We start from the raw sequence: 114,653 nt of genomic DNA on the forward strand, positions 1-114,653 counted from the left end.
TTGCCGCGATTCAATCGCCATTCATCGTCGGTCAGGCTCCAACCCAACCGCAAGCGATTAACATTCCGGCAGGAACCGCGATTCCACTTCGGTACGATCGAGCCGACCGAATCCTCCTTGCGAAGAACGAACCGCAACCCACTCCTATCACATTGACGGTTGCTCAAAACATCGTGACTTCTGACGGTACGGTTCTGATTCCTGCTGGCGCTCAAGTTGCCGGTCAGTTGACCGTAGCTCAAGGCGCAGCACAGTTCACCGCTTCTCAGTTGGTCTTGGCAAACGGTCAGCAAGTCGCGATCGCGGCAACTTCTGATCCGATCACGACGACTGAAACCGTTCGTCGCGGTGCGAATACTGGCACGATCCTTAAAGATGCTGCTCTAGGTAGCGCTGCGGCTGCGGGTGTTGCTGCTGTAACGGGCGATCGGAATATCCGAGCAGGTGAAGTTCTGATTGGAACGGGTGTCGGTGCGTTGGCTGGATTGATCTTCGGTGGCGATCGAGTTGATTTAATCTCGATTCGTCCAAATACAGATCTGAATGTCCGCCTCACCAATACGCTGACTTTACCGCGTAATTAGACTTACCCCTCACCCCAGCCTTCTCCCTAGGGAGAAGGGGCTAGGGGATGAGGGCGACAATCTATGCCTTTACCATCAACAATTCCACTAGAAAACTTGTCCCCTGTTTCGGGGGTTGGTCATCTTCAGTGATCCAACCCTCGTTTTTTAATGGGCTAAACACTTGAATCGAGCCGTGCATCTGTTCGATTAACCGACGTGCGATCGCTAACCCCAACCCCGTTCCCGGAATATCCCCTTTCGCCTGCGCTCCTCGATAGTGCCGCTCAAATAATCGCTCTAAATCTTCTGGCGGAATTCCATATCCCGTGTCCGTAATCCAGATACGGACGCGATCGCCGTGTTCTCTCGCTCTGATATGCACTTCTCCGCCTGATGGCGTATATTTGAGCGCGTTATCAATCAAATTACTTAATACTTCTCTCACCGCGCCAGGATTGGCGGAAACAAGCGGAAGAAAATTCGGAATTTCTGTCTTAATTAAAAGCCCTTTTTCTTGAGCGATCGCTTCAGCCGTTTCTATCAGCGGCAGCAAAATTTCACTCACCGAACACGGCATTAATTCTAGATTTGAAGTGGTCAGAACGCCTGCGGGCAAAAGTGGAATCGGACGACCGACTAAAGAAGCGTCTTCCGCTAAAACATCGACGGAATCAAGATCGATCGCTTCGTCAAATTGCTGTAAGAGTTCCTGTAATCGATCGCTTTCCCGCAAAATACTTCCAGCGATTTCTCGATTTGGATCGCCCGCCTGTAATTTTTTAACTAATAATTTTCCAAACGTTCGTAAAGCCGTTAGCGGACTTTTTAACTGATGCAATAAATTATCTAAAACGTCGTGCTGCTGAGATTGTCTCGATCGATGTTGCTGTTGAGATTGATCGAGCCATTGAGCACGTTGATCCATTACACACGCCAGCGACAACGTATCCGCGATTCGTTCGACCTGCGATCGCTCCCAAGTCGTCCAGGGTCGATCGTCGCGCTCAGTCACTAATAGCCCGAACACTAATTCTTCGTGAATCAGCGGCAAAACTAACTGTCTCGGTTGAGTAATCCCCGTTGCTGGGATCGCGTCAATTTCGGGAGAATCGGCGGCAGCGGGAAGGGCGAGACGGCTCGATCGCTCTAATGCCACAGCGTTATCTGGATAAGCCGCGATCGGCATCAAACGGGCTTGAGAACTCTCAACTAATTCTTCCGTTAGATAGATTACGCTGAGTGATGCCCCCATCGCTTGTGTCAATAACGCAATTTGCGATCGACATAACTCAATGAATTCGGAACTTGTAGGCATCAGCATCTGTTTTCTGGCAGATTTTGTGAAAAAAAGAGTTGACGATAAGTAATTTTTCTTATTAATTTAATAGATAGCTCTGATCCCCAACACTTTTACCTCTAGTTTTCTTAATTTCCACGAGTGTCAGTACTCGTACTCTAGGTTACATAGCAAGAATCTAGACAAATAAAATTAAGAAATTGTATAGATGCGTTAAGAGAAGTTGAAGTCTAGGGCTGGAACTGATATATTTTCGACGGGTTTTGTAACGAACATTACAACTTTCGGTAGTTTGGAACCTAAGGAGGTAAAGGGTTTGGCAAGGAGACGTAAGCGGAAAAGTCGGAGACGGCAGGAAGGAAGACGAATCTTAGAGAGCGTCCCTCAGTTTAGCATTGAGTGTGGCGAAGATAAGCCCGTCACTGCCGCACGCAAGTTCATCCACGCTGAGGGCATTGTGCCGCCCGCGCTGTTACTGGTTAAGAGAAACGAGCATACCACGGATCGTTACTTCTGGGCTGAAAAAGGACTGTTTGGCGCTCAATACGTCGAAGAAAACCATTTCTTATTCCCCAGTCTGAGAACCTCTGAAGATGAAGTCGATGTTGCTGTTCCGTCCCGGAGCCGCTAAGCATCGTTTCTAAAACGGCTCACGTTCACCAGTCGCTGGCTCTGGAATGCGAGTGCAACTGTAACCGCCTTGGGTTACGGGTTCAATTGAGTTAGGCGATACATCCCAGCATTCACCTAAGTTAAAAGCTCCCTTCAACGCAACGAAGGGAGCTTTTACGTTTTATTCCGCTTTCAATTCTAACGATCGCTGTAACTCTGCCAGTTCATCCCGATGCGCCTTTACAGTAATCACACTTTGAGACGTATCCGAACCTGGCTCAACCTTCAGCGAAACTTGCTCAACGCGACCTGCGCCTTTCCAGTAAAAGGCTCCCGCCAGTGGAGACAGGAGCAATAATCCAAACCAAAAATTTGATCCATCGGGCAGCACCATCGAGAGAACGAGCACAAGGCACAATACACCGATCGAGGCAAGAAACGACAGAAACACCGCCAGAAACACACTAGGGCGAACTTCGCCTTCAAATGTCACCTGGTTCAACGTGGCATCGATTGCCGCCACTCGATACGATCGCTGCCCGAAATAGGCACGGAGCTGAGTGAGCAAAGAATCTTCGGACTGGTCAGACAGCAAGCGCACCTCCTGAGTTCGATCTTTGATTGAGGCGCGAATGAAGAAAAACAGCCCAATCATTAATAGAACCGTGAGGAGAAGCGTTGAGGCAATTACAGGCTGAATCATGGCGCAACAAAGAAGAATCTCAATTACACCACTTTAAACAACAACGGGATCATTGTTTATTTCTCAGCACCGCTGACCTGGGGAATTCCTGAATTTTCTTTGGCAGTTTCGCGTTTTACGGCGTACTCGTGCCAAAGGCGAGCGAGATCCTGTGCTTGCGGCATGACTTCAGATTTAATCTGATACATCCGGCGAGGGCGACCGCGACCTTCGACTTTTTTCCAGTAGCCTGTCACCATTTCTTCATCTTCAAGAAACTTCAGGGCACTGTAAAGCACAGTATCGGATAGGCGGTAGAGTGGGTATTCTGTTTCAAGTAGCTGAATTAGCTCGGTTCCGTAAGAATCTCCCCGTAAGAGCACGGCGAGAACGTAGCAGACCGCCAATTCCTTATTGAGATAAAAGGGTGGCGGATCTTTGAAAAATTGATAAATGTCCTCAAATTTCATCTGTCTGATTCCAGGCATTATGAGAAATAACTTGCTTGAGAAAGCGATGCAATATCGACAACTCAGCATGTGCTTATTTAGATTAACAATCACGTCTCGGAAGTTGCCGTCCCTCTAAAGGATTAATCCCCCTACGTGAAATATTAAGCTAACTCGAATTGCTCATGCGATTAAACACAAAAGACAACCATTCAGAAAACAATTTTGTTCGATTTGTCTTGGTGGATATCGTTACAGTCCGATCGCACTTGCGAGTGGGAGCAAGTCGCTATCCGAATTAAGCAGTTTCAGAAAATCAGTGTTGAAGAACCAGGGCAATTTCGTAACAATCTGGATGGTCATGCGTAGACAACACCTGCCGTTCAATGCGCTTCTCTTGCAACAGCAATCTCTTTAAGTTGCTTAACTTCCACAAATTGTACTCCTCGATTCTAAACTTGATTTGCTAATTTGTGGGTCTTAAAGTAAATTAGCTGGTCGTACATCGAAGAGATTTCAAGGATTTGGCGCTTTTTGAAGAAATATTTCGATCAAGGCAGATCTTCTAGCAGCGACCAAACTAGATTTGCTGAGTAAATTTACTCTTTGCTTTCGTCGATCGCGGTTCTAGCCAATGCTTTTTCCGCAATCTGAAAACCAAATCGGACGAACGAACAAGAATTTGGCTTTGTCGAATCGGAAAACTTTAAACCGAGGCAAACGCAGCCATTCTCCTCACACAAATCACGCTAAATCTCGCTGATTTCCCATCTAGGTTAGCGTACGAAGCGATCATAAAAAATAATTTTTGTTTCACTATCTGAAATTCTGACGATTGGCGAGATCGCCTGCTGCGTTTTAGGAAAAGTTCCCATTAAGCTGATTAAACCAAGCCGGATCGAAGGGCAACCACAGCAGCTTGAACGCGATCGTCAACCGCCAATTTATTCATGATTCCTCGAACGTGAGTCTTGACGGTGTTTGGACTCAGATACAGCTTGGCGGCAATTTCTGGATTGCTCATCCCTTCCACCATCAGTTTGAGCACTTCGAGTTCGCGTTGGGAAAGTTGCCCGATCGTGTTATCGGTCGTCGGTGGCTTGAGGTGTTCGATCACGCGACGGGCGATCTGAGGATCGAGATAGGTGGCACCCTCGGATGCAGCCGCGATCGCAGCAATCAGTCGAGTGACATCCGCGCCCTTAATACAATACGCATCGGCTCCACTGGATAACGCCGCGATAATCTCAGTCTCAGACGTGTGAGAAGTCAGCATCACAATTCGCACATTTGGAAGCGCCGCTTTAATTTGTTGGGTTGCAGCGATTCCGTCTAGACGGGGCAAACCGATATCCATCACGATGAGATCTGGACGATGTTTAAGTGCGGCTTCAACGCCTAAATAACCGTCACTGGCTTGATCAACGATCGTTAATTCCGGATAGTCTTCTAGCGATTGCTCTAACCCTAATTGCATCATAGGGTCATCCTCAACAATCAGAACCCGCAGCGATGGAAGAGCCATGATAGAGCCTGAAAACAGCTTTCCTCATCATACCGGGCATTCTTTTACCGAGTTAAAACCTCCGACCCAGCAATCGCTGTTTCACTCCTTCCGCGATCTTCTGACCGAGATATTCGGGAATTAAGCTTTCATTCGGTCCAAGTAAGTAAAGAATCAGTCGCGTTCGTCCTCGCCAAACGAGCAGATTGGCATTTACAACTAAAAGATCCTCTTGCCAAATTGCGTACATGACCTTGTAAAAGAGTCCGGGTTGGTTATCCGCCTCGATCAGCAACGCGGGTAAGTGAAAGACTGGATCTACATAAAATTCAGTTTCAACCTGTTCTAAGCCCGCATCAAGGTTAAATTCGACCGCTAGCATTTCCTCGACTTCAAATCGTCCCGCCAGCGCTTCCCGAATCGCTCGACAGACATTCTCAGAGGTTTTGTCAGTCAGCGCTTTTCCGCTCCGGGACACGATCAGCTTGATAAAGACCAGCATCGGGGGGTAAATCTGCCCGTACAAACTCAGGCTGTGAATCGTTAAGCCGTACGCCGCTAACACACCAAAAATATCGCTCAGGAGAAAAGACTGATTTCGGTACGCAAAATGGAGGGCGCTTTTCGTCCCCTCGGTTTTTAGCTCGATGACCGCTTGTTTTGACTTATACAACTGGTAAGCCAATCGCAGATTTTGCAGTTGAATTTCGCTGCTGACAAACTGCTCATAAAACTGGGGAAACGCTCGATTGAAGCGCTTTAACAGTTCTAGCGTGGAGGATTTTAGACCCAGAGCCATTGGTGGAGACTGCCCCTAGACGACACACGAAAAGAAATTCGGAAAGAAGAACGAAATGGCAATTACTGACATTTCCCTAAAATCGGCAGAATGCAACCTAAATCCGAGAGATATACTAACTATTACTGCTTCACTGTAATCACCACGGCATGGGTTTTTGGAAAAGCTTATTCAGTAGTACGGACGCGTCGATCGAGAAACCGAGTTCGACGGAGAGCTATGTTGTCCCTGGAACTGTGGATGGCTCGACGACGGGCGATCGCGCCAACTCGCGGATTTATTTCTCGACGGAGCGAGAGATTGACCTTTATGAGTTAGAGGAACTGTGTGATGCGGTCGGCTGGTCGCGTCGCCCTCTGAGAAAAGTTAAAAAGGCGATTCAGCATAGTTTTCTCGTGGCAACGATGTGGGAACAGCGGGGAGCCACTCGGCGACTCGTCGGGTTTGCGCGGGCAACCTCTGACCATGCGTTTAACGCCACGATTTGGGATGTCGTGGTGCATCCCGACTTCCAGGGCAAGGGGATGGGAAAAGCGCTGATGAAGTTCATGATTAAGAAGCTTCGGAGTGAGGATATCAGTAATATCACTTTGTTCGCTGATCCGCATGTGGTCAATTTCTACCGAAATTTAGGCTTTATGCAAGATCCAGAGGGAATCAAAGGGATGTTTTGGTATCCGGATTAGGTTTGTATCCGGGATTCCACTTTATCAAGAGTGCCCAGACCGCGAAGCAGGGATACGACTGTGAACTGAATTTCTATTAGCGCAGAAGTCGGGCTTGTTGAATCCATAGCCCGATGTAGTCTGTGCTGGGGCAAAGATCCCGACGCTGCATCGTGGAGACGTGAAGCCGGAGGAGTTGACGGTGGAGTTGACCGATCGAGGTTTGCGCGAGTTGTGACGGTGAGGCAATTCCTGCATGAAGCAGTAAGCCTGCGTATTCACATCCGACGCTGGGAATTCGAGCGAGATCTGCGAGAGCGACCCATTTATTTAATGGGCGGATCGGGACTTGAAGTTCGGTGGCGAGTTGATTTCGCTTATCTTGCGTGTTTCCCAGTTTAAGTAAATCTAAAGTGGTGTGGATGTCACGATCGACTAACCGCGCCGCATCGTCATCGGCTAAACCGGGAAGTAGGTCGATCGCCCAACTTGCGGAGGCAATTTTTGGCGGTGAGGATTGAGGCACGATGGCTTTAAAATTCGGATAGTACCTAGACAATTTAGCGTGGATCTCGCGAATTGGATGTGAGGCAATACGATTAAGAAATTGACGATCAAGAATAAATCAATGGCAAAAATTGTCGCCGTTACAGAAGCAATCAAAAGTTTGACGGATGTGGAATCTAGGTTCGGCTTGCAGCGGACTGAGGATGAACAGTTTTTTCCTGAGTGGCAGATTGCACTTCCAGAGCTAACCGAAGCGGAACAAAATGCCTTGAACGTTCTACGGCGCAGATTGCTTTATCATCGAGCCGATGGCGATTTGCTAGAGGGAGCGGTGTCGCTGCTCGTGGCTTCACCTTTACTAGAAATTGCAGGATTTTATGATCCACCGTTCAAGATGAAAGCGGAAGCGGCAGTAGAAATCTCGATCGACGATGGCGAAGAAACACTTAGAGGAAGAATTGACATCCTGATTTTGCAAAACCAACTCTGGGTCATGGTACTAGAGTCGAAGAAAACAACGATTTCAGCCCGATCTGCTTTACCCCAGGCGTTGGCTTACATGATGTCTAGTCCGGCAGTCGAACAACCTCTATTTGGTGTTTTAACGAACGGAGATGATGTTTTATTTGTGAAAGTGAGCGATCGACACTACGACTTGTCGCGATCGTTTTCGATTTATACGATTACGAATGAACTGCGATCAACGATTCAAATCCTCAAGAAACTAGGGCAAATGATTTCTCAACCAATCAACTAAATATTTCGATCGCGGGATAGATTCGCTCAAACGGTGTGATCTAATACGATTCGTCGTGTTGTTCCATCCATAACCGCAATGATCGTTAATGCAACCCAAAACGGTTGGCAAGTGATTTACCACCGTGCTCATGCACTACTTGCGGCTCAAATCGCGGGACAATGGCGCAAAAAAGATGCTCCTCCTCGCCTCTATGAAACCGTCGCCGCAATTTCCCACCATGACGACTTAGAGCGAGAATGGGAAGAAAATAATTTAAACAAAGCAGGCGCACCGAAAGATTTTACGCAGGATACCGATCAGGAAACGGACTATCACAGCCTGAGAAGACATATCGAAGGTTCGCTTTATCGGGGTCGTTGGGTAGCGCTGTTAGTGTCGATTCACCTTTATCGATTGAACTTAGCCAAGAGCGGAACGCCAGAGGCGGATGAATTTTTGGCAGAGCAGTTAGAAAACCAAAAGCGGTGGCGCGAAGATTTAGGCATTTCAGAAGACGAAGCGGCTCAGGCTTATGACTTTTTGCAATGGTGCGATCGCTGTTCTCTGATTCTCTGTCAGCAAGAACTTCCCGCCGATGAACGTCGATTAGAAATCAGTAAAGCCCACGATGGTCAAGACTATGACATCAAACAGCTTGAAAACGGTTTGGTGACGGTCACGCCGTGGTGCTTTCAAGATGACAAATTCACGGTGAATGTAGAGACAACCGTGCTGTCTCAGGTCAAATATGAGAGCAATGATGAACTCACAGAAGCGCTGAAGAATGCTCCTCGTAAGCTTTTAGAATGGACGTTTGTGAAAGATGCCGCCTGAAATTGCTGAATTGCTGAAAACGGATTCGGCTCATGCGCTCCCGGAATTGATGCAGGCGATCGCGCAGTATTTGAAGTGCGATCGCTGTTTCCTTTACCTGCGTGATCCAAACACTAAACTGGGTCGAGTTCCCTTCTGTTGGACTCGATCTTCTGATGTGCCAACGGTTTACGATGACGACTGGAAGCCAGAACCGGAATCTTTACCTGATGAAGATCCGATGTTTGCGGCAGCGTTGGCGACGGAGCCTTCAATTTTCGTTGAAGATGTCAACACTGCGGGTTCTGATGTGTTGAATGCTGAATTTGAAAGCGAGAATTTTGGACATCGCGCACTGATTCACGGGCACTTGTGTCATGAGAATCAGCTTTGGGGCGTATTACAGCCTTGTTTGATGACCGAACCGCGTCATTGGACAGAGGAAGAACGATCGACATTCAGCCGAATTGTTGAGCAGATTACGTCGATCGCTGTTCGATATGTTGAGCAGAATAAGAAAAATCCCCCACAGGAATGAGGTGTCAGGTGACAAAAGTCGTGTTTATTACATTGTGAATACCCTAGCTTCACTTTGCCTATCTGTAGGTGGATTGCATGAACCATTCCCCTTTCACTCGATCCCGCACTGTCGATCGTATTCTTGTGGTCGATGACACTCCCGATAACTGTTTGCTGATTCAAGCAATTTTGCAAGATGAAGGCTATCAGGTTGAACTTGCGGATAGTGGCAAAGAAGCACTCCGACTGATCGAGCAATCACCGCCTGATTTGGTGCTGCTTGATGTGATGATGCCAGGAATGGATGGCTATGAGGTGACACGGCGCATTCGTGCGAATCCTGCATTGCCGTTTATGCCGATTTTGCTCACGACTGCGTATGATCAGCCGAGTGTGGCGCAGGGATTGGATACAGGTGCGGATGATTTTATCCGGAAGCCGGTTCATTTTGATGAGTTGTTGGCGCGGGTTCGGGCATTGTTGCGGTTGAAGCACAGTGTGGATGAACGCGATCAGATTGCGCGTCAGCGAGAAGATTTTGTTTCCCGATTAACGCACGATTTAAGAACGCCGCTGGTGGCTGCCGATCGCATGTTGAATCTGATGGCTCAAGGGGCATTAGGAGATCTTTCGGACGATGTGCAAGATGCGATCGCAACCATGATTCGCAGCAACGCTAATCTTCTAACGATGGTAAATACGCTGCTAGAGGTGTATCGCTATGAAGCAGGACGGAAGACATTAGTGTTTTCTCCGGTGAACTTGGCGGAACTCGCTCAAGAAGTGGTGAAAGAGCTTGGCGGAACTCGCTCAAGAAGTGGTGAAAGAGCTATCGCCATTGTCGATCGATAAAAATCTGAAGCTAAATCTAGAGCTTGACGAATCGCAGAATTACACGGCAAAAGGTGATCGATTGGAACTTTATCGCGTCCTCACAAATTTAGTAGGTAACGCGATTAAATTTACCGATGAAGGGTCGGTGACTCTTCGGTTAATTCGAGTGGATACGGGCTTAGTGCCTGCAATTAAGCTGGAAGTGCAAGATACTGGACCGGGAATTTCAGAAAGCGATCGAGCGACTTTATTTGAGAGCTTTATTCCGGGTAAGCATAAGCGATCGGGTAGCGGTTTAGGCTTGCATCTGACGCGGCGAATTGTGGAGGCTCACAACGGCAGAATTAATGTTGCGACGGAAGTCGGTAAAGGTAGTACGTTTACTGTTTATTTACCGACCCATTAGGGCAATTTCTTTGCCAGAACCCAACCGTCAAATATTTCTTGCAATTCGTATTTGAGGTTGGGAGTTTTGGCAAGATTCGGATCGATCCAAGCGTAATTTGTGTTTGGCAAAATCTTCGGATCTTCGATGTGCTGACCGATTTTTGGTGTGTAGAAATTCAGCAGCAAGTAGCGTTTACGATTGTCGCGACTAATCAAATCTTCATTGACAATAAAACTCACTGGATTCGCCTGCAAAATTGCTTGAACCGTTGAAGTTTGTAGGAATCGTTTAAGCTGCGGATCGTAGTCTCCCCATAATCCTGTAACATGCAATGCTGCGATCACAAACCAAGAGGTCAAGAGCCAAGATGTGATCCAGAATCTAGACGATTGAGCGAGAGAAATTCGATTCCGCAGAACCCAAATCATAGGTAGACTAAGCCAGCCTAATCCAACCGTTAGAATCACAAGCGCGATCGCTAAAACCGTCTCACTCCGCAGCGAATCCGAAACCAGTTCAGCAACTCTCATTCGCTGATTGACGATCGTGAGCAAAATAAGTGCGATCGCGCCCATGAATAGATTTAAACCGATAAAAAATCCGGTGCGCTTGCGATTCTTATAAAGATATTCAAGATGTGAAAGTGCGATCGCGGCTAAAAGTCCCGCAAACGGCATTAGTTGAAGTGAATAATAATGCGTTCGCGTTCCAAAGATTGTTAATTCAATGAATAGAACAACCGGAAATCCGATGAGCAAAAAACGTCTCTCAGTTGTTTTTAGTAATGCTCGAATATCAGGATTGAAAAACGCTAACCACAACCCACCGAATGAAAAGAAAATCCAAGGAAAACCATTTGCCGGAATATTCCAGAAATAATAGAACTGATTCGCACCTTGGTAAGTCTGACCACCTAGATGAAATAGTTTTCCAAACAGTTCTTGAAGTCGATAAATTCCATCTCTTTCAACCGCAGCCCAAAGCCAACCGATCGGTAACATTAATCCAACCGCTAATCCCACATACAACATCGGATCAAGTAAATGTCGATGGCGACGATGTTGGACGATGAGATAGGGGAGTAATGCGATCGCTGCCGGAATCACCATGAATCCTTTGATCATAAACCCCCAACCGAACATCGCACCCGCAACAAATCGCCAAGGACGGATCGAAGATTCTGCCATTAACAACGCCCAGATTGCGACTAATTCCACACAAACCAGCGCCATATCTTGAGTCGCTAATCGCCCATATTGCGCGACCAAAGGAATCACACTAAAAATTACGGCTCCGAGCCAAGCGATTCGAGGAGTCGTCAACCGAACCCCGATCGCATATGTCAGTAAAACGCTGAGAATAAACGCGATCGCGCTAGTTAATCGCGCTGAATCTTCACTAATTCCAAACAGCAAATATGATCCTGCGATTAGCCATTGAATCCCGATCGTGCGATCGAAAACGGCGGTTCCTCCACCCCATTGCGGGGTGATCCAATCTCCAGTGGTGAGAATTGATCGCGCTTGAGTCGCGTAAATGCCTTCATCGTGCGCCATCAAACTTTGCTGAGAACTGCGGATCAATACGATCGGCAACACCCACAACAACAACGTCAAATAAGGGAGGATTCGCTTCGAGTTCACAGCACTCATTCTCAATCAGTGCAAGGATTCTACCCCAGATTTTTTTACAACAGCGGTTCAGATTTCAGACAAGCTTCTAAATCGAGTTGTGCCAGTTTGGAATACGCTTGATCGATCGCGAATTTTCCCCGCAACAATCCCGAACTCGCTCCCGGACAAATGAATTGCAGCGTTTCTGGACTAAACATTTCTAAAAGCTTCCGCACATGACGAATTTGGCGAGTCCAATGAAACGTTTTTGCGGTTCTGAGCGGAACGGGATCGCCTTGAGAATTTGGAATTAAATGCCGCCCGGAAAACAAAATTCCACCGCAAGCAGAATAGTAAACACAGGCTGATCCCGGCGAATGTCCCGAAGTCCAAATCACTCGAAAGTTCGGCGTAATTTCAAGACTGTCCTGAAACCCAGTCACACTCACATTTGGCAACAGATACGCCTCTTGTTCCTGAACAATCACGTCACAGCCAAACGCTTCTTGAATTTCTCGCACCTTTCCCATGCCGCCCCGATGCGTGATCACTAATTTGCTCACACCGCCTTGAGAATCGAGAAACGATCGCGTATTTTCATCCCAAGCGGGAGAATCGATCATCAAATTTCCATCTTTTTCTACAATGAGATAGGATGTACCACCGAGCGTATCCCGATTTGGAGGAAAGGCGAAAACTGGCGCGGCTCCAGGACAAGTCTCCTCCGAGAATACAAGACGTGGCGGTTTTGAAGTGCGGGACTGCGACGGGACGAAAGATTCTGGTGGCACAAGCTTCTCGATCGGTCAAACTAAAGAATAGGGCAATTCTGCCCTCGTTGATTGTGCCAGATCGCGTGATTTCCTTCTATGCCCTCTGCCCCACCCGGTCATGATTTGGCTTTTCCTCCTCGGACTATTCACATACCTCTTCATCACTCAGTGGGTCTCGAATCTCACCCGCACCTCAGTTTGGTTGCTGTGGTCGGTGGCGATGCTACCCGTGTTTGTCATGGTTGTGTGGACGATCGTGTCCCGTGGTCAAACGATGCCCACACAATATTCGCTCGTGCTGTTTGCGGGCTGTTTAGTGCTGTATCTTTACCTAATTCAACGCGGACGGATTGAACGATCGACAATGGACACGGCTCCCCCGGCTCCCCCAGAACCCATTTCTGAAATTCAACCACCGAATCTAGCGAGTTTGCGACCGCTGAATCAAGCAGAAGAATCGAGCTTGCAAACCTGCTTTCCTTGGTCGGTTTTTTATCTGAAGCATTTGGAATATCATCCTCAAGGAGTCGTGTGTCGGGGTCAGTTGCGAACGACTCCAGAGGCGGCATATCGAACGATTCGGGAAAATGTCGAGGCGCAATTTGGTGATCGCTTTCATGTGATTTTTCAGGAGTATTATCCTGGAGAGCCATTTTTTGAACTTGTCGTGAATCCAGCCGCCACGATCGAGGGAAAAAATTCTCCTGTCCTAATTCGTCCTGGATTTGCTGCGGCTCTATTCCTCTTGACGATGTTCACAACGACTTGGGCGGGCTTGCAAGTCGTCGGACGAGTTCCCACGATCGCGGCTCTGCTGGAAAATGGCTTTCCGTATTCGATCCCCGTTTTGCTCTTTTTTGCGGCTCGAAGTTTCGGGCAGTTCATCACTGCAAGAAAATATAAAATTGCGATTACGCTGCCGTATTTTGTGCCGATTATTCCGCTGCCATTTTTTCCGCTGGGCACGATCGGCGCGTTCACTCAGTTGAAGTCTCCGATTCCCGATCGTAAAGCGCTCTTCGATATCGGTTTGGTGGGCGCGTTCATGGGGCTGATTATTAGTATTCCGCTGTTGGCTTGGGGTTTGGTGCAGTCGAGCGTCGTGGCGTTACCGAATCAGGGCGGACTATTCAACTTTCAGGCGCTTGATCCGAGATTTTCGATTCTGTTGGCGATTTTTGGCAAATTAGCGATCGGGCGTGAATTAACTCCAGATGCGGCGATTCGACTGAATCCGATGGCGATCGCGGGTTGGGTTGGTGTGATGTTTACCGCTTTTAATCTGATGCCGATCGGACAGTTAGATGGCGGGCGGATGATTCATGCGGTGTTTGGGCGACGAATGGGAGCGAGAATTGGGAGGATTTCACGGTTTTTGCTGTTGGGATTTGCGATCGTATATCCGCATTTATTACTCTGGGCAGTTTTATTACTGTTGTTGCCTGCGTTGAATGAACCGACGTTAAATGATGTGCTTGAGGTGGATTCATTCCGCGATATTGTGGGATTGCTGGCGTTGGTAATTCTGATGATTCTCGTGTTACCTGCACCGAAGTTTTTAACCACGGCTCTAGGAATGTAGGATGGACGAAAAAGCGCTATATCAAAATTGTTTATCGCTGCTGATTTATCGCGATGTTTTGAGAGATGAGATCGGACAATCGTTTCTCAAAATTCTGCAAAATCTGGATTCTCCTGAAACTGCGATCGCGTTTTACAGCGAATGGTTTTCCGGTTTAGCAAGTCTCCGTCAAGGTTGGCGCGATTATTTATTGACTCGAATTTTGACTTCAGAAAATGCGTTCACTCAGCAAATTTATCAAGCTAATATTCCCGCTCAGTTAACCGAAGCAGTTAAACATGATCTAAAACTATTACAACGAATTTATGAATGTGGAAGCCAACAAATTTATGAATTGTTAAATCAAAATACGATTAGTTGGCACGACTATATTGATGATAAAAATACATCAAGACAAATCGAAATTAAGCAAATAGAGAAACAGCTTGAATCGCTCGAAGATTGGTCGATCGCGCTTCCAGATTTGATCAATTTCTATCGTCGATTTGGAACAGGTATTTTTGCGGAATATGTGGCATTTCGTTGGCAGAATGGGCGATTGAATGCGATCGCAAATCCTGATCCGATTCAAGTCGATTCACTGGTCGGCTACGAAACTCAGCGCGATACCTTGCTACAAAATACTGAATTTCTCTTGGCTGGATTGCCCGCGCTTCATATTTTGCTGTACGGTAGTCGCGGTTCAGGAAAATCATCGCTCGTGAAATCGCTGCTCGGAAAATACGAAAATCTGCGCTTAATCGAAGTTCCCAAATCAGAACTCAATGCGCTTCCAACGATCGTAGAACGCCTGCGCGATTTACCTCAAAAATTCGTGATTTTCGTCGATGACTTGTCGTTTGAAGAAGATGACGATGCCTACAAAGCTCTGAAAGTAGTGCTCGAAGGCAATTTAACCGCAAGACCGCAAAACGTCGTAGTGTACGCCACCTCGAATCGGCGGCATCTAATCCGCGAATTTTTTGACGATCGTCCGCGTCCTCGTGATGCTGATGAAATTCACAACTGGGACACGGTGCAAGAAAAGTTATCGTTTAGCGATCGCTTCGGTCTGACTCTGACGTTTGAACCTGCGGATCAGCCCAGGTATTTGAAAATCGTTCGTCATTTAGCCGAGCAAGCTCAGATTGATCTCGACCCTAAAGACCTAGAATTTCGAGCCTTACAATGGGCAACTCGACACAATGGGCGATCGGGTAGAACTGCCCGTCAATTTATCGACTTTCTTAAAGCTGAACTCCTCTCCTGATGGCATTTACTTATTCTCGATCGATTCACTTCTCCGATACAGATGCGGCAGGAGTCGTTTACTTCGCCAACATCTTCAACTTCTGCCATGAAGCTTACGAAGCGTCCCTAGCTGCAAGTGGAATTGATCTACGATCGTTCTTCTCCGGTCAAGAAATCGCAGTGCCGATCGTTCATGCGGAAGTCGATTTCTTCAAACCGATGTTTTGCGGCGATCAAATCACGATCGCGCTCATGCCGAATCTTCTAAAACCGAGTGAATTCGAGATTTCTTATCACCTGTTTAATCAAGCGCCACATCATCCGATCGCGAAAGCGCTCACCCGTCACGTCTGTATCGATCCGAAAACGCGATCGCGTCAAGAACTTCTCCCGGTTTTACTCCACTGGCTCAATGGTGCAAACGAATAACGATCGTCCTCAATTAGTCTACAATCGGTACGCTCTGGCTCAAGGTCAGACCTCCTCTCGCTAAAATGGTCGATATGGAACAAGAAGTTATTACCCTACTTTCGAGCCGCGAAATCGAAAAAATGCGCCGAGCCGGAAAACTCGCAGCGCAGTTATTAAATCACTTAGAGGCATTCGTTAAACCCGGTGTCAGCACCCTACAACTGAACGACGAAGCCGAACGCTGGACTCAAGCACACGGAGCCAAAAGCGCCCCTCTCGGCTACAACGGCTTTCCTAAATCAATCTGTACCAGCGTCAATGAAGTTGTTTGTCACGGTATCCCCAACGCAAAACAAATTCTCAAAGACGGCGACATTATCAACATTGATGTCACGCTGATCGTCGATGGCTACCACGGCGACACCTCGAAAATGTACTTTGTTGGAGAACCGTCACCCCTGGCAAAACGCTTAGTCGAAGTCACGGATAAATGCCGACAGTTAGGCATGGATGCGGTGAAACCGGGCGCGAGAATTGGCGATATCGGTGCAGCGATTCAAGAATACGCAGAATCTCAAGGGTTCTCAGTCGTTCAAGATTTCGTCGGGCATGGAATCAGCCACATTTTCCATACCGCTCCTCAAATTCCACACTACGGCAAACGAGGAACTGGGAAGAAATTGCGACCCGGAATGGTCTTTACGATCGAACCCATGATCAACGAAGGCACTTGGGAAGTCGAGGTGATGCCCGATAAATGGACAGCGCTGACCAAAGATCGGAAACTCTCGGCTCAATGTGAACATACGATCGCGGTTACACCCACAGGTTACGAAATCCTGACGCAAGCCTAAAACAAAAACCCCGATGTATTTGGCATCGGGGCAAATTGCACACTGTTGAATTTGAAAATTCCTACACTCGACCTCGGAGCATTTGAGCCATTTCGTTCTGCTTCGGTGACATTTCGAGTGCCACTTCTTCGGTGATCTGACCTTGCTCATACAGTTTGTAGAGCGACTGATTCATCGTGCACATTCCATCAAATCCACATCGAGGAATGATCGCCTCGATTTCATCGAGTTCACCTTTGCGGATGTAATCTCGAATCGCATCGGTGTTGATCAAAATGTCGTGGAATGCCGCCCGCTTTCCATCGGTCGTCCGACACAAGCCCTGTGCAATCACGGCAACCAAAGATTCTGCGAGTGCGACCCGCATTGTTGCCTGTTCGCTCGGTTGATACAGGCTAAGAACCCGTTCGATCGTTTTCACCGCACTGTTCGTGTGCAGGGTTCCCATCACTAAGTGACCCGTTTGCGCCGCTTTCAGTGCGGTGTTTACCGTTTCTTTGTCCCGCATTTCACCGACGAGGATGATATCGGGATCTTCCCGGAGAGCAGCTTTAAGAGCATTGTCAAACTTGCGGGTGTGCATTCCCACTTCACGGTGTTTGATTAAGGCTTTGCGGCTTTTGTGAATAAATTCGATCGGGTCTTCGATCGTAATAATATTCTTCGGCATTTCTTTGTTGATGTAATCGATCATCGCCGCCATCGTGGTCGATTTACCTGATCCCGTTGGACCCGTGATCAGAATCAAGCCTTTGTGATAGTGACACACATCTTTGAATACAGTCGGTAAGTTCAACTGCTCCATCGTCAAAATCTTCAGCGGGATCAGACGGAGAACCATTGCAGGTCCATACAGCGAATCAAAGATATTGATCCGAACCCGCGCAAATTCGTACTGAGTTGCACCATCGAAATCAAGCGTTTCTTCAAACTGGCTGATTTCCTCTTCGCTTAGCACCTCCTGCATCCAACTCATGAATGTTGCTCGATCGGTTTCAGACCATTCGGTCGTTTCGATCTCGCCCCGGTTCCGAAAGCGCGGGACTTCTCCCACCCCCAAATGGACATCCGAAAAGCCTTTATCAAATGCAGTGCGAATGATTTGTTCTAGGGTTGGGGCATTACTGGAGCGACGAGCTGCGTTTGGAGTCGTCGGCGGGGTCGTTGGGCGATGTCCGATCGTCGGTGGGGGAGTTGCTCCAGTGGGAGTGCTCGAAGCAGTCGTGGGTGAACTCGTGGGGATTGCAGCAGGAGCGGTGGCGGGACGACTCGCAGCAGGCATCGCGAATGTTTCGGTTGCAGCAGCGCTATTCACTCCTGAAGCGGGTTCTGCGACTTCTGCCATTGTATTTGAGGAAGGCATCGTCCGCATCGCAGGCGGGGGAGCCGGAGGAGTTCTCGGAACTGGAGGCGGCGCGGATTGGGGAGCAGTCGCCTCGGTGAACGGTGAACGCTGTGTTTCTGGTGTCATATCCCTACGTTGATAAAATCCCTGAGAGCGGTGGACGGATTCGGAGGCTGTGGGGCGATTTATTAGGGGAAATTGGAAAATCTTTACGGTTTGAACCTTGGCACAAGGATGCCAGACCCCTAACATGAATTAAGCTTTCCCAGATGTCACTGGTGAGTATCAAGAGGGATGTGGGCGATATGAGTGGGTCTGAGCGTTGGTATGTGGTGAAGCGTCCAAATGCCCAATGTCAAATTCTGACCGAGGATGAGTTAGAGAAAAGTCAAACGACAAATCCCTCTGAGACGGTGGAGCATTGGGGTCCATTCACCTCAGAGGGAGAAGCGATCGCACGTCGCGTCGGGTTGATTCGATCGGGGAAGTGTCAGCCGAGCTAATTCTTGGCGCGGTTGCCTTGCTTGGAGGTAATCACTTGACCTAAAACCTGCATGGCTCTTACGAACTGCGGGTCGGTCTTTGTGCCGATTTGGTCGCGATTTTGCTGGAGGGTTTGACGCTGCTGTTCGGTCAGTTCCACGACGACATCGGGATCAATGCCGTGTTTGTTGATGTCTCGTCCATTCGGGGTGAGATATTTGGCGATCGTGACTGCCATCCCCGATCCGTCTCCGAGACTGCGAACTGATTGCACTAAGCCTTTTCCAAAGGTTTTCGTTCCAATAATCGTGCCGCGTTTGTTGTCTTGAATTGCACCCGAAAGAATTTCACTCGCACTAGCTGATCCGCCATCGACGAGAACCACTAGAGGCTTGTCAGTCAAAGCGCGGTTATTCGCTTCTTCTTTGTCAGAAACGCCTTGACGATCGACGGTCGAAACGATACCGCCTTTAGGAATCCACATCCGAGCGATGTCAACGCTGGCATAGAGCAATCCACCGGGGTTCGATCGCAAATCGAGCACATACCCATTGACGTTTTCTTTCTCCAGCTTTTGGAGCGCTTCTCGCATTTCTGGAGCCGCGTTTGCACTGAACTGAACGAGACGAATGTAGCCAATCTTGCCTTGTGGGGATTGCTGAACGCTGGCACGAACGGGGTGAATCTCGATTTTGGCGCGGGTGAGGTTGAATTCTAACTGCTGAGCACCCCGCTGAACGGTGAGTTTGACCTGTGTGTTGACGGGTCCGCGAATCAGTGTGACCGCTTTATTCACGTCCATCCCTTCGGTGCTTTTACCATCGATTTGCGTGATGATGTCTTTCGCAACGACCCCAGCCGAAGAAGCGGGACTTCCTTCGATCGGTGAAATGACCGTTAATTTCTTCGTTTTCTCGTCTGCTGCTAATTGAATTCCGACACCCGTTAATTCGCCGGATGTATCAATTTGCATATTGCGGAACTCGTCCGGGTCCATGAAGCGCGTGTAGGGATCGCCCAAACGCTTTAGCATTTCCCGAATCGACTTGTAGGCTTCTTGCTTGTCGCGGTAGTTCCGATTGAGGTACTGAGCGCGAATCGATTTCCAATCGACTTGGTTAAAAGTGGCATCGACGTAATTGCGATCGATCACTTGCCACACTTCATCGACTAGCTCTTTGGGACTGTCCCGAAAGAACGCTTGCCCTTTGTTCAGATGAATTCCGGCTCCGGTGATGGTTACTGCGGTCACGGCGGCAGCCGTCGCACCTAAGACAAGCGCTCGTTTTGTCATGGCTATACCTGCTTAAATTCTGGAAAAGTGACAAAAGGTTATGCCCAATTTAACACAGGCATTTAGGGGCAATCCGTAATAATTGTCCAGATTTCTGAATCAAGTTTTGTAGATGCAGCTCGAAAGTGGTAGAAGATTTATTTCTGGATCGGGGGTTAGGCATTGCCTGAGAGGATGATTGAAAAATTGTCGTTCTTTGCAATGTCCCGCCCTGAAATGAAATTTCGGGCTAATCGACGAAAGTCCTTTGTCAAGGACTAAGAACCTGAAACTAGCTCTCAGTCTACTTTAGTAGACTTTCCACCATTAGCCCGAAATTCATTTCAGGGCGAGAGGCAATCGAAGCGAAGAATTTTTATACTTATCTGCCCTGCCCTTACGTTGGCTCAATCCATTTTCCATCCGCTTTGATCAGGTTAATCAGTTCAATCACCCCTTGATCTTCAGGGACTTTCTTGATCTCGTCCCGACCTCGATACAGCGAAATGTATCCCGCTTGTTTGCCCACATAGCCATAATCTGCATCTGCCATTTCACCCGGACCGTTCACAATACAGCCCATGACTGCGATGTTTAATCCGGTTAGATGGTTCGTCGCTGCTCGGACTTTGTGCAGCACTTCTTCGAGATTGAATAAGGTGCGACCACAAGACGGACAAGCCACATATTCAACCATTGTTCGGCGTAGTCCCAAAGCTTGCAGAATGCCGTAGCACACAGGAATTTCTTTCTCTGGTGCTTCGGTGAGAGAAACGCGAATTGTATCGCCAATCCCTTCAGCTAAGAGTGTTCCAATTCCAGCGGTTGATTTAATTCGACCATATTCACCATCGCCTGCTTCAGTCACACCCAAGTGCAACGGATAAGCCATTCCTAGTTCATTCATGCGCTTCACCATCAGGCGATTTGCTGCCAGCATGACTGGAACTTTCGAGGCTTTTAATGAAAGCTCGATGTTGTAAAAATTCAGCGATTCACAGATGCGAATGAATTCGATCGCAGATTCGACCATGCCTTCTGGAGTGTCGCCGTAGGTGAATAGCATTCGTTCTGCCAGCGATCCATGATTCACACCGATTCGCATCGATTTGTTTTGGTCGCGTAGAGAGATCACTAAAGGCTCAAGTGTTTCGCGAATCTTTTCACCGATCGCATCAAATTCAGCTTGGGTATAGTCGGTTGTTTTCGCTTTTTCAAAAACGTATAAGCCTGGATTAATCCGCACATTATCAACGTATTTCGAGACTTCCAGCGCGATCTTCATCCCATTGTGGTGAACATCTGCGACAAGGGGAACGGGTTGGTAAGTCTTGTAGAGTCGATCGCGAATTTCTTCCATTGCTTTCGCGTGCGCCATACTGGGAACCGTGACGCGAACAATTTCGCAGCCAATTTCATGCAGGCGGCGAATTGCAGCAACTGAACCTTCAATATCGAGCGTATCTTCGTTGATCATCGACTGAACGGCGACGGGATGATCACTTCCGATCGAGATGCTACCGACAGGAACGGAGCGAGTTTTGCGACGATGAATGGTGGTGTCAGTCGAGTACTGAACAGCCGGAGTAGCGGGTGCGATCGGGGTGGGCAGAGTTTGCATAACGCGGTGGTAATGGCTCGATAGCAAAAAAGACAGAAATCCACAGTGGAGAGTTTCTGTCTTTCAGATTGCCATATAAACGAACCGTTTGACCGAATTTTCGTGCTGTGTTAGCTCCGACACAATCGAGATTCTTGTTTTACAGAACCCGCCATCGCTGCATATTGCAGAGTCATAAAGGCACGGAGGTCTTCTCGATCGTATTTCGAGGCGAGTAGTAACCGCAGTTGATTTTCCGCTTCGATCGACAAAAGTCCGGTCGTGAGCGCTTGTTGAACCACTTCGCGTATTCTTGCCATAGCAACACCCCAACAACCACAAAGGAACAATTTAATCACCAGTGCAATTTTCAGAAATTGCGTGTTCGAGCGAAGACTTGCAGAGCTAGATGAATCCAATGGATGAAATCTTAGAGGAATTCCTCTAAGAAAAACGGTATCACGCTGAACAAGTTTTAAATTAATGCGATCGCGCTTAACCCAGAGTAGAACTGGATTTGAAGCAAGGTGACGAATTTAAAGGCGAGAAGGTTCCCACGATCGAGAAAGCGAAATTTACTGTGATACTGGTTTCAATTGATCTAAGGTTACTCCGGAAAAATTAACGTTTCTTCAAGGGTTGTGTTTTTGCAAAAGCAAGCAATGTATCGTTATTAACCTTCATCGGGCGGCAATTCTAGCGCGATCGCGCCTAAGTTTCCTTTGCGAAAATCAGTGAGAATTTGACGTGCGGTGCGTTCTACATCCCCTTTGTATTTCAGTTCTGCCAGAGTTTTGAGATAGCTTTCTCCGGTGAGGTCGTCGATCGCTAATCCATATCGCGATTTCAATGCTGTTGAGGACGATCGCAGTAAATCGATTAGCGATGCCGCAACTCGTTGATTGTCGTAAGCGGCTTCCCCGATATCATCACAAATCGCTAATTTGATTGCGGCATCCTGATTCGTGAGCTTGTTCGGCAAAACTCCAGGAGCGTCAAGCAATTCGATTTGATCTGAAATTCTCACCCATCTGAGTTGTCGCGTGACTCCAGCACGGCGGGCACTTTCAACGACGCGCCGCTTCAGTAAGCGATTGATTAACGCAGATTTACCGACGTTAGGAAATCCGATGACGACGGCTCGAACGGGGCGGATGAGCATTCCGCGATCGAGCCTGCGCTGGTTCATTTTCGCGCCTGCAATTTGAGTCGCTTTCGCGATCGCTTCAATGCCTTTTCCATGTTGAGCATCGGTAAAGAGCGGCTCTTCTCCCCGCTCTTGAAACCACTGAATCCACTGATCTTTCGCTTTCTGTGGAATCATATCAACCCGATTCATCACCAAGATTCGCCCCTTTTCCCCGATCCATTGATCCACTTGCGGATGATGAGTAGAGAGTGGAATTCTGGCATCCCGAACTTCTAGCACGACATCGACACGCTTGAGTTGTTCAAGCAGCGCTCTTTCGGCTTTGGCAATGTGACCGGGATACCACTGGATTGGAGGGGAAGACATAAAGATACTAGGACGCAAGAACTACAGTAGCCATCCTGCGCTTCAGTCTGAGTTTAGCAATAACAGGCATAGAATTTCGTGAGATGCAGTGTAGACTCCTACTTATGAAAATTTATCTGGATATGTGTAGTATTCAGCGTCCACTCGATTCAAAAGCGCAAGTCCGAGTTGCCGTTGAAGCAGAAGCAATTCTGAATGTGATTCAGTTATGGGAAGCAGGGCAAATTGAATTGATTTCTTCATTTGCTTTAGTTTTTGAAGCTGAGCAGATTCCTGGTAACGAAAGAAGAACTTATACTTTAGAAGTGTTATCTAGAGCAGATTCGTTTGTCTCGCGTGATGAGCAAATCGATGCACAGGCGCAAGGATTTGTCTCATTCGGAATTAAACCGCTGGACGCGCTGCATCTGGCATCTGCGATCGCGCTTCAAGCTGACTATTTTTGTACGTGTGACGACCGCTTTCTCAGACGAGCGAAACAAATAGATACCGCTCAAACGAAAGTCGTTTCTCCTCTTGAACTCATTGCGGAAATTAGCTAAATGACAAATCAACCGAAACCGCTCAACCAAATTACACAAGAAGCGATCGCAATCCTGTTTAAAGAAATAGGAATCGCGAATACGGTGCGCTTTCTCAACCAGTTCTCGCCTGGGTACGGTAACTACACAGAAGAACGCGAAGAGATTTTTAAGGATTTGAGCTTGGATGAGATTTTGAAGCGAATCAACTAAGTTTTGCTTGAGTCATGGTGCTATGGAACCACAAGAACGGGACAGGGAGAAAGGCTAATTACTCGATTGGTGACGCTATCGGATGCGCCTTCGGTCGTGAGTCCAAGACCCCGACATCCCATGATAATTAAATCGGCTTCCACTTCGTCAGCCACATCGCAGATTGTAAACGCAGGCTTGCCTTCCCGCTCGATCGCATCCGCTTCGATGCCTTGATCCGAAAAGAGCGATCGCGCACTCTCCAACAAATTCGCCACGGTATCCGGAGAAGACATGGCATCGGGTTGCTCGGCAGTCGATTCCACAACCGAGAGCAAAATCAATCGGCTTTGATGGACTTTCACAAGATTTGCAACGGTTTCGACGGCTTGACGAGACTCGCGGCTGGCATCGATCGGAAACAACACAGTTTTAAACATGATTTCAAACATTCCAACTTCTTCTACCAGCATTGCAGAAACTTCGATCGTAGGTGGCACCATTAATGGAAAAATAAGAAATAGGTAGAAAGACTCATTTAGGAGCCAAGATCGTGCCGAAGAAGACTGTCAATGATTTATCGTCCGCTGACTTACAGGGCAAGCGAGTTTTAGTCCGGGCAGATTTTAACGTGCCTGTGGATGAACAAGGCAACATTACCGATGACACGAGGATTCGAGCAGCATTGCCCACGATCGAAGCGCTCACGTCCAAAGGGGCAAAAGTGATTTTGTCGAGTCACTTTGGTCGCCCGAAAAATGGTCCCGAAGATAAGTATCGTTTGACTCCAGTGGGCACACGTCTCTCAGAATTGCTCGGTAAGCCCGTGGTCAAAACCGATGATTGTATCGGTGACGACGTGAAATCAGCGGTTGATGCGTTGCAGCCTGGAGATGTGTTGCTGCTGGAAAACGTTCGATTCTACAAAGAAGAAGAGAAGAATGATCCGGCATTTGCTGAGAAATTAGCATCAGTAGCAGATTTGTACGTGAATGATGCGTTTGGAACGGCTCACCGCGCTCATGCTTCGACCGAAGGTGTAACGAAATTTCTCAAGCCTTCAGTGGCAGGATTGCTGATCGAGAAAGAACTGCAATATTTGCAAAGCGCGATCGAGAATCCGCAACGTCCGTTAGCAGCGATCGTCGGTGGCTCAAAAGTCTCCAGCAAAATTGGTGTGATCGAAACCCTGCTCGATAAAGTAGACAAACTACTGATCGGCGGCGGAATGGTGTTCACTTTCTACAAAGCGCGTGGTTTGGCAGTCGGTAAATCTTTGGTCGAAGAAGACAAGCTAGAACTGGCGAAAACTTTGGAAGCGAAAGCGAAAGAAAAAGGCGTTGAACTGTTGTTGCCGACTGATGTTGTAGTGGCTGACAACTTTGCGCCCGATGCGAATACTCAAACTGTGAGCGTTGAGAACATTCCTGATGGCTGGATGGGATTAGATATTGGTCCTGATTCTATCAAAACCTTCCAAGCGGCTTTGGAACAGTGCAAATCGGTGATTTGGAATGGTCCGATGGGCGTGTTTGAAATGGATAAATTTGCCAAGGGAACCGAAGCGATCGCGCACACTTTAGCAGAATTGACTCCGAAAGGAACCACGACGATCATTGGGGGTGGCGATTCGGTTGCAGCGGTTGAAAAGGTGGGTGTCGCAAGTCAAATGAGCCACATTTCGACGGGTGGCGGTGCAAGTTTGGAATTGCTCGAAGGCAAAGAGCTTCCAGGAATTGCAGCACTTGATGAAGCGTAAGATCGTTTGAAATAGAAATAACCCGCTTTGCAGATTTGATTGCGAAGTGGGTTGTTTTTTTAAGCGTTGATTTGTTGTTGGAGTTGTTGGACTTCTGCGATCGATAAACCGAGAATTCCTGCGTAGTGTCCCTTTGCAAGATGCAATTTACAATCTCATTGTCTAATTTCAACCAAAAGACGATCGCACTTTGTTCATCTCGGTCGGGTGGCGTTAGAACAGTAGACCGAAGAGTGCGATCGTCAAAAAATTTTTCTTATCAATTCAGTCTTAATCGCGGTGTTGAGACTCGCAGCTTTGGATCAGGCAGCGCTCAAGCAGTTCAACGCGATAGTGATACCAATAGCGGCGCGGGTTGAGAATCAGCGGGTAGGCAAGATGAAAAAGTGGCTGATTAAGATATTGCCAGACGGGAAAATGAGGTTTGACTGTAAACATGAGGAGCCATCATTTGAAGTATCAGGTGAGGGCAACACTGAGGAAAATCCTAGTCAATTGCCGATTCTAAGATGGCAAATCCGATCGCTTATCTTCCTGGTAAGGATTGCGGAACCTGTAAGCGCGATCGGGTTCTGAAGTTCGGTGATCTTATTGAGAAGAATTCGATTGCAGTAGGGACTGTAGTGATTTTCCTAAATAGTCATACTGTTGAACGGTGTTGTAAATCTGTGCAGAAATGCGAACTAATCGATTGGGGGCTTGGGGAAAAGGCACGATCGGGACTTCGATATTGAATTTTTCGTACAAAGCATCTTGAAGTTCAACATACGAACCATCGGGTAACGGAATTGTGGCAAGTGACCCGATCATTTCTTCAGGGCAAGGGGGCGCGACATTGAGCAGATGACACAGATGAGTTCGAGCGGCGATCGCTTTCGATCGATTATTTGCCCTCAGTTCTGCCCAACCACCGGGAAGGAGAGAATTCATAAACTCGATCGCGCTTGGTACGGTTAGATAAGCGGTCGGATCATGGGTTCCCATCCAATCGAATTCAAGCTGAAATCTGGAGCGATCGCGTCTCGGAGAATTTGCACCATGACTAATTGTTAAAGGTCGAATCTCGGCTTGCTTCTCTTTTTTCACATATAGAAAAGCGGCTCCTTTCGGCGCACACATCCATTTATGACACGTTGAGGCGTAATAGGTCGCTCCGAGTTGGGAAAGGTTCAGATCGACCATTCCAGGGGCATGAGCGCCATCGATTAGAGCATCGATCCCACGTTCTGATAAAGCTTGGATGACTTGAGCGATCGGAAAAACTATCCCAGTTTGACTGATGACATGATCGATCAAAGCGAGTCTTGTTCGATCGCTGACTTTTGCCAGAATTGCTTCGGTCACTTGATTGGGAGAATCGATCGGAAATGGCACTTCAGCGACGACCACTTTTGCGCCCGATCGTTCTGCGACAAAATCGAGCGCATTCCGACAAGCGTTGTATTCTTGGCTGGTTGTTAGGAGTTCATCAGAAGGAGAAAAGGTGAGCGATCGTAAAACCGCATTGACTCCCGTCGTCGCATTCGGCACAAAGACTAATTCTTCAACGCTTGCGCCGACAAATTCGGCTAATGATTCCCGCGCTTGATCAAGTAGCGGCTCAAATTCTCGTCCTAAAAATCGGAGCGGTTGCCGTTCGAGCCTCGATCGAAATTCTTGCTGAACTTCTAGAACCGGAATCGGACACGCTCCAAATGAGCCATGATTCAGAAAGGTGCAATCCGGATCAAGTGACCAGAATTTTCTCATTTTTTTAAAACTCCCCAGACAGGATTCGAACCTGTGACCAATCGATTAACAGTCGATCGCTCTACCGCTGAGCTACTGAGGATTGCGCTCTTGCGAAACTGATAATAACAACAAAGCACCAAGCTTTGCAAGTTATTTTTCAAAATTCCTCAAATCGCCAATCGGACAGCGGGATGTGGTCAAATGAAAAAACCGCGATCGAGGCAGATCCCATGGTATCAGACCCCCTAATCATTCACCGTTTGCTGAAAATTTCTCGTGCGATCGACCGATTTAATGAAATCATCGGGCGGATTACCCTATGGCTCGTGTTGGTCATGGTGGCGCTCGGAGTCTGGAACGTGGTCGGGCGATATGTCGGAAAAGCGATCGGGCAAAGTCTCACCTCAAATTCTTTGATTGAGGGTCAATGGTATGTGTTCGATCTGGTGTTTTTGCTCGGAGCCGCTTACACGCTGAAACACGATGAACATGTGCGTGTAGATGTGTTCTACAGTCGGTGGAATCGAAAAACAAAAGCACTGGCGGATTTTTTGGGGACGATCTTTTTTCTGATTCCGTTTTGTGTTTTGGTGATTTATTTCTCATGGGGGACGATCGTAGAATCCTGGATCACTCGCGAAGTTTCACCTGATCCGGGTGGATTGGCACGCTATCCGATTAAAACCATGATTATCGTCAGTTTTGCGCTACTGATCGTGCAGGGAATTTCAGAACTGATTAAAAATTGGGCGATTTTTCGCGGACATCTACAGGAGCGCGAATAATGGATTTTTGGAATCAATACGAGATTGTTTTCGATTCAGAGTGGCTCGGTCCGATGATGTTTCTGGGGGCGCTCGTTCTGTTGTCGTTTGGGTATCCGGTCGCGTTTGCATTAGGAGGAGTTGCGATCGTATTTGCCATCATCGGCATCGTCTTAGGCGTATTCGATCCGATATTTCTCACTGCAATGCCGCAACGAATTTTCGGCACGATGTCGAACTATACGCTGTTGGCGATCCCGTATTTCATTTTCATGGGATCGATGTTAGAGCGATCGGGCATTGCAGAAAAATTACTCGAAACTGTAGGGATTCTGCTCGGTAAACTTCGAGGTGGATTAGCGTTAGCGGTTGTATTAGTTGGCGCACTGTTAGCGGCAACTACTGGAGTCGTCGCGGCAACCGTTGTGGCAATGGGATTGATATCGCTGCCGATTATGTTGCGGTATGGATATAACAAAGAATTAGCAACGGGAGTGATCGCAGCATCGGGAACGCTCGGACAAATTATTCCACCGAGTGTTGTTCTAGTGGTCTTGGGCGATCAGTTGGGGGTTTCGGTTGGGGATTTGTTTGTGGGATCGGTGATTCCTGGATTGATGATGGCGGGGGCGTTTGCGCTGCACGTTTTGATTTCGGCTTGGATTCGTCCGGACATTGCGCCTGCACTGCCTGAAACGGTGCGAAAAGAGTTTGGGGGGAAAGGATTTTTTGGGCGCGTGTTTAATGCGATCGTGCCTCCACTCGTTCTCATTCTCCTCGTTCTCGGTAGTATCTTCTTCGGATATGCGACTCCAACCGAAGCGGGCGCGGTTGGGAGTTTGGGCGCGATCGTGCTGGCTGCATTGAATCGTCAGTTAAGTTGGGAATCGATCAAAGGCGTGTGTGATGTGACGCTGCGAAATACAGCGATGGTCGTGTTTATTTTGTTTGGCTCGACGGCGTTTAGTTTGGTGTTTCGGGGACTTGATGGCGATCGCTTTGTATTCGATGTGTTGACGAACTTACCGGGTGAAGAAGTCGGATTTCTGTTCGTCAGTATGTTCGTAGTGTTTTTGCTCGGATTCTTTATCGATTTCTTTGAGATTTGCTTTATCGTCGTTCCGCTGTTTGTTCCTGTGGCGCGTCAGTTAAATCTTGATTTGGTTTGGTATGGGGTCGTATTGGGTGCGAACTTGCAAACCTCATTTCTCACGCCGCCGTTTGGATTTGCGCTGTTTTACCTGCGGAGTGTTGCGCCTGAAGGAGTGACGACTGCGAACATTTACAAAGGGGTGATCCCGTTTATTTTGCTGCAACTATTGGTGTTGATTTTGATCATTGTCTTTCCGGGAATTGTCAGCTTCTTGCCGTCGATCGCGAAAACGTGAGACTGTTAAGTTATGTAGCGTTCGGATCGGCAAATGTATCTCACTTGGCTTGATAGTAATTCCTGGCTGATTGAATTGGCAGACAAGCGAATTTTGCTTGATCCGTGGCTGGTGGGCGAATTGACGTTTGGAAATATCGGATGGTTGTTTAAGGGGAAACGATCGAGCGATCGCCCAATTCCCGAAAACATTGATCTAATCTTGCTGTCTCAAGGCATCGAAGATCACGCGCATCCTGAAACGTTAAAACGGCTCGATCGTTCGATTCCAGTCGTCGCTTCTCCGAGTGCTGCGAAGGTTGCACAGTCGATCGGTTTCTCATCGGTGACAGCCCTGAAGCACGGGGAAAGTTTTACGATCGATCAATTCGTTCAAATCCAAGCGACACCTGGATCACAATTAGGACCTGGTACACAAGAAAACGGCTACTTGCTGACCGAATTACCCACAGGCGTAACCCTCTACTATGAACCACACGGGAATCATCCGTCACCGTTGCCAAATCCGATCGACGTTGTGATCACTCCGCTGATTGATCTGGCATTGCCGTTAGTCGGTTCAATTATCAAAGGAACGGAAAGCGCGTTAGATCTGACGAAACAAGCTCAACCGCAGATCATTCTTCCGACTGCGGCGGGTGGAGAGATTGAATTTGAAGGAATTTTGATTTCGGTACTCAAAGCGATCGGGACAACGGATGATTTCCGATCGAAGCTTGCTCAAGCGAATCTCACCACTCAAGTGATCGAACCGAAACCCGGAGAGCGGTTTGAAATTTCGCTGCAAGCATCCGCGATCGCGAATTCATTGTGATCATTGCTTTCTATTGCCTAACGTTACGATTTCCGATCATCAAATTACAAATTCCTGAGTCCGTTTAGCCCTCTGTTCGTGTGTGTTATGGTTCGTGAAACTGTATCCATTCGGAGGGCAGTCATGAGCTATTTTCAGGAAGCGAAAGCTCACTTTGTTGCGTCACATCAACATCCTATTAATCAAGCACTGCATCATCTAACCAATGCACTCGCGATCGCTGCGGTCATTCTTCTATTTATCGACTGGCGATTCACGCTTGTATGTTTAGTACTGACCCAAGTTTTTGCTTTGGGCGGTCATGCTGTGTTTGAAAAAAACGAGCCTGCGTTTGTTAAATACCCTGGCATTACAATTCTCGCTTCACTGTCCTGGTCATTCGAGCATTGGTTTGGTTTTCGTCGATTTTTTCGACGCTCCAATCCTCAGACATAACATTTACCGGAGATCACAAAAATGTATAACGGCATATTCGTCATTGATGCGGATGCTCATAAACTTGAGAATCCGCTGATTATTCGCGATTATATTGAACCGCAATATCGCGATCGCGTTAGTTTAATCGTTGATAATCTCGGTGATCAACGAATGCGAATCGTCGATTTCAATCCTGCGACTGGAAAAAACGATTTGGTGCGCCTGTTTCCGCAACCTCAAGGATTAGGCAAAGGCGGATTTCGGAATTTGCACCCGGAAACGACACTCGGAGCCGCCTTCAACCGCATTCGCCTCGAACACATGGATCAAGAAGGCATCGATGTGCAGGTGATTTTCGGAACTTGGAATCTGAGTTTTGGCAGTTATCTCGATCGAGATTTAGCTGTCGCACTCTGCAAAGCGTACAACAACTATATTGCCGATGATTGTCGCGGATACAATGGACGGCTTAAAGCGATCGGAGTTCTCCCGATTCAGGATGTCGAAGAATCAGTGAAAGAAATGCGCCGCTGTGTAGAAGAACTTGGCTTGATTGGTGTAGCAGTTCCGCCCAATATTGCGATTCCCCACCCGAAAGCGCCCGAAGCTTTTCCTGAAATTCGCACTTGTAAAACGATTTCTCATCCCGACTTTGATCCCATTATTCGGACAGCGGTTGAGTTAGACATCGCCCTTGGCATTCACGGCGGTCCTGGTTCCTATATGGTCGGTGGCTTGTCCGATCACACCGAGACGTTTGTATTGAGTCACATCTTTGTACAGCGCAATCAGCAACAGTTAGCTCTTGCTCGGATGGTATTTGATGGCGTATTTGAGCGCTATCCAACCTTGCGGGTGGGATTCCTAGAAGGCGGTTGCGGTTGGCTCCCAGATCTGGCGCATTCGTTTCATGAACATTGGGAAAAACGGATTCGTGACTTTGATCCGAAACATCCGTATCGTCCATCCGCGATCGAGTTTACGAAACTGATGATTCAAGAACGCGGCGCACACAATAGTAGTAGCATCGTTACTCAGGCGAAAAACCTCTTCGATTTGCTCTGGACGAAACAGCACGATCCGAGCAAGATCAACGATTCGAGCCTGTACGAACACTTTGAACTGAAGCATCGTGACCCAATGGACTATTTTGAGCGGGGTCAGATTTTCACCTCATTTGAATCGGATGATCCGGCTCCTGCTTACCTTCCTGTCGCGATGGGCGAAATGGGCAAGCGGTTGACCTGCTTCTCTGGCGATTATGGGCATTGGGATGGAGTCTTGCGCGACTGTGTGCGATCGGCGGCGGAAGTCGCGGACTACGATCGCGATCATTTAGAACTGCTCCTGAGTGGGAATGCTTTGGCGCTATATGGCGATCGATTGAAGAACTCACTGCCTCAGTCCTCGAATTTGGTTGGAGCAACGGTTTAAGAGGAGGTTTGAGCAGTCTTCGTCGTTGCCACATCCCGCCCCGAAATTCATTTCAGGGCGATGTGCGATCGCAGCGAAAGGACTCTCTACGCCTCCCAGACATCCTTTGACCCTGGAACTTTTCATCTCGCTGCTGCATCTAAGAAAATGTGGCAGCGATTTTTATGGAAATCACCCTCAAACTTTCCGAAAAGCGCCTTCAAACCCGCGTAGTTATTCTCAGCCTTTGGAGTTAGAAACTTCTCAATCTAATCGTACGGGAAACCGGAATTTCACGCCTAAACACAATCAATTTAGAGGCATTTTCTTCAGATAAACTGCAAAGAATGCCTCTATTTTTTCGTTATTTGAAAGTAGAGAAAAATTGTCACTCCCTAACATGTGACACTTGTAAAACAGACCATCATTCTGGTTAGGTTAAAACCTCACACGATATACCTGTAGATATGAGAAATCAATACCGTTTGTCGCTGATTTCTCAAGACTTCTCCAGAAATAATTCAGCGTTTTTGACTGATCAAACCGAAGCTATTTCTTAAGACATATAACCCTTCAATTGAGTCGAAAAACTTCTGAAATTCTGGGAACAAGTCAAACCATTCTTACGACATTGAAAGTAAGAAAACACCAAGTTCAACCCTTTGCTACTCAAGGACACATTATGAAACTCTCTCTCAAATCGGTTGCAACCCTTTCCGCTGTTTCCGCTCTCGTAGTATCGCCTCTGTTCTTTGCTGGCTCAGCTTCTGCTCAAGCCGTTCGCTTCGATGGAAGCTACGTTGGTGCTGGGGTTGGTGGTAGCGTGACCCAAGGTGGACGCGGCAACGACGAATCGAAATTTGGTGGAAACATTCAAGGTCGTTTTGCAGTTCCGAATGCCCCTGTTTCTGTTCGCGGTTCTGTCTTGTTTGATGGCGATAATAGCGTGGTCATTCCTTCATTAACCTACGACATTCCTGTTGCAAACAAAACGAACGTTTACGTTGGAGCAGGTTACGGTTTCGTGCAAAATGATGGTCGCACTTCTCAATTGGGCAACAAAGATGCTGCTGTGATTTCGGCAGGTGTTGAATCAGAAGTTGCTCGTGGCGTTGTTGTTTATAGCGATGCAAAATATGGCATCAACGCTTATGAAGGTGGTGCAGGTTCGGTCAGTTTAGTCGGTGGTGTTGGTCTGCGATTCTAATTTCTTGAATTCACACTCTAAACCTCGCTTTCTGATCTAACAAATCGGCTCCTGATGTCATGTCAGGAGCTTTTTTATTGACCTTAAGAAAGAGGATGATTCTTTAGGGCTGCGCCAAGCTGAAGAAAGAGATTTGATATGATTTTATTTAGAGGATTCTTATGGCTAATTCTGTCAAGGAAAAGATTTCAACCGACCTCAAACAAGCCAAAGAAGTCGGACAACTGAGAGCCGATCGCATTCGTGACATTATGAGAAACGCGATCGTCCAAATCACGTCAGAACTGAAAGCCGGAACCGGAGATGTGCGATCGCTGGTGAGAGATGCCTTTTCGACTGCCGCCACCAGCCTGCAAGAAGGTGGAACGCATGCGAAAGAAGAACTCACTGCCTCGGTGGAAGGCGTGATCGAGGGAATCAGCCACGCTCGTCAGCAACGAATTGCCGAAACTGAAGCAGAAGTGAAACGACTTCAGGCGCAATTAGCCGAACAAGAAGACGAGCTTGAACAAGAAGTCGAAGCGGGTATGGACGGCTTAAAGGATGCGGCACGAGGGATGTCGGCTGAAGTGCGCGAACAGATTGAACACACGATCGAATCGATTCGCAACAGTGAGGAGGCATCTTTGTTAAAGAAACGGTATGCCCAAGTTCAGGCGCAATTGGCGATTCTGAAGGCGAATCTGGCAGCGCGGAGTGAAGATTATCACGATCGTGCTCAGGCACATTTGAACGAGGCGAAAGAATGGTACGACCAGGCGCGTCCTCAAGCAGAAGCGACGAAAGAGCAAGCCGATCAGAAGATGGCAGAACTTGATCAGAAGATTGGGGAAGCTGGGGTCGCCTTGGCGCAGCGGGAACGGCAAGTTCGACGATTGCTGAAAGATTTGCTGAAGCAGGCGACGGATATGGTGAGAGAAGCAGGAGAAGCGCGATCGTCGAAATCATCGTCGAATGCTGAAAATGCACCGAATTTACCGCCAACCCAAATCGAAATCGAGGATAGCAAGATCCGTTAGATTTTTAGGGTGATGAAATTTAAAGGGTTCCACTCGCTGGAACCCTTTTTTATCATGGATTGCTAAAAAAGTGGTAGAAGATGACTCGATTGTGCTTTCTTCTATCGTGCTTGTTCTTGTCACGCATCTATTACAACGGCGGAAAGTCGAGCAACTAACTAGTCTCTGCCCAACGACTTGGATTAATCGCTCTGCCTGAAATCGTGGTGATGACCGGACCGATTAAACAAGTCACCGCAATATAAGCCACGATCGCATTAAAGATTCCGTCGTTGAGTAAGCCCGCATTCCGTCCGAACAGAGCAATCACTAGCACTAATGCCGATCGCGACATGGTTAATCCAAACATCGTCATGACTTCTGCTTTCGGATAGTGAAACCTTTCTCCTGTAATCCAGGCAGCGAGATATTTTGCTCCGACTGCACCCACAATCACTACGGCTGCAATTCCTAGATTTTCTGGATGTCGAACAAAGATTTTGGGATCAGACAAGACTCCTACTGAAAGCGCAAATGCTGGAATAAACAAACCATTTCCAACAAATTCAAGTCGCTGCATTAATGCTTTGGAAACAGACCGACTCAAGGCAAGACCCGCAAGAAATGCACCCACGATCGCATCAATCCCAATCGTATGCGTCAACGTTGCGGTCAGAAACATGGCTGCTAACACAAAAATAAAAGCTTCGATCGATTGGTCTTCATCCTTGAGAAACTTCCGTCCTAAAGCAGGTAACAGTTTGAAACACCCGAAAACGACGATCGGGAAAACAATCAGCAATTTAATCCCAAGATCGAGTCCGATGCCGCCCGCATGAATTGCTTTCAAGATAGCAAATCCACTGAGCGTCAAAACGGTTGTGACCACTGAGCCACCGACCGCAACCGCGATCGCTTCTTGTTGCACAATACCGAGCGAAACCACGATCGGATACGCCATCAAGGTGTGCGGCGAGTAAAGAATTCCGAGGAGCAGCGATACGATGAGATTGTGAGTCAATAACTGTCCAGTGATGAATCCGATCGTGAACGGAACGCCGAAAGTTAGCAATCCGAATGATAAAACTTTTTTGCTCGATCGCTGAAGCAGATCCAGATTCAGTCCTAATCCAGCAAGTAGCATAATGTAGAGCAATCCGATCCGCTCTAGCAGAATCAGTTGAGCATCACGGGCGATTAGATTTGTTCCATTTGTTCCTGCGATCGCGCCAAATGCAATCAGCAAAACAATCATCGGCAGTCGTAACTGAGACGACAGCTTCATTGCTATCCAAATCAAACCCAGAATCAACGTAAACACGTAAACCGGATCAGTCAGCGGTAAACCAGGAATAGTCAAGATACTGTGCATTTAAAGCCATTTACCTCCACGAAATCGCCACCGAGGAAAGAACACGCGCATCAGACTTTGAGACGCGATAAACACGGTGAGCCAAACGGTACTGTAGTGAAACAAGAACGTTGTAAAGTTGATGGGAAGTGCTTCAATCCCTGGTAGCTCAATTCCAAGCCCGTTCAGCACGAGTAGAATAAAAATCCCTTCCCAAATGCCTGCTAATAGTTGGAACGTTGCGGGCCAATCCCGATCCCAGCGGAATTTCTGTAAGCGATCGTACAACATGTCCCAACCAATGCCAAAAATTGCAATCCACACCAGAATGCCAATATAGTTGCTCGATGGTTCTCCGAGAATCCCGATCGAAAATGGAATCGTGACCAGAAAACCAACCGTGAACAGTAATACAATTCGGGTCTGCCATCGACCTAAAAGCGTTGGAGTCATAAGTCTAGAACAATCATGGGAAAATCGTACCGCCACAAATGAGATTTTCCAGCGGAATAAAGATTTTTCGTAACAAATCACCGATGAATTTTCCTGTAGTATTTATGTATCTCTAGTTGTGTTGTAGATATGCCTGATCCGATTCCACAGTGGCAAATTTATGCTGATTCTGATGTCCCGGAAGCGTTTGTGCAAGCGGTCAAACAACAGGCTCCGGGCACTGAAGGGCGATATTTGCCGCGATTGTTGTGGCAGCGCGGAATTCGCGATGTGGAACAGTTGGCAGGATATCTATTCGCTGCGAACTATCAGCCAACGAGTGCAAGCGAATTTGGTCAGGAGATGCAGTGGGCGGTACAGCGAATCGTGCAAGCGATCGAGCGACAGGAAGCGATCGCAATTTGGGGTGATTTTGATGCGGATGGAGTGACTTCAACGGCTGTTCTGTGGGATGGTTTAGGACAGTTCTTTCCGCAACATGAAAAGCTGTTCTACTACATTCCAAATCGGTTCACTGAATCACACGGACTGTCTAAAACTGGAATTGATCAACTCAAACACGTTCAAGTGATAGTTACTTGTGACACAGGCAGCACAAATTTAGAGGAAATTCAGTATGCTCAGAGTTTAGGAATTGATGTGATTGTGACTGATCATCATACCCTGCCTCAAATGCGTCCGCCTGTCATTGCGATCGTCAATCCCCGAACCCTTGCAAAAGATCATCCTTTCGCTTCACTGTCTGGGGTTGCAGTCGCTTATAAGCTCGTCGAAGCATTGTACGAAGCATTACCGGACATTCCTGAAAAGTCGATCGATAACCTACTCGATTTAGTTGCAATTGGTTTAATTGCTGATTTAGTCGAACTAAAAGGCGATTGTCGCTATCTTGCTCAGAAAGGCATTGAACAATTACAAAAGCAATCCACTAAAGAAGCGACTCGTCCGGGAATCACTAGATTGTTAGAACTGTGTAAGCGATCAGGCGATCGACCGACTGATATTTCTTTCGGTTTGGGTCCTCGAATCAATGCAGTGAGCCGAATTCAAGGAGATGCACATTTCTGTGTAGAACTGCTGACGAGTCTTGATGTAGAACGCTGTCGAGAACTTGCAGAAGAAACCGAACTCGCCAACGCTCGTCGAAAAGCATTGCAGAAAGATGTGTTACAGCAAGCGAAAGCAAAATTAGCTCAGATTGATCTTTCAACAACAGGTGTCATTGTTCTGTGGGATGAGCAATGGAGCGGGGGTGTCTTAGGATTAGTAGCAGGTCAGATTGCTCAGGAATATGGCAAGCCGACCATTCTCCTCACGATCGACGAAGAGTATGCGAAAGGTTCCGCTCGATCGACGAATCAAATCGATCTCTATCAGTTAGTCAAAGATCAGGAACATCTCTTGCATCGATTTGGTGGGCATCCGTTTGCAGCGGGATTGAGTTTAGCGATCGACAATCTTCCACTGTTCGCCCAAGCGATCAATCAACGCCTCTTACAGCAAAGCGATCCACCCACACCGACAATTCAAGCGGATCTCTGTGTCACGGTTAGCGAACTCAATCTTGAACTCTACAAAGAACTACGATTGATTGAACCTTGTGGAATGGGAAACCCGATTCCGAAGTTGTTGATTAAAAATTGCTGGTTTAATGCAGGTCGAAACACTAAGCTTCAAGACTTACGAGGACGCAAAGTAGAATACATTCGCACTCCGTTTATGCTTTGGGATGAAACCGTTGAGAAAGGGTTTCCTGGCGTGTGGTGGGGACACTACGCTTATGAGCTTCCTACTGGGCGCTGTGATGCCATTGTTGAACTGGAAAACAATACCTATCACAAACGGTACGAAGTTCGATTAGTAGGGGTTCGGGCTTGCGATGATGTGAATGTGACGGCGAGTACCCAATGGTTACTTGATTGGAGAAGCCATCGAACTGAAGAAAGCGCAATCGAACTTAAAACAGCTCCCGCAAGCTGGATCGAGTTTCAAACCTGGTTTAGAAGAGCAATCAGCCAGCAATTACCTTTAGCGATCGCTTATCCGCCCCCAACGATCATGCCACCCGTTGAAATCTGGCAAACTCTGGTCGGAATTGCGAAATATCTCAGCCGTACTAGAAAAACTGCGACGCGGCAGCAATTATACGATCGCTTACAAATCGGCGATGTTGCGCTCAAAGCCGGAATTCAAGCTCTGGAGCAATTTGGATTTCATGTAAGTTATGAGAATCATTGCTTTAGTGTTTCTATAAGTCATGGCAATCCAGAACAATCCAATCGAGCAATTGAGCAATTTTTGACAGCGGTGCGAGAGGAACAGTTTTATCGTCAGTATTTTGCTCAAGTTCCGTTTGGGACAATGCGATCAATCGTTTCTCAGTGGAATTGATTTGGTATTAGAGGTGTTTGAAAAGTTGTCGTTCCTTGCAACGTCCCGCCCTGAAATGAATTTCGGGCTAATCGGCGCAAGTCCATTAGAAATGGACTAAGAACTTGAAAATCACTCTGAGTCTACTTCAGTAGACTTTCCACGATTAGCCCGAAATTCATTTCAGGGCGGGAGTCAAACGAGAGCGAAGAGACTCTTTATACTTGCCAAATACCCTCTTAACCCCAAATTTCATGCCGGGGCGAACTGCCAACAAAGCGCGAAAAATCACCAAACACACATCAAAGCATATCAGGTCTATGATGCTTAACACGTTCAGAAGGCTTGAAAATTGCCAATTTCCAGTTTTCAGGCTTCTCTAGCTGGCTCAATTGTCCTCTAGTCAACAACCAGAGTGCCGTACGAGTTCTGAACCAGCCAAAGACCCGTTGATCGATCGTCATTCCCGATGGTGAGTGTGGCATCACGATCCCACAGTAAGAATGCGATCCTTGAACGGTGACAACCACCACTTCACTCGCTTCATATCCTTCTGGCACTTTGAAGGTCGCAAAAACGTTATGTCTTCCCTGCCACGGTTCAACCACGATCTTCTCTGGATGAATCACGTTGGCGGGATTTGCAGTCTGAGTGAATGCCCACTCTGGACAGCCTGAAACCACACCAGGAGTACGAGCCTGAAGCTTTTTAGCCGCGATTAAGCCCAGAGGCAAACACACCAAAACCGCTAAAAGTAGACTTATCTGCTTACTCACAATCTGACCTTAGCCCTGTCTCGAATAACACATTTCCATCTAAATTAGCATCCGAATTTCTGCGGTCAGTGGTTTGACGTTAAGATTTACAAAAGCTTTATCGAGCTTGTGAAAACCACTCCGTGACACCATCGGCAAGCGCGATCGCAAGTTTTTTCTGCTCCTGCGGGTTCGTAATCCACTCGAATTCAGTCGGGTTGATCATAAAGCCCAACTCTAACAACACGGATGGAGTCGTCGTTGGACGAGTCATCGCTAGATTATTCCAGTACACGCCATAGGAAGGTCGATCGAGTTTCTTCACTAAGTAGTTATGCAAAAATAGCGCGAGATCATGCGCCTGAGTTTGATACCAAAATGTGGCAATGCCTTTTGTATTCATCGCGTCGCCATCATCTGGAAGGGCATTGTAGTGAACAGAAAGCGCGATCGCAGGTTCCGTTTCATTGATCTGCTTCACTCGCGCTGCTAAATCTAAATCGATATCCGCTTCACGAGTCATCACGACCGTTGCGCCCCGTTTCACCAATTCATCGCGCAGATTTTTACTGGTAATCAGCGCTACTTCTTTTTCTGGATATCCGGTTCCACCTCTTGATCCTAGATCTTCAGGTCCACCATGTCCCGGATCAATCAGAATTTTGATTCCTGACAATGATTTTGATTTTACTTGCGGTGGATGTTTTAGTGATAGAACAAGTGTTGTGCCTTCGTATCTCAGTTTGTATCCCCACTGTTGATTCGATTTTAGATTAAAGCGATATTCGAGCTTTCCAGGTTCGACTTGCTCCCAATCTAATCTAGAAATTACCGGATCATCGCTTAATCGAATCGTATCAGTTTGTGCAGTTGTATTGTAGAGCGTGAGAATAAACTGATTTTGATCCTGTTGCACTGTGGTTGGCACTGGCGTTTGGAGCGGGAATAACACTTCTGTCCAATCTTCTGATCGACGTGAGGTAATGCCGCGAATAATTGATTGAACTGGAGTGGCTCCGGGAACGATTTTGACTTCGCTTGATCGAATCCATCCACCATAATCCAGCCCTACCCAATCGCCTTCTCGTGCAGTAATTGTTGCTCTGGTTCCTTTCGGTAGCGGAGTCAGGCGCGAGAAATTCGTACTCGCTCCCGTTCTAGCGGTTCCTGGGTCTGCGGTGACTTCTGCCACTTCTAATCGTGCGGGATCAAGAATCACAAGCTTTCCTGGAGCCTCCTGACTGGTACTGCCTAAAAGATAAGTGACCTTGCCCAACTCCCCGATCGATTGCGGTTTAATGCACGTCGCATATTGAGTCGATCGCGGTTCCGTCGGCTCAACGAGTCCGGTTAGCACACCAGAATTCGCGGGCAAATTCGCGATCGGAGTTTGCGGCATTAGCGGTAAAACTTGTCCGGCGATTCGGACATTCACCATACTGTTCGGAGGCGCGATCGCGCTTAAACAAATCGGCTCTCCTGGTAATTGAGCTAAATCAGTTGTGGGTGTGAGCGAATCTTTGCCAAAATTCATTCCGACCGGATCAGGTAGCTCAGCAGAATTCCGAGTGACTTTAATTTTAAGTTCTTGCTCCTGATAGCGAATTGAAAAGACATTCTCGCCCAACTGAAGCGGGAAACTGGGAGCAAAATGACCGCCCGGACTTCGTTGAATCGGCTTACCATTGACCGTCACTTCACCTGTGGGAGGAGCCGAACCGATAAAGAAGATTTGTTTTGCGATCGTCTCATGTTCAGCAGGCGGATAAACCACACCCAAAGACGGTTTCGACCAGGCTGTCGTCACAATCAATCCAGTCGTCAACACCGCCAAAATTAATGCACTCAGGAATCGCTTCATCGCCGCAATCGAAATAAGGGATACGGTATCACATACCGCCTTCGTTGACGCGCAAAATCTGCCAACAGTTGCGATCGATTCCTTGAGAAACTCCGAATATTCCACCCTTACTCTTGCTCAACTGTGGCAGAATAGACCGGATAAAGTTTTGGCAGAGGTCGGCACGGGGGATATGACTAAATTTGTGTTCGTTACGGGTGGCGTTGTTTCTAGCATTGGGAAAGGGATTGTAGCCGCGAGTCTCGGACGATTGCTCAAGTCACGAGATTACTCAGTGTCGATTCTCAAGCTTGATCCCTACATTAATGTTGATCCGGGTACGATGAGTCCGTTCCAACATGGCGAAGTGTTCGTCACCGAAGATGGAGCAGAAACGGATCTCGATTTAGGTCACTATGAGCGGTTCACGGATACCTCGATGTCACGATTAAACAGTGTGACAACGGGGTCGATTTATCAAGCCGTGATTAATAAAGAGCGGCGCGGAGATTACAACGGTGGAACAGTTCAGGTAATTCCGCATATTACGAATGAAATCAAAGAACGGATTCTACGAGTTGCTCAGAATACCAATCCTGATGTTGTTATTACTGAAATTGGTGGAACAGTCGGGGATATTGAATCTCTGCCATTTCTCGAAGCGATTCGCCAGTTTCGTAAAGAAGTTGGACGGCAAAACGTTCTCTACATGCACGTGACGCTGATCCCTTGGATTCCGGCAGCAGGCGAAATGAAGACAAAGCCCACGCAACATTCGGTGAAAGAACTCCGATCGATTGGGATTCAACCCGATATTCTCGTCTGTCGCTCCGATCGTCCTTTGCCTCCGGGCATGAAAGAGAAAATGTCCGAATTCTGCGATGTTGCGGCGGAATGTGTGATTACGTGCCAAGATGCCGGAAGTATCTATGAAGTGCCGCTCCGACTGGAAAAAGAAGGACTAGCCACTCAAGCGATCGAACTTCTGCAACTCGATCAACGCGAACCGAATCTGTCTCAGTGGCAAACTTTAGTCGATCGCCTCTATCAACCGTCTCAAGAGCTTGAAATCGCGATCGTTGGAAAATACGTGCGTCTTTCTGATGCGTATCTATCCGTTGTGGAGGCGCTGAAACATGCTGCGATCGCGACTGGAAGTGCGTTGAATTTGCGCTGGATTAACTCCGAGGAAATCGAAGAGAAAGGAGCCGAACACTATCTAGCGAATGTGGATGGAATCGTCGTTCCGGGCGGATTTGGAATTCGGGGGGTCGATGGGAAGATTAATGCGATCGAATATGCCAGAACTCACAAGATTCCATTTTTGGGACTATGTTTAGGAATGCAATGCTCAGTGATTGAATGGGCGCGAAATGTGGCTCATCTTGACGGTGCTCATAGTGCGGAGTTTGTTCCTGATGCGAAGAACGCGGTGATCAATCTGCTGCCCGAACAGCATGATGTCGTGGATTTGGGGGGCACAATGCGGCTCGGTTTGTATCCTTGCCGATTGACTCCGAACACGCTGACGTTATCACTATACGGTGAGGAAGTGATCTACGAACGTCATCGCCATCGGTATGAATTTAACAATGCTTACCGCAATCTATTTTTAGAGTCTGGATATGTGGTGAGTGGAACTTCTCCAGATGGTCGGTTGGTTGAGATTATTGAGCTTCCAGGGCATCCGTTCTTTATTGCGACCCAGTTTCACCCAGAGTTTCAGTCTCGTCCGAGCAGTCCGCATCCGTTGTTCAGAGGGTTTGTGCAGGCGGCTCTGAATCGAGAAACGGGAGTGTCAGGGAGTAAAGTTCCGGTTGAGGTGTAAGAGCCTGTCGAAGAGTGTGAAAAGTCTCTTCGCTTCGATGCTGTCTCGCCCCGGAATAGAATTCGGGGCTAATCGTGCGAAGCCCACTAAAGGGGGCTAAAGACCTGTAAAATCGAGGTTTTCAGTAGACCTGCTTTGAAAATAGATTTTCATCCGTGGGTGTGAACGCGATCGCGATCATGTTGTCTCCTGCATGAATGCCCGCCGAATGGAATTCGGGGCTATACAAACAAAGTCCGCGAAGGCGGACTGACCTCAAAAATGGCTTTTAGTGTGCGAAGGCACACTTTGTCTGTATAGCTGCGAATTCCATTCGCTAAGGCACAATCATTCGTGCAGGAAGTCTAGTCCTAAAGGGACTTCGCACTGTTAGCCCCGAATTCCATTCCGGGGCGAGTCAACAACGAAGCAAAGAGACTTACCAAATGCCCTTTGAACTGTTTCACAGAACACCCAACTACAACAAAAGATTAGAAATGTGCCCGACGATGTTTCTCCCAGCCCGCCAATCACTGGTTGTTTTTGCAAAAGCGACCATGTAGCGATTATCCTTCTGAAAAATAAGTTTGTAGTGATTATTTTCAGAAACGATTTCAAACCCCATTCGCTCTAATGCTTTCCGTGTACTACGGCTCATATCTCGATAATCTCGAAATAGCTCCTGAAGCTCTGCTTTAATCTTTTCCCGCTTCGACTCAAACGAGTTATTAGAAACAATGTCAGCAATAATATGCTGCCTTCGACTATTTTCACGGACGTTTCTCAGCGAATCTTTCAGCACATCAAGCAAAATTTCGCTGCGTTCGTTCGGATAAAAATCGCGCTCGGATGCTCTTAAAATAATCAATCCATCCTGTTCTGGAATTGATTTAGTTTCTACAGGTTTAACAATCTTTAATTCCTGATTTTCCTGACTTAACTGGTAATTTAATTCTTCTAGCTGTCGAATGCGTTCTTTTAGTTCTTTTGTTTCTTGCTCAATTTCTTTTTCGATATCCTTGTATAGTTTTTCAGACTGCTGTTTTAGAAGCTCTCTATCTTGGTTCAGCCGATAATTTTCTTGCTCTAATTGTTGAATCATCGTTTCAGATGCTTGTTCGGCATCTCTCGATTCTTTGAGCCGCTGTTGAACAATGACGTGCTGGGATTGCTCTTGTCGAAACTGCTTCACCACGAACACAAGAGCCGTCATCAGTCCGATCGATGCAAATAAGAGTAAATCTGTCATAAGCGCAAGTTAAAGCGGACAGTTTCATCTATCATACGCTTCTAAAGACAAAAAACGGGAAACTTCAGCATCTCTTCAATCAGAAGAAGCTTCCCGTCTAAGCCTTACAAGGTTTTTAGAAACAGAGTAATTTCTCAACTCGATCGCATTATGGCTGCAAAGTTTTCACCGTCAAAACCTGCGGCGGTGTCGCATCAGGCGGATAGAGAAAATCGAACTGAACGAAGCGCCGTTCTTGAGGCTTCATCTGCAACGTGATCAGCGGATCGCCTTGTTGTCCACGTCGCTGAACGAGATGGAAATAGCTCGTCTGCGGTAAACCTCGATCGTCGTTATACCGCAGGCGAATCGTTCCTCTAAAGTTCATTTGCGGTCCCGGCGGCTGTAAAAAGCGCAATCCTTGTTCTGTGTCTTCTCGTTTCAGCGGTGTTTCAACGGTGACCACAACCGTTCGAGGCTGATCGCTCGTATTTTCTAGCGGCATCGTTAAACTGTACTGAATCGCATAGTTTCCGTGTGCTTGATAAGCCGTGTCTGGATAACGTCGAATCAACTTCGCGCTTTGGTTTTGATTCGTGCCTAATGTGCCGCGATGCAAAGTTGCTAAACCGTAAGAGAAGCCTTTTCCAGGGTCAGGAACTGAGAGAAAATCGCGACCTTGCTCCACGATTCTGCCGTTCCACTGAGAGCCAACCGCTACACCTGCAACCCGACTGTAGATCAGCGTTCCCTGAGTTTGCTCGATCGGGGTTGGTGTTTTGTCTCGCGGTCCTGAAACATCTGCTGTGTTCAATAACGTTTCCCATTCTTGCAAATTGGGTTCGCGCTCTTGTCCATCTGGATTTTGCTTCGCGAACATTCCCAAACTGGCGAGATAAACTGCTCCTGTGCTCCGAAGTCTCATCAACGTCGATCGACCATTTAAGGGCGGCGTGAGTGTCTTCACCGGAATCGGCAAATTGAGCAACATCCGGCTTTCTCCAGGCGGGATCACGATCTGAGCCGGAAAGATATCTTGCCGCAATCCCCGCAGCACGTCGCCTACTGCCCGACTTCCAGGACCTGAGAAATTTTTCCCATCATCGTTTCCGATCGACGACGGCAACGGAATAAACGGGGCATCGGGTTGGCTAAGATAGCTTGCCGCTTGCAGAATGTCGATCGTGATCGGTTCTTTGCCAGGATTGTTTGCAATCACTCCGAGATACAGCGTTCTCAAATCAGTCGGGGTCAGTGCTTTGGCGATATGGTGCGCGAAAATGTCAAAGCGTCCTGAAAAAACTTGATTGAGATGAGCTGAAGGAACTTGCTTTCCAGCGGGGGAAAAGGTTGAGAGCAAAATGCCTTCTTTTTGTACGACTTCGGGGCTATTGCTGTTAAAGACGAGGACAGAATCGAGTTCACCGGGGAGCGATCGCATTTCTTGGGATTCGACGATCGTTTGGGGTTGGGGAGTGGGAGTAGCTTGTGACAAAATCAAACTGGAAAGAAGCGACAACATAAAGAAAAGCAAGATCAGGAGCGGTCAAGATCATACCGGATCTCGGATCAGACCCTGCAAAAAACAACACGTTTCCAATAATCCTCTAAGGTTCTCGATCGTGAATCCATCGCAACCATTGATCAAACGATCGCATTCCATTCAACGATTGCACCCCAGACACATTTGCGGATAGAAGGTCATCCACCGCAGCGATCGCGGCATACTGAAGCCCTAAAAAACTATCAACTGCCGCATACGGACCGCCCAATGTCATTGCTCCCGCTGCGTACATTCGACCCGTTCCATTTCTCATTCCATTCATTTCAAAGCCATTGCTCACCGATAGTCTTTGTGTTGGATTGAGATCGAGCTTGTAGCGCAGCACTAAATCTTTGAGCAGCGGGCTGAACTGAATTTCATTCGTCAGTCCAGTTGCATCAATCAAAAAGTCTACTTTGATCATTTGCTCATTGCTCATGCGCCCTTCGGATTTCTCTATAATGTCAATCCGCAAGCGTTCCCCTTCTCGCTGTAGGTCTTTGATTTCACCAAATAGAATGCGGTACCAACCCGATCGAATCCCTTGATCGATAATTTCTTGCCAATCTCGTCGATCGGCGGTCGTTGTTCCACCCCAATCACTTAACAATCGCTTGCGTTCTTCCGGTGTTGCATTTTCTAGCTTTTCTCTTAGCTCTCCACCCCAGCAAGCTTTGGGCCAATTAAACGGTTGAAGCTCCTGATGATTTTTTACCACTCGCTGAGAAGTTTCGTAGCGATGACCTTGCGGAACGGGCGATCGCAGCATGTGAACAATCTGAATTTTGCAACCTTGTTGTCGCATTTCATAGATGCGCTGAATGATCCGAGAAGCAACAATTCCGCGACCTTGTAGGATGACAACGCCGCCGCCTCGGTGTTTAAGCTGTTCATAAATGTGTTGGTGATCTTCGTAGGCATTCACGACTAAGCGATCGTGAAATGATTCTTTCGTTTTCTCCCGATACGCCGTGACTAAGGGCAAATAGCGCAACGCTGGATAACCGATCGCAATCTGAACATGCCGAGCGACTAGATAGCGATAGTCTGACCCTCTTGCACTACTGCGAGAATAAGCAATCACATAGCGATCGTCATTCGTTTTCCGAATTGCCCGCACATCTCCGTAGCGAAACATCTGATGCCATCCGATGCGGCGAATTTCTCGATCGATGGAATCGAAGACTCTGCCCGATCGCGGTGTGTAGGTTTCGATTCCAGTCGGCTCTGAGAACACTTGCCACATCAATTTGAGTGCATGACCGATATCACCTTTTCCAAAGTCTGTCCAAGCTTCTCGCAGGGCATAGCTCGGAAATCCCCAGATATTGTCAGGGCAAGAATCAGAGTTCGATCGGAGTCTTTCATGGGGAGGAATCTGAGAAAATTCGCACAGTTGCTTATAGTTCCAGTACGGTTTTTGATCGGCATCGGGACGAATGTTACCAGATTGATCAAACTGCACTTTTCCAAGCACTCGAATTCGATCGGCACGAATTCCAGAAAGTCGCAGTAAGTCAGCCCAGATATAGCTTCCTAATCCACCCCCGATCGCAGCAAAATCCAGCTGTTCGACTTCTTTGCGTACAGCTCTGCTGAGCGAAGCACCGTGAGCTAAATCTGCCATTGAAATCTGCTCGGCATCCGTAAACCAGGCAGGAGGAAAGCTCGATCGTGATGGAATGCTAGGCGGACGGGAAACAGTTGTAACTCGTGATGGAAACTGAGTCCGCAGTACTGAAATCTGAAACGGTCCCACTTGCAAAACATCGCCATCGACCAGCGTCGAACTTTGGCAAGGTCTACCATTGACTAAAATTCCGTTACTGCTGCTCTGATCGCTGACAATTAATTCACGATCTTTCCATTCAATCAGGGCATGAAAGCGCGACACTTGTAAGCTATTGAGAATGACGTGCTGACGGTCTGGAATGCCTTGAGCATTGATTGCATCTGGACTGCGACCCATCGCGATCGGAGTAATCGCCACGATTTCTTGTTCGGCTTCTGTAACCGGGTCACTCCAAAACAGCGTAACAGTAACTGGCATAGCTAACGATTGTGGGGAATATAGACAGAAGCTCCGTGTAAAAAGAATCCATCTTTAGGACAGCGACCGTTTAACTGTGCGGATTCTTCATAGGTGTATCCTGTTGCACAGTGCGGACACATGAGCGGCTTGACGGAATCGGGCTTCGACGATTCAGCCGGATTCGTGGGTGGAACGGTAACGACTTTCGGAACGACGATCGCGATCGCAATCTCACATTTTCCTAGCTGTAATACACCGTTTTTATCCATCACAACAGGTGCATCATATACTTTCTGACCATACAGCTTTGGAGGATTGCTTGCACCTTTGAGATTATGCAAATAAAACTGATCCGAATCAAAAGAAATTTCAACGTGAAGCTTAGAAACAGTTAAATTTGCTTGAGTGACAGAAGGTAAAACGAGATCACAAGTGAGCGGATCGCGACCGATGCGGAAGCGATTTGAGAGAATTCCAGGCTGATTCGATCGAATGACGCGGGATTGAGAACCGCCATTCCAAGTAAGCACCAACTCTTTCATTGTGATCGATCGTAATAATTTCTAAATCTAATCGTGCGAGTGAATTCCAAATTTAAATTGCAGATTCCGGACAAGATGCGTTTCTCTTTGTTCGTTATTCTATCGGTGAGCTTGTAGAGCGCGATCGACTGAATCACATTATTTAATTAAATGGGGTTTGCATCTTGAATTGACAAATGCAGAAAACTTAACATTAGATGATTTTTAATTCAGAAGATTCCATGGATTAGCTGGTAAAGTTTGAATATTGCCTGGTCTAACTCTCTTCTGTGCGCTCTACCGCCCGAATTCAGTCCTGTACCTGAGCGTTGTATCTACGATTCAGCGCTGTTGTTGTTTGCACTGACATCTCATGTTGAATTCCCAAAGTCAGCGTATGAAGAGTCTTAACTATTTCGCTCGGAGCGAAACGAATCAGCGAGAGAACAATGAAGACTGTCATAACAGCTTCTTGCTCGAAGATCAGGGCGTTCAGATCCCAGTTTTTGTCATTGCTGATGGAATGGGCGGACACGAACATGGCGAAGATGTCAGTCGTCAAGCAGTTCTGAAAGTAGAAGATTTTCTAAAGAAAACAGTTGATCAAGTTGCTGCACAAGCTGACTCGATCGATTATTTAAAACAAGTGCTACTCGATGCGATCGAGAGTGCAAACGAGCTAGTTCAACGCATGGTCAGCGTTAACGGTTGGGATCGGGCTGGATCAACGATCGTGATTGCGCTGATCTGGAACAACAAAGCGATCGCCGCAAATTTAGGAGATAGTCCTTTATTTCACTGGAGCCAAAAGACCGGGGAGCTAGTTCGCGTCACACAGGATCATTCGGTTCCCGGTATCTTAGCTCAAGCAAATTTAATCTCCGAAGAAATGGCACGCTACCACGAACGACGCGGACAGCTAGAGTTTTTTCTGGGGTGCAAAACCTTACCGCAACCTGATCCTGTTTACGAGAGAACTTTAGAACCCGGTGATTTATTGCTACTCTGCTCAGATGGAATCAGCGGCTCACTCAGTCGAGAGCAATTGAAAACAATCTTAAGTAAACCGATCGACTTACCCGAACAAGCGGAACAGTTAATCCAAGCGGCGAGAAATGAAGGAGAAACAGACAATCAAACTGTGATTTTATGGCGCTACAAAGTGCCCTCTCAAGCGACTTCTATCCGAAAACTTCCTGCTGCAACTTCAGTACGATCGCAGCCAACTCTCATTCAATCTTCGCTGACCACTCAAGTTCAATCACCGCCTCGCAATCGGCGGAAACGAACCCTCTCACGGCGCGGACTTTTCTTAATCACCGCTGTTTGTCTTGCAGGCGCGATCGCAGCGATTTTCATCGGCTTCCAACTCCTGACCTGGATTCAAGCTCAGAGCGATCCGCTCCTGACTCAACCCACTGTTAAGCAAGTGACTCCACAGCAACCCGCTCAAACCCCAATTCCGCGATCGCCGTTTCACGAGTTTGAATCGCTTTCCGCAGATGGTTCGACCTTGACCACAAAAGATCCCGACACCCAGCAATTTGTTCAGTGGCACGCTCCGAAGCTCAAAGCTTTCGACAAAAATTGTCGATCGAACACACCAGAACCCGACGACCCACAAGCAATTTTGCAACAATCGCCCGAACAGATCATCACAAAGAGCAAAACTTTAGGGTGCATTCGGTTGTGGAAGCTCAAATCGCCTCAAGGCAATTCTCCCCTGCGTCAGGTCGAAAAACCTGCGATCGATGTCATTGTCTCGATTCAAGGTGAACATTCATGAGATGCCTCAATTGCGGTTTTGATAAATTACCGCTCAATTCAGTTCACTGCACCAATTGTGGTGTTCATCTTCCTTCCCTGCTGCGCGACTGTCTAGAAGCAGGCACAATGCTGCATCACGATACCTATCGCATCGATTATCCGCTCGGTCGGGGTGGATTTGGCATCACTTACAGAGCCTTTGATATCGGACTCGAACGATCGGTCGCGATCAAAGAGTTTTACCCACAGGAACACGCTTTCCGAGAAGGACTAACCGGGCGCTTAGTGATTCCTCACACGAAGCATGATGTTTATCACCGAGGATTGCAGCGATTTTTGCGCGAAGGAACCTTGTTGGCAAAATTAAAGCATTCGGGTGTTGTGGATGTCTACAATGCGTTTCAGGAGCGGGATACAGCTTATCTCGTGATGGAATTAATCAAAGGACGGACGCTGAGAGATGAACTCGAAGAACAACCTGAGCGGCGATTAAATGTCGATCGTATTCGCGAAATCATGTCTCAGTTAGTGAGTGCATTAACGGTCGTCCATCAGCGGGGAGTCTATCACCTCGATATTGCACCGGATAACGCGATTATGTCCTCGGAAGGGCGCGTTGTTTTAATCGATTTTGGAGCTTCTCGACAAGGCTTAGGAGGCGGAACCACGCAAGCGTTTAAAGAAGCATATGCCCCTCCAGAAGTCATCGATGGCAAGCATACCGATGCGAGAAGTGACTTGTTTGAACTGGGCATGATGCTGCACGAGCTTTTAACTGGGACATTACCGCCTTCGTCGATTTCTCGACTGCTGAGCTATGCCCATCATGGTGCTGAGCTTTGGGACTCGATGCAGGTGGCAGAACCTTGGCGAGGATTGATTAGCAGTGCGATTCGGCTCAATCCCGATGAGCGTCCGAAAGATGTTCAGGCTTGGTGGGATGCTCATCAATTTGCCAATCAAGAAACAGTCCTTTCGCCTCAGAGAACTCCCACACCGCAACGCATTCCCACACCCCCGCCGAGAATTCCGACACCCTCCCCGATTCCGCCCACGATCGTCATTCCGAAACCTGCTTCTACACCAACGCCCATTCCCGCCCCGATTCCTGTCCCCGCCCGCGATTTCATCGCAACTCCGATCGCATCTCCAACCGCGCCCAAATATGCCGGATTCTGGTTGCGATTGGTCGCGGATCTAATCGATCGAACATTGCTCGTTCTCGCAAGCGCGATCGTGCTGGCAGCGAATCGCTATCAACCGGATAACGCCGATAACTATTTCAATGCAATTTTTTATACTTATATTCCGCTGGGGTTGCTCTACACGACTGTGCTAGAAAGTTCCAGAATGCAGGCAACTTTCGGCAAACAATTGATGGGAATTCAGGTTACAGATAGAAATTGGAAGCGATTGACGTTACAGCGTGCCTTTGTGCGCGACCTGTGCAAAATCTTTTCCTATGTCACCTTGGGGCTTGGATTTTTGATGGCAAGCTTTACGGAAACTCGTCAGGCATTACACGATCGCATCACCAACTGTTTCGTGATAAGGAAATCTTGAGATGATTAGTCAACTTCAATATGTTGGGATTCCAAAGCGATTTCTAGCACTGTTTATTGATGGATTGATTCAAACTTTTGTCGGATTTGTCATTTTCTTCGGTGTTTCTCAAGCAGAACTCGCAGTAAAGTTTCTCTCTTATGCCGCGCTGTACACGGTGATTCAGTGGGGCTATTACAGCCTCATGGAAAGCTCTAGAGCACGAGGAACCTTTGGCAAAATGGCGCTAGGAATTAGTGTCTGTAATGCTTCAGGGGGGCAAGTCTCACTCCAGCAAGCGACGCTCAGATTTTTAGGAAAAGCGCTCTGGATTGTTATATTTTATGCTGCGATCGTCATTGCGCTATTTGCAAGATATTCAGGCAATCCAGATTCCCCTTACTTCGTGCTGGCGGGTATTTTGGTGATTGTTTCTCTGCTGCTTGGAGCGGTGGGCTATCTGATGGCGGCTTTTATGCCAGAGCGACAAGCGTTGCACGATCGGATTGCTCATACCTTTGTGATTGAAGATGATGATCCGGAGCGCTTTGTGCCGCAGAAAATCATTCTGCAACTGATCGCGATCGCGGTTGTTGCTCGATTGTTATTTCATGTGATTCCGGGTGTGCCGCTAACGAGTGGAAGTACTCAAACGAATCAACAGCAAGCCAATCAGAAAACTTCAGTGCAAAGTCAACGCGAATCGAATCCGCCAAATCAAAATTCTGGCAATACACCCAATCAGAATTCTGGCAACACAAATCAAAACTCCAACAGCAATGCAAATCAAGACTCCAGTACGATTATGCGTTGTGGAGTCACCGAGCAACTCTTACCGCCCAGCCCGAATTCTTACATTGATGGTGATTGGAAGGTAAATTTTGCAGTCGGCATTGAATCACATCAATCTGTGCTGCGAATGAAAGGAGCAACCGGAGTGATGCGAACCGAATTCTTTGATAAGCAAGCAAACAAACCTAGAGTGGTTTTGCAAGCGATGAAGCTCAAAGTTTCTCCGAATGGAATTTGGTTGCTCGGATCAAATCCGATCGACGAAGAAACAAAGCAAGCAACTTCCACTTACAGCCCGGATAACATCTTCGTACAACGCGCTCCGTCTGGGGAATTTACCGCTGTCAACTGCGACAACAACAATAACCTTTCTCGTGTGTCGATCGTTCCTGTTAACAACTAAGCTTATGCACGATCGTGTTTTACAAAACTATCGAGGCGGCATTATTCCGATTCAGATCCCAGGTGTAGCTGACGTTGAATTGCTGGATTTGCTTGGGGTCGGTGGCTTTGGTACGGTTTGGAAAGTGCGCGATCCAGCGACCGGGAAACTGTATGTGCTGAAAATCATTCAGGCGATCAAACCGAATACGGTGCTGGTCGAACGAGTGCGATTAGAAGCAGAAGTTTCGATTCCTTCAAAACATATTGTTCCGGTGATTGGACTTCGGGAATGGGATTCGAGCACTTTTTTGATTTTGTTTGAACTGTTTGAAGCGCGATCGCTCGATAAAGTTCTGGCTGAAGACACGCTAAAACCTGAACAGAAACGCCGCATTTTTGATCAAATCTTGATCGGAGTTGCTGATGCTCATCGTAGTAACATCATTCACCGCGATCTCAAGCCGGAAAACATTCTGGTCGGCAAAGATCATTATGTGAAGCTGATCGATTTTGGACTCTCGAAGTTCAAAGGCAAAGGATTAACAATGACGGGTGAAGTAATGGGGACACCACCCTATATGTCTCCAGAGCTTTTAATCTATGGCTCTAAGATTGCAGATGCGCGAGTGGACATTTACGCGCTCGGACACATTTTGTACGAGTTAGCAATGGGCTACACCTTTTGGGCGAAGCAAGGATGGGTTGCTAATCGATTCGAGAATTTCGTCAAATTCCTGGGGCAATTTCCACAACCCGTGGAGTGCATCGAGTTGAGTGATTTTCACTGCGACTTTTACCACAATGCCGCCGCTGTTCTCGCTCGAATGGTGAAGACAAACGCCGACGATCGATTCGCATCAGTGGAAGACGTGATTCGAGTCCTAGCAGCAGAACCGAGTCGAAAAACTGTGCCGCCGATTCCGGAAGTGAAAGAAACGGGCGGTATCTCCTTTAACTATCCCCTGTTAACGGTGGAATCCGGAACGAATCGAAATGCTCGAACTTTAGTCACACTAGAACCGGGTGAATCGATCGTTCTAGGTCGCGCCGACATTGCAGGTAACGATCTCAGTATCAGCAGTAAACATCTCATCTTTACTCGGCAGCATGGGCGCTACTTTGTCAATGATTTTCAGAGCAAAAACGGGACACTGCTTCGCGGAATGCTGCTCAATCCCAATGCTCCACCGCTGGAAGTGCAAAATGACGATCGTATTAAAGTTGGAGAAATTTTTCTTCGCTTCAATTCACCCGCTTAACTGTTCAACTTCGGAAGAAATGTCATGAAAACGTGTATTCATTGCGGTGCGACCAATCCAGATGCAGCTAATTTCTGTCTTGACTGTGGTAAGGCTCTCCACTCGAATCCGGTGCAGCAAAGCCCAATTCCACAAACGGTGATGCCACAATCGCGAATGGTGCAATCTCAGCAAGAAGAATCGAATTCAACGATTATTGATGTACCGCCATCACAGCAAGAGCCGCGATCGAATTCAACGATCATTGATGTGCCAAATCAAGTTGCTAAAGCGGCTCCCGCTCCAACGATTATTCCACAGTCGCGAATGCCGAAACCCCAAGTGCCGGATGCGGTTTCAGCTTCTCCCAATGCTACGATTCCAAACGGACAAACTCCGAACTATGTTGATCCAGCACAGTTCCAAGCGCTCTATCAAAAAGTCCTTCAGAACCAGCGCAAAGCAGACATTCTGTTCGTACTCGATTGTACGGGAAGTATGCAGGGTGAAATTGATGCGGTGCGGGATGCGATTACTTCGTTTGCCGATACGATTCAATCGCAATCAGTTCGCGCTAGAGTCGGATTGATTGAATTTCGCGATCGCTTAATCCACGAAGAACAGCGCGTGTTACTCTTCGACGGCGAACCCTTTACCAGCGATCCAGCTCTATTCCGTGAGCAAGTTGCCCATCTCAAAGCTAAAGGTGGCGGTGATGAGCCAGAAAGTAGCTTAGATGCCGTTTTCCTTGCATTAGATCAACCCTTTGATCCAAGTGCCAATAAAGTGATTGTTTTGGTCACCGATGCACCCCCTCACATTCCAGATGTGACCGTTCAGAACATTGATCAAGTGGTGCAGAAAATGCGGGATGTCGCTGTTGATCAGTTCTATGTTGTAATGAAAACGCAAGATTCGCGCAGTCAAGTCTATCTTCGACTGTTAGAAGGCAGACGCGGATTAGCCTTTGAAATTGGTAAAGGCGATGATTTTCGGACTCGTGCCGAAGACTTCAAGCGTACCCTGATGGCACTAGGTAAAACGATTTCTACAGCAACTCGGTAATTGTTCATGAGTTTCCTCACCCTTACTTGGCAAGAAGCAGGCTTTTCTCGATCGATGTCATTCGATCTGACCGAGCCAGATTTTTACAAAGCTCCTTATGCACTTCGACTCGGACGCGATGCAGAACAATGCGATATCGTGTTCGATGATCCGGGTGTGTCTAGGCTTCACGCCGAGATTCGGTGGCATCCCACAACTCAACAATTCACGATCGAGAACCTGCGCGATATTAACCCGATCGCGATCGATGGTCGTCTCTTAAGTCAAGGGACAGAATTCATTCGATCGGGCACGATGCTCGTCCTTGGAGATACGACGATTCAAGTATTTCAAGTTCAGGCAGTTCCGCCAACTCTTGAGACCTCGACTCCCGTTGAAGCTCCTCCTAAAGTTGAACCGATTCGAGCACCCGCAAGTTCAATTACTTTTAGTCATTATCTTCCGCTTGCCGGAACCGGACGAGAACTAAGACAACAAGGCTATCTTTTACCCGGAGTAATCACGGTTCTCTGGGTGGTTTTAATGTTCTCTAGTCTGGGTCGTCCTGGGTGGTTTAACTTACTCTTGGCGGGCTATTTGGGGATTGCTGGCTTTTATTTAATCTATAAGCTTTGTGGCAAGCGGAAACCGTGGTGGGTACTGCTCATTCCGATTATTGCAACGCCGATATTGTTACTGACTCCGGTGTGGGGCGCGATCGCATTTGTGTTTCGTTTTATCTTACCGGGTCGAATTCCTCAACAGATTGATGATGTTGGGTTTATTCCGCTGTTTATTTCGTTCTTTTTCGGAGCGGGTCTTGCAGAAGAACTTTTAAAGGCGATTCCAATTTTTGTTTTAACCTGGTACGGTCGCACGGTTGCACCTGAATTTCGGCAGCGAATCGGCGTAACAGAACCGCTAGATGGAATCATTCTGGGAGCGGCTTCGGGACTAGGATTTACACTCATTGAGACATTAGGACAGTACATTCCTGATTTGGTGACTTCGATTTCGATGCAAACTGCCGATCGAGGTTCTGCTGAACTGATTGGATTGCAGCTTCTAATTCCGAGAATTGTTGGCTCTGTGTTTGGTCACATGGCTTATAGCGGTTATTTTGGCTATTACATCGGATTAAGCGAACTCAAACCACGGGGTCGATGGAAGTTTTTGATCACCGGCTATCTCATTGCAGCGGGTGTTCATGCCTTTTGGAATTCCAGTTCAGCCTTGGGAACTTGGGCATTGGGACTTGCAGGAATTATTGCTTATTGTTTGCTGATTGGTGCAATTCTGAAGGCGCGGCAACTGTCGCCGAATGTGCGATCGATCGTTAATTGACCTTAGTTCGATGAGTTCTTCACTTCGATTCAGTCCCGCCCCGGGATGGAATTCGGGGCTAATCGTGCGAAGCCCACTAAAGGGGGCTAAAGACGCATAAGTCGAGGATTGCAGTCCTGAAGGGACTTCGCACCGCTCTTCCCCGAATTCCATTCCGGAGCGAGTAAACAACGGAGCGAAAGAATTCTTCGATTTGCCTATCTTTCATGCTTATGCTCGAACTCCCCCTATAGACAGATGATTTTCATACAAAATTTTCCCGAAACCTGGTATGCTGTCCTGAAATATTGAGGGGAAAAAAATACTGTGCAGACTTCTCAAGCGATCGTGATCAATCTAGAAATGTCCGATATCGAGTACTTGGAATTACTAGCGCAAGGACGAAACCCGATTCAGGAACAATCCTACAGGCAGCAATTGATCGGTTTTGGATTCGATTTGACCGAAGCCAAAGATCTTGCACCGTTGTTTGATCAAAAAGAAGCTTCGATCGCTGAAAAAATTGCCGTAAATCGTGCCCTCAAACAAGTGTGGAACCGTCTGATTAAAATGGCGTAGAACCCGCACCTAAAGGAGGATTCAGCCTTCTCAATCGTTGTCATAATAGAAGAGTAAGACAAGGATTGAGACTCATGGTAGTGACTGCTCCAGTTCGTGAAGTCCGAGCCTCTAAGTTGTGGATGCCCGATCGCGTTTTGTTTACGCCCGCTGCATTGGACGAGCCGTGGGGACAGCAGATTCGTGAGCGCGTTGAGGGATTGAATTTACCGATCGAAGAGTTGCCGCGCAATCGACTCACCGGACTACGGGGTGAAGATGAGCGTGAGACGTATAGTATTTCTAAGCGCACATTAGCGGTTGTGACCGCTCCGCAGGGTCAGTTTAAGCTCAGTCCGATTCCGCCTTCTGCCGATTGGCAGTTTCACATTGCTGAGGGCTGTCCGGGACATTGCCAGTATTGTTATCTCGCGGGTAGTTTGTCGGGTCCGCCTGTGATTCGGGTGTATGCCAATCTGCCGCAGATTTTGGATAATCTAGGGCGATACGAGCGTCCGGGTAGTGAGACGAGCTATGAGGTGAGTTGCTACACTGACCCGCTCGGCATTGAGCATCTGACGGGTAGCTTGGCGGAGTGTATTCGCTACTTTGGGACCCGCGAGGATGGGTATCTGCGCTGGGTGTCGAAGTTTAGCAATGTCGAAGGGTTGCTCGATTTGCCGCACAATGGACATACTCGCTGTCGCGTCAGTGTGAATGCGGCTCCGGTGAGTCAGCGATTAGAGGGGGGTACTTCCTCGGTCGAGGAGCGGCTTCAGGCATTGCGACGACTCGGTTTAGAGGGTGGCTATCCGTTGGGCATTGTGATTGCACCGATTATGCCGATCGAGAATTGGCAAGAGCATTACACTCAGTTGCTCGATCGCATGTCTGAGCTGATTGATTTTGATTGCGATTTGACGTTTGAGCTGATTTCGCACCGCTTCACACCCGGATCGAAGGAAGTCTTGAAGGGCTGGTATCCGAATACGAAGTTGGATATGGATGAGGCTTCGCGGGTGGTCAAGCGCAATAAGTTTGGCGGCATGAAGTATGTCTACGATGCGAAGACGATGCGCGAGTTGCGACAGTTCTTTGAGCGTGAGTTAGCGCAGCGATTTCCGCAGGGTAAGGTTCTGTACTGGACTTAAGCGCATTTGAGGGAATCGTGCAGGTTTCTATCTATTTCAGATGGAGACCTGTTATTTTTTTGGAGCTTGGCGGTTTGCATCACTCGTTTAAGGGATTTATTTTACGATCGACCCCCAAAAATTTACAAACCTTCCCGTAACTGGCAAAATTACTGAGTTAACAAACGAACTTTAACCGGATTCGATCGCGATCGCGGCGAAGATTAGACTGAATTTCAACCCGATCGATAAACCCTCGTAAATAAAAACTATTTCTGTCAATAATAGAGGCTGAATCCGTTTAAACTTCACCAAAGCTTTACCAAACCTAGTCGCGATTACTGATGACCCCGACGACCTCTAACCCTGCATTCCGCTATCCCCAAAAAACACTCGATCGAGCCTCCCGCGCTGTTCGTTGTGCCCCATTCCGGCTGAAATTCTACGTAATTATGCTCGATCACAGTGTTTCATTAAGTGCTGTGGCTGGAATTGCTGGGATTCGGAATCAATACAGTAAACGCAACCTCTCAGAACTCGTAGCAGATGGCGACCTGCTGTGGCTGATTCAAGTCGGACTTCTGCGGCGTGAAGTCGATGGGCAAGGATTAACTGATAGTTTTCGGCTGACTCCGCTCGGTCGGCAACTCGTTGGGCAATGGCAATCGGTCGGAGGATTTGGCAAGGCGAATTTAGGCGATCGACTCCTCAATGCGATGAATCGCTGGCTCCGACTCCCGTTCTAAATCAATCTCATACTATCCGGAGGTGAATGAATGAAAGCTGTCATGGTCGTGGGTACGACTTCTCACGCAGGCAAATCAATGGTGGCGACTGCGCTCTGTCGGATTCTGGCGCGTCGAGGATTCCGCGTTTCGCCGTTTAAGGGGCAAAACATGGCGCTCAATTCTTATGTCACCGCAAACGGAGGCGAGATTGGGTATGCTCAGGCGGTTCAGGCTTGGGCGGCGGGAGTCCAGCCTTGGGTTGAGATGAATCCAATTTTGCTTAAGCCTCAAGGCGATATGACTTCTCAGGTGATCGTCAAAGGGCGCGTGGTCGGGCGAACGAATGCGGTGGATTATTATGAGAATTTCTTTGAGCCAGGATGGGCAGCGATCGAGGATTCCCTCAAGCGCATCAGCGAAGAATTCGATCTAGTCGTCTGCGAAGGGGCAGGCAGTCCCGCTGAGATTAACTTAAAGCACCGCGACTTAACCAATATGCGGGTCGCGAAGTATTTGAATGCACCCACGATTTTGGTGGTAGATATCGATCGAGGTGGCGCATTCGCTCACGTCGTCGGAACTTTAGAACTGCTTGACCCGGATGAACGGGCATTAATCAAAGGCGTTGTGATTAATAAGTTTCGGGGACAACGATCGCTCTTAGATTCGGGGATTGAATGGCTGGAGAAGAAAACAGGAATTCCAGTCATCGGCGTGATTCCGTGGCTTGATCAAGTTTTTCCAGCGGAAGATTCGTTGTCGCTATTCGATCGCGTTCCCTCGAATACCAAGGGCGATTTGACGATCGGTGTCGTTCGTCTGCCGCGCATTTCCAATTTCACCGATTTCGATCCGCTAGAAGCTGAACCTTCGGTGAATGTGAGATATCTCCATCCAAAACAGCCATTGGGACATCCGGACGCGGTGATTATTCCAGGATCGAAAACGACGATCGCAGATCTGATCGCTCTACACAAATCCGGTATGGCAGAAGAAATTCAAAACTACCTAGCGGCGGGTGGAACCGTTCTCGGTATTTGTGGCGGCTTCCAGATGCTAGGTAAAATTCTCGCTGACCCAGAAGGCATTGAAGGGCAAGAAGGACGGTATCGCGGTTTAGGACTTTTGCCGCTGAAAACGGTGATTGCAGGTCAAAAAATTGCCCGTCAGCGCAATGTGACTTCTAATTTCCCTCAAGAAGGTTTACCCGTCTCTGGTTACGAAATTCACCAAGGTAGAACTCGCTTACTCGAGGAATCCGAAGGCACAAAAGCGTTATTCGATGATGCAAATCTCGGTGTTGTAGACGAATCCCAATCGGTTTGGGGCACTTATCTACATGGAATCTTCGATAATGGTCCTTGGAGACGTGCTTGGTTGAATCGATTGCGCCAACAGCGGGGATTACGATCGCTGCCTACCGGAGTCGCCAACTACCGCGAACAGCGCGAACTCATGCTGGATCAATTGGCAGATTCGATTGAACCCCATTTAGATCTCAAGCCAATCCTGCCGTAGTGCATGAATTAAATACTGCAGGGTAGGTGTCCTCACCTGCCCAGACTGGCAAGATGCCAGTTCCACAAGAATTGCAGTTTATTTCACTCTCATTTCAAAAAAACAAGCGCATCAGATAATCTGAATGCGCTTTTATCCCTAACCCTTTCGGTGCAACGTACCCGTTTGTCCTTGATTCATACACTAAAGGCAAAATTCCCGAAAGCCTGAAGCGTTTAGATATTCTTTAGAATCCAAGCTATGAGTGTTCGCATTCGATTTTTACCCGATGATGTCACGATCGATGCCGAAGTCGGCGAAGCGCTCTTAGCAGTCGCCGATCGAGCCGGGGTTTCCATTCCCACAGGTTGCCTGATGGGGTCGTGTCACGCTTGCGAAGTCGAGCTAGACGACGGAGAAACCGTGAGAAGCTGCATCGCCTCTGTGCCGCCTGGACGCGAAACCGTAACGATTAATCTCTTTTACGATCCGACCTGGTAATTCGCCCCAAGCCCTGATAGAATTCGTAAGCTTCAATCAGCGATTCGGTGTGTCCCTTTTATTTTTTGCCCGAACTCTTCTCGATCGACATTGCAAACCGCTATCAGTCAGGGTCGCATAGCCCGGAAAAACTGAATAGAGATGCGATCGCACAGTTCCAAACTCATTCGGTGGAAAACAGCAACGTTTTCCTCAACTTTGGCGTGAGTTTTCCACAGGCTCACGCCAGTTATCCACAGGAAAAAAGTCGTCCCTGTGGATAAACCGTAGAAGCACTGAAAAACCGATTAGAATAAGTGTCCGTTGCGCCCGTAGGCTTCAGAATTTAGAAAGTGAAATCGCCTAAAGCCCCATTCCACCGTTGTATCAGGCGCAAACTGATACGCTACGATACATTTTCTGGCATTGACAGAAATTGACTCTTTCAAGCACAATAAGACCGTTCGATCAGCCGCGCCAAAAATGGCTGAAACCAGTACAAATGCTACGTTCTAGCCGCTCTAAGGTGCGAGTTTGCACCCAAAGCGACAGAAGAGACTTTTTCCTGTGAAAGTTGACGTTTTCCACAGCCTGTTGAAAAACGAGGCTCGATTTTGCTCATCCTCAAAATCTGTTTAAGACATTAAGTTATGTACCCGATCGTAAGCATCTTGACCGACCTGCCCGAAGCCCTGCACACCTCACTAACACAGTATTTGGAAACCCATCCGGATTGGGATCAAGATCAAGTCCTCACTGCTGCATTGAGCCTCTTTTTATTGCAGAATGGAGAATGCGATCGATCAACCACTGCGGTTTATCTCGATACGCTTTTCAAACACTCTGCATAACGATTTTTATGGCATATCAGTGGTTTAAAGCTTTTCACATTGTGGGAATTGTCTGCTGGTTTGCGGGCTTGTTTTACCTGCCGCGCTTGTTTGTTTACCACGCGGAAGCGAACGAACAAGCAGAACCCGCTCGCAGCATTCTCCGAAATCAGTATCAAATCATGGAGAAGCGACTTTATCGCATTATCATGACTCCGGCATTGCTATTGACGATCGCGATGGCGAGCGGGCTAGTTTACACGGAACCGGATGTCCTTAAACAACCCTGGCTACATATCAAACTGGCTTGCGTCGCGCTGCTGATCGTTTACGATCACGCCTGCTTGAGAATCATAAAAAGCCTCGCCGCTGATACTTGCAAGCTGACCGGGCAGCAATTCCGCTGGTTCAATGAATTTCCAACCGTTTTGTTTGTGATCGTGGTGATGTTGGCGGTGTTCAAGAACGATATTCCGACTAGTGCCACGGCTTGGGGAATTTTTGGAATGATCGTCGCAATGGCAGCGTTTATTCAGCTTTATGCAAAGAAACGTCGTCTTGCGAAAGAGCAGTTAGCGGCAGCTTCAACGACCGAAGCGAGTGCGTAATTTGCTCGTTCAAATTTCTGGGAAAGGCGTTCTGCGGAGCGTCTTTTTTGTTTTTGTTGATCGTTCACCACCCTTTACTCGAATAAAAGAAAACTTAAATTTACTCAATGCTTTACTTCAGAACGATATTGTACGAAATAGGTGCCGCTGGGGAGTGCTTGCCGGAATGTGTCGAGTTCGGCAAGTATCGATAGTTATCGATCAGGGAGAAAACCATATGAACATCAAACTGCTTTTTGGCGCGATCGCATCTTTCGGAATGATCACACTTAGCAGCTTACCCGCGTTCGCTCGTGACGCGGTCTTATCCACGAGATTTGCTGATTCTACGGTTAATTTACGCTCAACCCCTAGCGCGACCGCCTTAGTGCGGGGCTTTGGAGTGAGGGGCGATCGGGTTCGACTTTTAGATCAAAGAGTGGGAACCAATCGAAATCGTTGGTACTACGTCCAAACTTATCGATCGGGGATTGAAGGTTGGGTAGATGGAACATACATTCAACCCATTAACGGCGCTGGAATGGGCGGACCGAGAGAACCCGTTACTGTCAATGCTAGCGATCGCCGTTTTCTAGTCAACGATTATGAAGTCAGAATCTACACGAGAAACGGAGAAACCCGCCTAAATGCGTTTAACCGCAGAACGAATCGGACGGAACTAAGGGGAGAGCCTGTAAGTGTGAGACGAAGCTCAGATGGAGTAACCTATACCGGGCGAAATGCGGTGTTTTTTCTCAACAACAACGGCGAGAGAACACTAAGCATTTACTAGCTTGAAAGCGCGATCATGAGCGATCGCGCTTTATTTACCCAACAGTTTCACAATTCCAATTCCACCAAAATAAAGCCCTAACACGGCTCCCCCTAATAAACTTTGCGTGAGCGGATCAGTCGAGGGTGTGATCACGGCTCCAAGAATTGCAGCACCGAGTAGAACGTATTTCCAGCCCGCCAGCATCGTTTTCGATGAAACAATTCCCAAAAATCCAAGCAATGCTTGAACCACTGGAATCTGGAACGCTAACCCGGTGCTAAACATCAACAGTAGAACAAACTCGAAATAGCGATCGATTGACCAAGCCTGCTCAACAACTTCTGCGCCGTAGGAAATGAAGAAGTTCAACGCTGCCGGAATCAATAACGCATACGCGAACGCCAATCCTCCCAGAAATAGAACGCTTGATCCCAAAACAACAGGCGCGAGAAATCTCTTTTCCCGCCGCGTCAATCCTGGTAGCACAAACGCTACGACCTCGTACAGAATGATCGGTGCGGCTAAAATCAATCCGCTGTAGCCTGCAACTTTCATCGAAACAAAGAAATATTCTCCGGGTGCAAGCTGAAGAAATTTCACACCTGCCGCTGGCACTTCGAGAAATTGAACGAGCGGTTTGACATAGACAAAACACCCGATGATACAAGCCACGATCGCAATCAGCGACACGAAAATCCGCTGCCGCAATTCTTCTAAATGATCGAACAGCGACATCTCCACATCATCGAGAACATCGCCGTCATCAAGGGTGGCGGGTTCGGCGGGGGCTAATTCGCTGGGGGAATTTTCCGCGATCGTGGAGTTGGAAGAGGTTTCGAGTTCCGAAGGAGCAGTCATGGAGTCTCGCTCTGATATCCGATGGGTTGTAACCATTGTATCGAGGACGGGCGACCAGACAAGTTTCGGATCGAAAGTCTATCTGGAGATTTTTGGGAGATCCGTATTGTGGCTGACGAGGTAACATATACGGCGGTTTATGCTTTGGATATTATTCATCCAATCAGTTAATAAAAGCCATGTTAAATCTCATTGCTGCTGTCAGCTATTTTGTGGTTTTGGCGGTTTCGATTTGGGCGGCTTCGGAGTATGAATCCCAATTAGCCAGAGTCCGTAAAACTTGGAAATTGTCCTAACGAATACTTTGTTCGAGCGTGTTGGTGAAGTCAGGATAAGAAATGGCAGCCGCTTCTGCACGATGAATGGTCGTGATTCCAGAGGCGTTGAGTGCTGCAATCGCTAAACTCATCGCGATCCGATGATCGGTAAAGCTATCGACCTCAGTTCCTCGAAGTGCAGTGCCTCCAGTGATTTCCATGCCGTCGGGAAGTTCTTTGATCGATGCGCCCATTTGATTGAGTTGGGTTGCCATGACGGTAATACGATCGCTTTCTTTCACGCGCAGTTCTTCGGCATCTTTCACGATCGTGGTTCCTTCCGCGAACACCGCTGCCACTGCCAGAATCGGAATTTCATCGATCAATCTCGGAATCACATCACCAGAGATTTCACACGCTTTTAATCTACTGTGACGGACTCGTAAATCAGCGACGGGTTCGCCTGCGACTTCCCGCGAATTCTCGATCGTGATATCTGCTCCCATTCGTTCGAGGATTGCCAGAACTCCGGTGCGGGTTGGATTGATGCCGACATTCTCGATCGTCAAATCTGATCCGGGTACGATCGCACCTGCGACTAACCAAAAGGCAGCGGAACTAATATCACCCGGAACAATTACCATCTGTCCGGTTAAGGTTGCTTGTCCGGTTATGGTCACACTGTTCGTTTCAGGATCGACTGTTAAATCTGCTCCAAATGCCCGTAACATTCGTTCACTGTGATCACGAGATAGAGCAGGTTCAGTCACCGTTGTTTGTCCCTCGGTCATTAATCCGGCTAGAAGAATGCAGGATTTTACTTGAGCGGACGCGATCGGAGATTGATAATGAATCGGCTTTAAGGCTTGTCCTTGAATCGCTAACGGTGCAAGTGAATTCTGTTTGCGTCCCCAAATCTGGGCACCCATTTGCTGTAGTGGCTTGACCACACGGGACATCGGACGCGATCGCAGTGATCCATCTCCGGTCACGGTAAAAAAGCGATCGGGATGCGAAGCTAAAATTCCCAGCATCAGTCGCAAAGTCGTTCCAGAATTACCCGCATCGAGAACGGTCACAGGCTCATTTAAATTCCCCAGTCCAATGCCTCTGACGCGAACTTCTTCGGTGTTCAATTCCGAGATTTCCGCTCCCATTGCCCGAAAACAACTGGCAGTACTGCGCGGATCTTCGCCTAACAATAACCCTTGAACGATCGTTTCGCCCTGTGCCAACGCGCCTAGCATCAATGCTCGATGTGAAATCGATTTGTCTCCAGGAATGCGAATGCGACCTTGCAGCGATATACCGCCCGCAGGAGGCTGAATCACTAAATCATGGTGAGTATCGACCACACGAAGCGCAACGGCAGAAGACATATCAATGGCATAAATCGACCTCGTTATCCTACCATTGCACGAGTCGATATCAATCTAGGGTCAACTGTCCTAAATGCTCTAAAACTCTCAGAACTTCAGATAAATTGTTGCGATATTGCGATCGTGTTGCAAATAAATCTGAGATTCCGTACTGTTGGTCTTGAACTTTCACAAACAGATAACTGATGCCGTTCATCACCATTCCATAAAGTGGTTTTTCTCGAACCGGAGCGCCTGCCATATAAGCCAGCGTTTGAGGTAGCACCAATTCCAAATCAAATGTTGTCTTTTTCGATTCAATTAAAACCACCCACAATCTGTTTTGTAAAACTAAAGCATCAATCCGTCCGGTTAGAATTTCATCATTGTCTCCGAGCGCTTCAATCCGAACAGAAACTTCTGCTCTAAATTTGTAGGGAGCTTGATAGAATCCAGCAAGTTCTAATAAAGGCGAGAGCACAACCATTTTGATTGTTTCTTCTAACAAAATCCCGTCTGATATTTGATACAAATAGTTCTGCCGAATTTGCTCTAATCTTGTCTGAACTGCCTCGCTCAATGGCGGCAAATCGTTGAGCCATTCTGTGAAAAATGCTGGATTTGCGCTCAAGGTCAGTCCCAATTTCTCTTCAACTTGGCGGAACGTAGTAATGCTTTCCGAAATTGCTAGAACGTTGACCATTGTGTGCTTTGAATGAATTACTTTAGTATACGATCGCTAAAAGAAATCAGGCATCCAGGGATTAGAACTGGCAAAGATTCGCGCCGCTGTTTGAATCGCTTCGGGTGTTCCTGTGAGGAGTGATATTTGTGCTAATTGTTCGACGGTGAAAAGACCTGTGTAGAGTGGAGACAGCGATCGGATTTCAAGCTGTAGTTCTCCGCGTCCGCCTGATGTCACGATGCCGCGCCCGTTTTCGACCGTCAGAATGAACTTGCCTTGATTGTTTGGCAGGATTGAATCTTGAATGTCTAAGTGAAGTTCAGCATTGATATTTGGATAGTTTCGATGTTGGAGTGCGTGTTGCAGGTGAACAATTCGCAGTAACCAGCATCGAAGCCATTTCAGTTTTGCGGTTTGATCCGGTAAACATAAGCTCAGTGCATCAACGGGTGAGCTTTTCCATTCGATGCGCTCGACTTGCGATCGATGATTTGCCAAGAATGTCCAGAACTGTCTCACCGCTGCCGCAGTTTGTAACACCCAGTCTCTGACAATAATGCTGTCTTGCTCCTGATGAAAAATGATGTAGCCTTCATCGCCGAACTGATACGCATAAGTTCGTGGATTTGATTGTTTGATCGCTTCCCAGATGGCTGAATTGCGATCGAGAAATCCATGATTATTCGGCGCTTGCTGCTTGTATAGTTGCTCAAATAGATCTGAATCTAAATCTAGCGATCGCACTTCTAATGTGTGTTTCTGACTTTGAATGGTATCAGTTGAAACTTCCCAACTACAGAGCGCTCCAGCTTGCTCGTAGCCTGCTTTTCGGTACAATGGCTGAGCCGCAGAAAATAGAACAGAAATCGGTACTTCTTGGGTGTAGAGTTCTTCGAGAACGGATTTCATTAGTGCGATCGCGCTCCCTTTCCCCCGATATTCCGGTGCAATTCCAACACCCGCGATACCGACCATCGGAATGTTAACGCCGTTGTACCATTGCCCCAACGACAACAATCCTAATCCGCCCGCGACTTGACCTTCGCTTTTCAAAATCCGAGTGTTTTCAATGCCAATACGATTAAGAAATACAGGTTCACCCGGAGCATTAAAACATTGAACAAGAATGTTTCCGAGTTGTTTTAGCTCTTCTGGATGCTGAGGTTTGTGGTAAGTAAACATTATTGAATTGTGACGAGGAGTTGCTGAGCCGTTTTGATTTGTTCGGGGCTAAACGCTGCTTTAGAAAGATAGTTTAATGAAGCGCGATCGCCATATCTCGGATCAACATTGATCGCTTGCTGAAAAATTTGTTTTGCAGAAACTCGATCGCCTTGTCCCTGATACGCGATCGCGAGTGCAATCCAAGGATGCGGATTGTTCGGCTCTAGTTCTGCTGCCCGTTTCCCAGATTCAACCGCCCAGTCATACATGGCTAATCGTTCATACGCCAAGCTCAAGTTGAAGAACGGAATTTCATTGTTTCGATCGAGCATCGTTGACCAAGTATGTGCCGCAACCGCATTGATCAAATCTCCATTGACTAAGTAAGCGATTCCCAGTGCATTAAAGGTTTCAATGTTGAACGGATTGTAGGGAATCGTGCCTTGCAGAACACCGATCGCTTCTTGGCGACGGTTTGCTAAGTGCAAAGTCCAACCGAGTCCAAGGCGACCGGAAAGGTTTTTTTCATCGAGCTTGACGGCTTTTTGAAACGCACCGATCGCTTGCGGAAATTGATCTTGAGCACGATACTGAATTCCCTGCTGGCGATAGTCTGCGGCAGATTGAGCGAGTGTAGATTTCGCTGTACTAACGATCAATGCAAGCGCGAATAGAACATTAAAAAGACGCATAGAGATTAAAGGGCATTGATTTGAGCCGCGATCGCGTCGGGCGTGTTGGCTGATTCTACAACGATTAGATATCCGGTCGGTTTCGCTCCGAGCCGACTTAATAAATCGGGCATCTGCGCGAATTGGACTCGTCCGGTGCTGTCATAGAGTTCGAGCGCAGAAAGACAGCCGATCGCAGGATTCCACCCTTCACTCTGGGGATAGCGTTGATTGTTGGTGAAGAACTTCGGATCTTCTCCGCTGCCATGAATTCTAAATTCACTCCGCCCAAACAATCCTGCCCAATAGCTCGCCTGAATCGGGAAATATTCCCGCCAACTTGGAGGTAGTAATGTTTTATAACCATCGAGCTTTCCGGTCAGTGTTCCTCTGCGTCCGGGGATGAATTCTTTTACTCCAGGTTCTAGCGGTGCAAAGAGTTGTACTAAGGAATAAAATCCATAAGCTCGAAAGTAGTCTGTGTCTGGTTGGGGAATGGTTCCCTCGATGCGATAAATTCCTTGAGGCGTGTAGCCGCGTGAGAAATTCCAAGAGAGATTATGCAGCGATCGCGTTAATAATGGCATCGACCAGGGTTGCCCATTATTTTTTACAAATCGCCCGGTACGATCGCGCAGAAAAGCGGTGCAGAGTTCAGAACGATCGCGCTGACAAAAGACGTAAAGCTGTTGTTGATTCGGTACGATCGTCCAGGTTAATAAGTCTCTAATCGGTGGCGTTTGCGCTGCTGTTGTGAGTTCTTTAATCGTGGTGTAGAGACTGACATTCTCAGACCATTTCGGAAAGCGTTGTGCAATTTGGTCGATCCACTGTTGCTGTTGAATCACAGTTGCGCCACCTTTTGATAGAGCAGACAGCGACATCGCGACCCAGCGAGAATTTGAACTTTGAGCGATCGTTTGAATGAATGGCTGCTGCAAATCTGGTGTCGGATTGCTCAGATAGAGTTGTGTCGCGATTTGGAGTGCCATCTCCACGGTGCGAGATTGAGCGGGCGTGAGTTTTTGTGGAGTGAGCGTGAGAATTTGAGCGATCGCGGTTCGCACGTAGGCATCTTGGGGTTCGATGACAGCGGTTGCCCATAAAAGTTGTCGCCAGTGGCGTTCGTTCTGATCCGCGATCGGGTATCGAGTGAGATCGTAAGCAGCGGGAGAAATCAGACGAAGTTGATCTTGGCGTTGACGAATTCGCGCTTCGGCAGTTGCTAAAGGAATCGGACTACTCGCAGCAGAAGTGCCAAGAAGACCACTGAGAAGCAGAGAGAAGCTTGCGATGAGAAGATGCTTACGGTTCATATGAGTCTTGAGAGATTTCACACTGCTAATTCTTCACAAATACGATCGAACGCCGCTACCGGATCATCCGCCGCCGTAATCGGTCGCCCAATCACCAGATACGATGCGCCCGCCCCAATTGCCTGTTTCGGGGTCATAATCCGCTGTTGATCTCCCGCCGCCGCCCAACTCGGACGCACACCCGGACACACCAAAACGAATTCATCGCCGCAAACTTCACGCAATTGGGCGACTTCATGCGGCGAACAAACTGCACCCGATAACCCGCTTTCTTTTGCCAATAACGCCATTTCCAGCGCATATTCCGGCAGTTCTAACGGAATCTTCAACTCAAACGCCAGCGATCGAGCAGACAAACTCGTCAACACCGTAATCGCGATCAATCGAGACGGCGTAGCTCCTTCAGGCGTATTAGATACGATGGCGTTCTGCGCTTGTTCTAATGCCGTTTTACCCGCAGTCGCATGAATTGTGATCAAATCGACTCCAAATCGCGCCGCTGCTCCACAAGCTCCCGCAACCGTATTGGGAATATCGTGAAATTTCAAATCGAGAAAAATCCGCTTCTGCCGCTCTTTTAGAACTTTCAGAATGTTTGATCCGCTGCTGACGAAAAGTTCTAAACCGACTTTCCAGAAGGTGACTTGAGGAAGTCGATCGATAAGCGCGATCGCAGCTTCTTCCGACGACACATCTAGAGGGACAATAATGCGATCGTTCATGGCACAAACCGGACAAATTTACTTTTCCCAAGCTGAAGAACTTTTCCAGTCAACGTTTCCGGCGATTCAAAGAGTAAATCCATGTTGCTCATTTTTTCGCCCTCTAGTTTGACCGCTCCCCCTTGAATCTGTCGCCGCGCTTCAGAACTCGATTTACACAATCCTGCCGCCGCTACAAGATAGAACAATTTCGCTGGAAACTGCACCCCGGACAGCGAAAATTCTGGAACCGAATCGCTCTGAGATCCCGCCCCTTGAACGAGACTAAGAGCGGCATTCTGAGCTTCAAGAGCGCGTTCCTTGCCGTGATATTGAGAGACGACATCGATCGCGAGAAGTTTTTGGCGATCGCGGGGACTGTCCGGCAACTGATCGAGTGGAAGATCGGTTAAAAGCTCAAAATATTGTGCGATCGTGCTATCCGGCACTTTCTCTAATTTCGAGTACATACTCAGCGGATCTTCAGACAATCCGACATAGTTACCGAGCGATTTCGACATTTTCTGCACACCGTCTAATCCCGGCAAAATCGGCATCAATAACCCAAATTGCGGAGTCTGTCCAAAATGCCGCTGTAAATCGCGTCCAACCGCCAAATTGAACTTCTGATCCGTTCCACCCAATTCGACATCGGCTTCAAGCGCCACCGAATCGTACCCCTGCATCAACGGGTACAAAAATTCGTGTAGATAAATCGGATTTTCCTTCTTATACCGCTCCGCAAATCCTTCTTTTGCCAGCATTTGTCCCACGGTCATCGTCGCCAACAATTCTAAAATCTTGGGCAAATCCAGCTTCGAGAGCCATTCCGAGTTGTAGCGCACTTCCAACCGTCCAGGAGTCTCAAAATCCAAAATCGGACGCAACTGTCTTAAGTACGTTGCCGCATTCGCCTTGACTTCCTCTTCGGTCAACTGCTTACGGACTTCTGATTTTCCAGTCGGATCGCCAATTCTCGCGGTAAAATCACCAATCAAAAGCACTGCTGTATGTCCAGCATCCTGAAACTGTCGCAACTTCCGGTAGATCGTACTATGACCCAGATGAATATCCGTTCCCGTTGGATCAATGCCAAATTTAATTCGCAGCGGCTTGTCGCTCTGTTCCAAGCGAACCCGTAAATTTTCCGTCGGTTGGTCTGAATCCGGTTGGTCTGGGAAAATCTCCGTCGTGCCCCGAAACAACCAGTCAAGAGAGTGAGACATACTTTATACTTTTGAGAAAAATCAATGGTCTAAATGATGGGCGGCTTGTACTAACCGGATCTTAGCCACATTACTATAAACGTTGACTGTCTGAGCTTCATCGAAACTTTGCTCCATTTTTCCAAGTCTCAATTATCCTACTAGAGTTGCTTCACCTGATCCCGGAAATGCCCCACTGATTCAAGTTTTTGCGGAACGGTTCCCCAAATTTTTGAATCTAGTTGTTTAAACGCCCTACGTTCTTAGCTAAAAGAGAGTTTGCCGTGTCGTCGAATACCCTTAGACAAAAGCAGCAGAGACAACCCGAAACCACTCTGGAGTTTATCCAGTCCGTGGGCAAAGTCACAGGTGGAACGCTCCTTGCGATTACAATGCTGTCGAGTTCCGTGGTCGCAGGTGGTTTGGTGGGTCTTGCCATTAGTTTTCGGAATTTGCCCGATGTGCGATCGCTTCGAGGCTACAAACCGAGCGAAACCACGCACATCTACGACATGAAAGGCAAAAAGCTCGCCAGTATTCACGGTGAAGCCAATCGCGAAGTCGTCCCGCTCAATAATATTTCTCCTCATCTCAAACGGGCGGTAATTGCGATCGAGGATAGCTATTTTTATTCACACCAGGGCGTGAATGGAGGCGCGATCGCACGGGCAACCGTTGCCAACTTTACGACCGGACGAACCGTGGAAGGGGGTTCGACGCTGACGATGCAGTTGGTGAAAAACCTCTTCTTGTCGCCGGAACGCGCCATCAGTCGAAAAATTGCCGAAGCCGTTCTCTCGTTGCGCGTCGAGCAAATTTTCAAGAAAGACGAAATCTTGGAAATGTACCTCAACCAGATTTACTGGGGACACAACAACTACGGTGCACAAACCGCAGCACGAAGCTATTTCAACAAAGATGCAGCAAATTTGAGTTTGGCTGAATCTGCGATGATGGCAGGCTTGATTCAATCTCCAGAAGTGCTCAGTCCGTTTGTCGATATGAAGGCAGCAAGAGCACGTCAAGCTGATGTCCTAAACCGGATGCGTGAACTAGGATGGATTACCGCTCAAGAAGAAGCGGCAGCGCGGAAACAACCGATCAAACTTGGAAAAATCACCTCATTCCAAACTAGTCAAATGCCGTATGTCAGTGATGCGGTGGTGAAAGAACTGACGCAAAAATTCGGTCGCGATGCAGTGCTTAAAGGCGGAATGCGGATTCAAACCACGATCGATTCAAAAATGCAGCGGATCGCTGAAGATACCGCTCGTCGCTGGCTTGGGACGCTGAATGCTCAAGGAGTTTATGCGGATCAAATGTCGATCGTGTCCGTCGATCCTCGTACCCAATTTGTCAAAGCAATGGTTGGCGGTGTGGACGCGAAAAAGAGCCAGTTTAACCGAGCGACACAAGCCATGAGACAGCCCGGATCAGCCTTCAAGCCGTTTGTGTACTATGCGGCGTTTGCGTCTGGTCGATATGCACCCGATTCGACGATTCTTGATGCTCCGGTCGGCTACCCCGATGGCTATGACATGTATTACCCGCAGAACTACGATCGATCTTTTGGCGGGGCGATGACACTCAGACGCGCATTAGAGCAATCGCGCAACATTCCAGCGATCAAACTCGGACAAGAAATCGGCTTAAATAAAGTCGTAGAAATCTGTCGTAGTATTGGGATCAAAAGCCCGATCGATCCGGTGATTTCGCTGCCGCTCGGTTCGGTTGACCTGACTCCGTTGGAAATGGCATCCGCGTACGCTGCCTTTGCAAATAATGGCTGGTATTCGGATACGACTTTGATCGCTCAAGTCACCGATAGTAGCGGCAATGTCATTTTAGACAACACGCCGAAACCGAGATTAGTGCTCGATTCTTGGGCATCTGCGGCACTCAACGATACATTACAAGGGGTAATCACTCGCGGAACGGCAACAGCGGCTCAGATTGGTCGCCCCGCAGCCGGAAAAACGGGAACCACGTCTTCAGAGCGCGATATTTGGTTTGTGGGCTATGTGCCTCAACTTTCGACAGCGGTTTGGGTTGGAAACGATGACTATACACCGCTGGGACATGGCGCAACGGGTGGAACATTTGTGGCTCCGATTTGGCGCGATTATATGTCACAAGTAGTGCAGGATATGCCAGTCGAGCGCTTCCGTCCGCCTTCGGATTTCGATCGACCTTAGAGGATGTTTTAGAGCGACTCGCTTCGGTTCAGCCTCGCCCCGGAATGAAATTCGGGGCTAACAGTGCGAAGTCCGTTGAAACGGACTGAAGAGTCTTCGCTTAGTTTTTAGGCGATCGACTTTCACGACAGCAGTTTGTATAGTAGTTGAAGCAGACTGAAGACACTCCAGTTGTCTTCTAGTCCCCTTCAGCGGACTTCGCACCATTAGCCCCGAATTCTATTCCGGGGCGGGTAAACAACGCAGTGAGAAGGCTTTGAAACACGTCCTAATCAGCAAGAAACTCCGGGTTCAGAGACTCGGAGTTTTGCTTTATCAATCATTTTCAACCGCTTATTTATCAATCTGTGATTTCATTCGCGCCAGCGTTTGAGTCATTTGATCGAACATCTGTTGAGGAGTCATTCCCGCCTGTCCCAACTGAGTTTTAAGCTGCTCGACCATCATCTGAGCCGAAAAATCCTCAGAAAGCTCAAACCGCTTCATAAACACCTTATAGCGATCCATGATGGCTTCCATCTGTTCGATGTACATGAGCTTGCCTTCACGATCGAACTTTCCATAACTGCTGCCCAACTGAATCAGCGATTGATAATCCTGAAACAGTTTTTTCGCTTCTTCTTGAACAATCTCTGAGTCAAAAAATCCCATTGGTCTGAGCAAGGATGTGAACAATGACTTATCCTGAATTCATCATATTCCACGGCTTTCCCGTCGGTAAGTAGTGTTTCCACTACCTGTTTAGAAGCCGTACAGAACTCGTAGCGACCATTCAACGATCGTCGGACTTGCCCGATTATTCGGATTCGTCACGATCGTCACTGAAGGACTGACATTTAAGCGATCGTTGAGCAACAATCCAAAAAATGCTTCAAAATTCGTCTGTGTTTCACTACCCAATCGTCTTGTGATAAACGGTTGCCCAACAGCGACTCCTGCCCTTGATCCAGGAATGAGAAAATTCTGAAATGTCACTCCTAACGCCCAAGTTTTCGGATTCAGATCAAGGTCTTGCTGCAAGAGGGTATTAAATCCCTGATAGTTGCCGATTCCCAAGCGTCCAAATATTCCGAATACGCCAAATCGTCGTTGAATTGCCCATTCTGCACTAACTCCTGCTGCATTAATCTGAGTGCCATTAATTTCAGCATTCGTATATTGCACTTGGACTTTAATCGGCATATCTGGAACATCATACTCAGCTTCCACACTGGCTTGATAGCGATCGCGAAACAGTCCCACATTGGAAGCATCCGCCGCCGCATACAAAGCTCTCAAGGTCAGATTACGATCGAGTGACCAAGCGATCGCGGCTCCGGCTCCTCCGAATCGATCAATCTCGTTTTGGACGATCAGCGGATTGTTTGCGAAAAAGCTAGAGCCGAAATTATCTCCAGACTGATTGGCGAACGAATTACGATCGATAAAATCACTCGGTGGTAAATTCGATCCGACTGCAATTTCTAAATTCTCAGCCGGACGAAACGCATAATAGAGCTTGCGAATGTTCAAATCGCGAGTTGCCCCCACTGGATCAAGTCCGCCCCCGTCCGCTAGAATTCCGGTCGTTCCGAGTAAATTTTGACGATCGTTGTGAGCATTCGCGATCGCGTCCGCGCCATTATTTCCCGCTTCAATTTGCGTGACTAAACGATCCTCTCCTTGAAAGCTTGTTAGCAGATTTAGCCGAACCCGCGAAATCACGGTAGAGTCTGCATTTGTGCCATTCGTGACAACGTAATAAACCTGACCGTTGAGCTTTGTCGTGGTTGAGAACTGCTGGCTTTCCTGAGTAGCAATGCGGTTTCCAATGTTATCGACTCGCGATCGCAGTTGTGATAATGCTCCACCGTACGCATTGATCAACCGTCGAATCGTTTGCACATCTTCAGCGATCGGTGTGCTTGTATTACCTGCGAGTAATTGCTCTTCGATTCTGCCGATCACAGTTGCGATCGTGGCTGCAAATTCGTTTCGCGTTAAAGGACGATTCCCGCGAAAGGTGCGGTCTGGATAGCCTGTTAGAACTCCGTAGCGTTCGACGAGCGACTGTACCGCTTGAAATGCCCAATCGCTTGGACGCACATCAGAGAGTTCTGACACCGAAGTCACTTGATTCATCGGTTCGACTTCTTGTGACCAGACCGGAGTGGCTGCGATTGCGATCGCACTCAAACCGATAAAGAATCCTTTGATCTGTCTCACACGTCACTCCTCGCGGGCTGCCAAACTCAATCAGTTATAACAGCCTGCGAGGAGTTGTCTCAAATCAAGCGTTTGCGGTCGCGGCTTTTTTCTCAGATTCAGAGCCTTGTGTACCGAGTTGAATCAGTTCTACTTTGTAACCATTCGGATCTTCGACAAATGCGATCACGGTCGAGCCATGTTTCATCGGTCCCGGTTGGCGGGTGACTTTTCCGCCGCGTTGTGCGATCGCGTCACAAGTCGCGTAAATGTCATCAACTCCGATCGCAATATGTCCGTAAGCATCCCCTAAATCGTATTTCTCTTGACCCCAGTTGTAAGTCAATTCAAGCACTGCTGTATCAGATTCGGCTCCATAGCCCACAAATGCTAGAGTAAATTCTCCGCCGGGATAGTCTTTTTTGCGTAACAGCTTCATGCCTAACGTGTCGCAGTAGAATTTCAGCGACTCATCTAGATTTCCGACTCGAAGCATCGTGTGTAATAACCGCATTTAATTCTCCTAATAAGCAGCGATCGACGAAATTTCCAAACGAAATGATCCCGGACTAAACCTCGGATTCAATCCGCCATCATATTCAAATTTACTCAGCATCAGTTGAAACGATCGAATGCGCTCTGGAGAGAGTTTCGCGTTCGATACGGTTTTCGCTCGAAACACTGGAATCAGTTGAGCAAATGGAACTTGTACGGTGATCCATTCATTTGCAACGGTATCAAACGAATGAGAATAGCCCACACTATCCCAACCATCGCCATCCCGAATTAAAAACTTATAGCGATTACCATCTCCTTTTAGTCGAAGTTCAACGCCTGTAAAAGTCGAGAGATTCAGTGCAGGTTCAAAATTACGAGTCCGAATCGAGGCGAATCCGCCAGAATTTGCAGTCGAGACATTTCCCGAAAAGACTGCGGCTCCATTTTCTAATCGAACGCTGCTATCACTCACGCCGCCCATTACGACATCATCCAGTGCACCCCAAGTGTTTTGGATATCAATTTGTGGATTGCTGAAATCGAAAAGAACTCGATCGTGATAAAACGGTTGCGGATTGGGGCGAGGTTGGAACATGTTTTGCAGCCAACTAACGATAGGAATCGCTTCAAAGTACTCTAATGTTTGCACGAATCGACCCAAATCCCACTGCGATCGTTGTTCACTCATAGCGTTCTCCAAGTTAGGGGACTGTCTTCATTCTAGAAACTACGATCGCAGACCTGCAAAAACGATATCATTAGGCGATATCACATCGGAGATAGAATGAAGCTGAATCGAAAACAAGCGAGGACTTTACAAGCAGTTTTCGAGACACCGACTCGTGCTGACATTCTCTGGAGTGATATCGTGAGCTTGTTCAAGGCGCTTGGTGCAGATGTAACTCAAGGACGAGGTTCACGGGTTCGAGTTCATCTAAATGGTGAAAAAGCAGTGTTTCATGAGCCGCACCCTGAAAAAGAAACTGACAAAGGGGCGGTTAAGTCCGTTCGAGAGTTTCTTGAAAATGCTGGAATCATCGAAGGAGAAGATAATGCTGACCTATAAAGGCTACAGAGGACAAATTGAAGTTGATACTGATGCTGAGATTCTCTTCGGTCACGTTCTGGATATTCGGGATGTGATTACTTTTAAGGGCAAGACTGTAGAAGAAGCGGTACAAGCTTTCCAGGATTCGATCAATGATTATTTAGAATTTTGCCAAGAGCGGGGAGAAGAACCCAATAAGCCCTTTTCTGGAAAGCTGCCATTCAGAACAACACCGGAGCGGCATCGACAGGTTTATATTGCGGCACAAAAATCAGGCAAAAGCATTAATGCGTGGATGGATGAGGTGTTGGGTCGTGCCGCAGAAGAGATATTGCGTGAAGGCTCTACCAAAAGTTAATTCTTCTGTTTCGATGGAATTTGCTGTAATGAAAGGGACGATTTTGGCGATCGCACATTATGCTCAGATTTCATCCCCCAGGTTTCGGGCAAAAATTCACGCAAACCAGCTTAGGCACGATCGCGTATTACACTCAGACCCAAACGACCGACGAAACACCGATCGTGTTCCTTCACAGTTTTGGCGGTGGATCTTCAGCCTATGAATGGTCGAAAGTCTATCCGGTGTTTGATCCGATCGTCGCAGCAGATCTAATCGGTTGGGGAGATTCGAGTCATCCTGCCCGCGATTACAAACCTGATGATTATGTGATGTCGATCGCTGAATTTCTCAAAAAGATCTCTGATCAGCCCGTGACTTTAGTTGCCGCATCGTTGACTGGAGCGTTTGCGATTCGATTGGCGGTGCAGCATCCTGAATTAGTCCGATCGCTGTTTCTGATTTGTCCTTCTGGCTTTGATGATTTTGGACAAAATGCAGGACGACGAATTCCGCTCGACATTATCAATACGCCAATTTTGGATCGAATTATTTATACGATCGGGGCAACAAATGATTTGGCGGTACGGAATTTTTTGGAAAATTTTCTGTTTGCAAATCGCGATCGTGTTACTCCCGAAATGATCAATGCTTATCTTGAATCGGCTCGAAAACCGAATGCAGATTATGCAGCGCTGTCATTTTTGCGCGGTGATTTGTACTTTGATTTAGCCCCATATTTGCCGCAGTTGAAGACACCGACTTCGATCGTCTGGGGCGCTCAAGCACAATTTACTGATGTGCAACTCGGACGGGAAATCGCAGCAACTAATCCAGATGCGATTCGAGAGTTTCATATTGTGCCGGAATCGGGCGTTTTAGTGCATTTAGAACAGCCTGCGATCGTCGCTCGATTGCTGCTTCAATGGCTAAGAAATTGAAATGGCGATCGATCATGATTTGATCGATCGCGCTCTATTTAGCGATTGGTCGGTTGATCTGCCGTCCGAGGATAAGCAACATCGACAAAGCCCATCTCGAGTAATTGTTGATACGCTTGCTTGCCTAAATCGCGGGTCGGTTGTTGGCTTCGGATGATTTGCACCAATAGCGGCACTGCTAACTCCGATTGATTCATCGCCCGATGAACGAGTGCCAAACGGTAGGTGGCTTGATCTCGGAGTTGTGCAGTTTCCAGCGCTTTTTGTCGCTGACTATCTGCCACACGGGTATCCACTCCAGAGAAACTTGCCGCTAGCTCTTGATAGAAATTCGATAGCTGATTGTAGACCTGACGGGCTTCTTGAAGCTTTTTCATCGCCAGCGGTAGATTCTGTGCTTTGACGGCTTGATCGGCTTCGTTCATCAGCCGTTGCCCACCCTGCAAACTTAATAAACCGCCACCCTGAGCTGGTGTTGGACGCACTACATTTGGATCATCGGGGCTAATCGGACGCGCTTGACCACTGCCAGAACCGGGCGTTTGTGCCTGAACGGACGGGGTCTTGAGCATCACACCTGCAAGCATTGAGAGCGAAAGAATGCCAGCGATGGAAAGGGGTTGAATCGTTCTCAGATGAGCCATGAATTTTGCAGAATGCTAGTAGGACTACTTGGAACTTTTGGATCTTATCATTGTGAGATCCATTTTCTGGTGAAGTCAGGTGATTCCTTTTTGTTCCCTAGCATTTAATTGGAAATCCCGATCGGACACCAGTAGGAATCATCATCGGTGATTTTGCCTTCAGAAACTCGCAGCCCAATTCCACTTGGAGCGAATCGAGTTCCACCATTGAATAACCAAGTACTCCACAGTGCAGTCATCGATCGATGTTCAATTTCAACCGTTGGAAATTCCAGCAATTCTTGATAAACATAATCCTGCTCGGTATACCAAGGGTCTTGATTCGCACTTTGAACCCCAATTTCACCGTTGACCATCGAGAAGCAGCCTTCTCCCTGTCGCCCTAAAACAGGTTTTGCAAAATAAGTATCGCCCAGTTCATCGGAAGTCTGAGCCGTTTTCGGAAAGAATTCGTAAACGGTTTCAGCCAGATCAGGTGGGAAGAAATCTAAACCTAAATCGCTAATTAATGCAAAAATACTTTTGGGTTGAAGAGAGAAAGCAGAGGCGAAATTGACGATCGCAATTCTTCGTTTCAAGATCAATTCTTCTAACGCATCCCAAAGTTTGACCCCGTTAGAATCTCGATCGTGAATTGCCCATTCCACCGGATACCACATGAAGAGAATGTCGATCGGGGTGTCTTGATGAAATAGAAATTGATGATCTTTGATGCGGAGTTCTTCAATTCCGAACGCGCACCGCTCTTGACTGACGAATTGATTGAGCCAGCGCATCGTTCCCAAATCTTCGGTATTATTCAGTGTGGTTAATCTGATGTTGCATTGCTCGATCGGTTTTCTAATCCAATCGGCTGCCCGTTGGAGTTGTTGCGACATCGATAAACTAAGCATCGATTTCAGCCCCACTTGAGGCGGCTTCATTCCAAAATGTTCTGCAACTTTGGCATTTCCTTCAATACATTCAAACCAAAAACTCGGTGTCTGAACATTCGCTTCGATGACTTTATGGACACCTGTTTTTTCGTTCCAGCACCAATCTAATCGCATCCCAAACGGTGCTAATCCATCGAATTTCACCACTCGAATCGTTTCTTCTGGAAAGCCATATTCGAGCAACGTTTCTGCGTCAAAGTTGCGAATGACTGACCAAAGATATAACAGCACTGCGCCGACTCGTTCCGCCGATCGCTCCATTTCTAAAATTTGCTGTTCCGTCACGGGATGACAATGATAAAGCGCATAAGGACTTGGTACAGGTGAAACCGCATTCACCAGCGCCAGATTGTACCAAGGCAGTTGGATTTGACGGAAAAAGCGATCGCGCTCTGCACTTTCAAATACCTTGCTCATCCTCCCGCACGTCCTCCCCCAAAGCTACCAAAACCACTGCGACCTGACGATCGATTCGTAACGCCAGTACGGTTTGAACTTCCAGAGGAGCCGCCCGATCGATAGTACGACCCCCCAGAACTTCCGCCTGATGAGCAATTCTGAGGAACGCGCCCTTGAGCATCTGGAGGGCATTCCGTCGAAGAAGACGTACACCCTGAGAGCGGCAAGAGTATCATGGTGGACACTGCCAGGGTAAAGAGTACTTGTAAGCGATTCGATTTCATAATTTCCGTCCATTTCTGACGGGCACACATGTAAAGAGATACAACGCGATCTCAAGGTTCCCGCACATTGGATGTAAACAACGATGAAGCACAATCCGAAACTGGGCAGATTCTGATTGATATCGAGTGAAGACACGGTTGGAGCGACTACCATGATGAACCCCGCAGAACCAGGAAATGCCAGTATTCCCGATGAGAATCGCGGTCGAATTCTCCAGCGCGGCGGCGAAGAATTGATCGTGGAAAAATTAGACGATCGCTTCGCCGTGAACGCAGTTTCTAAACAAGATGCGTGGGATATCGTCAACAAAGCCCCGGTACAAATTAATCCCGGTGCGGCTCCTCCTCAACTGACAGAATTCATTGTTGATCCGAATCAAAAAGATCAAGTTTTGAATCAAGTCCGAGCCGATGACACGGTGAACTATGCGAGTCACGTTTATCAGATCAAAGATAATCCTGCCTCAAAACTTTATGTTACAAATCAAATCACGATTCAGTTCGATCCAAATGTGAAGCCAGACGTGATCGGTGCGATCGCTCAAGAATTCGCCCTCGAACAAGTCAAACAAATCCCCGAAATTCCCAATACATTCGTCTTTCAACTCACCGCCAATTCAACCGAAAATCCGCTGAAGATCACGAATCGATTGATTACGCGATCGGAGATTCTCACCGCTGAACCCAATATCATTGTTCGCCAAGAAGGATACTATCGCCCGAAAGACCCGATTTATCCGAAACAATGGCATCTCAATCACACAGGCGGACAGGATTTAGTGTCTGGCTCTCATGTGTTTGCTGAACAAGCTTGGGACATTACCAGAGGAAATCGATCGATCGTGGTTGCGGTCATGGATGATGCCGTTGATCTGAATCATCCCGACTTTCAAGGAATGGGCAAAATCGTTGCACCCAGAGATTTCAAAGGCAGAGATTTCGATCCTGATCCGGACAATGCAGGTGAAGATCATGGAACTTCCTGTGCGGGTGTTGCGGTGGCGGAAGAAAACGGATTTGGTGTGGTGGGAGTTGCACCAGGCTGTGCATTGATGCCGATTCGGACAACGGGATTTTTGGATGATCAAACGATCGAAGATTTGTTTGGCTGGGCAGTCGATCGAGGTGCCGCTGTGATTTCTTGCAGTTGGGGTCCGAGTGCCGTCTATTACCCGCTTTCATTACGTCAACGTGCCGCGATTACTCGCGCTGCGACTCAAGGACGAGACGGAAAAGGCTGTGTAATTTTATTTGCAGCAGGGAACGCGAACCGTCCAACGAATGGAACCATCAACGAATCGGGCTGGAGAAATAATGCAATCAGCGGAAATACCAACTGGCTCGGCGGTTTCACGGTTCATCCAGACGTGATCACCGTTTCAGCTTCTACCAGTTTGAACAAGAAAGCCGCTTACAGTAATTGGGGTGGGGAAGTTTCAGTCTGTGCACCAAGTAACAATGCACCTCCAGGAATGGGATTACCTGGAATTGGATATGTCGCGACTCCGCCAGAAGTGCGATCGCCGATCAGAGGATTAGGAATTGTGACAGCCGATCGACGTGGCAACGAGGGCTATGAGTCGGGTGATTTTACCTACGGATTTGGTGGCACCTCAAGCGCTTGCCCTTTAGCAGCGGGCGTTGCTGCCTTAATTCTTTCTGCGAATCCCGATTTAACTGCTCAAGAAGTTCGGCAAATCTTACAGCAAACCGCAGATAAAATCATTGATTCCGATCCCGATCCACAGTTCGGACTTCGCAAGGGAACGTATGATGCGAATGGTCGATCGGATTGGTTTGGATATGGGAAAGTGAACGCTGCAAAAGCAACTCAAGCGGCAAGTTCTCGAAGAGTTCCGCTAACAGTTGCGCGATCGATTTCCAATGAAAACAACAATATGCTGATGATTCCTGATGGCAATTCATCCGGCATTGTCAGCGATATTCAAATCAACGATTTTGGAACCGTTAAAGATATTCAAGTCTCTGTGAATATCACTCACAATTTTCTCGGTGATATTGAAGTGAGCTTAATCTCACCTTCGGGACGAGTGACTTTACTGCAAGGTCGGATATTAGGACGGCAAACCGTTTTGAATCGATCGTATTCTTTACAGACGACACCGACCTTAAGCAGAATGCTGGGACAATCGACACAAGGGCGCTGGCAGTTGAGAGTTGTAGACGCGATCGCGAATGATACGGGGATTATTAACGGCTGGAAATTAGCGATCGGGATCTAAACTACTTCAGGATTCACTTCAAGCGCTGGAACTTCTTCGATTTCAGGGAGTTTTTCCAGTGTTAATTTTGTTTGATTCGAGCCACCCAGAACCTTTAAGAGCTTCGGTTTTGGATCATGTAGTAAGTAGATTAATCGATCGCCTACTTCCCAGTTCAAATCCGCTGGACAAACTTGCAAATTTTGATCGCGTTCTAACAACAGAGGAAGCAGCGTTTCAGATTCGATCATCGTTCTCAATCGGGCTTGCTGCGCCTCGAAATTTTCCGCTTGAAATTCAGTTTCACCGAGCTTAACGGCGTTATCTGCTAAGAATTGATTCCACGTTTTGAGATTAAATTGCGGTGTGAATGCAGGCTGAATCTTGATTGAAGCGGCAGAATCTGAAGGGAAAACAGAAAGAACACGGGGCGGGGAAAATTCCTCGATCGCTCTTTGCGCCAAAACTAAATTCACGTCTCCATTGTTCGTCATCGCGAGAAATGTCCCGACCGATGCCAGTCCCGCTTCTTCTAAAACTTCTGTGTCTAATGCGCTACTGATAAAGACTCGGAGATTTTCATCAGTTGGATAAGAATCAGGCTCAGTGTCGATTAGCGCAACAGATTCTCCGCGATCGCGAAACAGTCGAGCAATGACCAAACTCAACGGACTACAGCCCACAATCACGGCTCCGGTTGTATCTTCTGCGGTGATTTTTAATAAATTTGCGATTCCTTGTGCGCTGACTGATTGCAATACAACCGTCAATATAATCGTCAAAAATACGAGTGCCTTAATCGAATCACCGCCGTTAATTCCTCGTTGCGTTAACAGAATCGCAAAAATGGATGCTACTGAAGCCGCAATAATTCCACGTGGCGCAACCCAACTGAGAAAGATTTTTTGCCGCCAATTGAGATCACTTTTCCAAGTACAGAGAAACACATTAATCGGACGCACAACTAACATCAATGCGAATACTGTAAACAATCCACCCCAACCCAGCGCAAACAATCCAGGAATTGATAGATCTGCTGATAGTAAGATAAACAGTACCGAAACCGCTAACGTGGTTAATTGTCCTTTGAAGCGCTTTAACAATCGTTCTTCCGGTAGCGCGAAAGCTCTTAACACAATGCCCGCCACCACTGTCGCCATCAATCCCGCTTCACTGCGAATCGTCTGCGCTAACCCAAACAATCCCCACAACCCAGCCAATACCACCAGCGTTTTGAGATCATCTGATAAGAATGCAGATCGTCTCAACAACGCTCCCATCAATCCCGCCCCGATCGCCCCAATTCCCGCCCCAATTCCTAATCGAAAAATTAGATCGATCGCAATCTCCAATGGATTCGATTGCCCATTCAAAACCACATTCAGCACGACCACCGCGAGAATTGCCCCGATCGGATCAATCAGCACTCCTTCACCTTCGAGTAATGTTGCTACCTGTCGATCGACTTTCACATGGCGCAATAGTGAATTAATCACCACCGGACCCGTCACCACCACCAACGACGCATACAGAAACGCGATCGACCAAGGAAACTCACTCAATTGATGCGCCGCAATTCCGCCCCCCACGATCGTAATCAACACCCCGATCGTCACCAAATTCCGCAAACTGCCCGAAACGCGACCCAATTCCCGCAGTTGAAGATTAAACCCACCCTCAAACAAAATCACAGCAACTAGCAGCCCGATCAACACTTCCAATCCTGTACCCAACTGATCGGGATGCAGCCAATTCAATCCGCTCGCTCCCAGCATCACCCCGAACAGCAACAGAAAGACGATCGCGGGAATCTTTAACCATTCCGCAACCACTTGTGCACTGATGCCCGCCAACACGGTCACGACAATCTGCAACGTCAATTCAAGCGTGGCATCCATAAGGGCGGAAAAGGGGGCAAGCGAAGTATAGAAGAATTCTTGATCTCATTGTGCGATTAAACGGGATCGCGATCGAAAGATTGGATTGCGAAATTTAAACGAACATCGGTCATAGCGCTCAATATTTTGTAACGGCACATGGCGAATTGTGCGATCGCGGTTATGGGAACATGAAGGCAGTCAACGATTCACGAAGATTTAAGAAAATGACCCAAGATCAAAAACCTACCGTCGTGATTACGGGTGCGTCCTCTGGAGTCGGCTTGTACGCTGCGAAAGCGCTCTCTAGTCGAGGATGGCACGTGGTGATGGCTTGTCGGAATTTAGAAAAAGCAGAGCAAGCTGCTCGATCGCTTTCGATGTCACCGGACAGCTACACGGTGATGCACATCGATTTAGGTTCACTCGATAGCGTTCGCAACTTTGTGACCCAGTTTCGAGAAAGCGGAAAATCTCTCGATGCGTTGGTGTGTAATGCCGCTGTTTATTTGCCGCTCCTCAAAGAGCCAGAGCGCAGTCCAGAAGGGTATGAAATCAGTGTTGCTACGAATCACTTGGGACATTTTCTGCTGTGCAATCTGATGCTAGAAGACCTGAAACATTCCGCACACGCTGCTCCCCGCTTGATCATTCTTGGAACTGTAACGGCGAACTCGAAAGAATTAGGCGGTAAGATTCCGATTCCAGCTCCAGCGGATTTGGGTAACTTAGAAGGACTTGAGGCGGGATTTAAAGCGCCGATCGCGATGATCGATGGCAAACCCTTCAAAGCTGGAAAAGCCTACAAAGACAGCAAACTGTGCAACATGATCACGGTGCGAGAATTACATCGTCGCTACCACGAATCGACTGGAATTGTCTTTAACTCGCTGTATCCCGGTTGTGTTGCAGATACGCCTTTATTCCGCAACAGTCCACCTCTGTTTCAGAAAGTCTTTCCTTGGTTTCAGAAGAACATCACAGGGGGTTACGTCTCTCAAGAACTCTCAGGAGAGCGGGTTGCTCAAGTCGTGGCTGATCCGCAATTCAAACAATCCGGTGTGCATTGGAGCTGGGGAAACCGTCAGAAAGAAGGACGCGAATCTTTTGTGCAGGAGCTTTCAGAAAAGGGAAGCGATGATGCAAAAGGCAAACGGATGTGGGAATTGAGCGAAAAACTGGTCGGATTGGCTTAGGGGTGAAGCGATCGCTGAAATGATGCGATCGCTCTTCAATAAACCTCATCGTGAGAACCAACCGTTAACAGCAAGATTTCCTCTTCTACGGTTTCGGAATTTTCAACAAATTGAAAAACAATGCGATCGCTGTAGTTGACGGAGCAAGACCAACAATTTGCTAGATCTCCCTTCAACTTATGAGTTTTCAGACTGGGATCAAATGGGTCGAGTGCAAGCTGCTCTAAGGTCTGCTCGATTTGCGAGTTCATTTGTGGATTTTGTCGCAGTAATCGCTTTAACTCTCGACTGAAACCGCTACTCCAGACAAGCTGCATCAGTCTTCTAACTCCGCTATCAAATCCGCTACAGAGCCGCGTTGAACTCGCCCTTCTGCGTAGTCTTGTTGTGCTTCGCGAACTTCTTGAACAAGTTTTGCCCGTTTTTTCTGACTGATTCGTTTCTCAATAATGTCGATCAGAATTTCTTGTTCCTCAAGTGGTAACGCCTCAACCGTCTCAAGCACCTTTTGAAATTCGGAAGTTTTCATTGTTTCTGATTGAGAAGAAATTGTCATAAGCCAGGGATACGATCAAACATTTCTATATGGTAGCGGGGGCTTGCAAAGCGATCACAGAAGTTTTTTTTGCGATCGTTGCCAATCTTATCCATTCGTAAATCGTAATAAATAAACAAAACTTACGAAATGCGAACTATAAATTACGAATGACCTTCATACTGAGGATCGTTCGATGGAAGAGTCTTGTGTAATTCCTGTGATCAAATCCCCGACGGAGTATCAGGCTTACCGCATCAGTCCACAGGATACGAATCGACTCGCGATCGTGTTTGATCCGACGATCGCAAATTTTTCGCTGACATTGTGTGTTGAAATCTTCGATGTCGGAGGAAAAACACCACCGAATCGACATCAGTTAGCCGTTGAAATGTTCTTTGTCCTAAAGGGCGAAGGAATCGCGATTTGTGATGGTAAAGAAGTCGCGATTCAATCAGGCGATAGTTTACTCGTGCCACCAACTGGAATTCATCAAGTTCGCAATACGGGATCGGAGCGGTTGTATGCGTTGTGCATTATGATTCCAAATGAAGATTTTGCTGAACTGATTCGCAGTGGAACCCCGGTTGAATTAGATCAGGAAGACTTAGCTGTTTTGAGACGTTCACCAGTGCCGCAATTGTCCTACTGATGAAGGTTTTACCACAACAAACGGTTTCGATGTATACCCGCGATAGCTCCGCTGCACAAAGTGTTCGCATTCGCTTAGATGCGGATGTGTACTATCCCGATGCAGCGGGATCGTTTCCGGTGTTGTTGATGCGGCAGCCGTATGGACGCTCGATCGCATCAACTGTCGTCTACGCTCATCCCATCTGGTACGCGGCTCAAGGCTACATTGTCGTGATTCAGGATGTTCGAGGACGTGGCACTTCAGAAGGCGAATTTAAGCTATTTGAACACGAAATCGAAGATGGATTCGAGACGGTGAATTGGGCGGCGAATCTGCCTCGTAGTAATGGCAAGGTTGGGATGTATGGCTTTTCGTATCAGGGAATGACTCAACTGTATGCAGCAGTGAAGCGTCCGGAACCCTTAAAAGCAATTTGCCCCGCCATGTTAGCGCCTGATTTGTATCAAGATTGGGCTTATGAAAATGGTGCGTTTTGTTTGTTTGCGAATCTGGGATGGGCGATTCAACTTGCGGCAGAAACAGCGAGATTAAAGGGCGATGAGACTGCATTTTTGGAACTGTCCAGGGCGGCGAAGAATATGCCACTGAGCGATCGCATTCCCGCTCGTCCAGAGATCATGCAAAAGTATGCTCACTATGATGCGTACTATCAAACTTGGCTCGATTGCTCTGAGGATTACTGGCGGAAGCTTTTTGTTGATGTGAGTACGATCGAGATTCCTATGCTCTACATCGGGGGCTGGTTTGATACGTATATGCGGGGAACGTTGCGATCGTATTTCTCCTCAAAGCAAGCTCATTTGATTGTTGGCGTTTGGGCGCATTTACCTTGGGGTCGAAAAGTTGGAGCCGTGGATTATGGAGCCGATGCGGTGAGTTTTTGCGATCGCGCTCAAATTCGCTGGTTTGATCATTGGCTCAAAGATCAACCGCTCTCTGATGCGCCTGTGCAATTGTTTGAAATGGGAAGCAATCAATGGCGATCGTATGCTGAGTTTCCTAAAGCTGAACAATCAATCTTCTATCTGAATAGTTCTGGATTGGCATCAATGGACGATCGAGAAGGTCAGCTAAATTCTGAACTATCCGAAGACGCGATCGATGTGATTGTTCATGATCCTTGGCGACCTGTTCCCGCATTGGGTGGGCACGTTGCTTATCCTTGTGGATCATTCGATCGATCAAATATTGATGCTCGTAGTGATGTTTTGACCTACACGACTGCGCCTTTAGAAGCTGATTTACATTTAGTGGGTGAAATGGTTGCTGAGATTTATGCAAGTTCAGATTCACCCAGCTTTGATCTGTGTGCATTGCTATCTGAAGTAAAGCCGAATGGAAGTGTGATGAACTTTACGCAAGGCTATTTGAGGAGCGATCGTTCTGAACTTTCTGCTTATCAAATTCCACTACAACCTGTTTCGATTTGCATTCCAAAAGGCAGTGCGATTCGATTAAGTGTAAGTGGGGCTTGTTTTCCGGCTTATCCAGTAAATGCGGGAACTGGAGAAAAACCGGGAGCAGCAAGAGCGATCGACTTTCAAATCATTACGATTAGCGTTCACAGTGGAGAGAGCTATCCTTCTAAGCTGCTTCTTAACTCGATGTGAATTCGATGATTTTTTGCGCTCCGTTGTTCACTCGCCCCGAATTCCATTCCGGGGCGGGTCAGAATCGGAGCGAGAAGATTCGTCAACCAACGCTAACCCAGTAAACACGCCGCCGGAAAAATAAGATATTCCAAGAAAAACAGCTTCCAAATGAACTGATAAAAGCGTGTCACTTCTGACTTGTCTTGTAAATCGATCTTGTAGCTCCGAAGCCACATCGAACTGAGCGCCATTAAGTGACTCAGGATCAAAAAAGGCGCATTCACGTTCGGCAGAAAAAACGCGATCGCAACAATCGACAAATAACATACCGTCAAAACCGCCCGCGCCAAATTGAATACCGGACGTTGCCCTAATTTCAGCGTCAATGTCCGAATGTTGTATTGTCGATCGCCTTCTGTATCCGGCATATCTTTGAAGATCGCGATCGCAAACGTAAACACCAAAATAAAGATCGTCAACGCCCACACATTCGCGGGAATCGGGAACCCCTGATTAAAGTGCAGGAACAATCCCAGATTCACGATCGCGCCTCTGACCGTAAAGATACAGAACGATGCCCAAAACGGAAATCGCTTCAATCGAACGGGAGGTAGGGAATAAAGTGTGCCAAGGATTAGACTCAATCCCACCATTCCAGCAAGATAAACGCCTTGAGAAATGGCAACCGCGATCGCGATCATTCCACTCAGAAATACGATCGCCCGACCTTGCCAAATCGAAAATTCTCCAGAGGCAAGCGGTAAATGCGGCTTATTGATTTTGTCGATCGCAATATCTTCAAGCTGGTTCAAACCCACGATGTAAATATTGCCGCAAATGCAGGCGATCCAAGGCGCAATTAATGCGGTTGGCGGCAGGGCGAGTTGTCGATCGCTCCCCAACACAATCAGATACAACCCTAAAACACTCAGCGATGTGCCAATAATCGTGTGAGGACGGGAGAATTTCCAGAAAGCATAGAGGTAACGTTGAATAGGGTTAGAGGACGAAATTCGATTCATAAGCTTTCTGAATATCCTGACTTTCCCACCCTACCTTGGTTCTAGGCTTTCTTACCGCAGAGTAAGCCAAATTTAATCAATCCGCGCTTGTAGCCTTGTTGCATTGTGCCGAGAGATAGCGCCGCTTGGATCGTTGTCCAGCCCGACGTGAGTAAACCAAAAATTGCGCTCGGTGTAAAGGCAGAATCGATCACAACATCCCAAAATGGTGCAACGGCTCTCGACCAATCCGCAGTTCGGATCTCTTGCAGTCCCAGATTTTGCGCGATCGCTTCATATTCCGGCAACGAAATCACATAGGGCAAATAGTAGACTCGATAAATTTCTGCAAGCCGTTTGCGATCGTCTACCGTCAACGGCACTTTATCGATCGAACGATGACACCAAGTTGCCATGACGAAAGTTCCACCCGGTTTGAGAACGCGCACACATTCCTGTAGGAATTTCGCCTTGTCGGGCATGTGTTCACCGCTTTCGAGCGACCAAACGAAATCAAAAGAATTGTCGGGAAAAGGAATATTTAGGGCATCAGCAACTTGAAATCGGGCGTTAATGTTGCTCGATCTCGCTCGTTCTGTCGCTCGATTTGCTTGCACTGGACTGAGCGTGATCCCCGTTGCAGTCGCGCCGAATTTTTCGGCTAGATAAAGGGAACTGCCACCGATCCCACAGCCGACATCGAGAATTTGCTCGGCTTCTGTGATGTTCGCCCAGTTGAGCAATTCTTCGATCAAATCGATCTGCGCCTGTCTGCGTTCCTTTTTAATGTTGCCGTCTGCACCGTAATAGCCGTGGTGCATGTGTTCGCCCCAGACTTGTTCCCACAGTCCAGAAGACGCATCGTAAAAGTTGCGAATTTGATCCGATAGCGATGAAGTCATAGATAAGTTTAAGTTCAAATTGTATTCAATTTATCAAATCATTCTGCAAGAAGTAGATTAAGAAACGCTTTTGATAACCACAGATTAACTAGGTAATAACAACTACCGTTCCATGAAATTGTTACGAGGATTTATCTTATATGTCTAGAGGTCAATATCTGCGGACGTAGGTTCATCGAATGGTAAAGAAATATTTACCCTGTAGGGTGCTGTGCGCTGAATCTGGGGATCAATTTAATGGAGATAACTCTGAGAAAAGGCAGAAAAAATTGATTTTTAATTTCTGCATAGCTTGAAGAGTTCGGACGTAGATATGGGTATGTTGAGCCATAAATCTAGGTCGTCAACTCACCCAAATTGTTTCACTCAATCTTTACCAAGGCTCGGTTAACCTCACTTCTAAAATTCACGGAAACTCAAATTTCATTGTGTATCTTGTAGTGAGAAAAGCAACAATTCCTCAGCTTTGAAACCGAGCAAAACTCTCTCTTATCTCTTTTGGGAAGGTCATCATGTCTGAGTCACAAATTACCTTTGATTTTCCACTTTCATCTGGTCAAACCCGCAACAAATTTGACCTACTAAAACCGATTCGCAACTGGTTTGATTCGATCGAAGTTACCGATCGTAAGTCCGCTCATCTCATCTGTAAACTGATCCCGGCACAATGTCCGTTCGAGCGCGAGATTAAAATGTTCGGACGCACGATCGTTCACATTCCCCCGATGTGCAAGCTGAATCCGCTGTACGACCAATTCGTCGGTCTACGGTTCCGCGCACTGTGCTATCTAGTCGATGAATGCGGCGAAATGGTAGTTTAAGCGAGTTGTGCTGCTAACCGGGCTGTGTCCAAATCTTTGCCGATAAAGACCAATCGAGTTTGCCGCAGTTCATCGGATCGCCAAGGTCGATCGTAGAAATGCTCAAACCGTGAGCCGACTCCTTGAACGACAAGCCGCATCGGTTTATCAGGAACCGCGACAAATCCCTTCACGCGGTAGATTTCCTGCTCTTGCACCAGTTTTTCTAATCGCGATCGCAGTTGATTCGGATCAAACGATTTATCTAAGATCAAATGCGTCGATTGAATTTCATCATCGTGCTCGTGCTCTTCTTCGGTGTCGTGATGGCTTGGACGTGTGGCTAAGTTCTCTTCAACTGCCGCATTAAAACCAAGTAACAGATTGGGATCAATTTCTCGATCGTTCCGCCCGTTTTCAACAATTTTCACGGATCTGGGAAGTTCTTGTTCGACTATCGATCGAACGTGTTCTTGAGCTTCCAAATCAACCAAATCTGTCTTATTCAAAATCACGAGATCCGCACAAGCAAGCTGATCTTCAAAAAGTTCCTGTAACGGAGTTTCGTGATCAAGATTGGGATCAGCCTGTCTTTGAGCTTCAACAGCTTGAAGATCTGCGGCTAAAGTTCCAGTCGAAACCGCTTCGCAATCGACCACGGTAATCACACCGTCAACGGTGGCTGCATTTCTAATCTCATGCCAACGGAACGCTTTAATTAAAGGTTTTGGTAGTGCTAGACCAGATGTTTCCACCAAGATGCAATCCAAACTATCTCGACGCTTGAGCAGTTCCAGCATCGTGGGGAGAAATTCTTCCTGAACGGTGCAGCAGAGGCAACCATTAGTGAGTTCAACGATATTACTGGTTTCGTCTTCGGGGCAGACTTGGCACGATCGAAGTAATTCCCCATCGATCCCCAGTTCCCCAAATTCGTTAACAAGTACCGCAATCCGCCGACCCTGACTATTCTGCAACAGGTGACGAATGAGGGTGGTTTTTCCGCTTCCTAAAAAGCCAGTAATGACAGTAACCGGAATCTTTGCAGCCATAACTCTTTGATTAATTAACCGCGCTGATCATACCAATTCCATACAGCGAATCCTGGAAACCCGATGATTTTCTTCACCTAGGCTCCCAGGATTCAAAGCTTGAGAAATTCAGTCTATTCTGCCGTTGCCAATTCGGTGCTACCCCGACCGCGTTTGCGGGTCAGTGCGTTAAACAAGGCAAGCCCGATCGCTTTAATCAAGTTCCCTTCGAGTTCCTTGAACATTTTCATGTTCATGCCAAACGCATCGTTCGCTTCTTCGACAATGCGATCGGTGGCGGCATCATCGAGAGGCAGCGCATCCAAGCGAGCGCGATACTCTTTCTTAAATGCCCGCTCATCGGAAATATGCTTGAACTCGTAGAAGCTTGTACCTTCTCCCTCGGTCAAGTTCATGCCGTTTTGAGCAATCTTTTTGAGGATTTGACCGCCGGACAAGTCGCCGATGTAGCGCGTGTACGAGTGAGCGATCAACAATTCGGGGCTGATGTTGCCGATTTGGTGAATTCGCGCCACGTATGACTGGGTTGCAGACGAAGGAGCGACTTGATCCCGCCAGTTTTTGCCAAAGTAGTAAGCTAGATCTTGTTCTAGCGTTTCCTTGCGTTCGAGTTCTGGGAAGTACACCTGCGACAAGATCGGATGATCTTTGTGGCGGCGCATTTCCTCTTCCATTGCCGAATAGACAAAGTAAAAGTTTGCAACGAGCTTCCGGTACGATTCTTTCTCAACCGTTCCTTTTAGAAAACACGCGATGAAGCCTGTGTTCTCCGCCATCGTGTGAGCTTTTTTGGTTCCTTCGCGAAGTTTTGTTGCTAAATTGCTGCTCATTCTAAACTTCCCAACACTGTAAATTAAGTAGTTCGCTGGCGTGTATTGTTCCGCTGGCGATCCCAAATTCTAGTTTAAATCCCTGAATCCGTTGCATTGTAAGGCTTTGAATCCAGAATCGTACCCTAAACGTCAGAATCACCTTGTTTCGCTATTTATTAAGGTATTCCGATTTGATGAGCCTTTTTATTACAAATTCTTACATGGGGCGGATGGCAGCCTAGATTTTAGGTGATTTCTTTTTCTTTTCGTCAAACTTTCCGAATTCGTTCAGATTGACTGAGTTTTGTTAAGCTGAGAGCGCGTCACAGCGGAACGATATGCAGCCTTTATTCACTCAATCGGTCAAAGTCGAAACTCTGGAAATCACGATCGACAATCTCCCTCCTCACCTCAATGGCACCAAACTGGTTCAGCTTTCTGATTTGCACTTCGACGGAAAACGGTTGTCGGATCAAGTATTGCAAGACGCGATCGAGGCGACCAACCAAGCCGAACCTGATTTCGTCGTGATCACAGGCGATTTTGTCACCGATGATCCCAAGCCAATTTATGAGTTAGCAAAACGATTAAAACAGATCGATTGCCGTTCAGGAATCTATGCGATTTTGGGTAATCACGATTTACATCGGCGTGACAGTAAGGAAACGATCGTAAAAGCACTCTCGCAAGTCGATATCAAAATCTTGTGGAATGAGATTGCTTATCCGGTTGGGGAAGGGCTTGCACTCGTAGGTTTAGCTGATTTGTGGTCAACGGCTTACAAGCGATCGAGCGAAGTCATGGCGCAACTCCCCGCAGATTTGCCGCGAATTGTTCTCGCTCACAATCCTGACTGTGCTGAATCCCTGCAACAGTACCGCGTAGATTTACAGCTATCCGGGCATAGTCATGGCGGGCAGATTATCATTCCCGGAATCTTGAATGCCTCTGTGACTTGTGCTTACCTGTATCGAACCTTGCCGAGAAATTTGAAGCATCGAATTTCAGCGTTAAAAGCTTGTTACCGCGTGATGAAGCACTGGGAATGGGTCAAAGGATTTCATCAGGTCGGCAATAACCGACTGTATGTGAATCGAGGGTTAGGAACTTATTTTCCGGGGCGATTGTTCTGTCCGCCTGAAGTGACAGTCATTACGCTGAGGAGCAAGAGCAAATTAAGCGAGAACGTTACACTGAAAAGAACAACTGAGGCAATTTAATGATGAGTCGTGAAGAACAACTTTTAGAATATTGGCGCAAGCTTTCTTCTGATGCTCAAGCTCAAGTTTTAGAATTTACCAGAGCGCTTCAAGCTGACAAAAATTCGACTGACCCAGGTGCACCTCAGCATCTCACGATCGAATCTCGTGAACAACTCGATCGACTTCTTCAAGCCGGACTCGACAGCGGAGAGCCGATTGAGGTAACAGACGACTGGTGGGAACAAAAACGCGATCGTCTGTTGAATAATTCCTCTCAAATCTTGTGAGTCGCGGGATTTCCATTCGTCCAGCCGCCAGCAACGATATTGATCAGCATGTTAGCTATCTGGCTGAGAATGATCCGTCAGCAGCGATGCGCTTCTTTGATGCAGCCCGTCAAACTTTTGCAAATCTTGCCCGTACGCCTGGAATCGGAAAGATTTATCGTGCTGGAGAAGACGAAACCCAAAATATCCGCAGATGGGCAGTCAAAGGTTTCAAAAGTCATCTCATCTTTTATCGATTCGATCATGAGGTGGTAGAAATCATTCGCGTTCTGCATGGAGCACAAGATATTGAGCGCATCCTGGAAGATTCCGACTAACTTTTCAGCTTCCGAATTTGTCGGGTTTCTTCTAGAATGCCCTCGACATCCTCTTGGCTCAATCGCCGCACATAGTTGACCTTGACTTCTTCGAGTAAGTCGATCGCTAAACTTTGAATTTCTTGAAGCGATCGTTGTTGCTGCAATTCCGTCACGAGATTTTGACCAAAATTTTTCACGAGCTTACTGATTAATTCGGCTCCCACTTTATCGTTTAGCGCCAGCACGATCGCGTCATACATTCCACTCGTGACCTCTGCGACTAATCGTTCATTAATCTGTCGCGGCAAATCTCCCACAAGCGGCATCGCTTTCAATCCTTGATAAGCAGGCGATTGACTCAAAACGGTATCTACGCTGTGTCTTAGTAATGCTTCTAGATCCGGCTTCACTTTCGGTAGCACACTGAAGACGGTTGTTTTAACTAAATGGGTCGTCAATTCTTGAATCTCGTCGCGCTGATTGAGGTCAATGTAGGGACGATTTGCAGATTGCAGAATCCAGCGGGACAATTCCCCCCGCTCGATCGAGGATTGCAATCGATCGATGACTTGAATCACGACGACTTCAGCCACATCTTCGGAAATGTTCGCCACAAAGCCTTGACTCGCTTGCTGACGAACGCGACTAAGATTGATCATTCTGGCTTGATCGAGCCGAACCATCACCGGAATCACTCGCAACCAGCGGAAAAACGGCAGCAGCAAAAATAGGTCATACCAACGCCAAAGAATCGCATCGATCCAACTTAGACTCTTATATCGACGACTCAGGTAAAACGTTCGGGCAATGAACTCCAGCGCAAAAATCGCCACAAACGGAGCATCAATCAGCCAGAACCAATCGACAAATTCACCATTTTCGCCAATCGATCGATAATAGTTCGAGGCAACCAACGGGCGAATTTCACGATTAAAAAATTGCAGTTCGCTATCGGCTCCTCGCTGGGTGAGATGGTCTGCACTCCAAAAGGTTGTAAAGGCTTGCTTCGCTGATTCACGTCTACGCTCTTGGAAAATATGCTCTCGCATTCGGTTCTTGATTTTCTCTAGCGTTCCGCTTTTATTTGCCACAGCAAACGGATTTACATCAACAATTTCTGCACTGCGATCGCGCAATTCTTGTAGTCTCGCTTGCACTTGCGTGCTCTGTAGTCCAGTTTGCTGAAGTTCTTGCTGTAAGAGATCTACTGTGTCTAAATAAGCTTCTGTATCGCGATGCGGTTCGATGCCTTTGACGCGATCGTAAGTCTGGGTCAGTCCTGGAAAGTTGCGGAACCAGAAATCGCGCCACGGCACATATGCACTATCGAACGCTACCAGTCCCAAATTTGCCAGTGCCAATAATGCCATCGCTCTCTCGAACAAGAGATTTCGACGCAGGGGAGAACGAGACGGAGACGATCGCATAACTTGAAACCAGCATTGACTTTTCTGAATTCTAGTCTCGATCGCGATTCAATGACTTCATACAGATGACGGGAATAGCGTCTCCGTGAAAATACTCCTGTTATTCGGTGGAATCGCTGAATATGAGATTCAATGCCCTGAAAGAAGTTCGCACCTTGAACCCCTTGAAAATGCTGAATAAAGGTAGAGCAACCTGATTAAACGGCTCTGAGTAGAGATAATCTGTTTCGGTTTCTGTCCATAGATTACGGCATCCCCAAACAGAAAGCCAGTGTTATTACGGATAATTTATCTCTCCTTCACAAAAGAATTGTGAAAACACGGAATTCTCACGGCGTTATTTACAGCGATCGAGATATCGGCTGCAATCAATTCTGCTAGTCATTACGCTCAAATTCTCTACTAGCTGCTCTTCTGCCTAGAACTATTGGTCATTTGAAAGCGTCAATTTACGGATGCTCGTGTTTTCACGGATGCTTCTCTAGCAATTGTAAAGAAACGGTAAACTTCTTCATAATTCGCGGATGGTTCGCTTTAGTCCCGAAAATAAAAAGCCGATTCTCTTCGGTCTGTGACTTTCACCGGAACCGTTTATCCTGGATAAGGACTCGATCGCAATACTGACCATGACTGACTTTTCTCCGATTCATGTCATTGGTGGCGGACTCGCCGGAACAGAAGCCGCTTGGCAAATCGCTCAAGCGGGTATTCCGGTGATTCTTCACGAAATGCGCCCCGTTCGACAAAGTCCCGCTCATCACTCCGAGCATTTGGCGGAACTCGTTTGCAGTAATTCATTCGGAGCGCAAGCGACCGATCGCGCTTCGGGACTGTTGCACGAAGAACTGCGGCGATTGGGATCGATCGTGATTCAAACGGCAGATAAGCATCAGGTTCCAGCCGGGGGAGCGTTGGCAGTCGATCGAGGTGTTTTCAGTCAAGATTTAACCGAAACGCTGTCGAGCCATCCGCTGATCGAATTGCGGCGTGGGGAAATGACGGAAATTCCGAGAGATGGCATTGTCGTGCTGACGACGGGACCGCTGACCAGTGAAGCACTCGCGGAGGATTTACGTGAATTCACGGGAATGGCTTATATGAGCTTTTTCGATGCGGCAAGTCCGATCGTCGTGGGCGAATCGATCGACTTTGAGACGGCATTTTTAGCATCGCGCTACGATCGAGGAGAAGCCGCCTATCTCAACTGCCCCATGAATAAGGAGCAATATCTCCATTTCTGGCAAGAATTGTGCAAGGCGCAACAGGCAGAATTGAAAGATTTTGAGCGGGAAACGGCGAAGTTTTTTGAAGCGTGTTTACCGATCGAAGAAATGGCAAGACGCGGCGAAGATACGATGCGTTATGGTCCGCTTAAACCTGTGGGCTTGTTCGATGCTCGAAAAGGTGATTTCCGCGAAAACAAAGAGCATCGCCCTTATGCAGTCGTTCAACTGCGTCAAGAAGACAAATCCGGGCAACTCTGGAACATGGTCGGCTTTCAGACGAATTTGAAATGGGGTGAACAAAAGCGCGTCTTTCAACTCATTCCAGGTTTAGAAAATGCCGAATTTGTTCGCATGGGTGTAATGCACCGGAATACCTTTATTAACTCGCCTGAATTGCTCTTGCCGACTTTGCAATTTAAATCGCGATCGACGTTGCTTGCCGCCGGACAATTGAGCGGAACCGAAGGTTACACTGCCGCTTGTGCGGGTGGATGGCTTGCGGGAACGAATGCCGCGAGAATTGCTCTTGGATTACAGACAGTCACTTTACCTGTCACTTCCATGATGGGCGCATTGTTTGACTTTATTAGTTCTGCGTCTCCCAAGCATTTCCAACCGATGCCGCCGAACTTCGGAATTTTACCCGAACTGCCGAAGAAGATTCGCAACAAACAAGAGCGGTATGGACAATATCGCGATCGCGCTCTTTCAGATCTCGACCAATTCCGCCTTTCTCTTCCTAAATCCTATGCGCTTGCTTTGTCTTAGTAACGGTCACGGTGAAGATACGATCGCAATTCGCATTCTTCAAGCGTTGCAGCAAAAATCAGATTGTTCGATCGAGGCTTTACCGATCGTTGGGGAAGGTCGCGTTTACAGAAAGGCAAATATTCCCGTGATTGGCTCGGTGAAGGTGATGCCATCAGGCGGATTCATTTATATGGATAACAAGCAATTGGTGAGAGACATACAGGGAGGATTAGTAAAACTAACGCTAGAACAAATCAAAACGATCAAACATTGGGCAAAGGAAGATGGTTTAATTCTGGCAGTGGGCGATATTGTTCCGATGTTATTCGCTTGGATGAGTAGCGCACCGTTTGCCTTTGTTGCGACTGCGAAATCAGAGTATTACATTCGCGATGAGAAAGGTGAATTGCCAAGAAAATCTTGGTGGGACGATCGCTTAGAACGATCGACCGGATGTATTTTCCAACCTTGGGATCGTTGGCTGATGAAACGATCGCAATGTAAAGCTGTTTTTCCCCGCGATCGCTTAACCGCTCAAGTGCTCAAACGCTTCAATGTTCCTGCTTTTGATCTCGGTAATCCGATGATGGATGGCTTGGAATGGTCAGGCTCAGAATCATTTGATGGATTCACGATCGCGCTGGTTCCCGGTTCTCGTCCGCCCGAATGTTTTGCAAATTGGGAATTGATTTTACAAGCGATCGACAATTTAAGCGATCTGAAACGTCCAATGCAATTTTTGAGCGCGATCGCACCCGGAATCGATCTTGATCAATTACATCATTTATTAGTGAGTTATCGCTGGCGTTCTACAGAACCGAATACTTATGTGAATGGATATGGCGATAATTTACCTGCATTAAAACTAATGCCGGGACGATTCGCTGAGTGTATTCAAAGAAGTGAGATCGCGATCGCAATGGCAGGAACCGCCACCGAACAATTTATCGGACTCGGAAAACCTGCGTTAATCATGCCGGGAGCCGGACCGCAATTTACACCTGCATTTGCGGAAGCTCAGACTCGATTATTAGGTGCATCGGTCACACTCGTTTCACATCCATCTCAGATGAGTTCTGCGATCCGATCTCTGCTCGAAAATCCCGATCGCATTCAAGTCATCGCAGATAATGGACGGCGACGCATGGGAGAACCGGGAGCCGCTGACCGAATTAGCGATCGACTCCTCCAAATTATGCAAAGTCTTTAAGCCTCAAGTGAGAGGTATGCTCGATTCATTCTTTCCAAAATAGTGACAAATTTATAGTTAGGAGTCACTACGATGAAATCGAATGAAAACAGCGAAAGATCTTCTGCAACTCTTTTAATTGGTACAGTGGTGGGCATATTGTCGATCGTGCTTTTAGCGATGTTCTACTACTTCTCGACCAACACGCACTTGACTTAATGATTGTCCTTGCGGTGTGGAACTAATTTAAGAAGATGTTTGAAAAGTTATCGCTCGGCGCAATGTCCCGCCCTGAAATGAATCTCGGGCTAATCGGCGCAAGTTCATTGAAATGGACTAAGAACTTCAAACTGTCTCCCAGTCTACTTCAGTAGACTTTCCACGGTTAGCCCGAAATTCATTTCAGGGTGGGAGTCAATCGAAGCGAAGAGACTTTTTATGCTTCTCAAGCATCCTCTAAATCCCACCGCAAACCACTTTATTCAAAGTAAACGCACAGACTTTTGGTGCGGATTGGGCTATCTTGCGAACAGACCCCCTTATCGAAATCACGATGAAAATAGGTGTTATTGGAGCGGGCGGCATCGGTGGAACGATCGGGACGCTCTGGGCAAAAGCAGGTCACGAAATCTTCTTTAGTTCTCGCAATCCCGAAAAACTCTCTGAGTTAATCACAAGCGAGAACACGCATGCAGGAACGGTTGCAGACGCGGCAAAGTTCGCAGATGTGATTCTATTCGCGTGTTACTACTGGACGATCGATGAAGCTCTTTCCGCTGCTGGCTCACTCGATGGCAAAATCTTAATCGATGCGACGAATCCTTATATGCGCGAAGATGGCAAAATTCATCGCGTCCCTGATGCAAGTTCCGGTTTAGAACTCACTGCAAAACTCCCAAATACAAAAGTCGTGAAAGCTTACAACACGCTACCGACAGCGACCTTTGCAAATGAGGCACATCAATCGGAACCGTATGCGGTGTTTTACTGCGGCGATGATTCGGAAGCGAAGGCGATCGTCGCTCAACTCATCGCTGATAGTGGCTTTGCTGGAGTCGATATCGGTGATATGACTCAAGTAACGCATCAAGAACCGGGCGGCGTATTGTACAACCACCCGATGTCGATCGAACAAGCGCAGAAATTAACTCGCTCACTGATCTGAACCTATTTCGGCTTGACGACTAAAACCGAGCAAGGAGCATCTTCCACGATTTGACTACTGACAGAGCCGAGGAGAATTCGCTTCATTCCGGTTAATCCTCGGCTCCCCAACACAATCAAATCTGCCTGGTGAATTTTGGCGAGTCGCACGATTTCTTCAGCGGGATCACCCGTCACAATCTCAACTTGGCTATTGCACTCTAAGCGCTGTTGATAGCTGTGAAGTTGTTCTTCGATCTGCGTGTAGGGGAAATGTTCAGAATCGGTGAGGGGTCGATCGACAACGACTTCCACTTCTGACTGATTCGCAGGCACGACGTGAGAGAGAACAACCTTCGATCGCGCTTCAAGATGTAATTCTTCCAACGTTTGCAGGACTTGATCAGACAGTCTTGATTTCGACGTGTTTGCCGTCATATCTAGCGCAACAAGAACTGTATTCAGCATTGAATTTCCCCCTGAAAGCGCATTGCGAATACTTTGACTTTACCGCAGTCTTTCGGAGGTTTCAGCACCCTTAAGCTTCTTTCCGCCTTTCGATTGCCGCAGTTCGTCCCAATTCCTTTTAGAATTTATGAACTGAATCATTTTTGCCGACGATCCATGCCGAACGACGAACAAATCAGCCTATTTGATGTGCCTTCTACGGAAGCCTCGACTCCGAGCGGTTTCGATCCGGAGTTGATTCCGACGAGCGCAAAGATTCCCATTCCAGTCGGAACCTATCAAACGATGGAGCAGATGGGCGAACACTGTAATCGCTGTCATCGCTGCGATTTGGGCGCGTCTCGGACTCATGCGGTGATCGGACGCGGTAATTTGAATGCGCCGATTATGATTGTTGGGGAAGGTCCGGGACAGACAGAGGATGAAACCGGAATGCCGTTTGTGGGACGATCGGGGCAATTGCTCGATCGTATTCTCGAAGCCGTTCATCTTACGACCGAAGAACACGTTTTCATCTGTAACGTGGTCAAGTGCCGCCCTCCAGAAAATCGGACTCCCACCACCGATGAGGCGGAAGCGTGTAAGGGCTATTTAGCCGAACAAATCCGCATGGTCGATCCGAAGATTATTCTATTGACCGGAGCCACGGCGATGAAAGCTCTGGTGGGAATTAAGCAAGGGATTACGAAAGTTCGGGGACAGTGGATCGAGAAAGACGATCGTTTCTATATGCCAATTTTTCATCCTGCTTATCTGTTGAGAAATCCATCGAAAGAAAAAGGCAGTCCGAAATGGCTGATGTGGCAGGATATCCAAGCGGTTCGCACCAAGTTAGACGAAATTCAGGGTAGCTAAAGCCAACGCTGGATTTTCTTGAATTAGAAATAAAGTTAACCCATGATAGTCGATGCTGCTCCGAATCATTTCTCGATTAAAGTCGTAAATTTCGATCGCGATTTTCAAGATATTGTTGCGATTCGGATGAGTGTTTTTCAAGACGAACAAGGAGTCGAACCCGAATTAGAATTCGATGGATTAGATGAAGCCGCAACGCATTTTTTGGCGTATGACCGAGACAGCGCGGTTGGGACAGCGCGGGTTCGATTTTTGGATGCCCATACTGCAAAATTAGAACGAGTTGCGGTATTGCTCGATCGAAGAAAGTATGGAATTGGTAGAAAAATTGTGGAAACTGTTCTAGAATTTTTAGCTAACAAAAATATTTCTGATTTACGGATTCATGCTCAGATATCTGTAGTAGCGTTTTATCAAAAATTGGGGTTTGTTACGGAGGGCGAACCGTTTGATGAAGCCGGGATTCCCCATATCAAAATGAACTACAAGTTTCCGCAATCTTAGTGAATTGGGATTAGTGTGAGTGATTGCAAAGCAGCAAGAACGAAGAGGAGTGAAAAAACTCGCGATCGTGGCAGGAATTTGGGCGATCGGCATGATCATCGATCGAATTTGGTTTGCCGTGGATCAATCGGTTCCTGCCTGGGATCAAGCGGAGTATTTAACTGGCGCAATGAATTTCTGGCGGGCGTTTCAAACACCAGACTGGTTTTCTCAAGACTGGTGGACAAGCGTTTGGATGCTATCTTCTAAAATGCCACCGCTGGTTTATTTAACGACTGCACCGTTTATTCATTTGTTTGGAGCAGGAGAAGATCGATCGACATTAGTTAATCTACTGTATAGCGCGATACTACTAGGATCAGTTTATGGATTAGCGATTCGATTATTCAACCTGCAAGTTGCAGTTTGGTCACTCGTGTTGTGCTTACTGCTACCTGGTTTATATGTGATTCGATTAGATTACCTAATCGATTTTCCATTAGTTGCGATCGTAACGCTGACTTTTTTCTGCTTGACGCTTTGGGCAACGGAAACGAATACACCGCTGACAAATGAACAATCCGAAACGGTAGAACAGCCTAGAACGACATCAATCACCCAATCATTAGCAATTGTACAAACGTTCTCATTCCCAAACATTCGGGTTTATCGATCGTGGTTTTACGTTGCAGCATTTGGAATTTCATTAGGTCTGTCATTTCTCTGCAAACAACCCGCCTTATTTTTTCTCCTTACTCCGATCGTTTGGCTTGGCGTTGTGGCAATTAGAAAAAAAGCATGGCGACGATTGATTCAATTACTTATTGGGATTGCGATCGCAGGTTCAATCTGTTTACCGTGGTATCGAACAAATTGGCTAATCATTCTCACGGCAGGAAGACGAGCGACGATCGATAGCGCGATCGCGGAAGGTGATCCGCCTCTCACAAGCCTGTACGCCTGGACATATTACTTCAAAGCGTTGCCCGCTCTCGTGTCTGTTCCATTATTTGTCGTGGGATTAGTGGGATTGCTGCTGTATTGGAAGCGATCGGTGATCCAAGAAGAATGGGAATGGATCGACGGACGCTGGATCAAAACGGCGGATTATGGCGGTTTAGGGCGAAGAGGCTACCGACGCGAAATCTACGATCACTGGTCGCAATCGGTTCGTTGGTTATTGATTTTCCTTGTTGGTGCTTATATTCTTTGTTCTGCAAATGTGAACAAAGACGATCGCTATATCACACCATTGCTTCCAGTATTAGCGATTCTGTTAGCGCAAGGATTATTACTGTTTCCTGACCGATTGCGAATTTTTCGCTGGGGTGCGATCGTACTTTCAACCCTGCTAATGGTTGCAAATCTATTGCCCGTTGAATTCAGTCCGAGATTTTTACAAACGGCTCATGCTCGCCACGCTGTACTTTCTGGCAACTGGCATCAAACTGATGTTGTTAATGAAATCATCAGTGCAGAACCGTATTTGCAAAGTACGATCGGGGTTCTACCTTCGCTGCCAGAATTCAATCAACACAATCTCAATTACGCTGGCACTTTGAGAAATTTCCAGGTTTACGGGCGACAAGTCGGAGCCGATAAAAAGCAGATTGAACCCGATAGTCGATCGCTATCCTGGTACGTGACTAAAACCGGAAATGGGGGCGCAATTCGCCGCCCAGAAGCTTACAACGCTGTCAATCAAACCATCACGAACAGTCCAGATTTTCAGCTTCAGCAATCTTGGAAATTGCCGGACAAGACCGAATTGAATCTCTATCGACGCTCGATCTCACCCATCCAAGTTGCACCCAATCCCAAACCTGCCGCCCAAGTCCGACTCGAACAAATCCGCATTCCGAATCAAGCCGCTCCTGGAAAACCGTTACCGATTACTTACCGTTGGTCAGGTTCTTGGGAGCAACTAAACTCTGGATTGCTGCTGCTCACTTGGACACGAGTTGCAGACGATACAACTCCGAAAGATGCGGCTTCAAGATGGTTTCACGATCATGCGATCGCGCTTGGCACTCTGCACTCTCCCGCAAATCCTGATAACGCTTCCTTCCAAGTCACAGAACGCCTCGCCGCTCTTCCGCCCGCGAATGCTCAAGGCACTTACACGCTAACGACTGCTTACCTCAATCGAGAAACCGGAGCAACTTACGCGATCGATAGTCCCGATGTTCGATTAACGATTACCTCCACTGCCGAAGTAGAAGCGCCAGAACTCGATGCCTTGACACAACTTCGCACACTAGCGGCGACAATGCCCCAGGGAATCAAAGCACTCGATCGTATTTTCGCCAAAGTCGGACAACTCAATCAATACGATCCGAATCAAGATTACATCACGCAAACGAGGCAAATTTTAGAATACCGATCGCAACAAGAGCCGAATAATCTCGAATTTGCTTACGGAGTCGCTTTATCGAATGTGTTAAAACGGCGAGTTCAACCTGCGATCGACGCTCTAGAACGAGTCACCCAACTCGACGCGAAAAATCCCGCCGCTCATGCTTATCTTGCATTCGTGAATCTGTATGATTTTCGACCCGGAGCCGCACAGAAAGCTTTAAATACTGCGATCGCGCTTGATCCGAACCAGAAAGAACTCCGAACTTTGAATGCGGTTGCCGGATTGATGCGAGGAAATTTAGTACAGGCATGGACAGAATATCGGCGATCGCAATCATGAAAAAAATTCGAGGCGTTGGCGACCACCTTTAACAGAGAAGACCAGAATTGTATTGAGAATTATTTTTAATATGCTTGCTCTGGACTGTAAAGTCATCGATAATCAGGATCGGCTTTCTACCATCCTTGAAATTGCATAATGGCAACCCCTAATCATCTCAAAACGCTAAGCCGTCGGCAATTAATCCAATTAGGTCTAATCTCTGGAACAGGCGTAGCTGGATCAGTTTTGGGACTGAATTTGATCGCTCAAAATCGCAAAAACGCTAAAGTCATCATTCCCCCACTTGACATTCCCCAGACCAAAGATGCCGCCAATCCCCTCGCAGTCTTACGCGAGTTCGACTATGGAACAGTCAGCCAGGAAAACGGTCGAACCGTGCGAGAATTCCGCGTCGAGGCACGTACTTCCCCGTTAAAGCTAAATGGTTCCACTTCATTTGTCACTTGGAATCTCAATGGTAGAGTTCCGGGTCCAACCTTTCGAGCAACCCAAGGCGATCGCATTCGTGTCATTTTCTACAACAAGGCGGGACACTCACACTCACTGCACTTTCACGGAATGCACCCCGCAGAGATGGACGGCGTAAAACCCGTTAAACACAACACGGTAGAGATCTACGAATTCGATGCAGAACCGTACGGGGTACATCTCTATCACTGTCATATCGAGCCAATCACGCGCCATGTGGGAAAAGGCTTGTATGGCATGTTCATCATTGATCCACCGACACCGCGATCGCCTGCCGATGAAATGGTGTTAATCATGGCGGGATACGACGTGAATGACGATCGTAAAAATGAACTCTACGCATTCAACGGCTTGCCCGACTATTACATGCGAAATCCGATTCCCATTCAACAAGATCAGTTAGTGCGCCTGTACGTCCTGAACATGATTGAATTTGATCCGGTTGTCACCTTTCATCTTCATGCAAACATGTTCAAGGTCTATCGCACCGGGAGAACTCTAGAACCGACCGAAGAAACCGATGTGATCACAATGGGAACGGCTGAGCGTCACATCTTAGAGTTCAGTTTTCATCACACGGGCGAATTTATGTTTCATCCACACCAAGATTACGTAGCCGAAGCAGGCTGTATGGGCGCGTTCAAGGTCATCCCCAATGCTTAGCTGAACTTAACAAACCACTTATTGACAAAAACTCTGATTAAGCTTCACAATGAGCGAAGTCAATCCTTAAGTAGAAAGATTTTCAATAACAGAAGTTTCTCTACACACTTTTCTGGAATCTCGAATCATGTCTATCAAGTTTAAATTCTTAGCTTGTTTTCTTTGTGCGTTGGGCTTGAGCGTCTTGATTTCGTGCAGTTCTCAAACCCCAAGCACGACCAGTTCTGCTCCTGCTGCAACTGATACTGCTACAACCCATTCAGCGCACGGTGGCAGAAAAATCAACATTAACAGTGCAATTCTGTCTGAACTCGACAAGCTAGAAGCAAAGCTTGGTGTACCAGCACTTTCTAATAAGATTCAGGGAAGTCGTCCCTACGGTAAGACTGAAGAACTAGTCGCTAAGAACGTGATCAATCAGCAACAGTTTGATCAAATCAAAGATATGGTGACGATCGAAGATATCAAGCTCGAAGGTGAAGCAAAAGATGTCGATTACATGACAAAACTCGGCTTGATGAAAGGGCATCTCTATGTTGCAAAAGAACTTCTAGATTTGCAGAAACCAGAACAAGCAGAACCCCACATCGGACATCCTGTAGAAGAAATTTATGCAGATGTAGAAGAGCAGCTCACAGAACGCAAAGTTCCAGCCTTCAAAGATCCTTTGATTGCACTACAAGATGAAGTCAAGGCGGGAGCTAAAAACGCTGAAAAAGTGAACACCGGCTACAAGACTTCGATGCAATCGGTAGAAACTGCGATCGCTGTTTTACCTGCTGCTCAACGTCAATCTCCGAACTTTGTTCTGCAAGTAATGAATGGTTTATTAGACACGGCGAATTCAGAATATGGAGCCGCGATCGCAGATAACAAAATCGCTCAAGTGATTGAGTACCAAGATTCACGCGGATTCGTTGTCTATGCAAATGAACTCTACAAAGGCATTTCGGCAGCAATGGCAAAATCTCAACCGGATGCCCATCGAACAATTGAAACCAAGCTAGCTGAACTATCAAAAACTTGGGCGGCAGTGACTCCTCCTGCAACGCCTGTTAGCACCAGCGATCAAGTTTCAGCTTTGATCAAAGACATCGAGAGCAGCACTCAAAAAGTTGCCAAAGCCTCGTAAGATCAGTCCATGATTATATTCGGCAGATCAAGCTTGGTCTGCCTTTTTGAATGTTTCGTTTATCTTGTGTTGGAGTCCATCATGGATTTGAGTTCTGCTATTCCGACTTTTGTGATCACCCTACGCGAAGGGGTCGAAGCTGCCTTAGTGATTGGGATCGTGTTGGCGTACCTCAACAAAGCCAATCGACGCAATCTAAGAGGATGGGTCTGGGGTGGAGTCGGAGTGGGACTTGCAGCTAGTGGAATGATCGGAGTTTTGTTTGGTTGGATTGTGCAGCAAGCTGGAGCAGCAGGCAGTTCAGTCGAACAATTTCTAGAAGCCTCGTTTAGTGTGTTAGCGATCGCTTGTCTAAGTTGGATGCTGATTTGGATGACGCGCAATGCTCGATCGCTCAAGCAAGATGTTGAAGGTGCGATCGGTTCTGCACTCAAACAAGATGCTCAAGCAGGTTGGGGAATCTTTGGTTTAGTCTTTTTTGCAGTGGTTCGAGAAGGATTTGAAACCGTTCTATTCATTGCTGGAAAGTTTCAGCAGGGAATTGTTCCAACACTCGGCGCACTCGGCGGAATTGGGATCGCCGCAGCGATTGGAGCCTTGTTGTTCCGTTGGGGGATTCGCCTGAACATTCGGAAGTTCTTCATGGTCATGGGCGTTTTACTGCTCTTGATTGTTTCCGGCTTAGTCGTGACTGCACTGGGACATTTTGATGCGGGTATGTCTGCGTTGTCACAGGTCGATCGCAAATCTGCTTCTCTGTGTTTCTTCTATGAGCGATTTGCTAAACCCCAAGATCGCGACTGTGTACTTGGGGGTATGGTGTGGAACTTTAGCAAAGTTTTACCTGCTGAGAAGTTTCCGGGTTCGATCTTAAGTGCGCTGTTCGGATACACCGATCGCTTATATCTTGTGCAAGCGATCGCTTATTTAGGGTTTCTTTTCACCGTGGGTAGTTTGTATTTTCAGTCCTTGTTTGGTCGATCAATATTTTCTCTACGCCGTAAGCAAGAATTGCACTAAAAGCAATCGCTGTAAAATAGACAAGATGTGTCAGCCGTGACGCTATTTTGCGCTGGTGTCACTTTAGCTGCGTAGACAGGAGAATAGCTAAAAGCGAGACTCAGAGGAACGTCAGTTCGATGAATTCCTTCGCTCCGTTGTTCACTCGCCCCGGAATAGAATTCGGGGCTGACGATGCGAAGTCCCTTCAGGACTGCAAGCCTTCAATTCATGCGCCTTTAGCCCCCTTGAGTGGGCTTCGCACGATTAGCCCCGAATTTCATTCCGGGGCGAGGTCGAATCGAAGCGGAAAGACTGATCGAACTCACGTTCGGTTAAGTTTGAGAGATGATCTGTGGTGGCTCAGTTTCACCTCTCGCTGCGTGAGTCTGCATGACTGTGTTGAACTTGAAACTGCATGATGAACTATCTGACATTAGCAAGATATTGATGCACAAACTGCACACAGATTGACCCTTCACCCACACCAGAAGCGACTCGTTTGACCGAACCATGCCGCACATCGCCGACCGCAAACACACCTGGCACATTCGTTTCCAGCAAGTAGGGATCGCGATCGAGCGTCCAGCCTTTCGGATGGTGACTCAAGCCTGCTTCTCCAGTGCGCCTTAAGTCAGATCCAGTCAAAATAAAGCCGCGATCGTCCCGTTCGACCACACCATCGAGCCATTCTGTTCTTGGCACGGCTCCAATAAAGATAAACAGCGAGGTAGCAGGAACCGTTTCCACGGCTCCGGTCTGCACGTTTTCCAGGACGATCGCTTCGAGGCTCGTTTCTCCTTTTGCTTCAATCACACTCGAATCAGGTTGGACTGTAATGTTCGGTGTTTCTTCAATCTGCTCGATCAAATACTGCGACATACTTTTAGTCAATGATTCACCGCGTACTAGCATCGTGACGTGACGGGCATATTTCGAGAAGTACATTGCTGCTTGTCCCGCAGAATTCGCACCGCCCACAATAAATACATCTTCGTCTTGACACGTCATTGCTTCAGTTTGCGCCGCACCATAGTACACACCTGCTCCGGTTAAGCGATCGAGTCCCGGTACCTCTAATCGTCGCCAAGACACACCTAATCCGAGAATCAACGCATGACAGCTAATTTCACTGCCATTCGACAAGGTGATATAGCGATACGGGTCTTGTACACGCATTCCCGTCACTTCTTGGGGACTAAGAATTTCCACACCGAACCGCCGTGCTTGTGCTACCGCTCGCCGCGCCAAATCACCGCCGCTCAATCCAACCGGAAATCCCAAATAGTTTTCAATCCGCGAACTCGTTCCTGCTTGTCCGCCGGGGGCTTCACGTTCGAGCATGACTGTACGTAACCCCTCTGAGGCACCATAGACTGCGGCTGCAAGTCCCGCAGGTCCACCGCCTACAATGATCAAGTCATAGAACGGCTTTTCGGCTTGGGTACGCAGTCCAATTTTTTCCGCCACTTCGGGAATGGAGGGCTGGAGCAAACTGCTGCCATCACTAAACAGAACTAGCGGTAAAGAAAGACGATCGCACTGAGCAAAGTCCGCTAACTTCTGTGCTTCTTCGGACAGTTCAATATCGAGCCATTGATAAGGAATCTGATTTCGTGCCAGAAAGTCCTTCATGTCGTGCGACTGTGGCGACCAACGATTCCCAATCACCCGAATGCCTTCAAAGGGTGGACGATAAGCAGCAAGCCAATCATCGAGTAAGTCATCGAGAACGGGGTAGAGACGCTCCTCTGGAGGGTCCCACGGCTTTAGCAAGTAGTAATCAATCTGCGTGCTGTTAATCGCTCGAATCGCGGCATCTGTGTCCGCGTAAGCAGTCAGTAAAGCACGTTTCGCTTGAGGAAAAATTTGGAGTGCTTGTTCTAAAAACTCAACCCCACTCATCTGCGGCATTCGCTGATCGACGAGGAACAGCGCGACAACTTCATTTCTTAATTTGAGTTGCTGTACTGTGTCGATCGCGCTTTGTCCCGAATCTGCCCGCACAATCCGAAAGCGTGCGCCATAGTGCGATCGCAAATCTCGCGAAATCGCCTGCAAGACTTCTGGATCGTCGTCCACGGTCAAAATGACAGGTTTAGCCATAGGAAAGAGGATAAAAGATTTCTGTCTATCGTTACAGATTCGGGCGCGAGTGACACTCTACCCAAAGGCTACATCTCAAGGGGGAGTTCCTGTAACTGTGGTTCTGCTACTGAGCAATTTTCAGGCGTATAACTATCGGAAGATTGTCACAATCGCAGCTTTGCCCCTAAGCTAATGGGCATCTTTGTCTTTCAGCGTCAAACTCGTTGCTGCTTGCCTTTTGAGGAAGACTCATTGTGCTGTGTATTCAAGATCTGTTGGCATTGGAACTGTTTCAGAAATTGCCGCAATCGCGCTTGGAATGGGTTTGCGATCGCGCCCAAGAGCTTCACTTGAGCGCAGGAGACATCCTCGTAAGTGAAGGCGAAGCTGGCAAAGGATTCTTCATTTTGTCGTGTGGAAGCATCGGGGTAACCCGCCTTAGCGATGGGATTGCGGTTCCAGTCGGACAGCATGATGCCCCTGCGTTCTTTGGCGAAGTCCAAGTGCTCACCGATGATTTGGTTCCAGTCACCCTGCGGGCAATGCAGGACTGTCGGCTCCACCTGCTTACGAACCCCGATTTTCTCGAATTGGTGCATGAGTGTCGCGAATTTGAACGGCTGATCTTTCAAACCGTCCAGCGGCGGCTAGAAGGACTCACTTCATTTATGCGTCAACGGGAAAAGATGGCGGCGCTGGGTACTTTAGCCGCAGGACTTGCCCATGAACTCAACAACCCAGCGGCAGCAGTCGTGCGTGCTCTGCAAGATGTCGTGCCTGCTTTGATTGAACTCCAGCGGATGAACTTGATTGCTGGACAACGACAGCTTGATCCTGACCACACTCAAGCATGGCTGCAAGCTCGTGACGCGGGCTACGACACGATTCTAAACCATCCGATCGACACTATGACTTTGAACGATCGCGAAGACCAAATCTTACAGTGGCTCGAAGATTATGGGGTTGAAGAGGCTTGGAAACTTGCAGAACCGTTAGCAACCGGCGGGATTGCGATCGAAACCTTAGAACATCTGATGCAGCCTTGGCAGAATGACCAGAGTGAAATGCACGATATGGGACTGCGCTGGTTGGCGTTGTCGTTTGATGTGTTGACGATGATTACTTCTGGATTGCATGGAGCTAAACGTATGTCAGAACTGGTGCAATCGATGAAATCCTATTCGCATCTGGATCAAGGGATACAGCAGTTAATCGATGTGCATGATGGGATCGAAGACACGCTGCGATTGTTTGCTTACAAGCTGAAGCATGGAGTAGAAATTCAGCGGAAGTACGATCGCACCATTCCGCGATTTCTTGCCTACGGTAGCGAACTGAATCAGGTCTGGACAAACTTGATTGATAATGCGATCGATGCCATGTCAGACCAAGGCGTGTTGGAGATCGAAACCGAGTGGCATCGGGATCATCTGCAAGTTCACATCACGGATTCGGGATCGGGAATTTCGGAGGAAGTACGATCGCGGATGTTTGAGCCATTCTTTACAACGAAGCCTGTCGGTAAAGGATCGGGCTTAGGCTTAGAAATGGTGCGGCGAATTGTGGAGAATCGACATCGCGGTTCGTTGACTTTAGAATCACGTCCAGGTCGAACTCGCTTTACCGTTTGCTTACCGCTCAACCCTGAAACCACTTAAACGGGAACTGTGAATCCAAAAGGGCGATTTGCTAACAGACGTGAACAAGACGTTCAAGCTTTTATCAATGCTTGTGCTCAGAAGCAGGGTCGAATTGGCATTGCATTTAACGATGCTGGAATCGTGACTCCTAAAATTGCAAGATTGCATGACCAACCAACAGAAGATTTCATGGATAGTATTAATCAGTAACCAATCGGAGACTCAATAATGCGGTACAAACTTTTAGGCAAAAGTGGACTTCGAGTATCAGAGCTATGTCTAGGCACGATGACATTTGGAGAGGACTGGGGCTGGGGCGCTTCTAAAGATGAAAGTCGCCAAATCTTCGATGCGTTTGTGAATGCTGGCGGTAACTTTCTCGATACTGCGAATGGCTATACCGATGGCACTAGTGAAAAGATTGTGGGTGAATTCATTGCAAATGAGCGAGAACGCTTCGTAGTTGCGACAAAGTATTCGTTTCCACTTCAGATGAATAATCACGGTGGCAATCCCAACGGTTCGGGCAATCATCGCAAGAACATGGTGCAATCGATCGAGGGCAGCTTGAAACGACTGAACACCGATTACATTGATTTGTTCTGGTTACACGCTTGGGATTTTACAACGCCTGTGGAAGAAGTGATGCGATCGCTCGACGATCTTGTGCGCCAAGGTAAAGTTCTCTATGTCGGCATTTCCGATACTCCAGCTTGGATCGTAGCAGAAGCGAACACTTTAGCGCGATGCTACGGTTGGACTCCTTTTGTGGCACTGCAAGTGGAATACAGCTTGATCCAACGTACGCCGGAGCGCGATCTTCTGCCCATGGCAAAAGCGTTTGGGATGTCGGTTACGCCTTGGTCGCCGTTGGGCGGTGGCGTGCTAACTGGAAAATACAATCAATCCTCAAATGGAGACAGCAATCGCTTAGGGGATCAAGTTCCACCACATCAGCTTGAGATTGCGGATGCAGTGGTGCAAGTTGCGAAAGAGGTAGGCTGTAGTCCGTCTCAGCTTGCACTCGCTTGGCTCAGAGCACAATCTGACAGCATCATTCCGATTATTGGTGCGAGAAAGCTGTCTCAGTTCCAGGACAATCTCGATTGCCTCAAGATTGAGATTTCGCCAGAACAGTTACAGCGGTTGGATGAGATCAGCAAAATTGAGTCAGGGTTCCCGCATGACTTTTTGGCAAGTGATATGATTCGCGATCGCTTATTCGGAGGAACTTACTCACAGCTCGAATTCACTCATTCATAAGCGCCATCAGTAGAAAAGCTTCAGATCAAATAACACTTGCCAAGTCGATGCACGTCCCACGGACGGCATTTCTGCTGACCCTGGCGCTTTGGCGTACACGGTTTGATAGTCGCCGAGTGTCCAGGGGGCAGCAACATACTCATAGCAAATCAGTTCACTAGGAGAAAACAATGGAAAACGGTAAGTTAAACGGCAAAGTGGCGATCGTCACCGGATCATCTCGTGGAATTGGTCGAGCGATCGCGGAACGATTAGGACAAGATGGCGCAAAGGTTGTTGTCACCTATGTTGGCAATCAAGACAAAGCTGAGGAAGTAGTTTCAGCGATCAAAGCAAATGGCTCAGATGCGGTTGCGATTAAAGTTGATATGCGACAGGTTGCAGATGTTCGCAATCTGTTTCAAAAGACGATCGCTCAGTTTGGTCAAATCGATATTCTGGTAAACAATGCAGCCGGGAAAAATATCTTTCAACCAACGGCAGAACTGAGCGAAGAAGAATACAACAGTATGTTCGATATCACCAGAGGCGTTTACTTCTCCCTGCAAGAAGCTTCTCATCACATGGCGAACGGCGGCAGGATTGTCAATATGTCCTCTAGTGCAACTGCAATGGCATACCCTACGGGCGGAGCTTATGCAGGGTGTAAAGCAGCGATCGAACAATTCAGTGTTTGTTTAGCCAAAGAGCTAGGTGTAAAAGGAATCGTGGTTAACATGGTCTCACCCGGTTTAACTGCCACTGATGGGTTGGTACTGGAGCAACAAGAGGTAGAACAAATGGTGGCTCAGACTCCATTGGGGCGATTGCGACAACCCGACGATATTGCTAGTGCAGTGGCGATGCTAGTTTCTGATGATGCTCATTGGGTAACTGGACAGAACTTAAGGGCGACAGGCGGCATGGTGTAAGGGCTTTGCTTTGTATTCATGTTACTCCTAATTTACTTTGATTCTCATCTATTCATGAAACAATCCTCAACCTCACGATCGGTTCAACTCATCTTGCTGCTAGTTAGTACGCTAACTGCAATGTCGAATGCCACGATTTCGCCGTCGCTTCCGGTGATGCGAGAGCATTTTAGTAATGTTGAGAATGTAGATTATCTGGTTCGATTAGCCTTAACTATCCCCTCGTTGTTTGTGGCGATCGCGGCTCCCTTCGCAGGTCTACTGATTGACCAACTCGGACGCAAACCCTTACTCGCAACAGGA

General features: G+C 47.5%; 117 protein-coding genes and 1 tRNA gene (2 of these 118 cut by a window edge). 67 read left to right on the forward strand and 51 right to left on the reverse strand.

Annotated elements, in window-relative coordinates:
* On the forward strand, nt 1–584 hold the 3' portion of the coding sequence (locus NIES2104_RS02225; RefSeq protein WP_058995338.1) for an S-layer homology domain-containing protein. 655 nt of this gene lie to the left of the window's left edge; the window shows 584 of its 1,239 coding nt (coding positions 656–1,239); its start codon lies off the left edge, out of view; it ends in the stop codon at nt 582–584.
* A 61-nt stretch (nt 585–645) separates the two neighbouring features.
* On the opposite strand, the gene NIES2104_RS02230 is transcribed toward NIES2104_RS02225, so the two are convergent.
* Entirely contained in the window at nt 646–1,881 is a 1,236-nt protein-coding gene (locus NIES2104_RS02230; protein ID WP_156426848.1) for a GAF domain-containing sensor histidine kinase, read from the reverse strand.
* A gap of 298 nt (nt 1,882–2,179) precedes the next feature.
* On the opposite strand from NIES2104_RS02230, the gene NIES2104_RS02235 reads away from it, so the two are divergent.
* The gene (locus NIES2104_RS02235; protein ID WP_059001521.1) at nt 2,180–2,494 is read left to right on the forward strand and encodes a DUF3155 domain-containing protein; all 315 of its coding nucleotides are present in this window, start codon (nt 2,180–2,182) and stop codon (nt 2,492–2,494) included.
* A 162-nt stretch (nt 2,495–2,656) separates the two neighbouring features.
* Here NIES2104_RS02235 and NIES2104_RS02240 read toward each other — a convergent pair whose 3' ends face one another.
* The 4 genes from NIES2104_RS02240 to NIES2104_RS02255 form a co-directional block, all read right to left on the reverse strand.
* Nucleotides 2,657–3,178 carry a cofactor assembly of complex C subunit B gene (locus NIES2104_RS02240; protein WP_058995342.1) on the reverse strand — a complete coding sequence of 174 codons (522 nt, stop codon included), beginning with the start codon at nt 3,176–3,178 and terminating at the stop codon, nt 2,657–2,659.
* Between the two features lie 56 nt (nt 3,179–3,234).
* On the reverse strand, nt 3,235–3,627 hold the full coding sequence (locus tag NIES2104_RS02245) for a PadR family transcriptional regulator (protein ID WP_058995344.1): 393 nt from the start codon (nt 3,625–3,627) through the stop codon (nt 3,235–3,237).
* An 862-nt stretch (nt 3,628–4,489) separates the two neighbouring features.
* The gene (locus NIES2104_RS02250) at nt 4,490–5,131 is read right to left on the reverse strand and encodes a response regulator transcription factor (protein WP_192843547.1); all 642 of its coding nucleotides are present in this window, start codon (nt 5,129–5,131) and stop codon (nt 4,490–4,492) included.
* 52 nt (nt 5,132–5,183) lie between these two features.
* Nucleotides 5,184–5,909, reverse strand: a complete 726-nt coding sequence (locus NIES2104_RS02255; RefSeq protein ID WP_058995347.1) for a hypothetical protein — start codon at nt 5,907–5,909, stop codon at nt 5,184–5,186.
* Between the two features lie 149 nt (nt 5,910–6,058).
* On the opposite strand from NIES2104_RS02255, the gene NIES2104_RS02260 reads away from it, so the two are divergent.
* On the forward strand, nt 6,059–6,595 hold the full coding sequence (locus tag NIES2104_RS02260; protein WP_058995348.1) for a GNAT family N-acetyltransferase: 537 nt from the start codon (nt 6,059–6,061) through the stop codon (nt 6,593–6,595).
* Between the two features lie 76 nt (nt 6,596–6,671).
* Here NIES2104_RS02260 and NIES2104_RS02265 read toward each other — a convergent pair whose 3' ends face one another.
* Nucleotides 6,672–7,100, reverse strand: a complete 429-nt coding sequence (locus NIES2104_RS02265; RefSeq protein WP_225895196.1) for a DUF4332 domain-containing protein — start codon at nt 7,098–7,100, stop codon at nt 6,672–6,674.
* Between the two features lie 102 nt (nt 7,101–7,202).
* On the opposite strand from NIES2104_RS02265, the gene NIES2104_RS02270 reads away from it, so the two are divergent.
* The 5 genes from NIES2104_RS02270 (at nt 7,203) to NIES2104_RS33255 (ending at nt 10,392) form a co-directional block, all read left to right on the forward strand.
* Entirely contained in the window at nt 7,203–7,838 is a 636-nt protein-coding gene (locus tag NIES2104_RS02270) for a type I restriction enzyme HsdR N-terminal domain-containing protein (protein ID WP_058995350.1), read from the forward strand.
* A gap of 78 nt (nt 7,839–7,916) precedes the next feature.
* On the forward strand, nt 7,917–8,654 hold the full coding sequence (locus NIES2104_RS02275) for a DUF3891 family protein (protein WP_058995352.1): 738 nt from the start codon (nt 7,917–7,919) through the stop codon (nt 8,652–8,654).
* Nucleotides 8,644–9,171 carry a GAF domain-containing protein gene (locus NIES2104_RS02280; RefSeq protein WP_058995354.1) on the forward strand — a complete coding sequence of 176 codons (528 nt, stop codon included), beginning with the start codon at nt 8,644–8,646 and terminating at the stop codon, nt 9,169–9,171. Before NIES2104_RS02275 ends, NIES2104_RS02280 begins: the two co-directional genes overlap by 11 nt.
* 77 nt (nt 9,172–9,248) lie before the next feature.
* Nucleotides 9,249–10,004 (forward strand): response regulator, encoded by a 756-nt coding sequence (locus tag NIES2104_RS02285; RefSeq protein WP_263970886.1) that lies wholly within the window; start codon nt 9,249–9,251, stop codon nt 10,002–10,004.
* Complete coding sequence (locus NIES2104_RS33255) at nt 9,949–10,392, forward strand: HAMP domain-containing sensor histidine kinase (RefSeq protein WP_263970887.1); 444 nt, start codon at nt 9,949–9,951, stop codon at nt 10,390–10,392. The genes NIES2104_RS02285 and NIES2104_RS33255 overlap by 56 nt, the downstream gene beginning before the upstream one ends.
* On the opposite strand, the gene NIES2104_RS02290 is transcribed toward NIES2104_RS33255, so the two are convergent.
* Together NIES2104_RS02290 and NIES2104_RS02295 are read right to left on the reverse strand one after the other, a co-directional pair.
* On the reverse strand, nt 10,389–12,026 hold the full coding sequence (locus NIES2104_RS02290; RefSeq protein WP_058995357.1) for a glycosyltransferase family 39 protein: 1,638 nt from the start codon (nt 12,024–12,026) through the stop codon (nt 10,389–10,391). The genes NIES2104_RS33255 and NIES2104_RS02290 overlap by 4 nt on opposite strands.
* A gap of 35 nt (nt 12,027–12,061) precedes the next feature.
* Complete coding sequence (locus NIES2104_RS02295) at nt 12,062–12,778, reverse strand: MBL fold metallo-hydrolase (RefSeq protein ID WP_058995359.1); 717 nt, start codon at nt 12,776–12,778, stop codon at nt 12,062–12,064.
* Nucleotides 12,779–12,878: 100 nt separating this feature from the next.
* Between NIES2104_RS02295 and NIES2104_RS02300 the strand changes: the two genes are divergently transcribed.
* From NIES2104_RS02300 to map, 4 genes are all read left to right on the forward strand, one after another.
* On the forward strand, nt 12,879–14,342 hold the full coding sequence (locus NIES2104_RS02300) for a site-2 protease family protein (RefSeq protein ID WP_058995361.1): 1,464 nt from the start codon (nt 12,879–12,881) through the stop codon (nt 14,340–14,342).
* A gap of 1 nt (nt 14,343) precedes the next feature.
* Entirely contained in the window at nt 14,344–15,591 is a 1,248-nt protein-coding gene (locus NIES2104_RS02305) for an ATP-binding protein (RefSeq protein ID WP_058995362.1), read from the forward strand.
* Complete coding sequence (locus tag NIES2104_RS02310; protein ID WP_058995364.1) at nt 15,591–16,001, forward strand: thioesterase family protein; 411 nt, start codon at nt 15,591–15,593, stop codon at nt 15,999–16,001. Before NIES2104_RS02305 ends, NIES2104_RS02310 begins: the two co-directional genes overlap by 1 nt.
* A 74-nt stretch (nt 16,002–16,075) precedes the next feature.
* On the forward strand, nt 16,076–16,837 hold the full coding sequence (gene map / locus NIES2104_RS02315; protein WP_058995366.1) for a type I methionyl aminopeptidase: 762 nt from the start codon (nt 16,076–16,078) through the stop codon (nt 16,835–16,837).
* 61 nt (nt 16,838–16,898) lie between these two features.
* Here map and NIES2104_RS02320 read toward each other — a convergent pair whose 3' ends face one another.
* Entirely contained in the window at nt 16,899–18,308 is a 1,410-nt protein-coding gene (locus NIES2104_RS02320) for a type IV pilus twitching motility protein PilT (RefSeq protein ID WP_058995367.1), read from the reverse strand.
* 179 nt (nt 18,309–18,487) lie between these two features.
* Between NIES2104_RS02320 and NIES2104_RS02325 the strand changes: the two genes are divergently transcribed.
* Nucleotides 18,488–18,685, forward strand: a complete 198-nt coding sequence (locus NIES2104_RS02325) for a hypothetical protein (RefSeq protein ID WP_058995369.1) — start codon at nt 18,488–18,490, stop codon at nt 18,683–18,685.
* On the opposite strand, the gene ctpC is transcribed toward NIES2104_RS02325, so the two are convergent.
* From ctpC to ylqF, 4 genes are all read right to left on the reverse strand, one after another.
* Nucleotides 18,682–19,959: a carboxyl-terminal processing protease CtpC gene (ctpC, locus tag NIES2104_RS02330; RefSeq protein ID WP_082689913.1), complete on the reverse strand. Its 1,278-nt coding sequence runs from the start codon at nt 19,957–19,959 to the stop codon at nt 18,682–18,684. The genes NIES2104_RS02325 and ctpC overlap by 4 nt on opposite strands.
* A gap of 376 nt (nt 19,960–20,335) precedes the next feature.
* A complete protein-coding gene (ispG, locus tag NIES2104_RS02335) occupies nt 20,336–21,559 on the reverse strand; it encodes a (E)-4-hydroxy-3-methylbut-2-enyl-diphosphate synthase (protein ID WP_058995374.1) in 1,224 nt (407 codons plus the stop codon).
* Between the two features lie 110 nt (nt 21,560–21,669).
* On the reverse strand, nt 21,670–21,858 hold the full coding sequence (locus NIES2104_RS02340) for a hypothetical protein (protein WP_059001524.1): 189 nt from the start codon (nt 21,856–21,858) through the stop codon (nt 21,670–21,672).
* Nucleotides 21,859–22,211: 353 nt separating this feature from the next.
* Nucleotides 22,212–23,054, reverse strand: coding sequence for a ribosome biogenesis GTPase YlqF (ylqF, locus tag NIES2104_RS02345; RefSeq protein WP_058995375.1), 843 nt, complete (start codon nt 23,052–23,054; stop codon nt 22,212–22,214).
* Between the two features lie 104 nt (nt 23,055–23,158).
* Between ylqF and NIES2104_RS02350 the strand changes: the two genes are divergently transcribed.
* Together NIES2104_RS02350 and NIES2104_RS02355 are read left to right on the forward strand one after the other, a co-directional pair.
* The gene (locus NIES2104_RS02350; protein WP_202815024.1) at nt 23,159–23,596 is read left to right on the forward strand and encodes a PIN domain-containing protein; all 438 of its coding nucleotides are present in this window, start codon (nt 23,159–23,161) and stop codon (nt 23,594–23,596) included.
* The gene (locus NIES2104_RS02355) at nt 23,597–23,788 is read left to right on the forward strand and encodes a hypothetical protein (protein ID WP_058995377.1); all 192 of its coding nucleotides are present in this window, start codon (nt 23,597–23,599) and stop codon (nt 23,786–23,788) included.
* Between the two features lie 20 nt (nt 23,789–23,808).
* Here NIES2104_RS02355 and NIES2104_RS02360 read toward each other — a convergent pair whose 3' ends face one another.
* On the reverse strand, nt 23,809–24,240 hold the full coding sequence (locus NIES2104_RS02360; protein WP_370561168.1) for a universal stress protein: 432 nt from the start codon (nt 24,238–24,240) through the stop codon (nt 23,809–23,811).
* An 80-nt stretch (nt 24,241–24,320) separates the two neighbouring features.
* Between NIES2104_RS02360 and pgk the strand changes: the two genes are divergently transcribed.
* A complete protein-coding gene (gene pgk / locus NIES2104_RS02365) occupies nt 24,321–25,526 on the forward strand; it encodes a phosphoglycerate kinase (RefSeq protein ID WP_058995379.1) in 1,206 nt (401 codons plus the stop codon).
* A 270-nt stretch (nt 25,527–25,796) separates the two neighbouring features.
* Here pgk and NIES2104_RS32170 read toward each other — a convergent pair whose 3' ends face one another.
* The 3 genes from NIES2104_RS32170 to NIES2104_RS02380 all read right to left on the reverse strand — a co-directional run bounded on the left by NIES2104_RS32170 (nt 25,797) and on the right by NIES2104_RS02380 (nt 27,357).
* Nucleotides 25,797–25,964, reverse strand: a complete 168-nt coding sequence (locus NIES2104_RS32170) for a hypothetical protein (RefSeq protein ID WP_192843548.1) — start codon at nt 25,962–25,964, stop codon at nt 25,797–25,799.
* A gap of 150 nt (nt 25,965–26,114) precedes the next feature.
* Nucleotides 26,115–27,275, reverse strand: a complete 1,161-nt coding sequence (locus NIES2104_RS02375) for an aminotransferase class V-fold PLP-dependent enzyme (protein ID WP_058995385.1) — start codon at nt 27,273–27,275, stop codon at nt 26,115–26,117.
* Nucleotides 27,276–27,285: 10 nt separating this feature from the next.
* Nucleotides 27,286–27,357, reverse strand: a tRNA-Asn gene (locus NIES2104_RS02380).
* Nucleotides 27,358–27,487: 130 nt separating this feature from the next.
* Between NIES2104_RS02380 and NIES2104_RS02385 the strand changes: the two genes are divergently transcribed.
* From NIES2104_RS02385 to NIES2104_RS02415, 7 genes are all read left to right on the forward strand, one after another.
* Nucleotides 27,488–28,042, forward strand: coding sequence for a TRAP transporter small permease subunit (locus NIES2104_RS02385; protein WP_263970888.1), 555 nt, complete (start codon nt 27,488–27,490; stop codon nt 28,040–28,042).
* On the forward strand, nt 28,042–29,409 hold the full coding sequence (locus tag NIES2104_RS02390) for a TRAP transporter large permease subunit (protein WP_058995386.1): 1,368 nt from the start codon (nt 28,042–28,044) through the stop codon (nt 29,407–29,409). Before NIES2104_RS02385 ends, NIES2104_RS02390 begins: the two co-directional genes overlap by 1 nt.
* Nucleotides 29,410–29,442: 33 nt before the next feature.
* A complete protein-coding gene (locus NIES2104_RS02395) occupies nt 29,443–30,222 on the forward strand; it encodes an MBL fold metallo-hydrolase (RefSeq protein WP_058995388.1) in 780 nt (259 codons plus the stop codon).
* A 123-nt stretch (nt 30,223–30,345) separates the two neighbouring features.
* On the forward strand, nt 30,346–30,657 hold the full coding sequence (locus NIES2104_RS02400; protein ID WP_058995390.1) for an Mpo1-like protein: 312 nt from the start codon (nt 30,346–30,348) through the stop codon (nt 30,655–30,657).
* A 21-nt stretch (nt 30,658–30,678) separates the two neighbouring features.
* Nucleotides 30,679–32,073, forward strand: coding sequence for an amidohydrolase family protein (locus NIES2104_RS02405; protein ID WP_058995392.1), 1,395 nt, complete (start codon nt 30,679–30,681; stop codon nt 32,071–32,073).
* Nucleotides 32,074–32,734: 661 nt separating this feature from the next.
* Nucleotides 32,735–33,259 carry an outer membrane beta-barrel protein gene (locus NIES2104_RS02410; RefSeq protein ID WP_059001528.1) on the forward strand — a complete coding sequence of 175 codons (525 nt, stop codon included), beginning with the start codon at nt 32,735–32,737 and terminating at the stop codon, nt 33,257–33,259.
* A 161-nt stretch (nt 33,260–33,420) separates the two neighbouring features.
* Nucleotides 33,421–34,278, forward strand: coding sequence for a hypothetical protein (locus NIES2104_RS02415; RefSeq protein WP_058995395.1), 858 nt, complete (start codon nt 33,421–33,423; stop codon nt 34,276–34,278).
* 154 nt (nt 34,279–34,432) lie between these two features.
* Here NIES2104_RS02415 and NIES2104_RS02420 read toward each other — a convergent pair whose 3' ends face one another.
* Together NIES2104_RS02420 and NIES2104_RS02425 are read right to left on the reverse strand one after the other, a co-directional pair.
* Nucleotides 34,433–35,629, reverse strand: a complete 1,197-nt coding sequence (locus NIES2104_RS02420; RefSeq protein ID WP_058995397.1) for a cation:proton antiporter — start codon at nt 35,627–35,629, stop codon at nt 34,433–34,435.
* Nucleotides 35,630–36,061: a hypothetical protein gene (locus NIES2104_RS02425; protein WP_058995399.1), complete on the reverse strand. Its 432-nt coding sequence runs from the start codon at nt 36,059–36,061 to the stop codon at nt 35,630–35,632.
* A gap of 129 nt (nt 36,062–36,190) precedes the next feature.
* Here NIES2104_RS02425 and recJ point away from each other — a divergent pair, with 129 nt between their 5' ends.
* Entirely contained in the window at nt 36,191–38,452 is a 2,262-nt protein-coding gene (gene recJ / locus NIES2104_RS02430) for a single-stranded-DNA-specific exonuclease RecJ (RefSeq protein WP_058995401.1), read from the forward strand.
* Nucleotides 38,453–38,733: 281 nt separating this feature from the next.
* Here recJ and NIES2104_RS02435 read toward each other — a convergent pair whose 3' ends face one another.
* Nucleotides 38,734–39,207 (reverse strand): hypothetical protein, encoded by a 474-nt coding sequence (locus NIES2104_RS02435; RefSeq protein WP_156426849.1) that lies wholly within the window; start codon nt 39,205–39,207, stop codon nt 38,734–38,736.
* Between the two features lie 97 nt (nt 39,208–39,304).
* Nucleotides 39,305–41,047 carry an N-acetylmuramoyl-L-alanine amidase gene (locus NIES2104_RS02440; RefSeq protein ID WP_059001529.1) on the reverse strand — a complete coding sequence of 581 codons (1,743 nt, stop codon included), beginning with the start codon at nt 41,045–41,047 and terminating at the stop codon, nt 39,305–39,307.
* Nucleotides 41,048–41,219: 172 nt separating this feature from the next.
* On the opposite strand from NIES2104_RS02440, the gene NIES2104_RS02445 reads away from it, so the two are divergent.
* Nucleotides 41,220–42,854, forward strand: a complete 1,635-nt coding sequence (locus NIES2104_RS02445) for a CTP synthase (RefSeq protein WP_058995405.1) — start codon at nt 41,220–41,222, stop codon at nt 42,852–42,854.
* A 457-nt stretch (nt 42,855–43,311) separates the two neighbouring features.
* Here the strand turns inward: NIES2104_RS02445 and NIES2104_RS02450 are convergent, their stop codons facing one another.
* The 4 genes from NIES2104_RS02450 to NIES2104_RS02465 all read right to left on the reverse strand — a co-directional run bounded on the left by NIES2104_RS02450 (nt 43,312) and on the right by NIES2104_RS02465 (nt 48,178).
* Nucleotides 43,312–44,082 carry a hypothetical protein gene (locus NIES2104_RS02450; RefSeq protein WP_058995408.1) on the reverse strand — a complete coding sequence of 257 codons (771 nt, stop codon included), beginning with the start codon at nt 44,080–44,082 and terminating at the stop codon, nt 43,312–43,314.
* Between the two features lie 148 nt (nt 44,083–44,230).
* Nucleotides 44,231–45,583, reverse strand: a complete 1,353-nt coding sequence (locus NIES2104_RS02455; protein ID WP_058995410.1) for a DUF3370 domain-containing protein — start codon at nt 45,581–45,583, stop codon at nt 44,231–44,233.
* Between the two features lie 85 nt (nt 45,584–45,668).
* Complete coding sequence (locus tag NIES2104_RS02460) at nt 45,669–47,654, reverse strand: FHA domain-containing protein (protein ID WP_058995412.1); 1,986 nt, start codon at nt 47,652–47,654, stop codon at nt 45,669–45,671.
* A 2-nt stretch (nt 47,655–47,656) separates the two neighbouring features.
* A complete protein-coding gene (locus NIES2104_RS02465; RefSeq protein ID WP_058995413.1) occupies nt 47,657–48,178 on the reverse strand; it encodes an FHA domain-containing protein in 522 nt (173 codons plus the stop codon).
* 376 nt (nt 48,179–48,554) lie between these two features.
* Between NIES2104_RS02465 and NIES2104_RS02470 the strand changes: the two genes are divergently transcribed.
* From NIES2104_RS02470 to NIES2104_RS02540, 15 genes are all read left to right on the forward strand, one after another.
* A complete protein-coding gene (locus NIES2104_RS02470) occupies nt 48,555–49,943 on the forward strand; it encodes a PP2C family serine/threonine-protein phosphatase (protein WP_202815025.1) in 1,389 nt (462 codons plus the stop codon).
* Complete coding sequence (locus NIES2104_RS02475) at nt 49,940–51,487, forward strand: RDD family protein (RefSeq protein ID WP_058995417.1); 1,548 nt, start codon at nt 49,940–49,942, stop codon at nt 51,485–51,487. Before NIES2104_RS02470 ends, NIES2104_RS02475 begins: the two co-directional genes overlap by 4 nt.
* A gap of 1 nt (nt 51,488) precedes the next feature.
* On the forward strand, nt 51,489–52,661 hold the full coding sequence (locus tag NIES2104_RS02480; RefSeq protein WP_058995420.1) for an RDD family protein: 1,173 nt from the start codon (nt 51,489–51,491) through the stop codon (nt 52,659–52,661).
* Nucleotides 52,662–52,665: 4 nt separating this feature from the next.
* Nucleotides 52,666–53,901 (forward strand): FHA domain-containing serine/threonine-protein kinase, encoded by a 1,236-nt coding sequence (locus NIES2104_RS02485; RefSeq protein ID WP_058995422.1) that lies wholly within the window; start codon nt 52,666–52,668, stop codon nt 53,899–53,901.
* Nucleotides 53,902–53,925: 24 nt separating this feature from the next.
* Entirely contained in the window at nt 53,926–54,945 is a 1,020-nt protein-coding gene (locus NIES2104_RS02490) for a VWA domain-containing protein (RefSeq protein ID WP_202815026.1), read from the forward strand.
* A gap of 6 nt (nt 54,946–54,951) precedes the next feature.
* Nucleotides 54,952–56,268, forward strand: a complete 1,317-nt coding sequence (locus NIES2104_RS02495; RefSeq protein ID WP_058995424.1) for a PrsW family glutamic-type intramembrane protease — start codon at nt 54,952–54,954, stop codon at nt 56,266–56,268.
* Nucleotides 56,269–56,574: 306 nt separating this feature from the next.
* Complete coding sequence (locus NIES2104_RS02500) at nt 56,575–56,826, forward strand: hypothetical protein (RefSeq protein ID WP_058995426.1); 252 nt, start codon at nt 56,575–56,577, stop codon at nt 56,824–56,826.
* A gap of 74 nt (nt 56,827–56,900) precedes the next feature.
* The gene (locus NIES2104_RS02505) at nt 56,901–57,956 is read left to right on the forward strand and encodes a spore photoproduct lyase family protein (protein ID WP_058995428.1); all 1,056 of its coding nucleotides are present in this window, start codon (nt 56,901–56,903) and stop codon (nt 57,954–57,956) included.
* A 323-nt stretch (nt 57,957–58,279) separates the two neighbouring features.
* On the forward strand, nt 58,280–58,681 hold the full coding sequence (locus NIES2104_RS02510; RefSeq protein WP_058995430.1) for an Npun_F0494 family protein: 402 nt from the start codon (nt 58,280–58,282) through the stop codon (nt 58,679–58,681).
* 30 nt (nt 58,682–58,711) lie between these two features.
* Complete coding sequence (gene cobQ / locus NIES2104_RS02515) at nt 58,712–60,181, forward strand: cobyric acid synthase CobQ (RefSeq protein WP_058995432.1); 1,470 nt, start codon at nt 58,712–58,714, stop codon at nt 60,179–60,181.
* A 240-nt stretch (nt 60,182–60,421) separates the two neighbouring features.
* Nucleotides 60,422–60,661, forward strand: a complete 240-nt coding sequence (locus NIES2104_RS02520; protein ID WP_058995434.1) for a 2Fe-2S iron-sulfur cluster-binding protein — start codon at nt 60,422–60,424, stop codon at nt 60,659–60,661.
* A 65-nt stretch (nt 60,662–60,726) separates the two neighbouring features.
* The gene (locus NIES2104_RS02525; protein ID WP_156426850.1) at nt 60,727–60,924 is read left to right on the forward strand and encodes a hypothetical protein; all 198 of its coding nucleotides are present in this window, start codon (nt 60,727–60,729) and stop codon (nt 60,922–60,924) included.
* Nucleotides 60,925–61,290: 366 nt separating this feature from the next.
* Nucleotides 61,291–61,491, forward strand: coding sequence for a DUF2811 domain-containing protein (locus NIES2104_RS02530; RefSeq protein ID WP_058995438.1), 201 nt, complete (start codon nt 61,291–61,293; stop codon nt 61,489–61,491).
* Between the two features lie 8 nt (nt 61,492–61,499).
* Nucleotides 61,500–62,078, forward strand: coding sequence for a protoporphyrinogen oxidase HemJ (gene hemJ, locus NIES2104_RS02535; protein ID WP_058995440.1), 579 nt, complete (start codon nt 61,500–61,502; stop codon nt 62,076–62,078).
* A 217-nt stretch (nt 62,079–62,295) separates the two neighbouring features.
* Nucleotides 62,296–62,850 carry an SH3 domain-containing protein gene (locus tag NIES2104_RS02540; RefSeq protein ID WP_058995442.1) on the forward strand — a complete coding sequence of 185 codons (555 nt, stop codon included), beginning with the start codon at nt 62,296–62,298 and terminating at the stop codon, nt 62,848–62,850.
* Between the two features lie 30 nt (nt 62,851–62,880).
* Here NIES2104_RS02540 and tatC read toward each other — a convergent pair whose 3' ends face one another.
* The 8 genes from tatC to tyrS all read right to left on the reverse strand — a co-directional run bounded on the left by tatC (nt 62,881) and on the right by tyrS (nt 71,068).
* A complete protein-coding gene (gene tatC / locus NIES2104_RS02545; RefSeq protein WP_058995443.1) occupies nt 62,881–63,690 on the reverse strand; it encodes a twin-arginine translocase subunit TatC in 810 nt (269 codons plus the stop codon).
* A gap of 292 nt (nt 63,691–63,982) precedes the next feature.
* Nucleotides 63,983–65,326 carry a 3-phosphoshikimate 1-carboxyvinyltransferase gene (gene aroA / locus NIES2104_RS02550; RefSeq protein WP_058995445.1) on the reverse strand — a complete coding sequence of 448 codons (1,344 nt, stop codon included), beginning with the start codon at nt 65,324–65,326 and terminating at the stop codon, nt 63,983–63,985.
* A gap of 49 nt (nt 65,327–65,375) precedes the next feature.
* On the reverse strand, nt 65,376–66,008 hold the full coding sequence (locus tag NIES2104_RS02555; protein WP_058995447.1) for a hypothetical protein: 633 nt from the start codon (nt 66,006–66,008) through the stop codon (nt 65,376–65,378).
* Between the two features lie 36 nt (nt 66,009–66,044).
* Nucleotides 66,045–67,172: an enhanced intracellular survival protein Eis gene (gene eis / locus NIES2104_RS02560; protein ID WP_058995449.1), complete on the reverse strand. Its 1,128-nt coding sequence runs from the start codon at nt 67,170–67,172 to the stop codon at nt 66,045–66,047.
* Complete coding sequence (locus NIES2104_RS02565; RefSeq protein WP_058995452.1) at nt 67,172–67,846, reverse strand: tetratricopeptide repeat protein; 675 nt, start codon at nt 67,844–67,846, stop codon at nt 67,172–67,174. The genes eis and NIES2104_RS02565 overlap by 1 nt, the downstream gene beginning before the upstream one ends.
* Nucleotides 67,847–67,851: 5 nt before the next feature.
* Nucleotides 67,852–69,162, reverse strand: a complete 1,311-nt coding sequence (locus NIES2104_RS02570) for a hypothetical protein (protein WP_225895197.1) — start codon at nt 69,160–69,162, stop codon at nt 67,852–67,854.
* On the reverse strand, nt 69,159–69,863 hold the full coding sequence (pyrF, locus tag NIES2104_RS02575; RefSeq protein ID WP_058995455.1) for an orotidine-5'-phosphate decarboxylase: 705 nt from the start codon (nt 69,861–69,863) through the stop codon (nt 69,159–69,161). Before pyrF ends, NIES2104_RS02570 begins: the two co-directional genes overlap by 4 nt.
* Nucleotides 69,860–71,068 carry a tyrosine--tRNA ligase gene (gene tyrS / locus NIES2104_RS02580; protein ID WP_058995458.1) on the reverse strand — a complete coding sequence of 403 codons (1,209 nt, stop codon included), beginning with the start codon at nt 71,066–71,068 and terminating at the stop codon, nt 69,860–69,862. Before tyrS ends, pyrF begins: the two co-directional genes overlap by 4 nt.
* Before the next feature lie 263 nt (nt 71,069–71,331).
* On the opposite strand from tyrS, the gene NIES2104_RS02585 reads away from it, so the two are divergent.
* On the forward strand, nt 71,332–73,242 hold the full coding sequence (locus NIES2104_RS02585; RefSeq protein WP_058995460.1) for a transglycosylase domain-containing protein: 1,911 nt from the start codon (nt 71,332–71,334) through the stop codon (nt 73,240–73,242).
* Nucleotides 73,243–73,575: 333 nt separating this feature from the next.
* Here NIES2104_RS02585 and NIES2104_RS02590 read toward each other — a convergent pair whose 3' ends face one another.
* The 4 genes from NIES2104_RS02590 to NIES2104_RS02605 all read right to left on the reverse strand — a co-directional run bounded on the left by NIES2104_RS02590 (nt 73,576) and on the right by NIES2104_RS02605 (nt 76,612).
* Nucleotides 73,576–73,893 (reverse strand): DUF1825 family protein, encoded by a 318-nt coding sequence (locus NIES2104_RS02590; protein WP_058995462.1) that lies wholly within the window; start codon nt 73,891–73,893, stop codon nt 73,576–73,578.
* 90 nt (nt 73,894–73,983) lie between these two features.
* A complete protein-coding gene (locus NIES2104_RS02595) occupies nt 73,984–75,447 on the reverse strand; it encodes an iron uptake porin (RefSeq protein WP_058995464.1) in 1,464 nt (487 codons plus the stop codon).
* 64 nt (nt 75,448–75,511) lie between these two features.
* Nucleotides 75,512–75,940: a lactoylglutathione lyase gene (gene gloA, locus NIES2104_RS02600; RefSeq protein WP_058995466.1), complete on the reverse strand. Its 429-nt coding sequence runs from the start codon at nt 75,938–75,940 to the stop codon at nt 75,512–75,514.
* Between the two features lie 9 nt (nt 75,941–75,949).
* Nucleotides 75,950–76,612 carry a CIA30 family protein gene (locus tag NIES2104_RS02605; RefSeq protein ID WP_058995468.1) on the reverse strand — a complete coding sequence of 221 codons (663 nt, stop codon included), beginning with the start codon at nt 76,610–76,612 and terminating at the stop codon, nt 75,950–75,952.
* Nucleotides 76,613–76,708: 96 nt separating this feature from the next.
* Here NIES2104_RS02605 and NIES2104_RS02610 point away from each other — a divergent pair, with 96 nt between their 5' ends.
* The 3 genes from NIES2104_RS02610 to NIES2104_RS02620 are packed head-to-tail and all read left to right on the forward strand — an operon-like array spanning nt 76,709 to nt 78,250.
* Nucleotides 76,709–76,990, forward strand: a complete 282-nt coding sequence (locus NIES2104_RS02610) for a type II toxin-antitoxin system HicA family toxin (RefSeq protein WP_058995471.1) — start codon at nt 76,709–76,711, stop codon at nt 76,988–76,990.
* The gene (locus NIES2104_RS02615; protein ID WP_058995473.1) at nt 76,977–77,330 is read left to right on the forward strand and encodes a type II toxin-antitoxin system HicB family antitoxin; all 354 of its coding nucleotides are present in this window, start codon (nt 76,977–76,979) and stop codon (nt 77,328–77,330) included. The genes NIES2104_RS02610 and NIES2104_RS02615 overlap by 14 nt, the downstream gene beginning before the upstream one ends.
* A 59-nt stretch (nt 77,331–77,389) precedes the next feature.
* Nucleotides 77,390–78,250, forward strand: coding sequence for an alpha/beta fold hydrolase (locus NIES2104_RS02620; RefSeq protein WP_058995476.1), 861 nt, complete (start codon nt 77,390–77,392; stop codon nt 78,248–78,250).
* Between the two features lie 38 nt (nt 78,251–78,288).
* Here the strand turns inward: NIES2104_RS02620 and NIES2104_RS02625 are convergent, their stop codons facing one another.
* From NIES2104_RS02625 to NIES2104_RS02635, 3 genes are all read right to left on the reverse strand, one after another.
* A complete protein-coding gene (locus tag NIES2104_RS02625; protein ID WP_058995478.1) occupies nt 78,289–78,894 on the reverse strand; it encodes a hypothetical protein in 606 nt (201 codons plus the stop codon).
* 104 nt (nt 78,895–78,998) lie between these two features.
* Nucleotides 78,999–80,246, reverse strand: coding sequence for a glutathionylspermidine synthase family protein (locus tag NIES2104_RS02630; RefSeq protein WP_058995480.1), 1,248 nt, complete (start codon nt 80,244–80,246; stop codon nt 78,999–79,001).
* Nucleotides 80,230–80,409: a hypothetical protein gene (locus NIES2104_RS02635; protein WP_058995482.1), complete on the reverse strand. Its 180-nt coding sequence runs from the start codon at nt 80,407–80,409 to the stop codon at nt 80,230–80,232. Before NIES2104_RS02635 ends, NIES2104_RS02630 begins: the two co-directional genes overlap by 17 nt.
* A gap of 255 nt (nt 80,410–80,664) precedes the next feature.
* Here NIES2104_RS02635 and NIES2104_RS02640 point away from each other — a divergent pair, with 255 nt between their 5' ends.
* A complete protein-coding gene (locus tag NIES2104_RS02640) occupies nt 80,665–82,755 on the forward strand; it encodes a S8 family serine peptidase (RefSeq protein WP_058995483.1) in 2,091 nt (696 codons plus the stop codon).
* Here the strand turns inward: NIES2104_RS02640 and NIES2104_RS02645 are convergent.
* On the reverse strand, nt 82,752–84,632 hold the full coding sequence (locus NIES2104_RS02645) for a sodium:proton antiporter (RefSeq protein WP_058995485.1): 1,881 nt from the start codon (nt 84,630–84,632) through the stop codon (nt 82,752–82,754). The two genes, NIES2104_RS02640 and NIES2104_RS02645, sit on opposite strands and share 4 nt — an antisense overlap.
* Nucleotides 84,633–84,838: 206 nt before the next feature.
* Here NIES2104_RS02645 and NIES2104_RS02650 point away from each other — a divergent pair, with 206 nt between their 5' ends.
* On the forward strand, nt 84,839–85,807 hold the full coding sequence (locus tag NIES2104_RS02650; RefSeq protein ID WP_059001531.1) for a protochlorophyllide reductase: 969 nt from the start codon (nt 84,839–84,841) through the stop codon (nt 85,805–85,807).
* Between the two features lie 35 nt (nt 85,808–85,842).
* On the opposite strand, the gene NIES2104_RS02655 is transcribed toward NIES2104_RS02650, so the two are convergent.
* Nucleotides 85,843–86,124, reverse strand: a complete 282-nt coding sequence (locus tag NIES2104_RS02655) for a type II toxin-antitoxin system mRNA interferase toxin, RelE/StbE family (protein WP_058995488.1) — start codon at nt 86,122–86,124, stop codon at nt 85,843–85,845.
* Nucleotides 86,124–86,336, reverse strand: a complete 213-nt coding sequence (locus tag NIES2104_RS02660; RefSeq protein WP_082690099.1) for a hypothetical protein — start codon at nt 86,334–86,336, stop codon at nt 86,124–86,126. Before NIES2104_RS02660 ends, NIES2104_RS02655 begins: the two co-directional genes overlap by 1 nt.
* A gap of 202 nt (nt 86,337–86,538) precedes the next feature.
* Here NIES2104_RS02660 and NIES2104_RS02665 point away from each other — a divergent pair, with 202 nt between their 5' ends.
* Together NIES2104_RS02665 and NIES2104_RS02670 are read left to right on the forward strand one after the other, a co-directional pair.
* A complete protein-coding gene (locus NIES2104_RS02665; RefSeq protein ID WP_058995492.1) occupies nt 86,539–86,994 on the forward strand; it encodes a cupin domain-containing protein in 456 nt (151 codons plus the stop codon).
* A complete protein-coding gene (locus NIES2104_RS02670) occupies nt 86,994–88,607 on the forward strand; it encodes a CocE/NonD family hydrolase (RefSeq protein ID WP_058995494.1) in 1,614 nt (537 codons plus the stop codon). Before NIES2104_RS02665 ends, NIES2104_RS02670 begins: the two co-directional genes overlap by 1 nt.
* 92 nt (nt 88,608–88,699) lie before the next feature.
* Here the strand turns inward: NIES2104_RS02670 and NIES2104_RS02675 are convergent, their stop codons facing one another.
* The gene (locus NIES2104_RS02675) at nt 88,700–89,611 is read right to left on the reverse strand and encodes a homogentisate phytyltransferase (RefSeq protein WP_058995496.1); all 912 of its coding nucleotides are present in this window, start codon (nt 89,609–89,611) and stop codon (nt 88,700–88,702) included.
* 41 nt (nt 89,612–89,652) lie between these two features.
* Entirely contained in the window at nt 89,653–90,492 is an 840-nt protein-coding gene (locus NIES2104_RS02680) for a methyltransferase domain-containing protein (RefSeq protein ID WP_058995499.1), read from the reverse strand.
* Nucleotides 90,493–91,004: 512 nt separating this feature from the next.
* Here NIES2104_RS02680 and NIES2104_RS02685 point away from each other — a divergent pair.
* Complete coding sequence (locus NIES2104_RS02685) at nt 91,005–91,313, forward strand: Mo-dependent nitrogenase C-terminal domain-containing protein (protein WP_058995500.1); 309 nt, start codon at nt 91,005–91,007, stop codon at nt 91,311–91,313.
* On the opposite strand, the gene cobW is transcribed toward NIES2104_RS02685, so the two are convergent.
* Together cobW and NIES2104_RS02695 are read right to left on the reverse strand one after the other, a co-directional pair.
* Nucleotides 91,310–92,344, reverse strand: a complete 1,035-nt coding sequence (cobW, locus tag NIES2104_RS02690; RefSeq protein ID WP_058995502.1) for a cobalamin biosynthesis protein CobW — start codon at nt 92,342–92,344, stop codon at nt 91,310–91,312. The genes NIES2104_RS02685 and cobW overlap by 4 nt on opposite strands.
* A gap of 113 nt (nt 92,345–92,457) precedes the next feature.
* Nucleotides 92,458–93,174: a heme oxygenase (biliverdin-producing) gene (locus NIES2104_RS02695; RefSeq protein ID WP_058995504.1), complete on the reverse strand. Its 717-nt coding sequence runs from the start codon at nt 93,172–93,174 to the stop codon at nt 92,458–92,460.
* Between the two features lie 320 nt (nt 93,175–93,494).
* Between NIES2104_RS02695 and NIES2104_RS02700 the strand changes: the two genes are divergently transcribed.
* Genes NIES2104_RS02700 through NIES2104_RS02710 form a run of 3 tightly spaced genes read left to right on the forward strand, consistent with a single transcriptional unit; the run spans nt 93,495 to nt 94,962 of the window.
* Nucleotides 93,495–94,376: a metallophosphoesterase gene (locus NIES2104_RS02700; protein WP_058995506.1), complete on the forward strand. Its 882-nt coding sequence runs from the start codon at nt 93,495–93,497 to the stop codon at nt 94,374–94,376.
* Nucleotides 94,376–94,645, forward strand: coding sequence for a hypothetical protein (locus NIES2104_RS02705; protein ID WP_192843549.1), 270 nt, complete (start codon nt 94,376–94,378; stop codon nt 94,643–94,645). The genes NIES2104_RS02700 and NIES2104_RS02705 overlap by 1 nt, the downstream gene beginning before the upstream one ends.
* Nucleotides 94,642–94,962, forward strand: a complete 321-nt coding sequence (locus NIES2104_RS02710; RefSeq protein ID WP_072218012.1) for a type II toxin-antitoxin system RelE/ParE family toxin — start codon at nt 94,642–94,644, stop codon at nt 94,960–94,962. The genes NIES2104_RS02705 and NIES2104_RS02710 overlap by 4 nt, the downstream gene beginning before the upstream one ends.
* Here NIES2104_RS02710 and NIES2104_RS02715 read toward each other — a convergent pair.
* Nucleotides 94,959–96,314: a hypothetical protein gene (locus NIES2104_RS02715; protein ID WP_225895198.1), complete on the reverse strand. Its 1,356-nt coding sequence runs from the start codon at nt 96,312–96,314 to the stop codon at nt 94,959–94,961. The genes NIES2104_RS02710 and NIES2104_RS02715 overlap by 4 nt on opposite strands.
* 683 nt (nt 96,315–96,997) lie before the next feature.
* Here NIES2104_RS02715 and trmFO point away from each other — a divergent pair.
* The 4 genes from trmFO (at nt 96,998) to NIES2104_RS02730 (ending at nt 100,701) form a co-directional block, all read left to right on the forward strand.
* A complete protein-coding gene (gene trmFO / locus NIES2104_RS02720) occupies nt 96,998–98,365 on the forward strand; it encodes an FADH(2)-oxidizing methylenetetrahydrofolate--tRNA-(uracil(54)-C(5))-methyltransferase TrmFO (RefSeq protein ID WP_058995511.1) in 1,368 nt (455 codons plus the stop codon).
* The gene (locus tag NIES2104_RS02725) at nt 98,346–99,557 is read left to right on the forward strand and encodes a lipid-A-disaccharide synthase-related protein (RefSeq protein WP_058995513.1); all 1,212 of its coding nucleotides are present in this window, start codon (nt 98,346–98,348) and stop codon (nt 99,555–99,557) included. Before trmFO ends, NIES2104_RS02725 begins: the two co-directional genes overlap by 20 nt.
* Nucleotides 99,558–99,629: 72 nt before the next feature.
* On the forward strand, nt 99,630–99,755 hold the full coding sequence (locus NIES2104_RS33260; protein WP_263970889.1) for a hypothetical protein: 126 nt from the start codon (nt 99,630–99,632) through the stop codon (nt 99,753–99,755).
* Between the two features lie 334 nt (nt 99,756–100,089).
* Nucleotides 100,090–100,701, forward strand: coding sequence for an NADPH-dependent F420 reductase (locus NIES2104_RS02730; protein ID WP_058995515.1), 612 nt, complete (start codon nt 100,090–100,092; stop codon nt 100,699–100,701).
* Nucleotides 100,702–100,703: 2 nt separating this feature from the next.
* Here NIES2104_RS02730 and NIES2104_RS02735 read toward each other — a convergent pair whose 3' ends face one another.
* Nucleotides 100,704–101,147 (reverse strand): universal stress protein, encoded by a 444-nt coding sequence (locus tag NIES2104_RS02735; RefSeq protein WP_058995517.1) that lies wholly within the window; start codon nt 101,145–101,147, stop codon nt 100,704–100,706.
* A gap of 156 nt (nt 101,148–101,303) precedes the next feature.
* Between NIES2104_RS02735 and NIES2104_RS02740 the strand changes: the two genes are divergently transcribed.
* From NIES2104_RS02740 to NIES2104_RS02765, 6 genes are all read left to right on the forward strand, one after another.
* Nucleotides 101,304–102,002, forward strand: coding sequence for a uracil-DNA glycosylase family protein (locus tag NIES2104_RS02740; RefSeq protein WP_058995519.1), 699 nt, complete (start codon nt 101,304–101,306; stop codon nt 102,000–102,002).
* A 42-nt stretch (nt 102,003–102,044) separates the two neighbouring features.
* Complete coding sequence (locus NIES2104_RS02745; RefSeq protein ID WP_058995521.1) at nt 102,045–102,506, forward strand: GNAT family N-acetyltransferase; 462 nt, start codon at nt 102,045–102,047, stop codon at nt 102,504–102,506.
* Between the two features lie 19 nt (nt 102,507–102,525).
* Nucleotides 102,526–105,183 (forward strand): glycosyltransferase family 39 protein, encoded by a 2,658-nt coding sequence (locus NIES2104_RS02750; protein ID WP_082689915.1) that lies wholly within the window; start codon nt 102,526–102,528, stop codon nt 105,181–105,183.
* Between the two features lie 138 nt (nt 105,184–105,321).
* Nucleotides 105,322–106,317 carry a multicopper oxidase domain-containing protein gene (locus NIES2104_RS02755; protein WP_058995523.1) on the forward strand — a complete coding sequence of 332 codons (996 nt, stop codon included), beginning with the start codon at nt 105,322–105,324 and terminating at the stop codon, nt 106,315–106,317.
* 127 nt (nt 106,318–106,444) lie between these two features.
* Nucleotides 106,445–107,449, forward strand: a complete 1,005-nt coding sequence (locus NIES2104_RS02760; RefSeq protein WP_058995525.1) for a helix-hairpin-helix domain-containing protein — start codon at nt 106,445–106,447, stop codon at nt 107,447–107,449.
* Between the two features lie 81 nt (nt 107,450–107,530).
* A complete protein-coding gene (locus tag NIES2104_RS02765) occupies nt 107,531–108,469 on the forward strand; it encodes an FTR1 family protein (RefSeq protein ID WP_058995527.1) in 939 nt (312 codons plus the stop codon).
* A 405-nt stretch (nt 108,470–108,874) separates the two neighbouring features.
* Here the strand turns inward: NIES2104_RS02765 and NIES2104_RS02770 are convergent, their stop codons facing one another.
* Nucleotides 108,875–110,554 (reverse strand): FAD-dependent oxidoreductase, encoded by a 1,680-nt coding sequence (locus NIES2104_RS02770; RefSeq protein ID WP_058995529.1) that lies wholly within the window; start codon nt 110,552–110,554, stop codon nt 108,875–108,877.
* A gap of 236 nt (nt 110,555–110,790) precedes the next feature.
* Here NIES2104_RS02770 and NIES2104_RS02775 point away from each other — a divergent pair, with 236 nt between their 5' ends.
* The 3 genes from NIES2104_RS02775 to NIES2104_RS02785 are packed head-to-tail and all read left to right on the forward strand — an operon-like array spanning nt 110,791 to nt 113,439.
* Nucleotides 110,791–112,194 (forward strand): sensor histidine kinase, encoded by a 1,404-nt coding sequence (locus NIES2104_RS02775; protein ID WP_058995530.1) that lies wholly within the window; start codon nt 110,791–110,793, stop codon nt 112,192–112,194.
* A gap of 9 nt (nt 112,195–112,203) precedes the next feature.
* Nucleotides 112,204–112,386 carry a hypothetical protein gene (locus NIES2104_RS02780; RefSeq protein WP_058995532.1) on the forward strand — a complete coding sequence of 61 codons (183 nt, stop codon included), beginning with the start codon at nt 112,204–112,206 and terminating at the stop codon, nt 112,384–112,386.
* An 18-nt stretch (nt 112,387–112,404) separates the two neighbouring features.
* Nucleotides 112,405–113,439, forward strand: a complete 1,035-nt coding sequence (locus tag NIES2104_RS02785; RefSeq protein WP_058995534.1) for an aldo/keto reductase — start codon at nt 112,405–112,407, stop codon at nt 113,437–113,439.
* Between the two features lie 6 nt (nt 113,440–113,445).
* Here NIES2104_RS02785 and NIES2104_RS31540 read toward each other — a convergent pair whose 3' ends face one another.
* Nucleotides 113,446–113,610 (reverse strand): hypothetical protein, encoded by a 165-nt coding sequence (locus NIES2104_RS31540; protein ID WP_202815027.1) that lies wholly within the window; start codon nt 113,608–113,610, stop codon nt 113,446–113,448.
* Here NIES2104_RS31540 and NIES2104_RS02790 point away from each other — a divergent pair.
* Nucleotides 113,610–114,350: a glucose 1-dehydrogenase gene (locus tag NIES2104_RS02790; RefSeq protein ID WP_058995536.1), complete on the forward strand. Its 741-nt coding sequence runs from the start codon at nt 113,610–113,612 to the stop codon at nt 114,348–114,350. The genes NIES2104_RS31540 and NIES2104_RS02790 overlap by 1 nt on opposite strands.
* Nucleotides 114,351–114,404: 54 nt before the next feature.
* Nucleotides 114,405–114,653: the 5' portion of an MFS transporter gene (locus NIES2104_RS02795; protein ID WP_058995538.1), read on the forward strand. Its footprint extends 930 nt past the window's final position; only the first 249 of its 1,179 coding nucleotides appear in the window; it begins with the start codon at nt 114,405–114,407; its stop codon lies off the right edge, out of view.

Source organism: Leptolyngbya sp. NIES-2104 (assembly GCF_001485215.1).
GTDB lineage: Bacteria > Cyanobacteriota > Cyanobacteriia > Leptolyngbyales > Leptolyngbyaceae > Leptolyngbya.

Coding starts and splice junctions, on each gene's coding strand:
- NIES2104_RS02450 (WP_058995408.1), bottom strand. CDS start 44,082: ATGACAGATTTACTCTTATTTGCATCGATCGGACTGATGACGGCTCTT.
- NIES2104_RS02285 (WP_263970886.1), top strand. CDS start 9,249: ATGAACCATTCCCCTTTCACTCGATCCCGCACTGTCGATCGTATTCTT.
- NIES2104_RS02785 (WP_058995534.1), top strand. CDS start 112,405: ATGCGGTACAAACTTTTAGGCAAAAGTGGACTTCGAGTATCAGAGCTA.
- NIES2104_RS02385 (WP_263970888.1), top strand. CDS start 27,488: ATGGTATCAGACCCCCTAATCATTCACCGTTTGCTGAAAATTTCTCGT.
- NIES2104_RS02290 (WP_058995357.1), bottom strand. CDS start 12,026: ATGAGTGCTGTGAACTCGAAGCGAATCCTCCCTTATTTGACGTTGTTG.
- NIES2104_RS02245 (WP_058995344.1), bottom strand. CDS start 3,627: ATGAAATTTGAGGACATTTATCAATTTTTCAAAGATCCGCCACCCTTT.
- NIES2104_RS02475 (WP_058995417.1), top strand. CDS start 49,940: ATGAGATGCCTCAATTGCGGTTTTGATAAATTACCGCTCAATTCAGTT.
- NIES2104_RS02480 (WP_058995420.1), top strand. CDS start 51,489: ATGATTAGTCAACTTCAATATGTTGGGATTCCAAAGCGATTTCTAGCA.
- NIES2104_RS02725 (WP_058995513.1), top strand. CDS start 98,346: ATGCGCTTGCTTTGTCTTAGTAACGGTCACGGTGAAGATACGATCGCA.
- NIES2104_RS02405 (WP_058995392.1), top strand. CDS start 30,679: ATGTATAACGGCATATTCGTCATTGATGCGGATGCTCATAAACTTGAG.
- NIES2104_RS02695 (WP_058995504.1), bottom strand. CDS start 93,174: ATGAGCAGCAATTTAGCAACAAAACTTCGCGAAGGAACCAAAAAAGCT.
- ctpC (WP_082689913.1), bottom strand. CDS start 19,959: ATGACAAAACGAGCGCTTGTCTTAGGTGCGACGGCTGCCGCCGTGACC.
- NIES2104_RS02520 (WP_058995434.1), top strand. CDS start 60,422: ATGAGTGTTCGCATTCGATTTTTACCCGATGATGTCACGATCGATGCC.
- NIES2104_RS02510 (WP_058995430.1), top strand. CDS start 58,280: ATGACCCCGACGACCTCTAACCCTGCATTCCGCTATCCCCAAAAAACA.
- gloA (WP_058995466.1), bottom strand. CDS start 75,940: ATGCGGTTATTACACACGATGCTTCGAGTCGGAAATCTAGATGAGTCG.
- NIES2104_RS02555 (WP_058995447.1), bottom strand. CDS start 66,008: ATGGTCAACGTTCTAGCAATTTCGGAAAGCATTACTACGTTCCGCCAA.
- NIES2104_RS02770 (WP_058995529.1), bottom strand. CDS start 110,554: ATGGCTAAACCTGTCATTTTGACCGTGGACGACGATCCAGAAGTCTTG.
- NIES2104_RS02250 (WP_192843547.1), bottom strand. CDS start 5,131: ATGGCTCTTCCATCGCTGCGGGTTCTGATTGTTGAGGATGACCCTATG.
- NIES2104_RS02615 (WP_058995473.1), top strand. CDS start 76,977: ATGCTGACCTATAAAGGCTACAGAGGACAAATTGAAGTTGATACTGAT.
- NIES2104_RS02605 (WP_058995468.1), bottom strand. CDS start 76,612: ATGAGTGAACAACGATCGCAGTGGGATTTGGGTCGATTCGTGCAAACA.
- NIES2104_RS02660 (WP_082690099.1), bottom strand. CDS start 86,336: ATGAAAACTTCCGAATTTCAAAAGGTGCTTGAGACGGTTGAGGCGTTA.
- NIES2104_RS02635 (WP_058995482.1), bottom strand. CDS start 80,409: ATGCTCAAGGGCGCGTTCCTCAGAATTGCTCATCAGGCGGAAGTTCTG.
- NIES2104_RS02705 (WP_192843549.1), top strand. CDS start 94,376: ATGATGAGTCGTGAAGAACAACTTTTAGAATATTGGCGCAAGCTTTCT.
- NIES2104_RS02270 (WP_058995350.1), top strand. CDS start 7,203: ATGGCAAAAATTGTCGCCGTTACAGAAGCAATCAAAAGTTTGACGGAT.
- NIES2104_RS02470 (WP_202815025.1), top strand. CDS start 48,555: ATGAAGAGTCTTAACTATTTCGCTCGGAGCGAAACGAATCAGCGAGAG.
- eis (WP_058995449.1), bottom strand. CDS start 67,172: ATGTTTACTTACCACAAACCTCAGCATCCAGAAGAGCTAAAACAACTC.
- NIES2104_RS02650 (WP_059001531.1), top strand. CDS start 84,839: ATGACCCAAGATCAAAAACCTACCGTCGTGATTACGGGTGCGTCCTCT.
- NIES2104_RS02490 (WP_202815026.1), top strand. CDS start 53,926: ATGAAAACGTGTATTCATTGCGGTGCGACCAATCCAGATGCAGCTAAT.
- NIES2104_RS02375 (WP_058995385.1), bottom strand. CDS start 27,275: ATGAGAAAATTCTGGTCACTTGATCCGGATTGCACCTTTCTGAATCAT.
- NIES2104_RS02765 (WP_058995527.1), top strand. CDS start 107,531: ATGGATTTGAGTTCTGCTATTCCGACTTTTGTGATCACCCTACGCGAA.
- NIES2104_RS02310 (WP_058995364.1), top strand. CDS start 15,591: ATGGCATTTACTTATTCTCGATCGATTCACTTCTCCGATACAGATGCG.
- NIES2104_RS02740 (WP_058995519.1), top strand. CDS start 101,304: ATGCCGAACGACGAACAAATCAGCCTATTTGATGTGCCTTCTACGGAA.
- NIES2104_RS02410 (WP_059001528.1), top strand. CDS start 32,735: ATGAAACTCTCTCTCAAATCGGTTGCAACCCTTTCCGCTGTTTCCGCT.
- ispG (WP_058995374.1), bottom strand. CDS start 21,559: ATGCAAACTCTGCCCACCCCGATCGCACCCGCTACTCCGGCTGTTCAG.
- NIES2104_RS02675 (WP_058995496.1), bottom strand. CDS start 89,611: ATGAATCGAATTTCGTCCTCTAACCCTATTCAACGTTACCTCTATGCT.
- map (WP_058995366.1), top strand. CDS start 16,076: ATGGAACAAGAAGTTATTACCCTACTTTCGAGCCGCGAAATCGAAAAA.
- NIES2104_RS02340 (WP_059001524.1), bottom strand. CDS start 21,858: ATGGCAAGAATACGCGAAGTGGTTCAACAAGCGCTCACGACCGGACTT.
- NIES2104_RS02485 (WP_058995422.1), top strand. CDS start 52,666: ATGCACGATCGTGTTTTACAAAACTATCGAGGCGGCATTATTCCGATT.
- NIES2104_RS02465 (WP_058995413.1), bottom strand. CDS start 48,178: ATGAAAGAGTTGGTGCTTACTTGGAATGGCGGTTCTCAATCCCGCGTC.
- NIES2104_RS02790 (WP_058995536.1), top strand. CDS start 113,610: ATGGAAAACGGTAAGTTAAACGGCAAAGTGGCGATCGTCACCGGATCA.
- NIES2104_RS02735 (WP_058995517.1), bottom strand. CDS start 101,147: ATGCTGAATACAGTTCTTGTTGCGCTAGATATGACGGCAAACACGTCG.
- NIES2104_RS02400 (WP_058995390.1), top strand. CDS start 30,346: ATGAGCTATTTTCAGGAAGCGAAAGCTCACTTTGTTGCGTCACATCAA.
- pyrF (WP_058995455.1), bottom strand. CDS start 69,863: ATGAACGATCGCATTATTGTCCCTCTAGATGTGTCGTCGGAAGAAGCT.
- trmFO (WP_058995511.1), top strand. CDS start 96,998: ATGACTGACTTTTCTCCGATTCATGTCATTGGTGGCGGACTCGCCGGA.
- hemJ (WP_058995440.1), top strand. CDS start 61,500: ATGGCATATCAGTGGTTTAAAGCTTTTCACATTGTGGGAATTGTCTGC.
- NIES2104_RS02625 (WP_058995478.1), bottom strand. CDS start 78,894: ATGGCTCATCTGAGAACGATTCAACCCCTTTCCATCGCTGGCATTCTT.
- NIES2104_RS02390 (WP_058995386.1), top strand. CDS start 28,042: ATGGATTTTTGGAATCAATACGAGATTGTTTTCGATTCAGAGTGGCTC.
- NIES2104_RS02240 (WP_058995342.1), bottom strand. CDS start 3,178: ATGATTCAGCCTGTAATTGCCTCAACGCTTCTCCTCACGGTTCTATTA.
- NIES2104_RS02440 (WP_059001529.1), bottom strand. CDS start 41,047: ATGAAGCGATTCCTGAGTGCATTAATTTTGGCGGTGTTGACGACTGGA.
- NIES2104_RS02275 (WP_058995352.1), top strand. CDS start 7,917: ATGATCGTTAATGCAACCCAAAACGGTTGGCAAGTGATTTACCACCGT.
- NIES2104_RS02320 (WP_058995367.1), bottom strand. CDS start 18,308: ATGACACCAGAAACACAGCGTTCACCGTTCACCGAGGCGACTGCTCCC.
- NIES2104_RS02350 (WP_202815024.1), top strand. CDS start 23,159: ATGAAAATTTATCTGGATATGTGTAGTATTCAGCGTCCACTCGATTCA.
- NIES2104_RS02300 (WP_058995361.1), top strand. CDS start 12,879: ATGATTTGGCTTTTCCTCCTCGGACTATTCACATACCTCTTCATCACT.
- NIES2104_RS02505 (WP_058995428.1), top strand. CDS start 56,901: ATGGTAGTGACTGCTCCAGTTCGTGAAGTCCGAGCCTCTAAGTTGTGG.
- NIES2104_RS02280 (WP_058995354.1), top strand. CDS start 8,644: ATGCCGCCTGAAATTGCTGAATTGCTGAAAACGGATTCGGCTCATGCG.
- NIES2104_RS02305 (WP_058995362.1), top strand. CDS start 14,344: ATGGACGAAAAAGCGCTATATCAAAATTGTTTATCGCTGCTGATTTAT.
- NIES2104_RS02715 (WP_225895198.1), bottom strand. CDS start 96,314: ATGGCATTATTGGCACTGGCAAATTTGGGACTGGTAGCGTTCGATAGT.
- NIES2104_RS02540 (WP_058995442.1), top strand. CDS start 62,296: ATGAACATCAAACTGCTTTTTGGCGCGATCGCATCTTTCGGAATGATC.
- NIES2104_RS02455 (WP_058995410.1), bottom strand. CDS start 45,583: ATGTTGTCGCTTCTTTCCAGTTTGATTTTGTCACAAGCTACTCCCACT.
- recJ (WP_058995401.1), top strand. CDS start 36,191: ATGCCTGATCCGATTCCACAGTGGCAAATTTATGCTGATTCTGATGTC.
- NIES2104_RS02395 (WP_058995388.1), top strand. CDS start 29,443: ATGTATCTCACTTGGCTTGATAGTAATTCCTGGCTGATTGAATTGGCA.
- tatC (WP_058995443.1), bottom strand. CDS start 63,690: ATGACTGCTCCTTCGGAACTCGAAACCTCTTCCAACTCCACGATCGCG.
- NIES2104_RS02425 (WP_058995399.1), bottom strand. CDS start 36,061: ATGACTCCAACGCTTTTAGGTCGATGGCAGACCCGAATTGTATTACTG.
- NIES2104_RS02640 (WP_058995483.1), top strand. CDS start 80,665: ATGATGAACCCCGCAGAACCAGGAAATGCCAGTATTCCCGATGAGAAT.
- NIES2104_RS02445 (WP_058995405.1), top strand. CDS start 41,220: ATGACTAAATTTGTGTTCGTTACGGGTGGCGTTGTTTCTAGCATTGGG.
- cobW (WP_058995502.1), bottom strand. CDS start 92,344: ATGGCTGCAAAGATTCCGGTTACTGTCATTACTGGCTTTTTAGGAAGC.
- NIES2104_RS02700 (WP_058995506.1), top strand. CDS start 93,495: ATGCAGCCTTTATTCACTCAATCGGTCAAAGTCGAAACTCTGGAAATC.
- NIES2104_RS02355 (WP_058995377.1), top strand. CDS start 23,597: ATGACAAATCAACCGAAACCGCTCAACCAAATTACACAAGAAGCGATC.
- NIES2104_RS33260 (WP_263970889.1), top strand. CDS start 99,630: ATGAAATCGAATGAAAACAGCGAAAGATCTTCTGCAACTCTTTTAATT.
- NIES2104_RS02460 (WP_058995412.1), bottom strand. CDS start 47,654: ATGCCAGTTACTGTTACGCTGTTTTGGAGTGACCCGGTTACAGAAGCC.
- NIES2104_RS02760 (WP_058995525.1), top strand. CDS start 106,445: ATGTCTATCAAGTTTAAATTCTTAGCTTGTTTTCTTTGTGCGTTGGGC.
- NIES2104_RS02610 (WP_058995471.1), top strand. CDS start 76,709: ATGAAGCTGAATCGAAAACAAGCGAGGACTTTACAAGCAGTTTTCGAG.
- NIES2104_RS02360 (WP_370561168.1), bottom strand. CDS start 24,240: ATGCTGGTAGAAGAAGTTGGAATGTTTGAAATCATGTTTAAAACTGTG.
- NIES2104_RS32170 (WP_192843548.1), bottom strand. CDS start 25,964: ATGTTTACAGTCAAACCTCATTTTCCCGTCTGGCAATATCTTAATCAG.
- NIES2104_RS02680 (WP_058995499.1), bottom strand. CDS start 90,492: ATGACTTCATCGCTATCGGATCAAATTCGCAACTTTTACGATGCGTCT.
- NIES2104_RS02670 (WP_058995494.1), top strand. CDS start 86,994: ATGAAGGTTTTACCACAACAAACGGTTTCGATGTATACCCGCGATAGC.
- NIES2104_RS02565 (WP_058995452.1), bottom strand. CDS start 67,846: ATGCGTCTTTTTAATGTTCTATTCGCGCTTGCATTGATCGTTAGTACA.
- NIES2104_RS02620 (WP_058995476.1), top strand. CDS start 77,390: ATGCTCAGATTTCATCCCCCAGGTTTCGGGCAAAAATTCACGCAAACC.
- cobQ (WP_058995432.1), top strand. CDS start 58,712: ATGAAAGCTGTCATGGTCGTGGGTACGACTTCTCACGCAGGCAAATCA.
- NIES2104_RS02530 (WP_058995438.1), top strand. CDS start 61,291: ATGTACCCGATCGTAAGCATCTTGACCGACCTGCCCGAAGCCCTGCAC.
- NIES2104_RS02415 (WP_058995395.1), top strand. CDS start 33,421: ATGGCTAATTCTGTCAAGGAAAAGATTTCAACCGACCTCAAACAAGCC.
- NIES2104_RS02685 (WP_058995500.1), top strand. CDS start 91,005: ATGTCTGAGTCACAAATTACCTTTGATTTTCCACTTTCATCTGGTCAA.
- NIES2104_RS02255 (WP_058995347.1), bottom strand. CDS start 5,909: ATGGCTCTGGGTCTAAAATCCTCCACGCTAGAACTGTTAAAGCGCTTC.
- NIES2104_RS02665 (WP_058995492.1), top strand. CDS start 86,539: ATGGAAGAGTCTTGTGTAATTCCTGTGATCAAATCCCCGACGGAGTAT.
- NIES2104_RS02730 (WP_058995515.1), top strand. CDS start 100,090: ATGAAAATAGGTGTTATTGGAGCGGGCGGCATCGGTGGAACGATCGGG.
- NIES2104_RS02630 (WP_058995480.1), bottom strand. CDS start 80,246: ATGAGCAAGGTATTTGAAAGTGCAGAGCGCGATCGCTTTTTCCGTCAA.
- NIES2104_RS02645 (WP_058995485.1), bottom strand. CDS start 84,632: ATGGATGCCACGCTTGAATTGACGTTGCAGATTGTCGTGACCGTGTTG.
- tyrS (WP_058995458.1), bottom strand. CDS start 71,068: ATGTCTCACTCTCTTGACTGGTTGTTTCGGGGCACGACGGAGATTTTC.
- NIES2104_RS02420 (WP_058995397.1), bottom strand. CDS start 35,629: ATGCACAGTATCTTGACTATTCCTGGTTTACCGCTGACTGATCCGGTT.
- NIES2104_RS02495 (WP_058995424.1), top strand. CDS start 54,952: ATGAGTTTCCTCACCCTTACTTGGCAAGAAGCAGGCTTTTCTCGATCG.
- NIES2104_RS02260 (WP_058995348.1), top strand. CDS start 6,059: ATGGGTTTTTGGAAAAGCTTATTCAGTAGTACGGACGCGTCGATCGAG.
- NIES2104_RS02325 (WP_058995369.1), top strand. CDS start 18,488: ATGAGTGGGTCTGAGCGTTGGTATGTGGTGAAGCGTCCAAATGCCCAA.
- NIES2104_RS02655 (WP_058995488.1), bottom strand. CDS start 86,124: ATGCAGCTTGTCTGGAGTAGCGGTTTCAGTCGAGAGTTAAAGCGATTA.
- NIES2104_RS02590 (WP_058995462.1), bottom strand. CDS start 73,893: ATGGGATTTTTTGACTCAGAGATTGTTCAAGAAGAAGCGAAAAAACTG.
- NIES2104_RS02755 (WP_058995523.1), top strand. CDS start 105,322: ATGGCAACCCCTAATCATCTCAAAACGCTAAGCCGTCGGCAATTAATC.
- ylqF (WP_058995375.1), bottom strand. CDS start 23,054: ATGTCTTCCCCTCCAATCCAGTGGTATCCCGGTCACATTGCCAAAGCC.
- NIES2104_RS02230 (WP_156426848.1), bottom strand. CDS start 1,881: ATGCCTACAAGTTCCGAATTCATTGAGTTATGTCGATCGCAAATTGCG.
- aroA (WP_058995445.1), bottom strand. CDS start 65,326: ATGTCTTCTGCCGTTGCGCTTCGTGTGGTCGATACTCACCATGATTTA.
- NIES2104_RS02745 (WP_058995521.1), top strand. CDS start 102,045: ATGATAGTCGATGCTGCTCCGAATCATTTCTCGATTAAAGTCGTAAAT.